The sequence below is a fragment of the Undibacterium sp. Ji49W genome, from assembly GCF_049340205.1.
In the GTDB taxonomy this organism is placed as follows: domain Bacteria; phylum Pseudomonadota; class Gammaproteobacteria; order Burkholderiales; family Burkholderiaceae_D; genus Undibacterium.
This window is the reverse complement of sequence record NZ_JBMPOW010000003.1, coordinates 57,672-173,014: the sequence shown is the minus strand read 5'-3', so window position 1 is coordinate 173,014 and position 115,343 is coordinate 57,672. Positions and strand designations below refer to the sequence as shown.

The window sequence follows — 115,343 nt, the reverse complement described above, 5'->3', positions numbered from 1 at the left end:
TTCTGCTGTAAAACGGGCAATATTGTAGGCAGCATCAACCGAGTCACGCAAAGCCTGCTCAGAAAAATCCGAAGTACTGGCATTGCCGCGCCTTTGACCGATATACACCGTGATACCGATACCCTTGTCACGGTTTTGCTCTATGGTTTCTACCTTGCCCTTGCGCACACTGATGGACAGGCCACCACCTTCACTGATCTCAACTGCCGCATCAGATGCCCCTTTTTCGCGGGCGAAACGCAACATATCCTGCGCGATTTGCTTTAACTGGTCTTGGGTATGGGTAAAAACTGGTTTGCTCATGGATGGGATTCTATGTATGTCAGTGCAAAATGACCAAATGGCCAATGGAAATATCCTAATTATTTACCTTGATTCACACCTGACTGCGTGCGTTTCAAGCTTGATTTTAGGTAATTCCAAGCTAAAAAGGGTATCATAGCAGCCGTTTCATTAAGTTAATAGTAAAGGCGCAGAATTATGCCAAATCCAAATCGCGGCTCATGTGGCTATCAGTCCAGTGAGTTCGAACCAGAATACGACCGTCCATCAAAATCCCAGTTGAAGCGCGAAATGACCGCCCTGCAAAAGTTGGGGCAGGAATTGGTCGAGCAGGCGCGTGAACGCGTCAAACGCGTCCCGATGCCGGAAGATGTGCGCGAAGCCATCCTGATTTGCCAGCAAATCAAGGACCATGAAGGCCGCCGTCGTCAGATGCAATATGTAGGCAAAAAAATGCGTACCCTGGATGAGACAGAAATTGCCCTGATCCAGAAAACCATCGATAGCTGGAAAGGCGCTTCCAAGTCTGAAACCGCCGCTATGCATGCGCTGGAGCGTCGTCGCGACAAATTGCTGGCAGACGACAACGCCCTGACCGAGTTGATGGCAGAACACCCTCACCTGGATGTACAGCAATTGCGCACCATGATACGCAATGCCCGTAAAGAACAGGCTGAAAACAAGCCACCCAAGGCCTATCGTGAAATCTTCCAGATTTTGAAAGATTTGCAAAAATCCAAAGCTGCTGCCAACGCTGATGAAGCGGATGATGCAGATCTGGATGAAGAAGACGATGAGTTTGATGGCAAATAAGCCTGAACAAATGACCGCAGCAAATAGTGAAAAACAATACTGAAAACCTCAGGATAGGTCTGGTATCCATATCAGATCGCGCCTCTGCCGGCATTTACCAGGATCAGGGCCTGCCTGCCTTGCAGGATTGGTTTGGCCAGGCTCTCACCAGCCCCTGGGAAATGGTCACCCGCCTGATCCCGGATGAACGTGCTGCCATAGAACAGGCTTTAATTGCCCTGGTGGATGAGGAACAATGTCATCTCGTCATTACCACTGGCGGTACCGGCCCATCCAGGCGTGATGTCACGCCGGAAGCCACACTGGCTGTCGCCACGAAGGAAATGCCGGGCTTTGGCGAGCAGATGCGTCAGATCAGCCTGCAATTTGTGCCGACTGCCATTCTGTCGCGCCAGGTAGCGGTCATACGTGAAACAGCTGAACATGCTGCATTGATACTGAATTTGCCGGGCCAGCCAAAATCTATCAAGGAAACACTGGAAGGCTTGAAAGATGCCGATGGCAAACAGCAGGTCGCCGGTATTTTTGCAGCCGTTCCGTATTGCATCGATTTGATCGGCGGCCCATACATCGAAACCGATGATGCAGTCTGCAAGGTATTTCGCCCCAAGAACGCCCTACGCGCAAAAAATCCGGCCTGATGCCTGCCGGTAGCTGATCACCCGTCGCCATGGCAACAATACTGACCCACCCCATCATTCCGCTGACTTGCGGCCTGTTGCTTGGCCGCCAGCGCATTTCATGGCAATTATTAGTCCTGGGCATGTTATGCGCCATCTTGCCGGATCTGGATGTCATCAGCTTCAAGCTGGGCATTGCCTATGAATCAGCTTTTGGACACCGTGGTTTCAGCCATTCACTGCTGATAGCCGCCGTGGTGGCGACTATTGCCTGCGTTTTTCATACACAATTGGCAAGCAGCCGCCTGCGGGTCTGGCTGTTTATCGCTTTTTCTACCGCGTCGCATGGCATGCTGGATGCCTTGACCACAGGTGGACTGGGTGTGGAATTTTTCTGGCCGCTTACTGAAGAACGTTATTTCTTTCCCTGGCAATTCATCAAGGTATCACCGATAGGGGTGAACCGCTTCCTGACTGCGCGTGGCTGGCAAGTCATGCAATCGGAGCTGCTGACCGTGTGGCTACCCTGCATACTCTTGCTGCTCGCAGTAAAATTGATCACTTATTTTAATTCCTTCAGAAAACCATCATGACACAAGACATCCTGGACACGGTAGAAATAGAAAGCAGCCCCAACCCGACGGTCGCCGTCATCTGGATGCATGGCCTGGGTGCCGATGCCAATGATTTTGTGCCCATCGTCAGGGAACTGGATTTGAGCGGCAACCCCGGCATACGCTTTGTATTTCCGAACGCACCAACCATGCCGGTGACTATCAATGGTGGTTACGTGATGCGTTCCTGGTATGACATACTGGGTACCGACATCGCCAGACGTGAAGATGAAAAAGGGCTGCGCGTATCACAAAAGCGCATAGAACAATTGATCGCCCGCGAAAATGCACGTGGCATTCCATCTGAACGCATTTTGCTGGCCGGCTTCTCGCAAGGTTGTGCAATGACCCTGCAAACCGGCCTGCGCTACCATGAAAAACTGGGCGGCCTGCTGTGCCTGTCCGGTTATGTTCCCTTGCGTGACCTGATTGCCACCGAACGCCATGCAGCTAACCAGGATACACCCATCTTCCAGGCCCATGGCCGCTCCGACCCTGTCATCCAGATACAACGTGCCGAAGAATCACGCGACCTGTTGAAACAACTGGGATACCAGGTTGAATGGCATGAATACATGATGCCGCATTCAGTATGCCCGGAAGAAGTGGACGATATCAGCCTGTGGCTGAAGAAGGTCTTGCAGGGCTGATGCCAGCAATATCAAACAATTATCCGGGCATGGCTGAAGGTCTAAGCGAACAGGGCTTTGCCCTGTTGCCCGGCTTTCTCAATAAGGCCGAACTGACACAACTGGAACTGGCCTGCCAGCCTATAACCAATGACTATGGCGTGCGGCAAGTCTTGCAAACCCACCCGGCTATTGCACTAGCCCTACCCTGGCAAAAAATACAGCTGGTGTTGCAGGCGGCAGGCATGCGCCATGCAAAGCCGGTACGCAGCATCTTCTTCAACAAAAATGCTGAACACAACTGGCTGGTAGCCTGGCACCAGGATATGACGATCTGCGTGGACCAGAGAATGGATGCGCCCGGCTACACAAAGTGGACGCTTAAAAACGGCGTACACCATGTCGAGCCACCGGCAAATGTATTGGAAAGCATGCTGACCCTGCGCATCGCCCTTGACGCAGCCAATCATGACAACGCTGCCTTGAAAGTCATGGCAGGAAGCCATCGTTACGGCAAACTAAAGGGTGAGCAGGTAGATGACTATGTCGAGAAGGCCGCGCAATCAGACGTGTATGTCTGCAACATGCAGGCGGGTGATGTCTTGCTGATGAAGCCGCTGCTATTCCATGCATCGGACAAGGCCAACCATACCACCCGTGCCAGCCAGCGTCGTGTTTTACATCTGGAATTCAGTGCCACCACGCTGCCTGCACCCATGCAATGGGCGGAAGCAGCACTTGCAGCGACAAGCTGAATTTAAGAAAAGTCCTTCAGCGTTTCCAGATCAATCTGCACGGAAGCATCACCGGCTGACATCCAGATTTGCCCATCCTGTATCGTGCATTGCAACTGCATATTGCGCTGCGCGAGTTTTTCCAGCGCCTGGCTTTGCTCTGAAGGTACGTTCATGACACGCAAATTCTTGGCGCGGTCAAGACGGCTGTTCATTGCCTTCCACCAGATATCACTGGCGCTGGCAAAACTGTAGACGATGACCTGTTCTGAACGGCCACAGGCTTTCAGTAAACGCCTGTCGTCCGGCTGGCCAACCTCTACCCATAACTGTATGGCGTCGGTGTAATCCTTCAGCCAGATATCGGGTTCTTCGGTGTCGGATATACCCTTGCCGAATTCCAGGCGTTCTGCCGCGTGAATGGCAAAGGCCAGCACACGTATCATCATGCGTTCATCGGTTTCGGATGGATGACGGGCGATCGTCAGATTATGGTCGGCATAATAGCCACGGTCCATGTCCGAGATATTCAGGTCTGCCTTGTAAATGATGGATTTGAGCGCCATTACTTGAACACCACCGTTTTATGGCCATTCAATAAAATGCGATGTTCCACAAAGCATTTGACGGCACGCGCCAGCACCACGCATTCAACGTCACGGCCGATGGCGGTCAGGGTTTCCGGTTCCATGGAATGATCGACACGCTCTACATCCTGTTCAATGATGGGGCCTTCATCCAGGTCGCCAGTCACAAAATGTGCCGTAGCGCCTATCAGTTTGACGCCACGTTCATGCGCCTGATAGTAAGGCTTGGCACCCTTGAAGCTGGGCAGGAAGGAGTGATGGATATTGATCGCCTTGCCCTTCAACGCATCGCATAACTGCGGCGATAGTATCTGCATGTAACGCGCCAGCACCACCAGTTCAATATCGTTGGCAGCAACAATATCCAGTATTTTTTGTTCCTGCGCTCGCTTGGCTTCTGCCGGTGCACCAGCTGCCAGCGGCAGGTGATGGAAAGGAATGTTATAGCTGGCTGCCAACTGATAAAAATCAGTATGGTTGGATACGATGGCCTTGATCTCTACCGGCAACAAGCCGCTTTTGTAGCGAAACAGCAAATCATTCAGGCAATGCCCAATCTTGGACACCATCAGCATCACGCGCGGCTTGTGATGCGCATCATGCAATTGCCAGCTCATCTGCATGCTGCCACCCAGCACGGCAAAGTCTTCGCGCAAGGCGCTATCGCTGACGGCGGCATCTTCGACGGCAAAATGCACACGCATGAAGAAGGTGGCCGACTGCGCATCACCAAACTGGGCCGAGTCAATAATATTGCAGCCATGATGGGCCAGGAAACCCGATACGCTGTGCACAATGCCGCGTTGATCGGGACAGGATAAGGTCAGGATATATTCTGGTCGTATGCTCATGATTTCAGTGGTGCGGCCCAGAGCTAATAGCGTCCAGGCCAAGGTGACAAATTAAATTCGTTGATATAGTAGTAAAGCTTAAAAATTAACCGTGTATTGTCGCATGTTCAGCCACATAATTCATAGAACCCAATTCCAATTAAATAATCACAATAAAAAGCACGTTCGTTCTAATTAATGTATAGTCACTCTTCTGACGGCCTCATTTTGATTCAAACGCATATAGACGCATATGAACGCATTCAGGGCTCGCTCAAACGCAAACCGCACTAACCTCAAGGAGACACCATGAGCACACTCAGCAACCAGCAATACCGCCTCGCCGCCCGCCCCGTCGGCAACCCCAAGCATAGTGACTGGAACTTCACCACAGAAACCGTACGCGATATCACCGATGGTGAAATTGTCGTACAAACCATTTATATCTCGCTGGACCCGGCCATGCGCGGCTGGATGAATGAAGGCAAATCCTATATCCGCCCGGTCGCCATCAATGAAGTCATGCGCGCTGGCGGCATAGGCAAGGTGGTGGCATCCAAGTCCCCTAAATTTGCGGTGGGTGATTATGTGTCTGGCGGTACTGGTGTGCAGCAATACTGGGTAGGTGCTGCCGATGACAAAACAGCCGGCTTTTATAAGGTCAGCCCTGAACTGGCCCCTTTGCCAAAATTCATGAATGCGCTGGGCATGCCTGGCATGACGGCCTATTTCGGCCTGCTGGATGTCGGTCAGCCCAAGGCTGGTGAAACAGTCGTGGTATCAGGTGCAGCCGGTGCGGTGGGCCAGACGGTAGGTCAGGTCGCCAAACAAAAGGGTTGCCGCGTCGTCGGCATCGCCGGTGGCAAGGACAAATGCGATTTCGTCGTCAATGAACTGGGCTTTGATGCCTGCATCGATTACAAATCCGGCTCAGTCAAAGATGGTTTGAAAGAACATTGCCCGAATGGTGTTGATGTCTACTTTGACAATGTCGGCGGCGATATCCTTGATACCGTACTGACCCGTATCAATTTAAAAGCACGCATCATTATCTGTGGCGCCATTTCCCAGTACAACAACACGACGCCAGTCAAGGGCCCTGCCAATTACCTGTCGCTGCTGGTCAACCGCGCTCGCATGGAAGGTATCGTCGTCTTTGATTACGCCGCCCGTTACGGCGATGCCGTTACCGAAATGAGCAAATGGATGGCAGAAGGCAAGTTCCACACGCGCGAAGACATCGTCAAGGGACTGGAAACCTTCCCCGATACATTGATGATGCTGTTTGAAGGCAAGAACTTTGGCAAACTGATCTTGCAGGTCAGCGAAGAGTAAGCACCCTGCTCTATCCGGCGGACATTAGCAGCACATTCGCCACAAATAAAAAAGCAGTCATCATGACTGCTTTTTTTATTTCTTGCCGCTTTTGTGCCTCTATTTCTGCTTCTATACCACCATCACTTCAGCCAGGGTTTTAACCAGGACAAGCCTTCCGACGTACCTGCACGTGGCCGGTATTCACAACCTATCCAGCCTTCATAGCCCAGTTCATCAAGCAAGCCGAACAAATAAGGGTAATTGACTTCACTCTGCTGATCCGGCTCGTGCCGGTCTGGCACGCCGGCGATCTGTACATGGCCAATACCGGCATGCTGGCGCGACAGGTCGCGACGCAGCTTGGTGGCGACATCGCCTTCGACTATCTGGCAATGGTAAATATCAAACTGCACACGCAGGTTCTCTACGCCGATTTCCTGGCAGATTTCTTGTGCTTCATCTTGCCGGCTTAAAAAATAGCCGGGTATGTCGCGGGTATTGATGGGTTCAATTACGATGGTGATGTCGTCCCTGGCTGCCAGCAAGGCTGCATACGCCAGGTTGCGCAGATACACGGCGCGATGTTTTTCCCTGTCCTGTTCTGGCTGTATCAACCCGGCCATCACATGCAGCGTACGATTGCCCAGGGCACGGGCATACTCCAGCGCCTGATCCAGACCAAGCTTGAATTCTTCCTCCCGCCCTGGTATCGACGCCATGCCACGCTCACCAGTTGCCCAGTTACCAGGCGGGGTATTGAACAGTACCTGCGTCAGGCCGTTATCCTGCAATAGCTTTTGCAGGTCATGCGCTGGATAATCATAGGGAAACAGGTATTCAACTGCGGTAAAGCCATCTTTCGCTGCGGCGGCAAAGCGCTCAGTAAAAGGCAACTCGGTATACATCATGCTGAGATTGGCAGCAAAACGTGGCATTTTTTGACTCCTTATCTTTTTGCGTAACGTTGTGCCATGACGGCGCATACCATCAACTGCAATTGGTGAAACAGCATCAATGGCAATAAGACCATACCTACGGCATGGCTGGCAAATAAAACTTTGGCCATGGGCACACCACTGGCAAGACTTTTCTTGGATCCGCAAAATACGATAGTGATCTCGTCCTCTTTGCTGAAGCCAAAACGGCGACTGACAAACATGGTCAAGCCCATGATGATGGCCAGTATGACCCCGCTGATCGCCAGCAGGCTCAACAACATCAGGGGTGGCAATTGTTGCCACAAACCCTGCACCACCGCTTCACTGAAGGCGACATACACCACCAGCAATATCGAACTCTGATCCACCATTTTCAGCACACCTGCGTATTTTGTCAGCCAGGCCTGCAACAGTGGCCGCACCAATTGCCCCGCAACAAATGGCAGCAATAACTGATACACAATTTTCAGCATGGCATCGATGGACGAATGGCTTTCGCCATGCGCCACCACAACCAGACTGACCAGCATGGGCGTAATGAAAATGCCCAGCATATTGCTGGCCGACGCACTGCACACGGCTGCCGGTACATTGCCACGCGCCACAGACGTAAATGCAATCGACGACTGCACGGTAGATGGCAGGACACACAAAAACAGTATGCCCACATACAGCTCAGGCGTCAGCAAGGGTAGCAACAATGGCTTCAAGCTCAGCCCTACCAGCGGGAAAACCGCAAAGGTAAAGACCATGACCAACAGATGCAGGCGCCAGTGGGTAATACCGGCCAGCACCGCCTCGCGTGATAATTTGGCACCGTGCATAAAAAACAGCAAGGCAATCATACCGGTCGCCAGATGATCAAAACCGGTAGCGACAACACCTTTGGCAGGAAAAAGACTGGCCAGGGCCACAACGCAGAACAACAACAAGGTCATGTTGTCGGGTAAAAAACGAGGTCGCTTCATGATGGATGCGAAAATTCGAGTTAGAGGTTTAAGTTGGATGCCTCGATTGTACTTGAATAATGCATACCGCCATTGCAGCATGGTGCCAGATAGTGAACAGCGCCAACAAGACACTGCCGATTGCATTTACCCGGCTTGACGATACAATAAGCACCCACGCTGATGTCTGCCTTGCAATATAGAAAACAAGACAGAAAACACAGTCCCAGAACCTGATAAAAAATTATGACCAATTCCCTGCATTTCCGACCAGCTACTGCTGATGATGTCAGCACCATCATGCGCATACGTCTGGAAGTAAAAGAAAATACCCTGTCCAATCCCAATATCATCACCCGCCAGATGTGCCTGGATTATCTGGATACGCTGGGTCGTGGCTGGGTGGCAGAACTGGATGGTGAAATCCAGGGCTTTTCTTATGCCGCCCACGGAGACAGCAGCATCTGGGCCTTATTCATCTCACCCGAACATGAGGGCAAGGGCATGGGTAAAGTCTTGCTGAAACTGGCCGTCGATTACCTGTTTGAATTGGGTAATGACGAAGTCAAACTGGGTACCAGCCCCAACACCCGCGCAGATCGCTTTTATGCGGCCCAGGGGTGGAAGCGGGGTGAAATGAAGAGTGCGACCGAAGTCGCGTATACATTAAGCAAGCGTCCTTAAGCCCCGGCAAACAGCATCAACCAGAAGTAGCTGGAACCACAGCCGGGACCACAGCCGGCACCACCGCTGGCAGATAGATATCGCAAAACTCCGCTGGCATGCGACGTGCACGGCCACTGCTTAATTCTATGCAGACCAGGTCCCAGCGCCCTCTTAATACAGTAGCGCCGTCGCTATCGCGTATCAATTGAAAGCGCCGGTCCATGGTCAGTTTGCCATCGCTGGCAAACAGCCAGGTGGCCAGCGTCAGGGATTCGCCCAGCAGGGTTGGCAATACATAATCATATTCCCCACGCCGTATCGCCATGGCCCGGTCCAGTCTGTGGTAATCGGCCAGGTCCAGGCCCAGGGCTTCTGAATGCCCCCATGCGACTTCTTCGCACCAGCGTACATACACTGCATTGTTGGTGTGATTCAAACCGTCGATATCACTGGCTTGCGGTGTAACAGGCCGCGTGAATGGCTGCGGATAATCCCAAATCATTACATCACTCATATATATAGATAGAGATAGAGATACAGAGAAAATAAAAACCCCGATATCTAAACCAGGGAGATCACAAGCCCAGTTCTTGCCAGATCTGGTCCACCTTCGCCTTCACTTCCGGCGTCATCTGTATGGTCGTACCCCATTCGCGACTGGTTTCACCCGGCCATTTATTGGTTGCGTCTATGCCCATCTTGCTGCCCAGGCCACTGACTGGCGAGGCAAAATCGAGATAATCGATAGGCGTATTATCTACCAGCGTGGTATCACGCAAGGGGTCAACACGGGTGGTAATCGCCCAGATGACTTCTTTCCAGTCGCGGATATTGACATCTTCATCGACTACCACGATGAACTTGGTATACATGAACTGACGTAAAAAGCTCCAGACACCAAACATCACACGCTTGGCATGGCCGGCATAAGCTTTTTTCATCTGTACCACGGCCATGCGGTAGCTGCAGCCTTCCGGTGGCAAATAGAAATCCGTGATTTCGCTGAACTGCTTTTGCAGCAAAGGAATGAAGACTTCATTCAGGGCCACACCCAGCACAGCTGGTTCATCTGGCGGCTTGCCTGTATACGTAGAGTGATAAATCGGATCACGCCGCATGGTAATGCGGTCTATAGTAAACACGGGAAACCAGTCCTGCTCATTGTAATAACCGGTATGGTCGCCATACGGGCCCTCCAGTGCATGTTCATAGCCAGTGGGATGATTGGCATCCGGATAGATATGTCCTTCCAGCACAATTTCTGCGGATGCTGGCACACGCAACTCGCTACCTATGGCTTTGACCAGCTCGGTACGGCTGCCACGCAAGAGACCGGCGAACTGGTATTCAGACAAACTGTCTGGCACCGGCGTCACTGCACCTAATATAGTAGCCGGATCGGCACCCAGGGCAACTGCGATGGGATAAGGCTGCCCCTTATTAACGATGCCATGCTCACGAAAATCCAGTGCACCGCCCCGATGGGCAAGCCAGCGCATGATGACTTTATTACGCCCCAATACCTGCTGTCTGTATATACCCAGATTTTGACGTTTCTTATTAGGACCTTTAGTAATGACCAGCCCCCATGTAATCAGGGGCGCGATATCGCCAGGCCAGCAATGCTGTATAGGCAAGCGCGCAAGATCAACATCATTGCCTTCCCAGACTATCTCCTGGCATTTGGCACCGCGCAATTCTTTCGGCGACATGTCCCAGACTGCTTTGACCAGTGAACCCAGACCCAGTATTTCCTTGAAACCTTTGGGTGGTTCCGGCTCTTTCAGGGCAGACAGCACATGCCCTATCTGGCGCAATTCACTCAGGTTTTCTGCCCCCATGCCAAGGGCAACGCGGCGCGTGGTACCAAACAGATTACCCAGCACTGGTATGGTATGGCCAGTTGGTTTGCTGAATAAAAGAGCAGGACCTTCTGCCCGCAAAGTGCGGTCGCAAATTTCCGTCATCTCCAGATAAGGTGAAACTGGCAAGTCGACCCGCTTAAGTTCGTTTTTTTCTTGCAATTGAGAAATAAAATCTCTCAAATCAGAATATTTCATCATTTTTCGCTTTTTTGTATCTCTACACTAGGAACACTAGCATTTTCGGCCAAGTGCTTGATTTTATTGAACTTTGCTGCGATGCAGCACATTTCATCAGACATAAAAGTAATTAAAATTCATTTTGATAGTGTTGACTTGATATAAAACCGCCCCTACAATTCGCCCAACTTGATGAAGAGGTTAATGACTTCCGCCACTTTCGATACAAAGAAGGTTTCGCCAAACGGTAACATCATTCAAGGGGATCGGGCCCCACATAACATTGTAAGGATTGTTTTCAAAAGGCGTCTGCCTTATCCCGAAAATAGTTGTTTGTCACTGGACACACCATGAACAGGTCCGACTGACCTGATTTGACAAACGGCTCCGGCGTCTTGTGATCACACTCTGTGACAAGGACGATGTTTCTGATTCGCGGAAGTAGCTTTTTACGTTTGGCTTTTAAGTAAGTTGAATGACTCATCGCGGAGATTCAGGAGGTAACATGTTTCAACGTTTTATTTTAGCAGTACAAAGAAGCAGTATCGCTTCCACAGACAAGCGTCAGGCGCTTTCTCTGGTAGCACGTGACACAACAAATGGTTTTATCACTATCGTTCGTCAATTGTTTATGATGTCTGGCGTTATTGCCATGACAGTATTGGCGATGATGTTTATCAAACCGGAACTGACTGACAAATTCAAAGATCTGTCCCCTTACGCAGAAGCGGAAGAGGCAACAGTAGCGCCAGTACCGGCACCTAATATTGCCGCCCTGATGCATGAACCAGGCAAGGCAGCAGGCAACCCCTACCAACAAGCTGGAATGTCTGAAGAAGACTCCAAAATGCTGGGTAACCAACGTCAACAACAATGGGTCACCAATTGGCTGGCAAAACGCTATCGCATCGCCAACGATGCCACCAATATGCTGGTATCTGCTGCGTATCTGACAGCCAAGGAAATCAAGCTTGATCCTTTGCTGATTCTGTCTGTTATGGCGATAGAATCCGGCCTGAATCCGTTTGCGGAAAGCCCGGTCGGTGCTCAGGGTCTGATGCAGGTCATGTCCAAGGTTCACCATGACAAGTTCCAGGAAATGGGGGGCGTCAAAGCGGCCCTGAATCCGGTTGCCAATATCAAGGTCGGCGCTCTGATCCTGAAAGACTATGTCACCCGTGCCGGTTCTGTCGAAGCGGGTCTGAAGATGTATGTCGGCGCTGCCGATGCAGAAAATGACTCTGGCTATGGTTCTCGCGTCCTGACTGAGTACAAACGTCTGAAAGATGTTTCTGCCGGCAAGAACGTGCCTACCGTGTTCAACGCACCCGCTCCTGTAGCCCGTCCGATTGAAGCTATCGCCAAACCGGAAGCAACAGAAGTCAAGGCACCTGTGGAAGCGAAAAAAGACCAGGTCGCCACGCTGTAATCCAGACAGGATTTATTGCAGCACACCTCTTCAAGTATAAAGATGCCGTCAGCGTGAAAATGCTGGCGGCATTTTTATTTGCCCCACCCTCCTGTCCTATTTTTTGGCCAGGAACTTCTTCAGACGCGCTACAGCTTCGTGCAGGTTTTCCAGAGAATTAGCATACGAAATCCTTACATGGGTATGCGCAGTCGCCGGACCAAAATCCAGGCCGGGCACAATCACCACCCCTGCCTCATTCAGCGCCTGACGTGCAAATGCATCTGCATCATCTGAAAACGCCGAGCAATCGGCATATACATAGAACGCGCCGTCAGGGGTAACCGGCACATCAAAGCCCAGTTCACGCAGGGCAGGCACGATATAGTCGCGCCTGCGCTTGAATTCTGCCTTGCGCTCTTCATAGATGGCGATGGTTGCTGGCTCAAAACAGGCCAGCGCTGCATATTGCGCCACCGATGAAGGGCAGATGAACAGGTTTTGGGCGAGTTTTTCTAGCTGCGGCACGATTCTTTCAGGTACCACCAGCCAGCCCAGACGCCAGCCTGTCATATTGAAGTATTTGCTGAAGCTGTTGATGACCACGACATCATCATCGAGTGACAGGGCAGAAAACGGCGCGTCGTCATAGGACAGGCGCTGGTAGATTTCATCGACAATGGTAAAGCCGCCCAATTCCTTGACGCTTGCCACGATTTTCTTCAGTTCTGCATGTTCTATCGAGGTGCCGGTAGGATTCGATGGTGATGCCAGCAAGACGCCACTGCTTTGCGCATCCCAATGCTGGCGTACGATGGCTTCCGTCAACTGAAAGCGATGGGCGGCACCACTGGCGATTAATTTGGCCTTGCCTTCAAAGGCCGCCACGAAATGGCGATTGCAGGGATAGCAGGGATCAGGCATCAGCACTTCCCTGCCCGGCTCGACCAGGGCAGCACATGCCAGCAACAAGGCGGCAGAGGCTCCGGCAGTCACAATAATACGGCTGGCCGGCACCTGTATGCCATAGGTACGCAAGTAGTCGTCGGCAATCGCCTGGCGCAGTGCCGGCAAACCCAGTGCAGATGTATATTGCAAACGGCCATCAGCCATGGCCCTGGTGGCAGCATCGATGACAGGCTGCGGCGCAGTAAAGTCTGGCTCCCCTATCCCCATATGAATGAGGTGACGCCCCTGGGCTTCCAGCGTCGCAGCCATCTTCATGAGCTCCATCACATGGAAAGGGGCAATATTGTCGAGTCTGGAGGCAATATGATTGTGCATGCAGTGTCCTGAAAAAACTTGTTGGTGCTGTATTTATAAAAAAACCGTCTTATTCTTGAAGAAATAAGACGGCATTCACTCTATACGATAGTGCTTTCGCGCTTATTTGCCAGCAGCAACCTCGGCAGCACGCAATTTGGAGGCCAGCTTGTCCAGCACGCCATTCACGTATTTATGACCATCCAGGCCGCCAAATGATTTGGTCAGCTCTACCGCTTCATTGATGACGACGCGATAAGGGATTTCAATGTGGTTCTTGAGCTCGTAAGCACCAATCAGCAAGGCAGCATGTTCTATCGGTGACAGTTCGGCAATGCTGCGGTCAATCAAGGGAGCGATTTCTTCACGCAGGGCGATGGATTGCTTGATCGCGCCGTGCAGCAGGGAATCAAAATGCTCTCTGTCAGCCTTATCAAAACCGTGGGCTTCACGGATGTGGGCTTCGATCGAACCCGAATCTTCATTGTTCAACAACCATTGATACAGGCCTTGCAAGGCAAATTCGCGCGCACGGTGACGTGGCGAGCGGGTTTTGCTTGGATTGGCATGTTGGGATTTATTATTCATATCTTCTCTTACATTTTTTAAAGCTGGGGTGATCGTCGCAAAAACGATCAGGCATCATAGTGCACGTCTTCTGTGGCTTCTGCCAGTTCTTCCAGTGCCAGGGTGAGATTGGCCATTTCTACGGCAACGCGGGCGGCATCGCGGCCTTTTTCCTGCATGCGTACTTCTGCCTGCTCATCATTTTCGGTGGTCAGGATGGCATTTGCAATCGGGATACCGGCATCCAGACCAACGCGAGTAATACCTGCGCCAGATTCATTCGATACCAGTTCAAAGTGGTAAGTTTCACCACGGATGACAGCACCCAGGGCGATCAGGGCATCAAACTGGTTGGTTTCTGCCAGTTTTTGCAGTGCCAGCGGCACTTCCAGTGCGCCTGGTACGGTCACATGCAGGATGTCTTCGTTCAATACACCCAGCAATGACAGTTCAGCCAGGCAGGCATCCAGCAAACCCTTGCCGACGTTTTCATTAAAGCGCGCCTGTACGATACCGACACGTACACCTGCACCATCCAGATTTGCTTCGTAATGTCCTACTGTCATGATGTTCTTTCCTGCGCTGTAGCGCTTGATAATTAATTTGGGGATGAGGACAGCATATCAGGCCGGCAGTTTCATCACCGGCCTTTCGCTCTCATCACGGTTTGTCAGAGCAAGGCTTGTCCAAATAACCAACAACTTCCAGATTAAATCCTGTCATGGATGGCATTTTGCGTGGATTGGCCAGCAATTTCATCTTGCCTACACCCACATCCTTCAAAATCTGTGCACCGATACCGTAATTGCGCAAATCCATGCGGGCGGCACGGCTTACCGGCTTGGCCTCAGGCGTATCGAGCGCCTTGAACTGGTCAAACATCTGGTCGGCAGTTTCTTCACAGTTAAGCAGGACGATCACGCCGGAATCCGATTTCTGGATAGCCGCCATGGCTGCTGCCACATTCCAGGAATGCGTGGTGGCCTGGCTTTCCAGCAAATCAAGTATCGATACAGGCTGATGCACACGCACCAGGGCCGCTTTTTCTGGCGTGATATCGCCATGCACCAGCGCCAGATGGGCAGAGCCGCTAGGCTTGTCACGGTAAACAATCGCCTTGAAGCTGCCATGCACGGTATGCATTTCACGCTCGGCAACACGGTCAACGATGCTTTCTGTCTGGCTGCGATAATGGATAAGATCAGCAATGGTGCCGATTTTCATGCCATGTTCACGGGCAAATTCGATCAAATCAGGCAGGCGTGCCATGGTGCCGTCATCCTTCATGATTTCGCAAATCACGGATGCGGGCGTCAGGCCAGCCAGTTCTGCCAGGTCACAACCAGCCTCGGTATGGCCGGCGCGCATGAGGACACCACCCCTTTGCGCCTTCAGCGGGAAAATATGGCCAGGCTGGACGATATCTGCTGCAGTAGACTTCTTATCAACAGCGACCTGCACGGTACGGGCACGGTCTGCTGCCGAAATACCGGTGGTAACGCCCTCTGCCGCTTCGATGGATACGGTGAAATTGGTACCAAAAGAAGTACCATTGCGACTGGTCATCATGGCCAGGTTTAATTGTTCGCAACGCTCTTCAGTCAGTGTCAGGCAGATCAGGCCGCGGCCAAACTTGGCCATGAAGTTGATGGCTTCGGCGGTGACGAATTCAGCGGCCATAATCAGGTCGCCTTCGTTTTCACGATCTTCTTCATCAACCAGTATCACCATGCGGCCAGCGCGCAATTCGGCAACGATTTCCTGGGTAGTAGACATGCTCATAGGGGGAATATCCTGAACCGGGCCACCAACGCAATGACAGAAACAATTGGCGTTGTACCACGGAATTTTCAGTGCAAATGAATGAAGTCGCTATTTTAAAGGATTTACGTCTGCTCTTCCCGTGCTTATATTGATTTATACCGGATTTCTTGCCGATATATGCTGTTCGGCACAGGTTTATTCGATTTGCACCTGGCCCTGAGCGATTTCTATTACCCGGCCACCGACCCGTATGGCTTGATCTTTTGTCACTTCAAGGTATAAGCGGCAAGGCCGCCCCATCTGCACGCCCTGGCTAATTACCATGCTGACCGGTACATTACGTCCCTGCGCTAGCCACCAGCCACCCAGGTTGGCACAGGCGGAACCGGTGCCAGGGTCTTCGCCAAAACCACCATCTGAGCGCGCAAAGACATAACGCGCCGTGACCTGCCTGGGCTCCGGATTGGACTCTACAGGCTCGTCAAAAGCAAACACATAGGCCATTCTGCGACCGACCCGGTTGGCTGGCCAACTTGCCAATTGCGCACTATCCGGCTGGACTTTAGCCACAGCAGCGGCAGATTTCAAAGGCACCAGCAATTGTTCACTGCCGGTATCCAACCATACCGGGGCAGACAGCAAATCTTCTTCCTGCAAGCCCAGCATGCCTGCCACCTGTGCAGGTGACAGTTCACAAGAGCGGGTCTGCACCTCAACAGGCTGTACTTCGCTACGATATGGTGCCACCAGGGTCCAGATACCCTGCTGATCCAGCGCCATGGGAATGAGACCAGCCTTGCATTCCAGGGCAAACTGCGTGTCGCCAGCCTGCAATTGCTTCACCACATGGGCCGTGCCCAGGCTGGGATGACCGGCAAAGGCCATTTCCATGTCCGGCGTAAAAATACGCATCCTGGCAATGGCACCAGCCTGTTCTGGTGGCAATATGAAGCTGGTTTCCGACAAGTTGAATTGCCTTGCCAGCGCCTGCATTTCAGCATCTTTCAAGCCATCTGCCTGCTCAAAGACACACAGAGGATTGCCGCCAAACTGGCTTTCAGCAAACACATTCACCAGACGAAACGCGTAATTTCTCATGTCAGGGCCGCCTTGGCATGGGCCACATTGACCTCTGCCGGCAACAGCACATTGTTTTTCACAGCGGTCAGTTCGGCCAGGATGGAAATGGCAATTTCAGCCGGTGTCTTGCTGCCTATATATAAACCTATGGGTCCATGCAGTTTCGCCAGGTCGGCATCGGTCAGATCAAATTCCTTCAACCTTTCCCTGCGTTTGGCATTGTTGACGCGGGAACCTATGGCACCGACATAGAAAGCCTCTGACTTCAGGGCTTCCATCAGGGCCAGATCGTCCAGTTTGGGATCATGCGTCAGTGCCACGACTGCGCTGCGGCTATCGAGCTGCATGTCGAGTATAAGATCATCCGGCATGGCGTGAACCACTTTGACACCATCAACATGCCAGCCATTAGTATATTCTTCACGCGGATCACAGACTATTACCTGGTAATCCATCCCCAGCGCAATACTGGACAGGAAACGCGACAACTGCCCTGCCCCAATGATCAGCAACCGCCAGCGCGGGCCATGCACGGTCAACAACATGTCTTCGGTCGCCACTAACTGTTGTGAAGGTGATGCTGTCGCCAGCCTGACTTCGCCGGTACGCAGATCAAGTTGCCGGGACAGCAATTCATGCTGTTCCAGTCTTTGCAACAATTCGCTGATACGGCTGCGGGCAGAAAGCGGCTCTATACACAACTGTATGGTGCCGCCACAGGGCAGACCAAAACGGTGGGCTTCGTCAGCGGTGATGCCGTAGGTGACCAGTTCCGGTAGTTCGCGCACGATGCCTTCGCGCTGCACCCGTTCTATCAGATCATCTTCTATGCAGCCACCGGATACCGAACCGACAACTTGCCCATTACTGCCTATCGCCAGTGTCGCCCCTTCCGGCCTTGGGCTGGAACCCCAGGTTTTGACGACCGTAACCAGTTCGCAGGCCATGCCAGCACGTATCCAGGCGTCACAGGTTTTCAATACTTCCAGGTCAATACTATCCATTGCTTTACATTCAAAATTAAGGAGCTGCTTGCCGTGCCCATGCACATACGCAGCAACATACCAGAATATTGTCTTACATGCAGCGCTGGAATATGCATAGCATTTGCATGACATCCGCATGACATTTAGAAGATTCTTTGCATTACAATGCCTGCAAACCCGACGCCCCGGAGGCCACTTGTCAACAATTAAACAAAGAATAGCCGCCATACCGGAAGGTGCTGGCGCCCTGTTTTTCATACAGATTTTCGCCACCCTCGGTTTCGCCGTACTGTATTCCACCCTGGTCTTGTATGCCACCAAGAAACTGAACTTCAGTACCAGGGATGCAACGGCCATCATGGGTGTGTTTGGCGCATTCAATTATGGCCTGCATCTGTTTGGCGGGTATCTGGCTGGTCGCTTCATCAGTAACCGCAATCTGTTTGTCGGCGGCATGATCCTGCAAGTCGTCGGTTGTGCCACCATTTCCGTAGGCACGTCCAGTACGATGTACTGGGGACTGGCTTTCTTCCTGACGGGCAGCGGCCTCAACGTCACCTGCCTGAACCTGATGCTGACCCAGCGTTTCAAGCCGGAAGACAATCGTCGCGAAAGTGCCTTCCTGTGGAATTATGCCGGGATGAATCTGGGCTTTTTCATCGGCTTTACCGCAGCCGGCTATTACCAGTTGCTGGAAGATTATTCCAGCCTGTTCATTTTTGCCACTATAGGCAATTTCATGGCGATCGTGCTGGCAGCCATCAACTGGCGTGTCCTGTCTGATCTGAATACAACGCTGCTGGACGCGACACCACGCCAGTTCCGCTGGCGTTTTCTGGTGGGTCTGCTGGTCATGGCCGGCCTCGTCCCGCTGGTCGAATTCATGTTGCACAGGGCGGAAGGCACGGGTGATCTGGTGATGATAATCAGCGTCATCATTGGCCTGATACTGACTGCCCTGACTGCCATCCACAAGAATGAGCGCGAAAGCAGGAATATGTGTGCCTATCTGCTGCTGACCCTGGGTTCACTGGTATTCTGGACCTTGTACCAGATGGCGCCTATGGGCTTGCAACTGTTCGCCGTCAACAATGTGGACCGCATGGTCTGGGGCTATGAAATCGCGCCGCAATGGATACAGAACATCAACAGCTTCGTCATCATGGTTGGCGGCCCGCTGATGGCCACGCTGTTTGACAAGCTGCGTGCACGCGGCTGGAATATTGATATTCCACGTCAATTCTCTGCCGCCCTGATCTTGATAGGTATCGCCTTTCTGGTGCTGCCGCTGGGTATAAAAACGGCATCAATGAATGGCCTGGTCGCCTTCAAATGGATCTTCATCAGCTATCTGCTGCAAAGCGTGGCTGAGTTACTGATCTCACCTATCGGCTATGCCATGATAGGCAAGCTGGCACCGCGCCAGTACCAGGGCGTGATGATGGGCACATGGATGCTGGTGACCGGAACGGCTTCCATCCTGTCCAGCAAATTTTCGGGCCTGATACCTGAAGCGACGGAAGGCCTGCCTTCTCTGACCAACCCTACCTATAATTACATTTTCTCAGTCCTGGGCTGGGGTAGCGTTGGTGTTGGCATAGTTTTGGTCGTGCTGATCCCGGTATTGCGCAAGCTGATTACCGATGGCCCAGGCCAGGCTGCAAAAGCCTGAGGAATTATTCAGCTATGGGCGTGAAGCGCTGTACTTTCACGCCATTGATTTCCAGCGTTTCAAAGAATACTGCCTTGGGCCGGGTCCAGACACTGCCATCATGTGAACGATAGACAATCACTGTGCTCAAGTCAGATTCCTGGGTTGCCTCGCAGACCAGTTCGTAGATACCGCCCTTGTAATGGCGATAGCGCTGTAGTGCGGCAGTCTTGTTGGTAGCGATACTTTTGCCGGCCTTTGCTGACACGGAGGGAATCACTTCAGCCAGTGGCCCGGCACTCTGCTTTTTCAGGAAGGCAGGTACTTTGGCTGCCGTCAGCTTGTTCACATCTTGCAGCAGGCGCGGGTCTATGCCATTGAAGCCATAGCGCTCGCCCAATTCAGCGGCGATCCGCAGCATGAGTTTGGAAGCCACTTCCGCATCGGCTTCCGCCCTGTGGGCCGAACCTTTAAAGCGTATGCCCAGCGATGATGCCAGCGGCCCTAGCGAATAACTGTTCAGCCCCGGAAACACACGCCGTGACAGTTTCACAGAACAGATGACACCGTCGTAAGCAGGCCACAGCCCCAGGCGATCACTTTCTGCCAGCAAGAATTTCTCGTCAAAACTGGCGTTATGGGCTGCCAGTGCGTCGCTGCCGATAAATTCCACCAATTCCGGCATGACTTCCGAAACGGGCGGGGCATGGTCCACCATGGATTGGGTAATGCCTGTCAATTCGGTAATAAAGTAGGGTATGCGCACACGGCAATTGATCAGGGATACATAGCGATCCACAATTTCACCACCGACGATACGCAAGGCAGCCACTTCGGTCACACGACCACCCTGCTCTGGCGTCATGCCCGAGGTTTCAAAGTCAATCATCACTACTGGTTTTTCAAACATCATTTTTTTCACTGGCGGGAACTAATCAATATCAATACAATCTATTTACAGGTCGCGTCAATAAAAACATGCGAAAGCGACCTCAGAGCCTGGAACTTATGCAGCAGGCTCTGGCTCTGGAAATTTCCAGTCCCCTGACATTATTCCTGATGACCATATTGTAAACGCTGGCCGATCCGGCACAGTCTTTCCATATTCTTTGTCATCCAACAGCATTTGGCATTTCTTCATGTGTGATGCATTCATCATGCACTCAGCAATGAACAGACAGCACATTGTGTTTGTTAATTATGATAAATAAAATTTTTGATTTGTTTTCCCTCTCCCAGCGGGATCTATTACGTGATCTGATCTATCGCCGTTTATGGACATCGATACTGATCAGTTCTTTCGGTGCCCAGGTCACCATGCTGGCATTGCCGCTAACGGCGGCCATATTGCTGCACGCCAGTCCTTCGCAGATGGGCATACTGACCTTTATGGAAATAATGCCCTTCGTCTTGCTGTCACTGCCATCCGGTGTGCTGCTGGACCGTGTGCGCAAACTGCCGGTATATATCGTTGGTGAAATCACGATATCGCTGGCGGTTGCCAGCGTGCCACTGGCATGGTGGCTGGGTTATCTGGGCATGACCTGGCTGTATGTGGTCGGTTTTTTGATAGGCATGGTCAACACCACCGCCGGTTCAGCCTCGCAAATCGTACTGACGCAAATCGTGCCGCGTGATCGCCTGGTTGAAGCGCATGCCAAAAATGCCCTGGCCACTTCCGGGGCAGAAGTCGCCGGCCCGGCAACCGCTGGCGCCCTGATCAAATTAATGGGCGCACCACTGGCATTGCTGGCAGATGCCCTGTTACTGCTGACATCTGCGGTGATTTTACGTGGCATCCATATCAATGAAGTACGTACGCCAAGGGAAGACGCGCATTTCTGGCGTGACCTGAAGGCTGGCCTGTCCTTTGTCACCAACAAACCCTTGCTGATCGCTCTGGCAATGACGGTCGGCGGCTGGCAACTTTGTTATAACGCCGCCCTGGTAGTGCAGATCTTGTTTGCCACACGTGAACTGGGCCTGTCGGAACAGGCGGTTGGCCTGAGTTATATGGGCATGGGCATAGGTACCATTATTGCCAGCGTGTGTGGCTATCGCATCAGTCGCCGCATTGGCCCTGGTCCCTGCATGGTGCTGGGAGTTGCCGTCTGCGGTGTGGGCTGGGGCTTGCTGGCACTGGCACCGGCCAATCATTGGGGCATCGCTGCCTTTGGCTTCATGCTGATGTGTTTTTCCATTGGTGGCGTATTGATTTTTATCAACTTCCTGGCATTGCGCCAGGCGGTAACGCCAGAGGCCATGCTGGGACGCATGACCAGCACCATGCGCTGGATGATCCTGATACCGGCCGGACCCGGCGCGCTGATCGGTGGCTGGATGGGCGAACATCTGGGCCTGCGTTATTCGCTGGGTTTTGCGGGTGCCTGTGCCCTGCTGCTGGCATATATTGCAGGCAAAAACCCGGTCATCCGTGGCATTACCGCTCTGCCGACGCTAAGTAAACAGGAAGAGATGCAGCAAGTGTGATCACGGCATTGCAAATTGACGAGAAAAAGCGAGATAATGCGCGATTATTTATGTTTTTTCATCGGCCTTTTCCAGGAGACGGGGAAGCCCGATAATTCGCCAGGCTGAAAAAATATCCGCCTTTTTCTACCTCAATTTGACAACAATACAGGTACACCAATGCCAAAAGAAATGTCAGCCTCCAGTACCAAGCCGGGGTTTAAACCATATATCCCCGATTCGGCCCAACTACCCGAAATGACCGCACGCGCCCTGATCATGGGCGTGGTGCTGGGGATGATCTTCGGTGCGTCTTCACTTTACCTGGTTCTGAAAGTCGGCCTGACGGTCAGCGCCTCGATCCCGGTTGCAGTGATCGCCATTACCCTGTTCCGCCTCAGTAATAAGCTGGGTGCAAAAGACGCCACCATTCTGGAAAACAGCATTACCCAGACTGCCGGTTCGGCGGGTGAATCGCTGGCTTTTGGCCTGGGTGTGACCATGCCAGCCATCCTGATTCTGGGTTTTGACCTGGAAATCTCGCGCGTGATGCTGGTCGGCTGCCTTGGTGGTCTGCTTGGCATTTTGCTCATGATCCCCATGCGCAGAACCATGATCGTGGAAAAACACGATGAGCTGAAATACCCGGAAGGCACAGCCTGTGCCGAGGTATTGAAAGCCGCTGCGACGGATTCATCCCGCGAAGCAGCCGGCGAAAAAAATAACCCGAACGCGCTGGATGATGCCAGCAAGCGTGCTGCCATCATCTTTGGCGGCTTTGGTATCGGCCTGCTGTACAAAATAGCCAACGTCGCACTGAAAGGCTGGAAAGATACGCCCGAAGTCGTGTTTGGTGCGCCGCTCAAAGGTGGTTCGCTGGGTGCTGAAGTATCACCAGAATTGCTGGGTGTCGGTTACATCATCGGCCCGCGCATTGCTGCCGTCATGGCCGCAGGTGGCGTCATGTCTTACCTGTTGCTGATCCCCATGATCAAGTTCTTTGGTGACGCATTGAGCGTGCCACTGGCACCGGGCGTCAAGCTGATCAGCCAAATGAGCGCGCATGATGTGCGTGGTGCCTATATTCTGTACATCGGTGCCGGTGCGGTTGCTGCCGGTGGCCTGATCAGCCTGGTGCGTGCCATGCCTACCATCTGGCGCAGCCTGTCGGCCGGTTTGTCTGGCCTGGGCAAGGGTGCGGCTGCCGTCACCGCACCAGTGCGTACTGATCAGGACATTCCCATGAAATGGGTGGTCATTGGTGCCTTGGCCATCATCGCCGTCATCACTTTCGCCACACCGCTGCACATGAATTTCCTGGGTGCCTTGCTGATTCTGGTATTCGGTTTCCTGTTTGCGACTGTATCTTCCCGCCTGACGGGTGAAATCGGTTCATCTTCCAATCCCATCTCTGGCATGACAGTGGCGACCCTGCTGTTCACCTGCCTGATCTTCCTGATCATGGGCTGGACTGGTGGTCAATACTATGTCACTGCGCTGTCTGTCGGCGCTATCGTCTGTATCGCTTCCAGCAATGCCGGTACCACTTCGCAGGATTTGAAAACAGGTTACATCGTCGGTTCCACACCACGCCTGCAACAATATGCGATTCTGGCAGGTGCATTTTCTTCTGCCCTGATCCTTGGTCCTATTCTGTTGAAACTGAATGATTCCGGCACCGTGTATGTACCGGCAGCCCAGGTGGCACCGGCACTGGTGACGGATGTTTCAAAACTGACCGACACTGCCCAGTTGCAAGGCCCGCAGGCCGAACAAGATAAAGGCACGTACAAGGTCTGGCACAAGAATGACAACGTTGGTGGCCCTGCCGGCAAATACTTTGTCGACAATGCCGGCAAAGCCGTGTATTTGGTTGACCCAGGCATCAATGGTGCTTACAACAAGCGCCCTGACGGTACTGAAGTCAAGAAATATGATGCACCAAAAGCCGTGCTGATGTCTTACATCATCAAGGGCATACTGGATCGTCAGCTGCCGTGGACCCTGGTTCTGTTTGGCGTGATGATTGCCGTCGTACTGGAAATGGCAGGCATACCATCGCTGGCCTTTGCAGTTGGCGTGTATTTGCCACTGTCCTCCTCTGCCCCACTGTTTATCGGCGGCATGATACGTTGGGCGGTGGACCGTCGCAATAACAAGCTGGAACACAATCAGCATCTGAGCGAAGAAGAGAAACAGGCTGCCGGTGACCGCAGTTCTGGCGTGCTGCTGTCTTCCGGCTACATCGCTGGCGGCGCACTGGCAGGTATCGTGATTGCCTTTACCGCTGGTATCCTGACAGACTTCGACAAGAAAATAGGTGATTGGGCCACGGCCAATAATCCTTTCTTTGAAGGTGCAAATGCCGATGCGCTATCACTGATCCCTTATGTACTGATCGCTTTCGCGCTGTACTGGGTCGCCCGTGAAAAGAAAGCAGCCTGAAACTGATCAGCAGCAAGCAGGCTGTCAGCAGTAACTGATTTACTTTGAAGAAAAAACGAGAGTCTGGTTGCCACGTGCAGCCAGACTCTTTTTTCTTGACTATCCTGTAGCGAACGGGCCATAGGAAGTACAATATCCGTCAATAATTTATACTGGAACCACCATGTCAGCACCTCACACCGCCGTCGATTGCAAGAACCAGCCCGTAGTCGTCGGTGACATCGTTCGTATCGTCAACCTGGACAAGCGCTTCATCAAGAGCTTCCCGGAAGATGAACGCATTCTGATTGAATCCATGATAGGTCAGTTCTTCAAGGTCATCGATCTGGATGAAGAAGGCCAGCCTTGCGTCATCCGCGAATGGCATGATGAACGCGGCATCATGCAGACCCATGTGATCGCACTGGATTCGGAAGATATGGAAAAAATTTGAGCATTTGTGCAATGTGATTAATTTTTTATTTTTATAAAATATGTAATGAATAATCACTTAATGACTTCTTGATTCCAATTCACAGCTACAGCACAAATCCGACACAAAAGAGTTTAATAAAGCTCTTCCGTTGTAGATCCCCCCTTAAATTCCAGCTGACATATATCCAATTGGATATTCCTGCTTAGTCAGTTCGTCATAGGACATATTTTTGCTAAAAATATAATATTTCTTATATTTAATATTTCAGCTTTTTTAATCGCTCAAAATAAATGCAAATTAGTCTTTTCAAAAAAACACTTTCCATATATATTTAATAAAATTAATTTAATTGAATGTGTTCAAAGCATTGCAATCGATTGATAGTATTTTTAGCCCTCTGCTTACACCTTCCAATTAACTGCAACTGGTTTCTATTAAAGCCGCGCGCAAACAATGCATAGTTAATAATTAATGGGAGGGAAATATGTCGGAAGCGAATTCGAGGGTAAGAAATCAATGGGGTATACATGCTGCTGCTGCAACAGGCGCATTTTTACTTGGCTTTGGTGATTTACTCAGGGGTGGAAGCGATTCTACATATGTTACGGTTTTGCGTATCGCAGACGTTTTACGCATCTACTTTTCATCATATCTAGGCCAGGGATGGGTAGCATTAGTATTTTTATGCATTATTGGCGGACTACTAAGTTACTTTTATCAACCATCCAGCAAGAAAGAGTCTTTTTCTTTAGGAATGTCTGTATTTGCACTACTAACTGCTGCCAGCCCCTATCATCCTCCCAAATCAGTAGAGCAATCTGCTGCACAACTAATTAACTTCATTAGCACAGCCTACGCGCAAGAAACAGTTGAACTGAAAAAACTTGATTTTTACCTTGAATTTGTTGGCGGGAACAGAAAACAAGACGTAATAGTCTCTTTATATAATAAGGACGAAAGTCAATTATTAGAACGTCAGCATGTAACCAACGGCGACATCATGAAGCTGTCATACCCACGCGGATATTACATTCTTTATGCGGAATGCAAAGGTTGTAAAAGAGTTGGGGTAGGCTTAGATTTTACAGAAAGCATACAAGCTACACAGATTGAACTGGCGGAATCCGGAGTTCCTTTAAGCTTACAAAGACTTTTTAAACCGTCAATAGCGGGTTCAACGGATCTTTTTAAACGGGATGCGCAGGAATTGGCAAAAAAGTATCGCTCAAAAGAAAAATAAATACTTTTCGCAATGAATGCTCTTAAAAACAAAGGTGCCAATCAGGCACCTCTCTGTTTCCAAAGACTTAACCAGCCCAAGAATCAACTACCGGATATAGTCAAACAGCGACAGGCCGGATGTTTTGACGAATGACTGCTGTGCCGCCTGCAAGGTGGTTTGTTGCTGGTTCAGTTCGGTAATGGCCTTGGCATAATCCAGATCAAGCAAGGCTGACAGATCCTGCTTGAAGGCAACACCCTTCGCATCGCCCTCACTGTCGAGGTCATCAATTTCTTTCAGACTGGTACCGAGTTGGGCACGCACGGTCAATACATTATTGAGTGACTTGTCGATATTATTATTGCCCTGCGTCAGTGCCGCATTCAGGTCTTTTTTGGCAGCGACTGTATTGGCTGGCGTATTCAATGCATTGATGATGTCAGTGACTGTCTCAAACAGATTCTGGTTACCAGGCTGTATCGAAAACTTGTCGTTCGGTCCAGGCGCTGCTACAGGTGGGCCGCCTGCATTGCTGATCGTCACGTCTATACCATCGACCGTCACCGTAGAACCACTGACATAGGGAGTCAGGGGAAGCACGACAGCACCGGTAGTTTTGTTGGTGACAGTAAACGATGTACCCAGATTATCGAAGGCGACTTCGTAGTTATTACCAGTCAAATTTCCTGACGTCGGTACATTGATCGTGGCGGCGGCAACAGCAGCACCGACATTGGACGGATTGGACTGCACATTGAATTGCCCTGGAGATGTGCGGATATTTTCAAAGATTGCCGTACCAGGGCCACTAAGCGGTAATTGCCTTGAGGTGTCCACCTGCAAATAGCGCTGCCCCTGATCACCGTTATAAGTCGCACCGCCAAGCTTCTTGGTGTATGGCGCAACTGTTGTGGCAAAGCCGGAAAACAGGTAATTGCCAGTACCGTCCGTGGAATTAGCCAGGCCCATCAGTTGATCCAGATTGCCCTGCAATTCCTGCGCGACATAACCACGTTCTGCATCAGAGAATGTGCCATTACCAGCTTCGACGATGAGCGATTTGATATTGTGCAGGGTGTCAGTCACATTCGACAACACACTCTCGGACACGCTGAGATTGTTTTTGGCACTTTGGCGGTTGGTCGCAAATTGGGTATTCAGCGAATCAGACTGAGAGATCACCAGTGCACGGGCCGATGCAATCGGGTCGTCTTCTGGTGTCAGCACGCGCCTGCCAGCAGCGATTTGTTGCTGGGTTCTGTTCAAGCCAACCTGAAGATCGCTGATCCTAGCGCCGCCAGATTCATAAATGGTACTTGTGCTGATACGCATGATAGCCTCTATCTACCCAGTTGCAACAGGGAGTCAAACAATGTACTTGCGATTTGCATCAATTTGCCTGCCGCCTGGTAAGCCTGTTGATAGCGCAATAAATTCGTCGCTTCTTCGTCCAGATTGACGCCCGATTCAGACTGCTGCGCGGTTACCGCCTGGGTCAACAGCTTGCCTTCCGAATCGCTGGTGATTTTTAATTGGGCTGCCTTGTTGCCCACTGCACTGACAAACTGGGCGTAAGCACCCTGGAAAGTCGTCGTATTGCCGCCCAGAGTATTTTGTGTCTGCAAGCCGCTCAGTAAAACCGCATTGCGGTTATCGCCTGAACCATTGGTATTTGGAGCAACATCAAACACATCGCCATTTGCCGGATCACCCGACAATGAAAAACTGATGCCGTTATAACTGATCGTCGCACCGGTCGTGTAAGGAACTGCCGTACCCGCTGGATACGTCGTCGACGTACCATTATTGGTGACAGTCACATTCGCGGTGGCAGGGAAACCTGTCAGCGTTTTAGCCGCAGAATTGAAGGTCAGCCGTGTCGCAGCCACCGGCAAGGCTGGCCCCAAGGTGAAGGTATCACCATTCGCAGGCGGTGCTGCACCATTACTGACAGCAAAACTGACACCGCTGAAACTGATAGTCGCACCGCTGGTATATGGCACAGTGGCTGGCGGTGGGTAATTGGTCGTAACCGCGCCTACCTTGACAGAAACTGTTGCGCCGGCAGGAAAGCCGGAAATCGTATTAGCCGGCGAAGCAAAGGTCAGAGTAACAGGCGTGGCCAGGCTACTGCCGACATAGGAATCATCGGTGGTCGCCGCGCTGATGGTCGCCGTTGCAGAATTGCTGCCAGATGCCACCAAAGAATTGGCGACACCAACACTGACCTTGCCAGTACCCGTATTGGTCGTCGGAAAAGATGTTGTCACTGGTGCCGCAGCGGCCAGTTTTGCCGGGTCCTTGATGGCAACAGCAATGCTGGAACCACCGGCTGCAGTCGGCCTGATCAGGAATTCATCGCCGGCATTCGGTGCTGCCGCAGCTGGCGGCGGTGCCAGTTGAAAGTTCACCCCATCCATCTTCAATGGTAAGGTAGCTGAAGTCTGGGTTGCGCCATCAGACAGGCGCGTAATTTTGTAATTACCGCCGATAAACTGCAAGCGATAATCACTGGTCGTCAATGCACTGGCATCGGTAATCGATGCATTGATGGAGGCGGTAGAGGTATTGAGGGAACTCGGTGTCGATATCGGTGCGGCTATCGAAAAGAAATCGCCACCGGTTTGCCCGTTCAAATCCACGCCCAGCTTCTGCTGGTTATTGAATTCTGTCGCCAGACCTATCGCGATGCGACCTATGGAATTGCGGGCGACATCCAGCGTGCTGGCGCGAAAATCAAACAAACCACCGAGCTTGCCACCGGCAAAACTGTCTTCCGGCAACAAGATTGAAGCACCGTTGGCCACATATGACACTTCAGAACGGCTAGGGTCCGTCAAGGATTGGCTGACAGACAACTGGTTGACGATGCTGCCCAATACCAGTGGCTGCCCATTACCGATAAATACATTGTACTTGGCACCCTGCGGCACCACGCTGACCTTGGTCAGCTTGCTTAAATCAGTAATCAGTTGATCACGCTGATCCAGCAAATCATTCGGGCCACTGCCGTTGCCGGTTACGCCCTGGGCTTTTTCGATGACATCATTCAGATTCGCCAGTTCCGTCGCATAACTGTTGATGGAACCGACCACGGACGAAATCTGGCCATTCACATCTGACGAAATCTGATCCAGCCGGCCCTGCAAGCTGTTAAGGCGACCAGCCAGCGATTCACCGGATGACAAAGCGGCCTGACGTGCTGCCGCACCAGCAGTACCATTCGGGCTGGACGCCAGATTCTGGAATGCCTTGAAGAAATCCTGCAAGGCAGGTGTCACACCGGCTGTAGGGTCAGCAACCAGATTATTGATCGAGCTGATTTGTGAATAATAGACATCGGCCTGATTCTTGGCCGACTGCGATGCATTGACCTGGCCAGCCAGGAAGGAATTGTATTGGCGCTGTATCTGGGTGACAGAAACACCCTGCCCGATAAATGAACCACCCAGATTCTGGGGCGCATTGGCGGCTTGCAAAACAACCTGGCGGTTATAACCTGGAGTTGATGCATTGGCAATGTTATGCCCGGTCGTCGCTATACCCAGCTGCGCCGCAGCCAGGGCCGATTGCCCAATGCCAAAAATATTTGAACCCATAATTGAACCTGCTTTTTTGCTAAGTTAGCCACCTGTGGCGTCTGATATTTATCTGCGATCAGCCTGTGAAAGCGCCAAACCTTATGTCAACAAATACCAGTACACCTCGTGCCATCAATCATGTTTTCGGTCCGTTTCGCCAAAACTTTAATCTGATGCACTTTCACAGGGGAAACTTAAGTTGAAAGAGACTGCCTGATGATTTTTGTCAGCTTGTTGGCATACTCAGGATCAGTGGCGTACCCTGCTTTTTGCAAGCCGTAAGCAAAACTTGTTGCGTCTTTCGCGTTAGCCATAACATTTTCATAACGCGGATTTTTGGTGATCAATTTAGCATAATCCTTGAATGCATCAGCGTAAGTATCATAAGCCTTAAATTTTTCCACCCTGCGCTGGGCAACGCCATTCACATACTCTGTTGTTACAGCGTCAACAGTCTTGCCTTTCCAGCCCTTGGTGGCTTTCATGCCAAATATATTATGACTGGCCGATCCGTCAGCAGTCTTGATCTCGCGACGGCCCCAGCCACTCTCCAGGGCAGCCTGACCCAGCATGAATTTGGCGGGAATGCCGGTTTCCTGGCTGGCCTGCTCTGCATGGGCGGCCAGTTTTTCCTGGAATTCGCGTACATGGCTAGGGCCGGTAAACGCGGTCTTGGGTGCGTTGGCTGGCTGCTGCTCAAATTTCAGATTATCCAGATAAGAGTTCAGCCCCTTGATACTGCTGGCACTGCTGGCACCGCTGACACTACCCGAAGTGCTGGACGTATCCGGCTCCAGCGCCTGGTTCATGGCATTGTTTGATAACTGCCTGACCAGCACTTCTGCCAGACCCACTCCTTTTTTGGCCATGGTCTGTGACAATTGCTGATCCAGCATAGATGTGTACATGCGGCTTTGCTCATTGTCCATGGGGCCATCCTGACCACCGGCCTGGCGCATGGATTTCAGCATCATGTTCATGAACAGGGCTTCAAATTGCTTGGCCGCACCTTTGATGGCTTCAGGTGAATTATTTCTCGCCGATTGCTTGAGTTCGTCCAGCGACTTGCTGTCGAACGCAGTTTTATCAGAGAAATCGGTACGGCCTATCATAGCGATTCCTTAGATGATTTCCAGATCGGCGCGCAATGCGCCCGAGGCTTTGATGGCTTGCAGGATAGACAGCAAATCTTGCGGCGTCGCGCCAATGGCATTCAGGGCTTTCACGACTTCTGACAGCGAAACACCCGCCTTCAACATCAGCAACTGCCCGGGGTCCTTGGTGATGGTAACGGTAGAATTAGCGGTCGCAGCCGTCTGGCCAGCGGCCAGAGCATTCGGCTGACTCACTGCATTATCGGTATTGATGACAACCGACAGATTGCCATGCGCGACTGCACAGGTTTCCAGCGTCACCGCCTGGTTCATGACGATGGAACCAGTCCTGGCATTCAGGATAACCTTGGCTGCCATTTGTGCTGGCGTGACATCAATATTTTCCAGATTGCCCAAAAAGGACACCCGCTGATCCGTACTGGTTGGTGCCTTGACCTGGATGACACGCCCATCCATGGCGGCAGCAGTATCCGGACCAAAGCGACGATTGATGGCATCGACCACCCGGCTGGCAGTAGAAAAATCGGATGTATTCAGTTCCAGCTGTATGGTCGCACCCTGCGCCACCGAATTCGGCACGGCACGTTCTACCGTAGCCCCACCAGAAATTTTACCCACGCCCAAATGATTGACCTGGGCCTTGCTGCCATTGGCAGCAGCACCCACGCCACCGACCAGCACATTGCCCTGTGCCATGGCATAAATCTGGTTATCTGCACCTTTCAGCGGTGTCATCAACAAGGTACCGCCACGCAGGCTTTTTGCATTACCCATGGAAGACACCGTGATATCCAGCGTCTGTCCTGGTTGTGCAAATGCTGGCAAGGATGTGGTCACCATCACTGCTGCCACATTCTTCAATTGCAGACTGGTGCCGACCGGAATAGTGACACCCAGTTGCTGCAACATGCTGATGATGCTTTGTACCGTAAAAGGTGTTTGCGTAGTCTGGTCACCGCTGCCATCCAGGCCCACGACCAGGCCATATCCCAGCAACTGATTCTGACGCACGCCCTGTATGCCGGCCAAGTCCTTGATGCGTTCGGCATGGGCTTGCGGTACCCACGCGCACCCCATGACTCCCAGCACGATGCAGAGCGCCCTGACCCATCTGGAAGTTGAGAGATAATTCATAAACCTGTCCCTGTCTTTCACTATAAAGGAAGGAAGCTGAGGAAGAACCGGGTGAGCATGGAATTCAACTCTGCCCTGTCCACATTCGATGTTGACCGGTATTCAAAACGTGCATCTGCCACCTGGGTGGAAGTAACCACATTACCAGCCGCTATCGTGGTCGGACTGACGACGCCAGAAAAGCGAACAAATTCCGCCCCCTTGTCGAACGCCAGTTGTTTCTCGCCGCTGACCAGCAAATTACCATTGGGCAGCACATCAATCACGGTCACAGCAATGGTGCCGGTAAAGTTATTGCTGGCGGCTTCAGCGCCTTTTTCGTCAAATTTGGTGGACGATGACGTCGCCAGACCAGCTTGTGCTGTCGTCGTCGCTTTTACCCCGAATATGGTCGGCGCAGCAAAAGATGCAGCACCAGATTTGCTGCCAGATGCAGCCGCCGATTTGCCGGCCGAGGTTTTTTCGCTGATGGCAATCGTCAACACATCACCCACCATGCGTGCCTTGGCATCTTCATACAAGGGACGATACGTGGCTTGCTGGAAAATCGCCCCATTGGCTTCCCGCATGGGCCTGGCTGTCTGTGCTGGCAATGTGGTTGGCTGATGTACGATCGGTGGCGGCGTGACTGCACAGGCGGTCAGCAACAGCGGCAGCAAAGTTAAAAATGTGAGATTTTTCATGATGCACTCATTCATCTGTCGTAATCAATGACTTACCAATGGCTTACAGTTGTGACAGGCGTTGCAACATCTGGTCTGATGTAGTGATCGCCTTGCTATTGATTTCATAGGCACGCTGGGTCTGTATCATATTGACCAGTTCTTCTGCAACATTCACGTTGGACGTTTCGACAAAAGACTGCATCAGCAAACCCGCACCATTGGTACCCGGTGTATTGGTGCCGGGGTTACCGGATGCGGCGGTTTCCACATACAGGTTTTCACCCAGGGCCATCAGCCCGGCTGGATTAATAAAGGTAGCCAGTTGCAAAGAACCTACCTGCACCGGCGCTATCGAGCCCGGCTGGGTTACTGACACCGTACCATCCCGCCCTACGGTAATGGATTGCGCATTGGCTGGAATGGTAATGGCGGGCTGTATTACATAGCCACTGGACGTCACCAGTTGCCCCTGGTTATCGGTCTGGAAGGAACCATCTCTGGTATAGGCCGTGGTGCCGTCAGGCATCAGCACCTGAAAAAATCCCTGCCCCTGAATCGCGACATCCTTGCTGTTGCCGGTCTGTTGCAAGTTACCTTGGGTAAAAATCTTTTCTGTCGCCACTGGACGTACACCGGTACCCAGTTGCAGGCCTGAAGGCAATTGTGTCTGCTGGGAACTCTGGGCGCCAGGCTGGCGTATGTTCTGGTATAACAAATCTTCAAACACTGCACGTGAGCGCTTGAAGCCGTTGGTGCTGACGTTGGCCAGATTGTTACTCACCACGTCCATCTGCGTTTGTTGCGCATCCAGGCCAGTTTTGGCTATCCATAATGAACGTATCATTGCTCTCCCCTTTTTTCGCCTTAACGGCAAATTCTCACACTTGCCATTTTGCGGCAAAAGGCATCAACTCAAAGTCAAGATCTGACTGGCTTTACTGGCGTTATTCTCGGCATTCTGCAATAACTTCATTTGCAGTTCGAAACTGCGGGCCAGGTTGATCATGCTGACCATGGATTCCACCACGTTGACATTGCTGTTTTCCAGCATGCCGCCGGCAACAGTCACTACCGGATCGGCATCAACCGCCGTGCCATCCTTGGTTTTGAACAAACCATCTTCGCCACGCACCAGATTCTCTTCCGGCGGGTTGACCAGTTTCAGCCTGCCTATAACCTGTACCGCACCAGGCTTGGTCCCCATGGGTATGGTCGAAACCGTGCCGTCCTTGGCAATTTCGATAGAGACTTCTGGCGGTATGGTGATGGGGCCACCATCACCCACCAGATTCAGGCCATCCTGCGTTTGCAGGATGCCGTTTTCGCTGACTTTCAAACTGCCATGACGGGTATAGACTTCAGAACCATCCGGTTTTTCCACCGCCAGCCAGCCCTTGCCCTGCACCGCTACATCCAGCTCACGCCCGGTAACCTGCATACTGCCGGTAGAGAAATCCGTACCGGCAGTCGAATCGACCACAAAGGCCCGCGTTGGCAAGCCATCACCCAGCACGGGTACAGCACGGAAAGAATCAAGCTGCGCCCGAAAGCCGGTGGTGGACACATTCGCCAGATTATGTGACGTGGTCGCCTGCTGTTCGAGGATGTGCTTGGCGCCTGTCATCGCGGTATAAACTAACCTGTCCACAACATCCTCCCTGTGTGCTCAATACGGACCATAAAAAATCGCTTAAGTCTATTCACGCTCTTCAGGTTATTAACGCAGGTTGACCAGCGTCTGCAATACCTGATCCTGGGTCTTGATGGTTTGCGCATTGGCCTGATACACGCGCTGCGCGGTAATCATGTTGACCAGCTCACCGGTCAGATCGGTATTCGAATCTTCCGTCGCGGATGAAGTCAGGGTACCCAGGCTGCCGGAATTTGGCGGGCCTATCAGCGCATTACCAGATGTCGCTGTTTCTATCCACTGGTTATCACCAGTCGATTGCAAGCCATTCGGATTGGTGAAATTGGCCAGCACGACCTGGGCCAGCACAGCCGTTTTACCATTGGTATAGCTACCAACAATGGTGCCATCTTTGGCCGTATTGAATTTCGACAGTTTGCCGGACGCATAACCATCCTGGGTATTTTTACTGACACTGAAATCAGAACCAAACTGTGTCGTACCGGTGAAATCGTATTTGATATCCACAGTGGTATTAATCGGTGTTACGGCGCCGGTACCAACAGGCACGGTCAATTTAAATGCCTTGGGATCAGTTGCTGCAAACGGTGGCGTTGCCACGGTCAGCTTACCCAGATTATCGAAACCGATACGGCCTATGGAGTTGGTGGTAGCACCAGTACCGGCAATCAACACACCGTCGACGGTCGCAAACACATCCCATTCTATGGTGGCCGGTGCCGTAGGTGGCGTGGCCGCATTCAGGTTATCCACCTTCACGAAGAACGACTGTACTACGTGCGAGTTACCCAGACTATCGAAAACCGCAATCGAAGTGGAGCTATTGTAGGTCGTAGGATCAGTAGGGCTGAAGGCAGTTGGCGTGATCACCGGTGGAATTGCCACTGGCGTCTGTGTACCCGGAACCAGCTTGCGCGAATCAAGGTTCATGACCGAATTGATGATCGCCGTTTGTGCCGGTGGAATATCTGCCGTATTGATATTGATCGGTGCTGCCGCGCCAGTGGACAAAACGCCGGCCGAATTGGCCACATAGCCTGTCAGCTGGGCACCCTGCGCATTGACGATATTGCCCTGCTTATCCAGCTGGAACTGACCATTGCGGGAATACGTAATCGCGCCGTTGGTCGACATACGGAAAAAACCGCCACCGTTAATCGCGATATCCAGCGGATTATTCGTCGTCGAGATATTCCCCTGGGTGAACTGCTGCACCACACCCGATACCTTGGTACCAATACCCACAGTGCCGCCGGAAGAACCATTGAGCGAGTTGGCATAGACGTCAGCAAACTGTGTCTGCCCCTGTTTAAAACCAACAGTACTGGCATTGGAAATATTGTTACCTATGACGTCCAGTGATTTGGAAGCCGCATTCAGTCCGCTTAAGCCTTGTTGAAAACCCATGATTTTTCTCCGTTACTTTGAATAGTTCATTGACACTGTTTGATTCGGGATCACTCCAGACATCAATAGATTTGCTTCACATCACTCATGCTGACATCACCCACATTCGCCACACTCAGTTTCACCCCCGAGGAACCAGAAGTAATACTGGACACCACACCAAAAGCCAGATTGGTGCCCGCAAGTTTCGTGTCACCCGATTTCGCAGCAACGTCAAAGGTATAGACACCATTGGCAGCAGTAGTACCGGCATCGGTTTTACCATCCCAGGTCAGTGTACTCACCCCCTGCGGCAAGGCGTCCACGCTCATTTTTCTGACGACGGCACCGGCACTGTCACGTATTTCCACGTCAACCTTGGTCGCCGCCTGTGGCAGGTCAACCGCATAGATGCCCTTGCCGTCCGTGACTGCCATCGTATTGCCCGGGGCGATCACGCCATGGCCTATCATATTGGCGGCCTGCAGGTTCTGGCTGGCCAGAAAACTGGCATTCATCGCTGTGACTGTTGTGTTCAACTTCTCGATACCACTCACTGTTGACAATTGCGCCATCTGGCTGGTCACCTGGGCATTGTCCATGGGGTTCAGCGGATCCTGGTTTTTCAGTTGAGTAACCAGCAACGTCATGAAACGGTTTTGCGCATCCTCGGTTGAGTTGGCCGATGTCTTGCTGCCATTCATGGTCGCAAGCAAAGTTGGATCAACGGCATCAGTCTGTATGGTGGTCATCTTTTATTCCTTTACTCTAAACTTATTGACCCAGGGTCAATGTTTTCAACAACATGGTTTTGGCCGCATTCATGACTTCCACATTGTTCTGGTAAGAACGCGATGCGGATATCATATTGACCATTTCTTCCACCACATTCACATTCGGTGTGGCGACATAGCCCTTTTCATCAGCCAGTGGATGCTTGGGGTCATACATCAGTTTAGGCGGATTACTGTCTTCTACAACCTCATTCACCTTGACGGCGGTGGAGGCCGTACCTGCCATGGGTACGGCGCTGAAAACCACCTGCTTGGCTTTATACGGCTGGCCATCAGAACTGGTGACACTATCGGCATTCGCCAGGTTGCTTGACACCACGTTCAGACGCTGCGATTGCGCACTCATGGCTGAACCGGCAACATTAAATACATTAAAGAGTGACATGATGATAATCCTTGTATTCGTGCTTTAGCTTCTGTTTAGCCCTGTATTGCCGCCAGCATATTTTTAATCTGCATATTGATGATGGTCAGGCTGGCCTCATAGCGCAATGCATTGTCGGTGAACTGATTGCGTTCCACATCCATATCCACCGTATTACCATCCACACTGCCCTGTATCGTAGGGCGGTACTGGGCGGCCACACCTGCTACCGTACTTGCCGTATCCAGATGCTGGCTGGCCGTTTTATTCAGGGCCGTAGGCGACTGCGTCAGGTTCTGGTGCAGGGCATTACTCAGCGCTGCTGAAAAATCAACATCTTTGGCCTTATAATTTGGCGTATCCGCATTGGCAATATTTGATGCCAGCAATTGCTGACGCTGCCCCCTGACGGATAGAGCCACTTCATGAAAGCGCAAGAAATCATCCAATCCACCAGCCATCATCTTCTCCTTTTCACCGATCAGGCATGCCCACGGTTTGCTATACCTTGCATATTATTCGTCGTCACACAAGTTTGATCAGGCAAGCAGAACGAGAAAACCCTGCTTATTCCCGCTTTCAAAAATCGGCAGGAATCCTAAAATGGAATCCGGAACAGATAAACGCAGGAATCAGGATGAAACCTCCACTAAACACAGGCAAACGGCTGCCAGCATGGCTTTTGATGGCAATGGCTAGCATGGTGGGCATGGCTGGCATAGCTGGGATAACAGGAGCGGCGCAGGCAGCCAACCCTGCCACGCAACAAGACCCGGTCCAGCTTAAGCAGGTGGCACTTGATTTTTTGACATTACAAACCAGCGGCTTGAACGGTGAAGTACAAATTACGGTCGCCGACGTCGACAAGCGCCTTAATCTGCAAGCCTGCGACGCTCTCAATCCTTATTTGCCGCCAGGCAGCAAACCCTGGGGCAAGGTCACACTGGCCATCAAATGCGGCGCGCCAGCCACCTGGCTCATTTATTTACAGGCCAATGTGCAGGTGACGGCTGATTATTATGTGACTGCCAACGCTATTTCTCACGGACAAGTCATTACCATGGCCGACCTGAGCAAAATGCGTGGAGATATTTCGAAATTGCCAGCCGGTGTTGTCACCAGCCCTGAACAGGCCGTTGGCAAAAGCATGCAGATGTCTCTGACATCTGGCAGCATATTGCGGGCCGATGTATTGAAAAGCCCGGCAGTAGTACAACAGGGGCAATCGGTAAGGGTAATCAGCACCGGCCCGGGCTTCCAGGTCGCTACCGACGCGGTAGCACTGAACAATGCGTCTGACGGACAAGTTGCCAAAGCCAAAACAAGTTCAGGGCAAACTATTAGCGGCATTGCCAAAAATGGTGGCATCATAGAAATCGTTTACTAGCATAAATACTAGCCAAAAAAGAAACACTTAAAATAAATGCAATTAAGTTAGTGCAATATTTTTTTGAGGTAAGGTTAAAGTTTAAAATTACACAGCCGATAAACTGGATGTAGATGTTTGTAATTCCCATACTGAGGGTATCGCTGTGAAAATTGATGACGCACTTAACAAGACCTCTGGGCTGCCCGTAAGCCCCCAGCAGGCACGCACGGAAAAACCGGCAGATAACACACCGGCTCCCGTTGCGAATTCGTCGAAGGTGCAAATTTCGACCCTGTCCACGCAATTGCAGGCACTGCAAAGCACACAGGCGAGCAATGCCGTATTCGAGACGAAGAAGGTGGAAGAGATCAAGCTGGCCATTTCTGAGGGACGCTTTCAAGTGAACTCGGAAAAAGTCGCTGATGGTCTTCTGGAAACAGTCAAAGACTTACTTAACGCAAGAAAACGCTAGCCATGAACCCAACAAGTTCCGGACATACTGCAATTGAACAATGCCTGAAGGAAGAAGTCGTCACCATGTCTTCCCTGGCTGAATTGCTGAAAAAAGAGCAGTCCGCACTTGTTGATAGCGATGTCACATTACTCAACGATTACACCCAAAGCAAAGGGCAACTGGTCGGCAAGATGTCCGAACTGGAAAAAAAGCGCAATGCTTTTTTGACACAACTTGGCTACAGAGCAGATCTGGATGGCATGAAGGCCTATTTGCAGCAGGCTGGCAGTGCCGACAATGCACCGAATGCGACCCTGTACTGGGATCAGCTTCTGCAATTGTCGATGCAGGCAAAAGAAGACAACAAGACCAATGGCCTGCTGATTAACCGCCGCCTGGCACAAAGCCAGGCCATGTTGAGCGTATTGCAGCAAGGCAACCAGGCCGCATCCCCCATGTATGGCCCAAATGGCCAGTCCACAATCAAAGGCACCTCAGGCAAGGGTTATATCGCGACTTAGATCCGTTTAGATCCATTTAAATCAGTTTAGATCAGTTGATATAGCCAGTGCCCATAAAAAAACAGACCCGCAAACGGGTCTGTTTTTGTTTCAACCAACAAAAAATGCGGCCAATTTTATGGTTGAGGTGCGGGCGCGACAGCCGGCAAAGATGACGTTGCCGGTAGCGACACAGGTGCCGGGGCCGTTGGCGAGATAGGTACATCTACCGCAGCCTCTGGCAATACTGCCAGTATGGTCACAGACACCCGGCGATTCCTGGCCCGGCCTTCTGGCGTATCGTTGTCGCTGACCGGCAATTTAGCGCCCTGCCCTACGGCTGTCACCCTGATTTCATCGACACCGTTTTCAGTCAGCAGCCTGGCAACCGTGCTGGCGCGCACTGCTGACAATTCCCAGTTGGAAGGGAAAATCGGGTTCTTGATGGGTACATTATCTGTATGCCCCTCTACCTGTATGGCATGGGTATCAAGCTTTAAGACACCAGCAATGGCTCTCAGCGCCTGTATCGAATCCACATTCAGGCGTGCCTCACCCGGCGCAAACAGCAGGCTGGCATTGATTTCTATGGTGATACCGCGACTGGTCTGACTGACCCTGACCTTGCCCTCACGTACCAGCGGCTCCAGCACAGTCATGATATCCTTGGCCATGGTGGTCATTTGCGCTTTTTCCTTGCGCAGGGCCTCGTTCACACGTGTACCTTTCACCAGCGGCAGCGGGTCGAGCTTGACGACCGGTTCATTCGGCATATCCACCGTCTTGGGATTGACCATGACCTTGCCAAAAGCCCCCGTCAGTGAATTCGACAAGACCCTGTACTTCCCCTCGTTCAGAGAAGAAATCGCATACATCACCACAAAGAAGGCAAACAACAGCGTAATAAAATCGGCGTAAGAAACCAACCAGCGCTCGTGGTTTTCAGGTTCTTCGTGGTATTTTCTTCTGGCCATAGGGTTCTTTAAGGCGTTACAGCAGGCAAGCCATCAATTTCTATGATTGGTCAATCGCTCTTCCACCACACGCGGGCTATCGCCCAGGGCAATACTGTAAAAAATGTCGGACAACATTTCCCGTCGCGTGACTTCCCGATTGATGATTTCCTTCAACTTGTGGCTGACCGGCAAAAACAACAGATTGGCCATGCCCACACCATAAATCGTTGCCACAAAGGCAACGGCAATACCACCGCCCAGCTTGGACGGGTCAGTCAGGTTTTCCATCACATGGATCAGACCCAGCACCGCCCCCAGAATACCGATGGTGGGCGAATAACCGCCTGCGGCTTCCCAGATTTTGGCAGACTGGCGTTGTTCCATCTCATACAGCGAAATATCAACGTCCAGAATGTCCTTAAGCCGGATCGGGTCGATACCATCAATGACCAGACGCAGGCCCTTGCTGATGAAGGGATCAGTCGACGCGTTCATATAGCGTTCCAGGCTGAGAAAGCCTTCCCTTCGGGCGACCACACTCCAGATCAGTGCATCTTCCACATTTTTTTTGCTATTGTCAGGCGGTTCCGACACCACCCAACGCAGCATGCGCACGCCCTGGGTAAAGGCCTTGATACGGCTTTGCATCAGTACTGCACCTATGGTGCCCACCACGACGATAACAAACGCAGCCGGCTGCACCAGGGAAGAAAGACGGCCACCTTCCAGCAACTGCCCGGAAACGATGCCGACAACGATCAGTAAAAGTCCGACTATGCTAGCCCAGTCCACGCCTTCTCCCTTAAGTACGCCCTGAGCCTGGCTACCGCCTGACTATGCAATTGCGACACCCGTGATTCAGATACCCCCATCACGGCCCCGATTTCCTTCAAATTCAACTCTTGCTCATAATACAAGCCCATCAGCAATTTTTCTCGCTCGGGCAAGCTGTCAATCGCCCCGATCACGGCATCCCGAAAATCATCATTCAACAAATCCTGCAAGGGGTCGCCCGACAGGTCAGAACAATAATGATCGAGGAAATGCTCTTTGGTATCGGCATCATGAAAATCTTCGTAATACACCAGTTGATGGCCACCGCTGTCAGTCAGCATGTCCTGGTATTCCTCCAGCGACAGCTTGAGCGACTTGGCGACCTCGGTTTCCAGAGGTGGCCTGCCCAGCTTTTGCTGCAAGGTGTTCATGGCATTTTCTATCTTGCGCATGTTCTGGCGTACGCCGCGCGGCAACCAGTCGCTGCTGCGCAATTCATCCAGCATGGCACCGCGTATGCGCTGCACGGCATAGGTTTCAAACTGGGCGCCATGTGTGTCTTCATAGCGGTTGACGGCATCCAGCAGGCCTATCATGCCCGCCTGCACAAGATCATCCACCTCCACACTGGGAGGCAGACGCGCCTTCAACTGGTAAGCAAGGCGCTTGACCAGTGGGGCGTGCTCCCGAAGGAGGAAGTTTTTATCGGACTTTCCGCTAGCGGTGTACATGTATTTATATTCCGAGACCGACACCCAGCTCAGGGACTCCCTCTAAACATAATGTCGAACGCGCAGTCATTGCCAATTGTTCCGCCAGCTTTGAAAAAGCCAGCGAAGCACGCGCTTTTGGAAAAGCGTCAATCACGGAACGTCCCAAATGCGCTGCCTTTCTAACATGCTCATCTTCCGGCACATGGCCGACATAGTGCAAAGGCACAGCCAGGTAACGGCTGGCGGCCTGTGCCATATTTGTGTAAATCAATCTCGCCTCTTTTTCTGATGCGCCGGATACCAGAATACCGTAACCGCGCCTTCCTACCCTGTTGCTGACCCGCTTGATCAGTCCGTATGCGGCCTTGATCATATGCGGATCGGCAGAAACCTGTATCACCAATTCGCTGTCATCCAGTGACGCCAGCGCAAATGCGTCATTCGCATTGATATCGCCATCCACCATCACCAGGTCAGCCTGATTGGCCACGACATCAAACACTTCAGTCAGTTGCCGCGCACTTTCTGGCGGCAAAGCAGACGTTAGCGATGCCTGCCTGGTCAGCATCGTCACCGACAAACCGGCAGCCACCATTTTGATTGCTTCCTTCATTGTACGCTGTTGTCTCGCTACATCCAACAAGGTACGATCATTGCTTGCATTCAGCCAGGCCCCAATGCTGTTGTCCGAAGCCCGCGCATCGATCATCAATACCTCACTACCCTGCCTGGCAAGCGTTACGCCGAGATTCACCAACATGCCACTTTTTTCATCTTCTTTCAAGGCCGACAGAAAAGTGAAGACTCTGGGCTTGGGGTTGGCCAGCATGCGGCGCAGGCCTTCTGCCTGATCAAAACTAGCCAAGGGACACCTCCCTGGACACAGTTGCAGCACGCGCCGCATTCCCGGCACCCATGGTACCAGCCATCAACAAAGGCAATTCTTCATCCAGCAAACGGAAGGCGGCTGTCTCGCGTTTCAGTTTGAAGGCACGGTCTATCAGGTACAGTTTATTGGCAATATGCAGATCTTCCGGCACCCGCTGGCCGCTGGCGACGTAATACACCATCAGCTTCTGGCGTATCGCAATGTCCAGTGCCCCACCTATGGTGGCAGCTTCATCGAGCTTGGTGAAAATGCAACCTGCCAGGCCATTACCCTGATAGGCCCGCACCACTTCGCTCAGGGTTTCACCGGTCGAGGTGGCATTCAGGCACAGCAGACGTTTTACCGGAGTGTCTGTTCCTGACAACATGGCAACCTGTTCGGTCACCATTTTATCGCGCTGACTGACACCCACAGTATCAATCAATACCGTATGCTTGTTCTTGAGTTCGGACAAGGCAATGCGCAAATCCGCTTCATCCTTGACGGCATGCACCATGACGCCGAGTATTTTGCCGTAAATACGCAATTGCTCAAAACCGCCGATACGGTAGCCGTCTGTAGTGATCAGCGCCAGCTTGGAAGGGCCATGACGCATCACACAACGCGCGGCCAGTTTGGCCGTAGTCGTGGTCTTGCCAACACCGGTAGGACCTACCAGGGCATAGACGCCGCCTTTTTCCAGCATTTCGTTTTCATTGTCGATGGTAGACAGATTACGCACCAAGGTATTCTTGATCCAGTCCAGGCCATTTTCGAGCTTGCCGGCTTCCGGCAATTTTTCTACCAGATAGCGTGACAAGCCGGCGCTAAAGCCAGTCGCCAGCATTTCACGCAGAATTTCGGCCTTCTGCGGATGCCGCTTCTGGGTCTGGGTCCAGGATATTTCGGCCAGTTGCGACTCCAGCATGCTGCGCATGGAGCGGATTTCTGACATCACATTATTCAATTCACCGGCGCTGACGGCGGCTTCAATATCAGCATCCATGGCGATCGCCGGTTTCAGCGGTCGACGGATAACCGCTGGTGCTTCGATCCGTGCTTCAGTCCTTGCTTCGGCCTGTGCTTCAGACTGATAACGCGGCGCAAAGCGTGGAGTATCGGGTATAGACTGCACAGATGCCGGCGCTGGTGCTTCATCAGTAGATGAAGGGGCAATCGCACTGATGGCTTCATCCGCCATCGCCAAAATCTCGACCTTACCACCGACATTACGGTTGGACAAAATCACCGCATCAGCGCCCAGGGCATCCCGCAACATGCGCAAAGCCTCGCGAGAAGTATTCGCGGTAAATTTTCTGACGTTCATGATTGACCTCCAACCAGGCTGGTGACTTTAATTGTTTTTGTTTCAGGTAATTCTGCGTGTGACAGAACTTTCAGTTGCGGCACCGTGCGACGCAGGAAACGTGACAGCAAGGCGCGCAGCGGTGCAGGCACCAGCAAGACCGGTGTCAGGCCCAATTGCTCCTGATGCTGGGCAGCGGCTTCGGTCTGGGTTGCCAGTGTGTCGGCCAGGCCAGGCTCAATACCGGCACCATCAGCACCACTGGTCTGCAAGGCTTGCATCAGCAAACGTTCCAGACGGTTATCCAACGTCATGACAGTCAGTTCATTCCCGGTCGGGAAAATCTGCTGCACGATGGCACGGCCAAGGGCAATCCGCACCTGGGCAGTCAGCTCACCGGCATCCTGGGTATGCATGGCCTGTTCTGACAGGCATTCAATGATGGTGCGCATGTCGCGGATATGCACACCTTCAATCAACAGGTTTTGCAAGACTTTTTGCAGCACAGATAAAGGCAGGATTTTTGGTACCAGCTCTTCCACCATCTTCGGCATATCCTTGGCCAGGTGGTCCATCAGCAACTGCACTTCCTGACGGCCCAGCAACTCGGCAGCGTGGGAAGTGATCAGATGATTCAGATGCGTGGCGATCACCGTACCCGAATCCACGACGGTATAGCCCATCGCCTGCGCCTGATCGCGCATGCCGCCATCTATCCATACGGCAGGCAGGCCGAAGGCCGGGTCATTCGTGACGGCGCCGGGCAAATTGCCGGTGACCATGCCTGGATTGATCGCCAGGTACTGACCGCTGAGTGCTTCGCCAACACCAACCTCCACCCCTTTAAGCGTGATGCGATAGGCTGATGGTTTAAGTTCAAGATTGTCACGGATGTGTACAGGTGGCGACAGAAAGCCGACTTCCTGCGCAAATTTTTTGCGTATGCCCTTGATACGACGCAGCAATTCGCCGCCCTGGTTTTTGTCCACCAGCGGAATCAGGCGATAACCCACTTCCAGACCCAGGGTGTCGACCGGCAAAATATCCTGCCAGGTCGCTTCTTCCATCTCTTGCGGCGCGGCTGCGGGCGCATCCTGTTTTTCATCCATGGCAGGAGGCATTTCATTGCGCTTGTTCAGCAGATAACCGCCACCACACAGAATTGCAGCCAGCAAAATAAAGGCGATATGCGGCATGCCGGGTATCAAACCCATGCCGCCAATAATGCCGCCGGTAATGATCATGACCTGTGGCTTGGCAAACAACTGCCCGATCAACTGACCACTGATATCCTGGTCACTGGCAACACGCGACACCACAACACCGGCAGCAGTAGAAATGATCAGGGAAGGAATTTGTGCCACCAGGCCATCACCAATGGCCAGCAGCGTATAGTTTTTCAGCGCAGAAGCAAAATCCAGATCATGCTGCACCATACCGACAATCAGGCCACCGACGATATTGATCACAGTAACCATGATGCCGGCGACCGCATCACCACGTACATATTTACTGGCACCATCCATGGCACCATAAAATTCAGCTTCTTGCGCCACTTCGGTACGACGGCGGCGCGCCTCTTGTTCGGCGATCAGACCGGCATTCAGATCAGCATCAATCGCCATTTGTTTACCCGGCATCGCATCCAGGGCAAAACGGGCACCCACCTCAGCAATACGGCCAGCACCCTTGGTCACCACGGTAAAGTTGATGATGGTCAGGATGATAAACACCACGATACCCACGGTGTAGTTGCCACCGATCAGAAAGTGGCCGAAAGCTTCAATCACCTTACCGGCTGCATCCGGACCGGTATGACCTTCCGTCAGCACCACGCGGGTAGAAGCGACGTTGAGCGACAGGCGCAACATGGTACTGACCAGCAGCACCGTAGGAAACACCATGAAATCCAGCGGCTTGACGGTGTACAGACTGGTCAGCAAGACAATGATCGCAATCGCAATATTGAAGCTGAAAAACACGTCCAGTACAAAGGCCGGCAAGGGCAGGATCATCATTGCCAGCATCAGGATAATCAGGAAAGGCGCCGCCAGCGCCCGGGTATTCATACCGTTCATCCAGGCAGGTAATTTGAGGCTATTCATGCTGGGGCTCCTGCTTGATTATTCGGGTCCAGCTCAGGTGGTACATATAAGTCATTCGGTTCCATCGGTTTGTTTCCTGCACCTGTGCGGTAACTGCGTAACTGATAAACATAAGCCAGCACTTCGGCCACGGCGGCATACAAGGCTTCAGGGATTTCATCGCCCAGTTCGGTGTGTTTGAACAGCGCCCGTGCCAGCGGTGGCGCTTCCAGCAAAGGTACTTTGTGTTCTTGTGCCAACTCACGAATCTTGGCAGCTACTGCATCCGCACCTTTGGCGACCACCTTGGGCGCGCCACGACCACCCTCGGTATATTTCAATGCCACGGCAAAGTGGGTCGGGTTGGTGACCACCACGTCAGCGGTCGGGATTTCAGACATCATGCGACGGCGTGCCATTTCACGCTGCTGGGCGCGGATTTTTGCCTTGATTTGTGGATTACCGTTGGCTTCTTTCGATTCCTGTATCACTTCCTGATGGGTCATCTTCAGTTTTTCAGCGTATTGCCACATCTGGTAAGGCGCATCAATCGCCGCAATCACCACCAGCGAACCAACGATGGCCAAAAAACACACGCCCATCATGTGGCCAACGTGGGCAGGCCCTGTTTTCAGCGATTCCAGCGGCAGGGCAAAAATGGCATTCTTCTGGTTCATGATGACGATCCATGCCACCACCCCGACCAATACGGTTTTAATGATCGCCTTCACCAATTCCACACCCGCACGGGTTGAGATCATATTGCCAAGACCAGAAATCGGATTCATGCGTCCAAAGTTCGGTTGCAGGGCTTTGGCGCTAAACAGCCAGCCACCGATCAACAGCGGCGAACCCAGCGCCACGATCAGCAACAGCACCGCTATCGGCGCAAAAGCCACCAGCACATCCCACAGACTGGCACCGATCTTCGCAAACAGCACCGCAGGGTCATAGATAATTTCACGTTCCAGCGACAGGCCGGTAATCAATGCATGATTCAACTGCCTGACCAGACCATCACCCATGGCCCATAGCGATCCGCCCGCAGCCAGCAAAATGGTGCAGGTAGACAGTTCACGCGAACGCGGAACATCGCCCTCTTCCCGCGCCTGTTCAAGGCGCTTGGGCGAGGCCGGTTCGGTTCTTTCGAGATCGCTATCTTCGGCCATTGCCGACTCCTGTTATTTCCACAAAGCAACCAGCACGCTGATTACACAAAGATACAGGTGTGATTATTGGCTATGTCAGAAGCACAAGATGCGTGGAATAAGGGAAGAAATACCCCTTAGCTCTGGGGAAAGAATGGCCCTTTTTGCTTAAAGGGCCAAGAAAGGCTGAAATCTGAACGGCCAGCCTGATGGCAAGGCGTTCAGATTTAGTTGATTGAGATGCTTTGAGTTGGTTGAAATGCTTTGAAGTGCCTTGATCAGGCAGGCACAGCTGCAGGTGTCGCCACCATGCGGTGGATGAAATACATCATGACAGCAGTCAGCAGCACGGTGCACACCAGAATATCGCCCAGCAAATCAAAATGCAGTATCGCACCACCAGCAGCAGGCTGGCTGACGATCATACCGGCAACCACAGAACCTACACCGCCGGCGATTTGCTGCAGCGATGAATTGATTGCCATGAATGCGCCTCGGCTGTCAGCGGCCGGCACAGCCGACATCATTGCCTGGGCCGGGATCATGCGTGAAAAAATACCGACAAACAGCAAGACATTGACCAAAATGACCATAGGCAAAGGCGTGACACCAAGACGGGTGTAGATCACAGCCATGATGATCGTCATCGCAGCACCGAACAGAAATACGCGATATTTGCCAAACTTGTCACTGAGCTTGCCAACCAGAGGGCCAGTAATGATCGCACCAAATCCTGTGACCAGATAAATCATCGGCAATTCCTTCATCGAAATACCCAGATTATTGACGGAAAAGGCGCTGCTGAACGGCATCAGCATATAACCGCCTATGCTCAAAAATCCTGTTGCAGCAAATGCCAGCAAATACCTGGGTGTTGCTACCGTGTCTCTCAAATGATGGAAAGGGTTACGGTCAGACTGCAATTTCAAATGCCCATCGATCGGCTTGAGGTTAACAATAATGATGACGCCGACAATCGCAGCAATGCCCACGATCATCATGAAAGGTGCATGCCAGCCCCAGTGCGCAGACAGATACAGGCCAATAGGCAAGCCCAGGATCTGGCTACCGGCAAAAGCCGTTTGCAATACACCCATGACCCGGCCACGCATACTGAAAGGGAACAAGTCTGTCGTAATCGCCATCACGATGGCACCAATAACGCCGCCAAACAGACCCGTCACGATACGTGCAAATAACAGGAAGTAAAAATTAGGCGCAATCCCGCACAGGAAGGTACCCAGGATAAAGCCGCAATAAAAAAACATAAGCAGCTTTTTACGGTCAAAACGATCAGCAAAACCCGCTGCCGCAAAACCGGCGATACCGGCGCTAAATGCGTAGGCAGATACCACCACCCCAAACTGTGACGGCGTGATATTCAATGCTGGCATCAAGATCGCACCCAGCGGTGACATGATCATGAAATCCAGAATGATCGTGAACTGTAAAAACGCCAATATGGCGAGAACAAATTTTTGATAGCCAGTAAACTGCGTTGGCGGCGCGGTAGAAATAGTTTGAGTCATGTGTTCTTTCTTTTGCATTGAAATTCAGACTCATGGTCTGAGTTCATATTTTTTATTTAGCTTACTTATTTAGCTTACTTATGTCGCTTATTTATGTCGCTTATTTATGGATATTTAAGCAGCTTCCCTGAAGCCCTCTTTTTGCAATAGCACATCCTGATTTCCAGAAAAAAATTCCCTGAAAAACGGCACTGCCTCATAAGAATGAAAGACCCTGGTAAATTTCAGCGTTTCTGCTGCGGTTTCTGCATTGCGTTCGCGCATCTCGGTTTCATAAGCGGCGATAGCGGCATGCATATCCAGCTCCGGGTTCAGCAACTGACTGGCCAGCACCAGCGCATCCTGCATTGCCATATTCACGCCTTCACCTGCATACGGCGGCATGACATGGGCAGCATCACCCAGCATGGTCAGGTTGGACAAAGATGGCCAGCTTTGATGAACAGGTGCACAGAATTGCGGACGTGGTATGAAAGGCAGAGTCGCATGTCTGAACAATTCTGACCAGATATTACTCCAGCCCTTGAATTCCCGCCCGAACCAGGCGAGCACCTGATCGCGGTCAGAAAAATCAATCCTGCATTCCGTAGACCAATGCTGATCCGCCTTGTGACCAGTATAAAAAGCCACGCTGCCATCCCCCTTCAACACGATGAACAGAGTCTTTTCATCGTCAAGCACACATACTTTCCCACCGTCCAGCAACTCATACAATTCCGGAATAGCAGTTGCTACGTCAGCGACAGTACCTTCCAGCACCGTCACACCAGAATACTCTGGTGCAAGCGAAGTAATATAAGGACGTATTTTTGAATTGGCACCGTCGGCAGCAACGACTAAATCAGCAGTAAATTTGTCGCCGTTTTCAAATGTTATTTCAACCGACTCGTCTGTCCTTTGCAAAGAGGAGAAACGGGCATCCCACACCACCGTATCATCAGCCAGCGAAGCCAGCAGCAAATTCCTTAAGGGGCCACGATCAATTTCTGGCCTGTCGTTACTCTCTGGACCAAGCTCATCGATGATGACTGCTGCCTGTGCGTCCACAAACAGCATTTTCTCGGCACCCGGACGATATGCCAGCTCAAACGCATCCATCAAACCGGCTGCACGCAAGGCGGACAAACCTGAGCCTTCGTTCAGGTTCAGGGTTGCGCCCTGCACTCTGGCAAACTGATTGACGTCCCTTTCAAACACCTTCACTTTCGCGCCTTGCATTTGCAACAGACGCGCCAATGTCAGCCCGCCTGGCCCTGCACCTATGATGGCAATCTGCTTGTCGTGTATTGGACTTTGCTTATGGATTTTTGTCATTGCGGTCATTCCGGTTTTTATCCATTTCATTGCATGCTCTTGCACGGGCGTGCCGATATTGCTGCTGAAAGGATAGACGTTTTGAAATTGCGAATATTGCAGCAGAGCCGAAGATATTCCCGAAGAAATTCTATAAATGTCAGAAATCGGCAAGCTGAACACTGCCTTGAGTCGCACTATAATTTAACCAAATTAAAAAGTAAAGTCACTTAATTTATTAATTGAAGCAATAATTGAAGTGACAAATATGTTAAAATGCGCCAAATGATAAAAACAGAATTAGGGGTCTTTGATGGGACTGAGGGAATTAAAGAAGGCAAAAACCAGGAAGATGATTTCTGATCTGGCAACCAGGCTTTTCATGGAAAAAGGCTACGACGAAGTCACAACAGCAGAAATTGCCAGACTGGCAGAAGTATCAGTACCGACCCTGTTCAAATACTTCCCTACCAAAGAAACCCTGGTATTTGATGAAGAAGCAGAGCGGGAAGCAAGATTGATCTCTGCCGTCACCGACAGGAAAGAAGGCGTATCCATACTGGACGCCTTGCTTGAGCATTTCTCAAGCTATATGGCTTTTGATGCGAAAAAGAAAAAAGAAATCGATGCCTTCAGAAAGCTGATTTATTCCGCGCCAGATTTACATGCCTATGCAAAACAAATCTGGATGCGCTATGAAAAATCACTGGCTGTCGCGCTACAGCAGGAAACAAAAAATAAATTGGAAAAAGCAGAAGCCGAAGCCCTGGCCCACTTTATTCTGGATGCTTTCCACCGGTCGAAAGATGCCGAAAACCCCAAAGCCTCCTTGCATGCCTTGTTCAATATGATGAAGAATGGCTGGAAGGAGTAAGCCTCTGGCGCATCCTTCCATCATTTGCAAGATGATTCAGACTAATGCCTGAGCCACCAGGCTGTTTTCTATAAATGCCCTGGCGGTCGCTGCTGCATAGCCCTGCGGCATGACATCCCCCGCTGCGCTGGCGAGCTGAAACGCTCCCTCCATAAAAGCCAGCAAGCCTGCTGCCAGCCCCTCTACCCCATCAGTAACCCTCTTCTGATCTTGCAGACATGCCGTCAATAAAGTCTGTATCAAGGCCAATTCGGCAGCAATAGCTTCCTGAAACACGGCGCGCACTTCAGACTGCCTGACAGCTTCAGCACCAATCACTACCCAGGCAGACACCGCCTCTGGCATGGCACCCTCCCCTTTTGCCAGCCTGGCCTGAATATAGGCAGACAGCTTTTCTTGCGGCGTAGTAGCGCTGGCGGACAACACCTCATAGCGTTCACGCGACAGACTGGCCAGAAACTTCACCAGCGCAATCAAAATTTCACCCTTGCTTTTGAAATGATAGTGAATCAGGCCAGATGCCAGTTCCGCTTTTTTGGCGATAGCCAATATCGTCGCCTTCTCATAGCCCTGCTCTGCCATGACCGACAACAGGGCAAACACGATTTCCTGGCGACGCTGTTCCGTATTTGATTTTCTCGACATCCTCGTCTCTTTCCTGATGCAAACCCTGGCCATTAGACTTCGGGCGGACTCTCTGCCTTATGACAAATTAGCAAATCAATGCAAAGGCCACAAATTAATTTTGGTTGAATAACCAAATTTTACTTGGTTTTTCATCAAAGCTGACGTATTCTTTATTTTAAGTTGGTTGTACAACCTATTTAAAATGAAATTATCATGACTACCATGCACAATAGACAACAGCCGAACAACAGCAATGCTGCGAGCAATGCCAATGGCAAGGTTATAGACAAGGCTATAAACAAGTCTATAAACAAGGCCCAAAGCAGCATCGCAACCTACACGATGCTGCCAATGTTTGAATTTCCCCTGCCCCGTGAAGCTGGCTTTTGCATGCTTATTCATGATTTTTTATCCGCTGAGGAATGTCAGCACTACATATCCCTTGCAGAAAACACCGGCTTTCAAGGTGCAGAAACCGATTACCCGCCGTCTTACCGCAACAACGACAGGCTGGTGATGGACAATCCCTTGCTGGCTGCACGCCTTTTTCAGCGACTGAACCAGCAACTGAACACGCGCCTGCAAGACAACGAGCAGGCCGCTGACATCCGCACCATCGAAGACTGGCAACTGCACGGCATCAATGAACGCCTGCGCTTTTGCCGTTATCGCCCCGATCAGCAATTCAACATCCACCAGGATGGCGTGCACTTTCGCGATGCAGGCTATCAGTCGAAACTGACATTCATGATTTATCTCAGCGACGAAGCCGATTTTTGTGGTGGCGATACAGTGTTCTTTGATGCCGGCCCAGAATCCACCGCTGCCAAAACGGGCATATTGGGACGCGTCACACCCAGAGCCGGCAGCCTGATCCTGTTTGACCACAGCTTGTGGCACGCAGGTGAAGTCGTCACCAGGGGCGTGAAACACATCATGCGCAGTGACCTTATGTATCGCCAGCAACAAGCAGCCAGGCACGCAGAGGACAAAACCGCATTCACACCTGCCCATCAAGGCTATGTCTGGGCCATGGCAAAGCTGCCACAAGGCCGCATTGCCAGTGCAGGCCGGGATACCAGCATACGCATCTGGCAAGACGACGGCAGTCCGGCGAATGTATTGCGGGGACACAGCCAATCCGTACTCGGGCTGGCGGTCAGCAATCAGCACCAGTTAGCATCGGTATCACGCGACCGCAGCCTGCGTTTGTGGAATCTGGAAACCGGCCTATGCGAAAAAACCGTGCATGCCCATGATGCCGCAGTGCTTGGCATTTGCACCCTGCCAGGGTCTGGCCTTGCCACTTGCTCGGCAGATCACAGCATCAAACTCTGGTCCGATGAAGCCACCCATGTGGCCAGCCTGCATGGACACACAGGCTGGGTGTGGGCAATCTGCCCTGCGTCTGACAGCTTATTGGCGAGTGCATCAGAAGACGGTACGGTACGCCTGTGGAACATCCAGCCAGAGAAATGTATCGCCGTACTGTCTGGTGACATAGCATTGCGCTGCCTTGCAGTTTCTCTGGACGGCAACAGTTTGGTGACTGGTGATATGAATGGCATGCTGACTGTATGGTCTGGATTATTGACGAAACCGACCATCACCCTTAAGTTGCGTGCGCATGACGCCGCCGCGCGCAGCATATGTTTTCTGTCTGCCGATGTACTGATCAGCAGCGGCGAAGACAAATGCATCAAGTTATGGAATACCCATAACGGCGAGCCGATCTGCACCAGCCGCCACGATAATTTTGTCACCGATATTCTGGTGCACGACAAAGGTAACTACCTGAGCTGTTCTTATGACGGCAGCATACGCATGCATGCTGCGCCAAGCGACGAGCCTATGTAATGTATGCACGGAAAGAGCTAGAAATTATCCCGATACAAACATCAATTCACCACATGAACAGCAAGCCATTAAAGCAAAACGCCCATCAATGACGGGCGTTTTGCTTGATGCATGCGACCAAGCAGATCGCTTTTGGCACATCAGATTCAGCGACTGAACTCTTTGGAACGTTCAGAAAACGATTTGCCGACTGAGCCATTGCTGGAATCAAAACGGCCATTCATGGCTTTACTCAGACTATCGAGGCGATCTGTAGGCGTGGGATGGGTTTCAAACAGCAGCGTAAAACCGCCATCACGCGGGTTTTGTGATTGCAGCGTCTGCAAAACACCAGGCAGACCGTAAGGATCAAAACCGGCACGGGCAGCGATTACGACGCCGATACGGTCGGCTTCGTATTCGTCACCTTTGTCGAGCCCTTTGGAATAAACGTCTTTAAAAAGACCTGCAAAATATGACCTGAATTCCGCAGGCCCTTTTTTAACATTTTCTGCGATTAAATCTGCGGTCCCACCTGCAAGAGCATTGGTTTGAATTGCATTCAAATAATGCTTGCGTATCACATGCGCTATCTCGTGTGATAAAACACCTGCCAATTCAGATTCACTGCGCATGCGTGCAAGCAAACCCTTGGTGACAAAAATATTCCCTCCGGGCGTTGCAAACGCATTGAATCCATCATCATCCAGCACGCCAAACGCCCATGGCAAATCAGGACGCTCAGTTTGCATGGCTAGCCAGCGACCCAGCGTATTAATATAACGATGCAATGCCGGATCATTTAACAGGGGCTTGGCACCCAACAACGAAGCAGCAAAGGTATTACCAATTTCAATTTCTTTAGACTCATCGATCCCCATGCTGTCGATAACAGGTTTAGCCTTGTCGAGCAGGTTACCGGCGGGACCCATTTTGCTTTTAGCGGCATCGATTGCCTTATTCAAGAAATCAAACTGCGCCGCCGCTGAACCAGACAGCGTCAAAGCAAGGCATGCAACGGCAAATTTATGTAATCTACGCATCTTAATTGCCCTCCCGCTTTCCAGCCGCACCCTGGCCAGAATAATCGACATTGCTTGCCACCAGTTTTGAACGCTGGGCAAATGCCTGGGCAGTGTTTTTATCGACTGCAAATTTTTGCATTTTCTGTAGCTCGGCATAATTCGGCGATGCGCGTTTCAGATCTTCTTTATCCAGACCCTTGACACCTGTACCCACAGTGCTGGTATTCGAAGTACGCCCCGACGTTGCCAGTGAACCCAGCAAGCTGCCACCATTCGAAGGTGCAGCAGTGCTGGCACCCGCGGTGGCTTCCATGCGCAGGTCCAGCAGTTTTACCCAGCCAGATTGGCCGTTGGCGGTTTTCACCTGCGCCCAGCCACCAGAACGTTGCAGTACATCAAGCCTGGTCTGGTTAGGCAGCGTGGTCACGGTGGCAGAATCAAACTGCGCCTTGTCGCGCAAATCTGTGCTGCGCTGGGTGTAGGCACTTTCAGCTCCGGCACTACCTGCCAGCAGCATGCTGGTGATTAAAATCGGGATTCTCATGCACTTTTCCTTATAGGCTCATACAATTCTACTTCCGCGACCCGGCCTTTGACCGCAAAAGCCCCGCGCAACTCAAAATCAAAATCAAAAGCAGACTTTGACTGTGCACAAGCCTGTACCGTTTCCCTGGTCACCAGCACCCGCGCAACCCCCTTGGTCAAACCTTCTACCCGGCTGGCAAGATTGACGGTATCGCCAATCGCCGTGTAATCGAGCTTGCGTTTAGCACCAATAAAGCCTACCACAGCAGACCCCGTGTGTACACCGATGCCCACATCGAAGTCGACCAGGTCAGACCCGTCTGCCTGTAATTCCTGCCGGAAAGCCAGCAGATTGGCCTGCATTTCCATGGCAGCGGCAACTGCATGTCTGGCGTGTTCAGCATCATCCAGCGGTGCTCCCCAGAAAGCCATGATGCAATCCCCGATGAACTTATCCAGTGTGCCACCATGCCGCCACACGACTTCAACCTGATGTTCAAAATAACGGTTAAGCAGTTTCACCACTTCATCCGGGGACTTGCTTTCAGACAAGCTGGTAAAGCCGCGTATATCTGAAAAAAGTACCGATATCTGCCGCGTCTGACCGGATAAACTTTCGACGGTTTCGCCGTGGTCCACAATTTTTCGCACGACTTCCGGGTTCAGGAAACGACCAAACAGCGATACCGTCCTGTCACGCGTGCGGCGTTCACGCAAAAATCCGGCAATGGCCGCCGACAGAAACCAGGCCCAGGCAAACACCAGTGGTGTAGCCATGGGTAACATCAGGTGATGGTTGATCATGCTGTCCGCCAGCAGCAAAGCCAGCGCCGTTACCACCAGCAACAGGCTACCTGTCAGGACTGGGTTGATGCGACGCCTGAAGGCAAATACCAGGCCAGCAATCATGCATAGTCCAATGGTAAATGGCCAGACAGCAGTCACATCACGGATAGTGCGCCCGTTTTTTAAATTGTCGATCGCCACGGCCAGAATATCCACACCCGGATACCCGGCATCCAGCGGCGTCAGGTGATGATCAAAGGCTCCCGCTGCCGACGAACCGATAACGATGATTTTATTCTGGAAGCGCTGCTTCAATTCAACCAGCGCGGCAGGCGACAGGTCCGGCATTTCTTCAGTCAGCTTCTTGAACAGATCGGCATAGGCATAACGCTGATGGCCTTTTTCTGGCCACAACAACTGAAAGTCTTTTCCTGCTGGCAGGTGGCCATTCAGATCGGCCACTACCCTGGCAGGCATCGACGGTATTTTCCAGCCATTGACATCGATGTGCAGGTGATAGCGGCGCACCACACCGTCGGCATCAACCAGACTGTTCACCAGCCCCAGACGCCAGGCCTTGCGCTCAATAGCATAAGGTAATTGCAGGGTGGCCCGGGTTCCCTTGCTGCCAGGCTGCGTAATGGCAAAGACATCTGCGACATCCTGCAAGGCGACATCGGCCACATTTGGAGAAGGATTGAGCTGCAAGACTTCAATATAGGTATGTGGCAATTGCTGGATTTGCTGCGATAGAAAAGCATCACTCATGGGCTTTTCCTGGTCACGCTCATGAAAATTTAGGTCAAACACAACCGCACGCGGTTCCAGCGTCGCCAGGGATTCCAGCAAAAAACCGTGTATCTCGCGCTTCCAGGCCCACAGACCGGCAATTTTTTGCATGCCCAGCATGCTGGCGTCATCAATATCCACCACCACGATATCCGGATCGGCCTTATAGCCTGGTGCGTGGTGCCGCAGATACACATCCCCCAGCCGCGATTCAGTCGTCGCCAGCCCATGCAGACCAAATAATTCCACCGCCATCGCCAGCACCAATAGCAAGGTCAGCGCCGCATACCAGCGCGTCGTTGCATTATTGATGAAGGGGAAGAGTTTTTTTAGCATGCAGTATGAAAATCAACAGAATGAATTCTTGATCAGGTATCGTTTTTTGTTGCATTATATATTTACCAACTAAGCATAGTCTAATCTGTACTGCATTCTGGTACAAAACTGTGGCAACCGTGACATAAACAAGATAATCCCTGCCATGCTACAACAACTAATCGCGCATGCAAGTACAGCCAGAGACCCTGGAGTAAGGGCAGCCAGCGCAAGCACCGGCCTTGCGCCTGCCCGGAACCTTGCCTGGCTGCCTGCTGATTTACCTGGCTTGCCAGGCGAGCTGGCTGGACAGAGAAACCGTGGCCGCACTGTTCTGCCCCAATCACGCACGTGACGAAGCACGACACCAAAACACAAGTACCTGTGGATGATGACGTGCGCCGGCATCAATACTTAAATCTGCGCAACGCCGCCATCCACGAACAATTCGATGCCGTTGATAAAACCGCTGTCATCCGATGCCAGAAAAGTGACTGCCTTGGCGATTTCACTTGCTTCACCCAGGCGGCCGATGGGTACCAACGTCGATAAATGGGCAAACAGGCCCTCGGTATGTTCGGGTGGCACCAATCCACCCAGACCAGGGGTGCGTATTGGGCCCGGGCTGATCGCGTTGATGCGAATATGACGTGGTTTCAGGTCCAACAACCACGAACGGGCAAAGTTACGCACCGCCGCCTTGCTGGCGCTATAGACACTGAAGTTTTCAGTACCCTTGGTGGACGTGGTAGAAGCAGTCAGGATGACGGAACTGCCATCCTTCAGCAGCGGCAAAGCCTTTTGCACGGTAAACAGCGTGCCCTTGACGTTGCTGTTGAAGATACGGTCAAAATGCTCTTCCGTGATAGCGCCCAGCGGCATCATGTCACCACCACCGGCATTGGCGAACAGAATATCCAGGTGACCGGCCTTGTTGCTGATCTCTGCATAGACGCGATCAAGGTCATCCATGCTTGATACATCGCCGCGTATGCCCACTGCATTCTGCCCTATGCTGGCAACCGCCGCATCAAGCTCGGCCTGACGACGGCCAGTAATAAAGACCCTTGCGCCCTGTGCTGCAAATTCCTGTGCTGTTGCCAGACCTATGCCACTGGTACCGCCGGTAACCAATGCTATTTTGCCTTCCAGTTTCTTGCTCATGATGATGTCCTTGTTGATGTCAATAATGTGAGTTTTTGCAGCACCCGCCGCAAAGTCGCTGATATCTGATGCGATGAACTCACTTTACATCCACGACATTATTGAATAAAGTACGTAAATTCGAATACATTATTCACACATGTAAATAATCGACGCATGAATAATTGAAGTTTCTATCCACTGAACGATGTCCCGGACATTTTTTCAGCAGCACAGCAAGGGAGCACAATTGGATCAGTTACTGGCAATCAAGGCATTTGCACGCGTGGTTGAGGCGGGCACGTTTTCAAGGGCGGCTGATTCACTGGACATGCCCAAGGCAACAATGACCAAACTGGTGCAATCGCTGGAAACCCATCTGGGTGTGAAGCTGCTGCAAAGGACTACGCGCAAAGTGTCTGTCACGCCAGATGGTGCCGCCTATTACGAAAAAACGATGCGGCTGATGAAAGACCTGAATGATATCGACGCCAGCTTTGGGGCCGCACAAACCAGGCCCAGCGGACACCTGAGAATAGATGTGGGTTCGTCACTGGCAAGTCTGGTGATCATCCCTGCCCTGCCTGATTTCATGGCACTGTACCCTGATATACAAATTGACCTGGGCGTCAGTGACCGCCATGTAGACCTGATCAGTGACAACGTCGATTGCGTCATACGCGGTGGCGAACTGACCGACCTGTCCCTGGTCGCCAGAAAAATTGGCAGTACCACCTGGATCACTTGCGCAAGCCCGGCCTACCTCAAAAAATATGGCAAACCCAGGCACCCCGAAGACTTGCGCACAGCCCACAAACTGGTCAACTACCTGTCTGCCCGCACCGGCCGCGTGCTACCCATGCAGTTTGCCAAAGGCGCACAAAGGATAGAAATCAACGAAGCCCATGCCTTCGGCGTCAATGAAAGCAGCGCCCACCTTGCTGCCGGCCTGGCCGGGCTGGGTATCATTCACACCTTTAGCTATATGGCGCAAACACATATCGACAATGGCCGCCTGCTACCCATACTGGAAGACTGGAAACCACTAGCCTATCCCTTCTACGTGGTGTATCCACCCAATCGGCATTTAAGTAACCGCCTCAGAGTGTTCATAGACTGGATTGCGGACAGGTTTGAACACTTGTCGAAATGACGCAGCAATGCAATGATGCAGTGAACATTGTGAAGCGAAGCTCTCACCAGACATACAATTACATCTGTCAGGGTATGGCGCTTTTTTTGCGAACGCACTTTGCTGCGTTGGCAATTTTAAATATCAGCAAGTGGTGCAAAAAGTCTATTTAATGTGATCTGCATTGCTGACTTCAAGCACATCGTCTTATACAATGACCAGACAATCAGTTTACCTGAATACGTCTTTATATCCAGGCGAATGCATACCCTGCTTCTGATATCAATTCTGGGTGTGAAGTACAAACAAAAAGCCCAAAAAATTTCAGCCCTGCTATCACAGCGCTTATCTTTTATTTCTTAAACAGATCACCCACTTCATGACCCAGAAACGTATCAACGGGCTAGACACCTTGCGTGCCATTGCCATACTGCTGGTATTGATGTCGCACTACTGCGGCTTTGTCAGCAAGCACCAGACCTTTGGCTTTGCTGGCGACATAGGCTGGGCAGGTGTGGATTTATTTTTTGTGCTAAGCGGCTACCTGATAGGCAACCAGCTCATGTCTGGCATCGCTAATGGGGAGCCGCTGTCGCTGAAGAATTTTTTTGCCCGGCGCCTGCTACGCACCCTCCCCAATTACTATGTGGTACTGGCAGCTTACTTTATTTTTCCGGCAGCGCTGAGCGGACGCAGTACTTCACCCCTGTGGCAATTTCTCACGTTCACACAAAACATAGGGCTGGAATACGGGCAGACATTTACCCATTCGTGGTCGCTGTGCATAGAAGAACAGTTTTACCTGATCCTACCGATAGTCAGCCTGCTCCTGCTACGGCTCAAAAGCCCGCTGTGGCTGGCCTGGGGTCTGCTCATTGCGGCAATTGGTGGTGGCATGCTGTTTCGCGGCATGGCATTTCTGGACGGTCATCCCGCGTTTGACGCGCAGGTTTATTATTCCAGCTTTGGTCGCTTTGATGAATTGCTGCCTGGCGTTGCCATCGCCATGCTCAAGAATTTTCATACGGGTTTATATGACAGACTGATGCGCCACGGCCAGGCACTACTGGTCACCGGCCTGCTAGCCACCTGCGGTGTTTTGTATTGCATCAACAGCGACGACTACAACAAACTGCTGATCGTCAACTCTTTGGGGTTTTCACTCATCGCCATCAGCTTCGCCATCCTCACCCTGGCTGCACTCAGCCCCAACAGCTACCTGCACCGCCTGCGTCTGCCTGGTGCCGCCCAACTGGCGCTGTGGTCGTATGCCGTCTACCTAGTCCACAAACCCGTATTCATGCTGATAGGTGCAGAACTGGCCAAACGGCATATCAACGCCAATGCGCCACTGACTATTGTTCTGGTGACTGCTGCCGGGATATTTGGAGGTTGGTTGCTGTACAGATTGGTAGAGACGCCGTTTATGCAACTACGGGCGCGTTGGTTTCCAGTCAAAGCCAGGCAAACACAGACTGGCCAACTGGTTCAACGCCCCGTTTAGTTTAGTTTGGTCTGAGTATAAATATCTGCTTATGGCTCACCCAGTTTTTGATGGCGCGCCATTTCTTCAGGACTCAATCTCAAAAACCGCGCCGCATTGTTGTACAAGATATCCCTCTTTTGGTCAGCACTCAGGAAAGGGGCATTTTCAATCACCTTGACCGAACGCTCGATCACGCCAGGCCATACCATCTGGTCAGACCCGAACATGACGCGTTTGCCAAAACCTGCATTGACGATCGCCTGCAAGTATGAATAAAAAGCTGCGGGCGGCTGGGTAAATACGATGACACCAACATCCACATACACTTGTGGATGTGCGTAAAGAACCGCCAGCATGTCATCAAGTTTGGGGTAGCCAGCATGCATGATGTAGACGCGCAGTTTTGGATGTCGCACCAGAACTTCTTCTATCGTCAGGGCACTATGCAGTCGCGCGCGATAGTTGACACTGCCGAGGTAGATAACTCCTGGTGGACCAGTGCCGATATGAATACCAACCGGAATATCCAGCTCTTCCGCCAGCGACCAATACGGTTCCATGCGTGGATCGTCAGGCGCTATGCCGGCATATTGATTGGTGATTTCGCCCAGTACCGCGAGCCGCCCCTCCTTGTTCAGCGCACGCATGTCGTCCGGTGTAGCTTTAGATATGCCAAGTTGAAACTCAAGCCCGGGAATGAACCTGCCGGGCGCAGCATTACGCCATGTCGCCACGCGCTTTGCAGAGCCACTCAACACACCAACGATGTTCAGTTTTTCCATCGCTGCAATGGTCTCGTCCATCAGGGCCTTATCCGTCAAAGGCGACCAGACCGGATCTTTGCACGGCGGTTTTTTGAACATTTCCATAAACACGTCAACGTAAGACGACTTGGCAGGGTCCCATGCAGGAAAATTGGCGATAGGCGTACACATACCCAAGGGCGGCGGCCCCTGATCACCCGCGCCCATCGCATGCATATGCACGTCAATGATAGGCGGGCGTACCTGGGCAAACAGCGAAAGAGGCAAAAGCAACATCACAAGCAAAATGAGGCGAAATTTCATATCATCCCCTGCAATAGTAGAATAAATAACAACTATTAAACTGCGATTAACATCGGCCGGAACTGGCTGCTGCTGGCTAATTGTACTAAAAAGCTGATGTTAATTATTAAATAATATGCACCCCACTCTTTATTCCTCCAAAAATAGAAGAATCATCAAAGAATTGATGGGTTTTTGCTCATTGAAGTTACTTAAAATGCAATATACATAATCGAATGGAAATGCGACAAATGATGCTACAATAACAATATTCACGTAAAAGAACAAAGATAAAACAAACCTGATTTCTAGGCCGATCATTTGCACTGCAAATTACAGCCCGCATCAGCATTAAAGCAAGCCCGACACCGCCTCATCCGAAAGGAGCACGACTTTGGAAAGACGCAGCTTCTGCATCAGCGCCGCAGCGTTTGTCGCTGCCATACAATCCCCAGCATCCTACGGAGCATCCAACATGAACAGACGCGCCATCAATCCTTCAAAGACTGGCTGGGCACACGGCCACGAGGTATCCAACCCTTCACGCATCCTCTTCATTAGCGGCCAGGTACCAGAAGCGAGCGACGGCACCGTCCCAAAAGATTTCAAAGCCCAATGCCGCCTGGCCTGGGCCAATGTAGAAAAACAGCTAGTAGCAGCCGACATGACTCTCAACAACATCGCCAAGATGACGATCTTCCTGTCTGACCGACGCTACATCCAGGAAGCCTACGAAGTGCGGGCAGAGGTACTTGGCAAGAACACTGTGCCACCGGCGATGACCATTCTTATTGCGGGTATTTATGATGAAGCTTGGTTGCTCGAGATTGAGGTGATTGCGGTTGCGTAGGTCAAACTACAAACACTGTCTTTTCAATAAACTACATTCAATAAGAATAACAAGTAAATTGTTGCTTTGATATTTTAATTAAATAAATTGCATGTAATTATGAATTGCATTTTTAATATTTATTAAAAACTTCTTTTGCTGTACCTGAAGACAGGACCTGACCATGACGACAGATATCACCACAGGCAGCCCATCGGGCAATGTTCCAGAAATTAAATCTATCGAGTCTGAGATAAAAAAAATCATCGCCACTAAAGATATAAGTGAATTACTTGATAACAGCTTTGTTGAATACATGTTGAAAAAAAAGGTTCAACAGATTCTTTTGGAGTTTCTGAAAATGTTGAAGTATCCGCTAACTGTTTTAGTAGGATTACTTATCTACTTTGGTATTGACGCAAAAAAGGAATTCTCCAAAGCACTTGAAAGTGTCAAAACTCTTCAAGACAACATTGTTACCTCAGAGAAACAATTAAAAGAACAGGACGAGCTTCAGAAAAAATTAATCGACAACCTGCGACAAGAAATTAAGATGGCAAAAACGGAATCAAAAGATATAGCAAAAGATCTAGAAAAAGAACTGAAAACTGAAGTTAATGACCATAAAAAATTTATAGAAGAAAATCATTTTAAAGCCATAGCTAGCGCGACACAACTTCAAATGGAATCTGAAGAGCTCAAAAGACTATCAAAGTCAAGCGATGATAAATTGAATAAGGTTCAAACCTCAGCAATCGAAACACAGAAAATATTTGAGTCTATTAATGCTGAGACGGTTTCCTTGAAAGGGTCACTGGAAAATCAAAAGCGCTTACTTGGCGCCTCAGTTGTCGAGTTTTTAACACTTAACTCTAACACTCAATCGGTCACATTGAAGCTACCTAAGAAAGACTTTGGTGACTATCTAGTTTATTTTAAGACACCTGGAATTAAAGATGCATTCGAGTTAGTGTATAACGTCGACGGCGAAGATTACTCCCAAAGAATTGCCAAAGAGGATAAGTTAACCTGGCACAATATTAAAGGAACTAATCGTCAGTACCAAATGAGACTTGATAATTTGTTCAGCGCACCCAGAGCCCCAGATTTTGTGACGATTCGCATTCGATCTAACGATGGATTGTCTGCAAACGACTCACCACCTAAGATACAAGAGGTTGCAAATAAATAATAATCCATCACAACATCACCGCATTGGTTTATTTGTAGACAATCAAGCGATGTAATTGCTGCCTGAGCAAACCACACAGATGCAGTCCTACTGACTCCAGACTCGAGTTATTTCCAAATAGCAGATCAACATAGATCTCCATCCCTATTCCTTACCAATTTCGCGTGTGCCCTTGACGTCAAATGGCGGTTGGTAGTTAGTCAACCCAATTTCGCGAAGTGCGTCTGATTCTGGCACGTTGGTAATAGCCCATTTATGACTCGCAGATATGAAGACGCTTTTATATCCGGGCGCCATACCAAAACTCTGAAGTCCTATTGTCAGGCGGTAGTAGCGCGTTTCACCTGGCTCTAATTCAATTGAGAATTGAATTGTATCCTTGGCGTTATCCATTCCGGCCCAATGCTGCTTGAACAGATGGGTGCCGGGCGGAAGATAGAATGCCGTATAGCCTTCTTTGTTGAGCGACGCGACTTTGGTACCATCAACATAAAAGTAGCTCTGGATTCCACCAAAAAAGATCGCATCAGGACGATAAAGGTAAATGAGTACCTCATTTTTGGTTGGCTGGGTGGCCACGCTAAACTTGGGGCCGGTGGCAGAACAAGCGGAAAGCAAAAGCGTTATGAGGAGCGAAAATATCGGACGGGCGAAGTTCTTCATAGCAGATTGATTATTGGGTGATCGAAAAAATTGGCGCGACTATTTTTTCGTTACGAGTACCCCGCAAAACCCTAATTTCATTGGCTTTACGGTGTTATGCAGAATTGCGTATGTAGTGGATGGTGCCGAGGCCAGAATAGGAACCTGTAAAAATAACGGAAGCTATTACTTTACTTCCTCAACCTATTTAATCTTGAATATGTCTTCATTTTTAAGCAAGGTGTCTACGCCAAGTTCGGTTATCGAATAAACGTAGTAATCACTCCCATATTGATCGTCCGTCTCAATAGCCTTATCCAGCAGCCCTAAGCGCTCTAATTTAACTGCGGCGATTTGGAGTAATGCCTCACTTTCGACTTTAAAATTCGTTGCAATCCTATGAAATGGCAGTCCTGAAGGATCACTAGTTTGACTTTGTAGACAATTCGCCAAAAAATGAAAATCCAGTGCAGTTAGTTCATAACTAGTGGGATTTGCAACAAACTTTCTTGTTTCCGATGGGCTTACATAATCAATTAAGCCAATTCGCTTAGCCTCAGATTTGATAAGTGAACATGCTTTATTTGTCGCAGAAACTAAATCGCCATCCGAACGTTCAGAATCATAATCAGCTGGATTTACTCCTAAAAGATCGGTCGGTAAATGCATTGCGGCATCACGCGGCTTTAATATGAATGAGCGCGACTTACCGATAGCGCCTATGAACAATCCCATCTCAAAAATCACATTATCTCGCACCACATGTTCATCTTTTTTTCTTATGATTGCAATGTCGTCAGGAGCAAAAATAAAAAGAGCAAAATCTACAGTTGATGATTTTTCCACCAAATCGTCAACTGTCGAAGAGGAAAGTTTGAATGTGCCATTCTTCCAAATAGTTACTTCAAAATCGTGATCTAAATTAACGTTTACAGCTTCGGCAATTTTTACACTTTCACTCGAAGAGGCAATAAATAAGCGCGGCTTTCTCATCTTTATTCTTCTATTAAATTATTTTCATCTATGAAAATCAATCTCTTTGGCGAGAATTCTTGATTGACGTTACGGCCCTCTCAAAAGATCACGACTTTTTGCCAAATAAGTAGCCAAGTATTAAGGTAATTATTGGAGTCGAAATCTTCAAATACTCTGGAAGAGGTATTGCACTTGGATAAAGTAATATGACACCTCCGAATACGAATATCAATAACATTACTAAACCTGCTATGTTAGTTGGGGCGTTACTAGCATCACCAAAGAGCAAGCCCAAGATACCAGAAGTCTGGCGAATCCTTTCAGATTCAAGCCCATAAAGTTCTGGGGATGCTGGACCATAGGTCGCATCATCACTTTGGGATTTGATCTCTTTCTGCTCAGTCATATCCAATTTGATGTAGTAGGTTTAGTCAGAATTCCTAAAGCATGGATTGAAATATTTCCGCAATGTGAACATGCTACCAACACTGTATGCACATCTTGCTTTTGACTCAATTGCAATAATCCTGAACCTGTTGTAATTACTTCCACTGTTTGCTCACCAACGACTTCAAAACTCGTATTATTGCATCTTGAACATCGATTACTCGCACCTTTAATCTTCAAAGCATTTGTTATTTCAGGGATACTTGGCACTATGATTTACTCCTTAAATTATCTGGTTGACGATACCGGTTCTAAAATCATATGACCAAGATATCATCATGCATATATACTAGCTTCAACTCGATTTGAATTTCAACAACGATTACCAATGCGCGAGTAACACTCACCGGTGCATGAAGCCTTCCGACACAGAGGTTCCTGAATACCGCCGCACAGAATTTTGACTTCAAGTCGCAAATTAAGATTTGTTGTTTTTAAAAGCGTTTGACTATGCTCGTGAAATGATGCCACAGATCGGGAGTGCGCCTCATACGTACTTCTTTCAACAATGGCTCAGCAACATTGTGGCACTTCGTCATACTGTATCGTAAGTCACTAATCAGATTGAACGGCACTACACCGTAAGAAACAGTAAGCGCAACCAGATCATAAGCGGCGCAAACCCTTTCGGCGGCTCTCCTCTCTTCGGTAGTCCAATCTTTAAAAAGCTTGCCACTTTCACCTAAGGTCAATAACGTGCTGCGATCTTGCCGAAAAGACTCTTCAAAGACGAACGTATGTATTGCAAATAGGTTTTGCCCAAGGGTCGCCTTACGCATAGCTAGAAGTTGAAAGTAGTAGACCATAAACGTCGCAATAACAGCCACGCCAATAACTACTTGCAAAAGAATATACCACGCGTTAAACACCTCAGTAGTCATCGACATATGCTGTCCTGTGATTTTGTGATAAGCGAATTGAATTCATAAATTATGCATTATATTGCATAAAAAATGCATAAAACACAATTCAATTATACAATTAGCTTGGCTTTTTAATTTCTCGCAATATCTATTGCAATTTGACAAAGAACGAATATATGCCGCATTGACTTTTGCATTTCGGCGTTAGCTCGAACGATACCTGCCGAGTCAGCTCGCTGATTAATCTGGCAGAATGTATTACCATAGTTGGACGACTACACTTGATCAGGGTCAAGTCATAATTCGTTGATTGAAATTGTAAAAAGCACACTCCCATGGTGGAGTTTGCGGAGAAGCTCCGGGGGAAACGGAAATCGCGTCTTATAGCGGCAAGTTGTGAATATACGAACCCAACAAAAAACCCCGCAAAGCCCTGATTTCATTGGCTTTGCGGGGTTTTATGAGGATATGCGATGTAAGTACGTGGTGCCCGAGGCCGGAATCGAACCGGCACGCCCGCTATTAACGAAGCGGCGGATTTTAAGTCCGATGTGTCTACCAGTTTCACCACTCGGGCCCACTACTACAACTATACATTAGCGAATGGCTAATGTCAGTTCTGAAAAAAAAGCGCTCTAAAGCGCTTTTTTGTATTTGGAGGCGGGGGTCGGGATCGAACCGGCGTCTACGGCTTTGCAGGCCGCTGCATAACCACTTTGCTACCCCGCCAGGGGTGCTACTCAGCATCTGGGTGATTTTCATCACGCGTCATTATCGCTGAAATGCGGTGCAACTTGAATAAAAAAGGGAAGCCATGCTTCCCTTCAGAATCTGGAGCGGGAGAAGAGTCTCGAACTCTCGACCTCAACCTTGGCAAGGTTGCGCTCTACCAACTGAGCTACTCCCGCAGATGTACTGCTGATACTTCAGGTACTACGCCATTTTGGAGCGGGAGAAGAGTCTCGAACTCTCGACCTCAACCTTGGCAAGGTTGCGCTCTACCAACTGAGCTACTCCCGCATTTTTACTACAAACTACTTTTACTTCTACTGCTTTTTCGCTGCCGTCCAAAAAGTTTTTGGAGCGGGAGAAGAGTCTCGAACTCTCGACCTCAACCTTGGCAAGGTTGCGCTCTACCAACTGAGCTACTCCCGCATTGCGAAGACCAGAATTATATATCATCCAGCTATTCTGTCAACTACCCATTCCGGGATCATTCCACGATTATTTCAGAATCACTGCATTTTATCGGTCGTTTCCTTGATTAAAGGCCATGCTTTGCGCAGGTAATAGAACATGGACCACACTGTGAGGATGGCGGCAACAATCAATAACCACGAGCCAAGGAAGCTGGTATCGATCACGCCAAACAGGACGTCATTGAACAACAGCATGGGTATTGCCGTCATTTGTGCAGCTGTCTTGATTTTACCCAGAGAGCTGACAGCCACCGACTTGGAAGCGCCAATCAGGGCCATCCATTCACGCAAGGCAGAGATGGTGATTTCACGGCCAATGATGATGAAGGCAAATACGGTATTGACACGATCCAGCTGCACCAGTGCCAGCAATGCGCCTGCAACCATCAATTTGTCAGCGACGGGATCAAGAAAGGCACCGAATGAGGATGTTTGATTCCAGCGGCGAGCCAGGAAGCCGTCAAACCAGTCAGTCACGGCTGCAACAATAAAAACGATGGTAGCGACTACCCCTTGCTCAAATCGGGTTAACCAAATTTCCGGCAGATAAAAAACACCGACCACCAGCGGTATCAGCGCCATGCGCAGCCAGGTCAGCAGAATAGGAAAATTGAAAGGCATGTTTTTTGGTTCTTATTCAGAATGTGCTACAGGAACAGTGGCTACAATGTTAGTGGACTGTAACAGTGAAAAGCGAAGTGCATGCCATGCGCGCGCCGACCATGGCAACATTGCAAATACTCGCGATAGCCCCGCTATCGCTGCGTGCTGTTGCAAACCCAGCCTTGCCCTGGTTCGCCGGGCACATGTCCTTCACTTCGCTTTTCACTGTTACAGTCCACTAGCGTCTGCCGCAATTATATTTCTCTATCGCAGCCGCTTGTAAATTTCTTCTGCCAATTGGCGAGAAATGCCTTCGACACTGGCCAGATCGGCGACGCTGGCATCGCTGACACCTTTCAAGCCACCAAAACGCACCAGAAGCCGCTGGCGGCGCTTTGGGCCTATGCCCTCTATCTCTTCCAGTTGCGAGGTCTGCCTGGCCTTGTCGCGCTTGGCACGCATGCCTGTGATGGCAAAACGATGGGCTTCGTCACGGATTTGGGCAATCAGCATCAGGGCGGCAGATTCTTTGCCCAGTTCTTTTTCTTCACGGCCATCGACAAAGACCAGGGTTTCCAGGCCAACCTTGCGGCCCTCGCCTTTTGCCACACCGACGATGAGGCTGATATCCAGCCCCAGTTCAACAAACACTTGTCTTGCCATTTCAACCTGGCCCTTGCCACCATCTATCAGCACAATGTCGGGCATGCGGCGTTCATTGGCTTCGTCACCGCTGGCGACTTTTTCGTAGCGACGGAACAGTACCTGACGCATGGCGGCATAATCATCGCCGGGGGTGATGTCCTTGATGTTGAAGCGGCGGTATTCACCATTTTGCATGGCATGGTGGTGAAACACGACGCAGGATGCCTGGGTGGCTTCGCCCTGGGTGTGGCTGATGTCAAAACATTCGACACGCAGTTCTTCGAGGTTTTCAACTTCCAGTTCCAGCACGGTGCTCAGGGCGCGGGTACGCGCCTGTTGCGAACCCTGCTCTGACAACATGCGGGCCAAGGCCAGTCGGGCACCTTTGATGGCCATGTCCAGCCAGGCGCGGCGCTGCTCTTGCGGCTGGAAGGATAAATGGATGCGGTGGCCACATTGCTCGGCCAGGGCCAGCATTAAATCGGGCGCGTCCAGTTCCACATTCATGACCAGTGTGGATGGGATAAATTGATCGGCATAGTGCTGCGCCAAAAAGGCGGAGATGACTTCGATCTCGATTTCATTTTCTGCGACGCTGACGGCATCATCCACATGGGTGGGGAAATAAGCACGGTCACCCAGATGCCGCCCGCCCCTGACCATGGCCAGGTTGACACAGGCACGACCGCCCTCCACCACCACGGCCAGAATGTCGATATCGACATCGCCTGTGGTTTCCATACTTTGCTGATGCAGGACTTTGGACAGTGCCTGCATCTGGTTGCGCACCATGGCTGCCTGCTCGAATTTCAGTTCCATGGAAAAATCGAGCATTTTCTTTTCCAGGGTTTGCATGACTTCGAGCTGGCGGCCACGCAAAAAATCGGCGGCATGATTGACGTCTTGCTGATAGTCTTCTGGCGCAATGATGTTGACGCAGGGTGCACTGCAACGGTTGATCTGGTGCAGCAGACATGGGCGGGTACGATTGGAAAACACGCTGTCTTCACAACTGCGCAGCAAGAACACTTTCTGCAAGATCTGCATCGATTCCTTGACTGCCCAGCCGGAAGGAAACGGCCCGAAGTACTGATGCTTTTTATCGATCGCACCACGGTAATACATCATGCGTGGTGTTTTTTCTGTAGTGATTTTCAGGTAAGGGTAAGACTTGTCATCACGGAACAGGATGTTATAGCGCGGCTTTAAGGCCTTGATGAGGTTGTTTTCAAGGATTAATGCTTCGGCTTCGCTGCGGGTGACGGTGGTTTCCAGTTTGGCGATTTTCTCTACCATCATCGCGATACGCGGGCTGGAGAGGTTTTTCAGAAAATAACTGGAGACGCGCTTTTTCAGATCGCGTGCCTTACCCACGTACAGCACCTGGTCATTGCTATCAAAATAGCGGTACACGCCCGGCAGGTTGGGCAATTTGGCAACCAGATCAAGCACTTGCTGGCGTGCTTCTGAAATAGTGGGTTCGGTCATGATGCAATCAATCTGCAGCGCTTGTGGAAGTCGCTACTTTAGCAGGGATTGCTCAAGGATCACAAAGGCGATGGCGTAATCGGTTTCGTCACTGACCGAGATACGCGTATTCAGGCCACGTTCCTGCATCCAGTGCAGCATGTCGCCATAGGCGTGCATGACAGGTTGGCCCTGCTCATTATTCAGCGTCTGCACGGCATGCCAGTTCATGGGGGCACGCATACCCATGCCCACGGCTTTGGAAAACGCTTCTTTTGCCGCAAATCGGGTGGCGAGGTAACGCAGGCCACGGGCTTCGACCAGGGCCTTGCGTTCACGATAAATAATGAATTCTTCCGGCCCCAGGATTTTTTCGGCAAAGCGTTCGCCGTTACGCGCCAGCGCATCTTTCATGCGCGAGATTTGTACGATGTCGGTACCTATGCCATAAATCATGTCACACCAGGTTGCGCAGGGCAGCCAGTCGCGCTTTTACCATCAGGGCCTTCATGTCGCTGACGGCTTTTTGCCAGCCGACAAACAGGGCTTGCGCAACAATGGCGTGGCCGATATTCAACTCTGAAATTTCTGGTATGGCAGCAATGGCTGCGGTGTTGGTCATATGGAGACCGTGGCCAGCATTTACTTTCAGACCATGGCGTATGCCGGTAATGGCCGCCTGCTGTATGCGCGCGAGCTCTTGCGACTGCACCGTGGCATCAGTCGCTTCGGCATAACGGCCGGTATGGATTTCAATCACGCTGGCACCTGTCTCTGCGCTGGCTTGTATCTGTTGTTCGTCCGCGTCGATGAATAGCGATACACGTATGCCCGCAGCCTGTAGCTGCCGGACGGCGGCCTGCACTTTGGCAAAATCACGGACAACATCAAGGCCGCCTTCCGTCGTCACTTCTTCACGGCGCTCTGGCACCAGGCAGACATCTTGCGGTTGTATGCGGCAGGCGAAATCCAGCATCTCATTATTGACTGCGGTTTCCAGGTTCATGCGTGTCAGCAGGCGTGGGCGCAATTGTTCTACATCTGCATCACGGATATGCCGGCGGTCTTCACGCAGATGCAGGGTGATGCAGTCTGCACCCGCCTCTTCTGCCAGCAAGGCTGCCTGCAAGGGGTCGGGATAGGTCGTGCCGCGCGCATTGCGCAGGGTGGCGACATGGTCGATGTTCACGCCCAGTTCTATCAACTGGCTTTGTTGATGGATATTCATAGATTCTGCAAATCGATCAGTATTTGCCGGGTATTCAGCGCTGCACCATGCAGGTGATGTGCAAGCAAAAAACGCATCAGCAGTTTGCTTTGTAATTGCGTGCTTTGCTCGGCATAGTCGCCACGCTGCATGGCCAGCAAGGTCTTGCCGCTGACCCTGGGCACCGTGTCGGCTGGCATGGCAGGTCTGGGGCCACGTTCCGGGTCGAGCACATAGAATTGCTCAGTCTGTACGCGTTCACGCTGTTGTGTGCAGCGCGTCAGGTCGCCCAGCAAGCCAGATTCACGCAACAAGGCCAGCTCAAAGCGACGCAGGACGATGGTGGCTGGTTCATCATGGGCCAGTTGATTGAGCGTGGAGACATAGAGGTCAAACAAATCCGGATGTGCTTCATCGCGCATCAGAAATTTGACCAATAACTCATTCAGATAAAAGCCGCACAGCAAGGCCGATTTTTCCAGCGGCAGCATGCCGCCTACCCAGTCTGCGGTGGTCAGGGTGCGGATTTCGCCTTTGCCTGTCCAACCCAATTGCAGTGGCTGGAAGGTCTGCAAGACGCTGCGCAATTGCGAATGCGGGCGCTTGGCACCCTTGGCAACCAAGGCAATACGTCCATGGTCACGCGTCAATACATCGATGATGAGACTGGTTTCTTTGTACGGCCAGGAATGCAGGACGAAGCCCGGCTGTTCCAGTATGCGCAAGTCTTTGGCGGGGGATTTGCTGGCGGCACGCGGTGTCGCTGAGGTTGCTTTAGGTGCACGCGCGCGTGAGGCTGTTTTTTTGGCAGCAGGTGGCGCCGGCATTACAGCCGCCGCATTGTCTTCAGCGGCGCTGTCTTCCTGCACGGCGACTGCCTGCTCATCCATGGATGGTTTTACTCGTAACCGTAGGCACGCAAACCGGCTTCATTGTCTGCCCAGCCGGATTTGACCTTGACCCAGATTTCCAGGTACACGGGGCCACCAAACAGTTTTTCCATATCCTGGCGCGACTGGGTGGAGATATCTTTCAGGCGTGCGCCCTTATTGCCGATGACCATGGATTTGTGGCCGTCACGGTCAACCAGAATGGCGACAAACACGCGACGCAGATTGCCTTCCTGTTCAAATTTTTCTATCAGCACGGTGCTGGTATACGGCAGTTCATCGCCGACAAAGCGGAACAGTTTTTCGCGAACGATTTCTGCTGCCAGAAATTTTTCGCTACGGTCTGTGATGTCGTCTTCGCCAAACATGGGCGGGTTCAGCGGCAGGTATTTGCGGATTTCGCTTTCCAGGTTTTCCAGCTGGAAGCGCAAGGTGGCAGATACCGGCACAATCGCAGAAAAATTGTGCAATGCTGCCACTTTCTGGGCAAACGGCATCATCACGGCCTTGTCTTTAACGCGGTCTGATTTGTTGATGACCAGGATGCAAGGTACGTCTTTAGGCAGCAAATTAATCACTTGCTGATCTGCCGGGCCAAAAGTACCTGCTTCAATGATGTACAAAATAACGTCTGCGGCTGTCAGCGTCGTGGTGACGGTGCGGTTCAGCGTGCGGTTAAGTGCATTCGAATGCCGGGTCTGGAAACCGGGGGTATCGATATACACAAACTGGGTATTGTCTTTGGTCTGTATGCCGGTGATGCGATGGCGCGTGGTTTGTGCCTTGCGCGAGGTAATACTGACCTTGGCGCCGATCAGGGCGTTCATCAGGGTCGATTTACCGACGTTAGGTCGCCCGACGATGGCGATGTAACCACAGCGGAAATCAGGATTATCTATTAGTTCAGTCATTCGGTCGTCAGGCAGTCTTCATGCAGTTTTGGGATGTGGGTCAAGAGTCGTCAGGGCTTCATTCACAGCTACGCCAGTGGCCTTGTCTGTTACTTTGTCTGTAGCCTTGTCAGCGGCCTTTTCGACAAACTTATCGACAAGCTTATCAGCAGCCTTCTCAGCTTTTTCTATCTTGACGAGTTCTGCTTTCGATGTGTCGGCCCTGGGGGCTTCTGCGTCGAGCAGGCTTTTTTGTTTTGCGGTTTGCGGCTTGGCTTCTGCAACTGCTTCAGTCTGCACAGTGGCAATGCCGGCCAATTTCAATTGTGATGCACGCGGCTTGGTTTTCTTGGCTGCGGGTGAACGTACCAGCATGGCCAGCGCTGTTTCCAGCGCCAGTTTGGCGGCGGCCTGCTCACCGGCACGGCGGCTGCCACCAGTGCCAAATACCTGTATTTCCAGCTTGGGCACCAGGCATTCGATTTCAAATTCCTGATTATGTGCCGCACCGTGCGTGGCCACCACATTGTATTGTGGCAAGGCGATTTTTTTGCTTTGCAAGAATTCCTGCAACAGGGTTTTGGCATCCTTGCCCAGAGTAGTCGGGTCTACTGTTGCCAGCACGGGTGCATACAGGGCACGTATGACTTCACGCGCTGCATCAAAACCGGCATCCAGAAAGATGGCGCCGAACAGGGCTTCCAGGGTATCGGCCAATATGGATGGGCGGCGGAAACCGCCTGACTTCAATTCACCCTCACCCAGGCGCAAAAACTGCGACAGTTCTATTCTTTGTGCAATTTCATACAGCGATTGCTGCTTGACCAGGTTGGCACGCACCCTGGACAAGTCGCCTTCGTCTATATTTGCAAAGCTGTCAAACAACAAGGAAGCAACGACACAATTCAGGACAGAATCACCCAGAAATTCCAGGCGTTCGTTATGCAAAACACTGTGACTACGATGTGTCAGAGCCTGCTGCAATAAAGCGGGGTTGCTAAACTGGTGCCCCAGCCTTTTCTGCAATAGTTGTTGATTCATACGAGCTTACTTATTTTCTGCCTTTACTGGCTTTGTGGCAACAATCCCACTTTTAGCGGTCGTGCCCGAATATTCCATCAATAAATTGGCTGGGCCAAACAAATGGATTTTTACGTCGTACGAAAAGCTGACTTCTATTTCTTCACCATTTTTGACGATGACCAGGTCTTTGCCTGCAATCGCATCAAAATAGCCCACTTCTGCCTGTTTATCGAAAGAGTTTTGAACGTCCCTGACGGTGTTGCCTGCATTTTTTGCGACGACGATGGCTTTCCTGATTGAATTGTATTCAATCGCGGTTGGTGCCACTTTCATTGCCAACATGGCAAGCAGAATAATCACGCCCAGGGAAAGGATCAAACCGATCAGCGAAATACCTTTTTGCCTGTACAGAGTGGAATAGGGTGTGTATGACATAGATTTCAGTTCCTGATTAAGAGTGAAGCTTGCGAACATGCTGAAGAAGTATCGCGAGCGACCTTATTGTGTACCAGAAAGTCGAACCTGCGTAACAGGCCAGCTTTTGGGATCCACATTGGGTCGCCACAACGAACTACCCCAGCGATTCCTTAGAACCTGCTTACGATCTTACTGCGCGAACGTGATCGAGGCTCATGTGCTGCTCAAAATGCTCATGTACCAGAGTACATTGCGCTTTTTGCGCTGCGTTTTTGTTACTCTGACCCCGCTGACGCTCGCTACAGATCGTAAACAGATCCTTAGTGAAAACTACCAATACGCTTAATATTGCCTAAATTCATCCAGATGAAAAACGCTTTGCCAACGATATTCTTGTCAGGCACAAAACCCCAGTAACGGCTGTCCTGACTGTTATCCCTGTTGTCGCCCATCATGAAGTACTGCCCTTCTGGTACGGTACAGGCAAATCCATCATTGCCATAGGTACACAATTCATGCCCCGGAAAATCATGCGGCCCGTTCACAAATGTCGGTGCCTGCTCATCATTGAGGATGTTGTGTGAAACGCCAGTCAGATTTTCATTGTACTGCTTGTAATAACTCAAGCGCTCTTCATCCAGAAAATCTGGGCGATTTTCATACGAAAGTTCATTACCATTGATCGTTAAGCGTTTGTTTTTATACACAATTTTATCACCGGGCACGCCTACCACACGTTTAATATAGTCCACAGTAGGGTCTACCGGGTATTTAAATACCATGACATCCCCTCTTTTTGGATCATTGATCTCAATGACTTTTTTATTGATGATGGGCAAACGTACACCAAAGGTGAATTTATTTACCAGTATCAAATCACCAACAAACAAGGTAGGCAACATGGAACTGGATGGGATCTTGAACGGCTCAAACAGGAAAGAGCGCAAGAAAAACACCAGTGCAATAACCGGGAAGAAACTACCTGAATACTCGATCCAGACTGGCTGACGCAGCAATTTGGCTCGCAACTCATGACGATCATTTTCATCAACGCGGATGCCGTCAGCAGTCAGGCGGGCATTGCGTGCATCCAGCTCAGCCAGGGCTTTATCTGCCACCTGCTGGCGCTGCTTGGAAAAAACAAACATGTCTAGAAACCAGATGACGCCGGTAACTATTGTCAAAACAAACAGAATCAAGGCGAAATTGCCTAAAATTGATTGCAAACTCATTTTTCATCCACTTGTAAAATCGCCAAAAATGCTTCTTGCGGAATTTCTACCGAGCCAACTTGCTTCATGCGTTTTTTACCTGCTTTTTGTTTTTCCAGCAGTTTACGCTTACGGCTGATATCACCACCATAACATTTCGCCAATACGTTCTTGCGCAAGGCTTTGACGTTTTCGCGGGAAATGATGTTGGAACCGATAGCCGCCTGAATAGCCACATCAAACATCTGGCGCGGGATCAGTTCACGCATTTTTGCAGCTACCGCACGGCCACGGAAATGGCTGTTTGCCCTGTGGACAATAATCGCCAGCGCATCGACCTTTTCGCTATTGATGAGCATGTCGACCTTGACGACGTCTGCGGCACGGTTTTCCTTGAATTCATAATCCATGGAGGCATAACCGCGTGACGTGGATTTAAGGCGATCAAAGAAGTCCAGCACGATTTCAGCCATTGGCATTTCGTAGGTCAGCTTGACCTGGCGACCGTGGTAATTCATGTCCAGTTGCACACCACGCTTTTGCGTACAAAGTGTAATGACCGAACCCACATATTCTTGTGGCATGTAGAGATTGACGGTAACGATAGGCTCGCGAATTTCTTCTATCTTCGACGGCTCAGGCATCTTGGATGGATTATCCACCATCAGGATGCTGCCATCCGCCATCAGCACTTCGTACACCACCGTAGGTGCAGTCGTGATGAGGTCCATGTCGAATTCACGTTCCAGGCGTTCCTGCACGATTTCCATATGCAGCAAACCCAGGAAACCGCAGCGGAAGCCAAAGCCCAGCGCCTGCGACACTTCTGGCTCATACATCAGGGCAGCATCATTGAGCTTGAGTTTTTCCAGGGAATCACGCAAGGCATCATACTGATTCGCTTCAACCGGAAACAGACCGGCAAACACCTGTGGCTGCACCTCTTTAAAACCAGGCAAAGGCTCGGCAGCAGGTTTATTGGCAACCGTAATGGTGTCGCCTACTTTTGCTGATTTCAGCTCTTTAATGCCGGCGATGACAAAGCCAACCTGACCGGCAGACAACTCTGTGCGGCTCAGTGATTTAGGCGTGAACACACCTACGCTTTCAACCAGATGCTGCGCTTCGGTTGCCATGAACAATATCTTGTCTTTGGGGCGCAAGGTACCATTCTTGATACGCACCAGCATGACGACACCCACATAATTATCAAACCATGAGTCGACGATCAGCGCTTGCAGAGGTGCAGTCGGATCACCTTGTGGGGGCGGTACCTTAACGATCAGGGATTCCAGTACATCTTCAACACCCAGACCAGTTTTTGCAGAGCAATGCACGGCGTCTGAAGCGTCTATGCCTATGACTTCTTCGATTTCTTGACAGGCATTGTCGGGGTCGGCGGATGGCAAATCAATCTTGTTCAAGACTGGCACCACTTCCACACCCAGCTCAATGGCGGTATAGCAGTTTGCTACGGTCTGCGCTTCGACACCTTGCGATGCATCAACGACCAGCAATGCGCCTTCGCAGGCAGACAGGGAACGGCTGACTTCATAGCTAAAATCAACGTGACCAGGCGTATCAATCAGGTTCAGGTTATAAATCTGACCATCACGTGCTTTGTAATGCAATGCCGCTGTCTGGGCTTTGATCGTGATACCACGTTCACGTTCAATATCCATGGAATCAAGCACCTGCGCTTCCATTTCCCGGTCGGAAAGGCCGCCACAAAGCTGGATAATACGATCTGCCAGAGTGGATTTGCCGTGATCAATATGGGCAATAATCGAAAAATTGCGGATGTTATTCATTGAAATTACAAAAGAAACAAAGGTGAAGCGAATACCGGCTACAAAAAAAGCGCTCTATGCTGGGCAAGCTTCCCCAGGCGAGCGCCTTCAGTTTGGGTTTTGCAAAATGCCATTTTACCGGATTTCATCCCGGAAAGCCGAGAAATCATCAGAATGATGCAACTAAGACACTAAACTAAGACACTATAAAAAGGACAGGAAAGCCAGGGTTTCAGCCAACTCTCTTTGTGGCAACTGCCACTTGTCCTCGTAATCGATTTTTGCCAGGTACAAACCATCTGGCATAAACGTGGGGGCAGCAATTTCGCGGTTCAGGCTGGTCAGCACTTCGCCCATCCATTCCGGTTCACGTTTGCCGGTTCCGACAAAGATGAGCGAACCGACGACATTCCTGACCATATGGTGCAGAAAAGCACTGGCACGCAGCGTAAAGATGATCATTTCACCCTGGCGCTGTATCTGTATGCTGTACATGTTCTTGACCGGCGTTTTGGCCTGGCAGCCAGATGCACGGAAAGAAGTGAAGTCATGCTCACCGATCAGGTGTGCCGCCGCTGCCCGCATGCGCTCAACGTCCAGTGGCCTGAATACCCAACCGGCACGATTCATCCACATGGGTGAGCGCACAGCGCAATTATGCAAAATGTAATGATAGGTACGGGCACGGGCACTGAAACGGGCATGAAAGTTGTCGTCGGACTCCGGATCCAGAGGCAACTCTTTCGCCCACTGCACCGCTACCGAAGCCGGCAAAAAGGCGTTCACCCCATTCACCCATGAATATGTTGCACGATCGAGATCTGTGTCGAAGTGCACCACTTGCTCTATGCCATGCACGCCAGCATCCGTGCGGCCAGCGCAGGTAACACGGATATCCGCCGTACCGGTAAATAGCTGCAAGGCCTTCTCCAGCGCATCCTGCACGGTATTCCCGGACGGCTGTGTTTGCCAGCCCTGCCAGGAACTACCGTCGTACTGCACGCCTAAAACTAATCGTTTCACACCAATTCCATATCAAAAAACAAAACGGGCGCCAGCATTTGCCGCGCCCGCTGCGTTCAAGTCAAACCAGTTACGCCATTTCGGCGATCATTCCCTTGGCTTTTTCAACTTGCTCTGCTGTACCACCCTTGACGACTTCATCCAGCAATTCACGGGCACCTTCCTTGTCACCAATTTCATGGTAAGCCACGGCCAGATCCAGTTTAGTTGCCATCTCAGCATTATGCGCAGGGCTTTCTGCCTCAACAGCGGCCGCCGGTGCATCTGCCGGCGCCAAGTCAAGATCGATACCAGACAAATCGAATTCGAATGACGTGCCTGCATCAGCCGGGGCCGGCGTCAGATTCAATGCCGACGAAGCTTCCGCTTCAGGCTCAACCGACAAGGCCGCCATCAGTTCCCTTTCCAGTTCAGCCGTCGCTTCAGCAGCACTGGTGCTGGATGACAGGGTCAACGGTGCTGCGTCCGATTTGTCACTGGAGAAATCCATTCCCAGATCGAGATCAAACTTGTCTGCTTCTGCTTCAGTAGCTGCCGGAACCGCCGGTGCTGCATGTATTTCCAGTGGCGCAACCGCTGCTGGCTCTGGCTCTTTCACACCGAAATCAAAATCGATGGTGCCAAAATCCACCTCAGGTGCTGCGTGTTCTTCGACCGGCTTGGCCTTTTCAACCGCCTCAGGAATTTTTGGCACTTCTGGTTCAGCCGCATCAGAAATATCCAGATCGAAATCAAGCGCACCTTCATCCATTGCTGCTGGTTCGGCCGCCTTGGCTGCAGAACCAGAATCACGTTGTGCCGTGTCTATGATACTGATGGCTTCCAGCATGTCCTGGGACAGAGAATTACCCAACAAGGCTTCTGGATCAAGATCTTCCAGTGGCTGGGTACCTGAACCCAAACCTGTACCAGCCGCTGCGTCTGGTTTGGCTTTGCCGCCAGCATACAGAGGATTGCCTGGCTCCAGCACGATACCCATGGATGCCGCCTGTGACCAGTCATCACCCTCACCGCTGGTCATGCCATACAACTCACTGGCCAGACGTTCGAAGGTTTTGGCATCCTTGCGGGCAAAATAGATTTCCAGCAGCTTGACCCTGACCGCATGACGGTCTGGCTGGGTACGCAATGCTTCTTTCAGAATTTCTTCTGCCTGTGAATCACGGCCATAAGCGATGTAGACATCGGCTTCGGCAACCGGATCGACTTCATTCGCATCCAGCTGACTGGCAGATGGTGCGAAGTTGGAGTTGAACACACTGTTATTCGTATCAACACTTTGACCACCAGTCGAACCAAACATGGAGTTGGCCTTCATGCTGGAACCAGTCAGGATGCTGTCTTCAAATTGCTGCAATTTTTTCTTGCGACGGCTGGTATAGATACCATAACCACCCAGCAAGGCGAGGATGGCAGCGCCACCTGGCAACAGGAAATCCGACAGATTGTCGAAGAAGCCTGGCTCTGGAGGCGGTGGTGGTGGCGGTGCGACTACCTTGCGTTTGACTGGTGGCTTCGGCGTAGCTACCGATGCTGCTGTCGATGCAGCAGCAGACACCGGTGCTGACGCACTGGCAGCAACAGATGCCGCACTAGCGACGACTGGTGCCGGAGCAGGTGCAGGCGCTGGTGTCGATACCGGCGCAGCTACAGGAGCAGGTGCCGGTGCTGGCACGCTGGCAGCAGCAGATGCACTGGCCTTGGATTTTTGTTCCTTAGCGTTCAACTCAGCCTGTTTCGCTGCCAAATCCTTGTTTTTAACTTCCAGCAACTTCTGCAAGTCGCCAACGTTCTTTTCCAGCTCCTTCATACGGGCACTGGCTTCGGCTGCGGCTTTATCTTTTGCCAGGCGGTCTTCTTCAGATCCGCCTTTGCCCTTCGCATTTTTTGCTTCCGCAGGATTGGCTTTCGACAGCTTTAACTTGTCCGGGGAATCACTGGTGGCGGTAGGCACTTCCTTGACCTTGGCCGTAATAGCACCGCCAGCACTTTGCTTGCCGGTAGCCGGTGTTTTTTCTGCCGGGGCACTGGCAACCTGATCAGCCAAACGATTGCGATATGCATTAAAGTCCGCAGCGTGTGCCGTCACAACCGAGTGCGCTTCGCCACCCGTCGTGGAACGTACCGTTTCAGCATCAGGAATAGTCAGAATCTGGCCAGACTTCAGGCGATTCATGTTGCTACCGTTAAAAGCCTGAGGATTGGCGCGGTACAGGCTGACCAGCATCTGATCCAAAGAGACGCCTTCGGGCTTGTAACTCCCTGCGATCTTTCCCAGCGTGTCACCGTTTCTGACCTGATAATCACCAGCGGCTTTGACTTCTTTCTTGCCTTCTGTTGAAGCGGCGGGTGCTTTTGTAGCGGCCCTGCCAGCTGCGGCATTGGCCACTGCATTCAATTCACGGCCATTTTGCGCAGTATTTCGCCCCGCAGCATTTTGTGGCTGGTTAGCAACGGTTGTTGGGTTGGTGACTTGTGCAGACTGGCTATTGCGCAGTTCTGCGGGGTCCAGCAGGAAGGTATATTCCCGCATTAATTTGCCATTGGCGGAATTCAATTCCAGCAACATATCGACAAACGGCTCGTTCATCGCCTGCGCTGAACTGATACGAATAACATATGCCTGACCACGTTGTTCAACCGCAAAGCGCAGCGACAACAGGGCCGAATTAAAGTCTATATTTGCCTGTTTAAAAGCGTCCGGGGAAGCCAGTCGGGGAACGAGGGAATCAATCTCTTCCTTGCTGGGAGAGGTCAATTCTATCTCTGCACGCAGGGGCTGACCGAGCGCTGACAACACGGTCAACTTACCCAGGCCGGTAGCATGCGCGCTGGACAACATAAACAGGGATGACGCTACAGCAACACTTAACGCCTTGCGTCCCAGGGTGATCACAGACGATTTTTTTTGATTATGCATTTTGTCAGACATATTGGGAATTTTTGGCGAACAAAGTCCGCTGGGTGACGCTTTTCAATGCTTAGCGGCGCGTCCTAATGTTTCACATTAACATTACAAACATAGCCACGCAAGCTTAACGCGATTTATCACAGTGGTAAATACATCAAGAAGCCCTAATTGTAAGGATATCGCATAAATGTTGTTGCCAAATGACAAGTGAAAACATATTCAACAAATTCGAACGGTTTATTTATAAAAATTTAAAGCAAAATTTACAACAATCCACAACTAAAGCTATCGCATTAAATAAATGCAGATTTAATGATGTTTTAAAAACGACAAGGGGGCGCAGTACGCCCCCTCATATTTTACAGCAACTATTTTACAACATCTTTCTCAGACTACATCAAAACATCAGCCTTCGATCAAAATCCGCAGCATACGGCGAAGTGGTTCAGCTGCACCCCACAACAATTGATCACCAACAGTAAAGGCACCCACATATTCAGGGCCCATTGCCAGTTTGCGGATACGGCCAACCGGAATGGTCATGGTACCAGTCACCGCTACCGGTGTCAGATCACGGATACTTGCTTCACGGGTATTTGGCACCACTTTCACCCATTCATTGTCAGCAGCGATCATGGCTTCAATGTCTGCTACCGACACATCTTTTTTCAGCTTGAATGTCAATGCCTGGCTGTGGCAACGCATGGCACCAATGCGCACACAGAAGCCATCGACCGGTATGGCAGCCGTGCCATAGCCTGCGCCCTGACCCAGTATCTTGTTGGTTTCGGCCATGCCCTTCCATTCTTCTTTGGACATACCATCGCCCAGATCCTTGTCGATCCAGGGGATCAGCGAGCCACCCAGGGGCACACCAAAATTGGCAGTTTCATCAGCAGTCAAGGAACGCTGCTTGGCGATCACCTTGCGGTCGATTTCCAGAATGGCGCTTTTTGGATCATCCAGCAAGGCACGCACTTCTGCATTCAGGGTACCGTATTGCGTCAGCAGTTCACGCATATGCTGGGCTCCACCGCCGGAAGCCGCCTGGTAAGTCTGGGTACTCATCCATTCCACCAGACCGGCCTTGTACAGCGCGCCAACACCCATCAGCATGCAGCTGACTGTGCAATTGCCACCGATCCAGTCTTTTTGTCCATTGACCAGCGCCTGCTTGATCACAGGCAAATTGACCGGGTCCAGTACGATGACGGCATTTTCGTTCATGCGCAGACTGGATGCAGCATCAATCCAGTGACCGTTCCAACCGCTGGCGCGCAGTTTTGGATAAATGTCATTGGTGTAGTCACCACCCTGGCAGGTAATAATAATTTCGCACTTCTTCAGCGCATCAATATTATTTGCGTCTTGCAAGGCCTTTTCATTCTTCGCCATTGCAGGGGCCGCGCCACCTGTATTCGACGTTGAAAAGAACACGGGTTCAATATGATCGAAATCACCCTCTTCCTGCATGCGTTGCATCAGGACCGAACCCACCATACCGCGCCAACCTACCAGACCTACCAATTTCATCATTTTTCCCTAAAATTTTGCAGGACGTCCCTGCCCTTCTAAAAACCAAAATTAGCTGAGTGCAGTTACTACCGCTTGCCCCATCTCGGTCGTACCAACCTTGGTGGTGCCGGCCTCATAAATATCTGGCGTACGCAAACCCTGCGCCAATACCTTTTTAACGGCATTTTCTATACGGTCCGCCTGTTCCGCTTTATTCAGGGAATAACGCAGCATCATGGCAGCCGACAGAATCGTCGCCAGAGGATTAGCCACACCCTTGCCAGCGATATCAGGTGCAGAACCATGGGATGGCTCGTACAACCCCTTGTTATTCGCATCCAGCGATGCCGATGGCAACATGCCTATGGATCCAGTCAGCATGGATGCCTGATCAGACAGGATATCGCCGAACATATTGCCGGTGACGATGACATCAAATTTCTTGGGTGCGCGCACCAGTTGCATGGCGGCGTTGTCGACATACATATGGTCAAGCGCAACATCCGGATATTCTTTATGAACATCAGTGACGATTTCTTTCCAGAACTGGAAAGTTTCCAGCACATTGGCCTTGTCAACACTGGTCAGGCGTTTGCCGCGCTTTTGTGCTGCCTGGAAGGCCACATGGGCAATGCGGCGAATCTCCGATTCGGCATAGCGCATGGTATCAAAGCCTTCGCGCTCACCCTTGAATGGACCATCCGGACATACACGCACACCGCGTGGCTGACCAAAGTAAATATCGCCTGTCAGTTCACGAATGATCAGAATGTCCAGGCCAGAAACCACTTCCGGCTTCAGCGTGGATGCACCTGCCAGTTCGGGATACATGATAGCCGGACGCAAATTGGCGAACAGTTTCAGGTTTTTACGCAAACCGAGGATAGCCTGTTCCGGACGCAAGGGACGGTCCAGGGTGTCGTACTTCCAGTCGCCGACGGCGCCGAACAATACCGCATCCGCTTCCAGTGCCAGCTTCAGTGTAGCTTCAGGCAAGGGATGGCCAGAGGCTTCGTAACCGGCACCACCAACGGGGGCTGTTTCCATTTCAAAGGATTCGCCCAGCACATTCAATACCTTGACTGCCTGCTCAACAATTTCCGGACCTATGCCATCACCTGGCAAAATAGCAATTTTCATATCAAATCAAAAAAGGATCAAAACAAGGGATTAAAAAGAAGCGCTCAGATGGTATTGGCCAGCCAGGGCTGGGCAGCAATATGGCGTTCTTCGAATGCGCGTATCTTGTCTGACTGACGCAGCGTCAGGCCAATATCATCCAGACCATTGATCAGGCAATATTTGCGGAAGGCATCAATATCGAACGGATAGGTGGCGCTGCCTGTCGTGGTGCGCACGACTTGTTGTTCCAGATCCACCAGCAATCTGTAGCCAGGGAAAGCCTTGACTTCATTAAACAATTGCTCGACCTGCGCCTCACCCAAAACGATAGGCAGCACACCATTCTTGTAGCAGTTATTGAAGAAGATGTCGGCAAAGCTGGGGGCAATAATGGCACGGAAGCCATATTGTTCCAGCGCCCAGGGCGCATGTTCACGCGAAGAACCACAACCGAAGTTCTTGCGCGTCAACAATATCGATGCGCCCTGATAACGCGGGTTATTCAACACAAATTCCGGATTCAATGGACGCTTGCTATTGTCCATGCCAGGTTCGCCATGATCGAGGTAGCGCCATTCATCAAACAGATTGGGGCCAAAGCCGCTACGTTTGATGGATTTCAGAAACTGTTTGGGGATGATGGCATCCGTATCGACATTGGCCCTGTCCATGGGCGCAACCAGACCATCAAGTAAAGTAAATTTTTCCATGTCGCTACTTATTTTTTGCCTGCATTCTCGACTGCTTCGCCAGCCTTTTTAACGTCTTTACCCAAACCCTGAACGGTATTGCAGCCAGCCAGGATGAAAGCGCAAATCGCCAGTGCAAATAATTTTTTCATGTCTTTCCTCCGCAATGAATTAATTCAAGCTACGTATGTCAACAAAATGTCCGGCAACACCTGCCGCAGCTGCCATGGCTGGCGATACCAGATGGGTACGGCCACCCTGCCCCTGACGTCCTTCAAAATTACGATTCGAGGTAGAAGCGCAACGCTCTCCCGGCTCCAGCCGGTCGGCATTCATGGCCAGACACATGGAACAACCAGGCTCACGCCATTCAAATCCGGCTGCCTTGAAAATCTTGTCCAGCCCTTCACGTTCAGCCTGTTCCTTGACCAGACCAGAACCTGGCACCACCATCGCCAGCCTGACATTCGATGCGCGATATTTGCCACGCACCACGGCAGCAGCAGCACGCAAATCTTCGATACGCGAATTGGTGCAGGAACCGATAAATACTTTGTCGATACGGATGTCAGAAATCGCAGTATTTGGCTGCAATGCCATGTACACCAGGGCTTTTTCTATCGCGTCACGTTTGACAGCATCTTTTTCCTGTTCCGGATCAGGTACGCGGCCATCAATAGCCACCACCATTTCAGGCGAGGTACCCCAGGTGACCTGCGGTCTGACATCGGCGGCATTCAGGGTCACGACCATATCGAATTTGGCACCAACATCGGTGTGCAGGGTGCGCCAGTATTCAACCGCGCGATCCCACTGTGGGCCAACCGGTGAAAACGGGCGGCCTTTGACGTAATCAATCGTAGTCTGATCCACTGCCACCATGCCGGCACGAGCACCCGCTTCAATCGCCATGTTACAGACCGTCATGCGGCCTTCCATGGACAGACTGCGGATGGTGGAACCAGCAAATTCAATGGCATAACCAGTGCCGCCTGCGGTACCGATCTTGCCGATAATCGCCAGCACGATATCTTTGGCAGTGACGCCAGTTGGCAATGCGCCATCCACCTGTACCAGCATGGACTTGGATTTCTTGGCGATCAGTGTCTGGGTTGCCAGCACGTGTTCCACTTCTGAAGTACCTATGCCATGCGCCAGGCAGGCAAATGCACCATGTGTGGACGTGTGGGAATCACCGCACACTACGGTCATGCCGGGCAAGGTCGCACCCTGCTCAGGCCCGATAACATGGACGATACCCTGACGTTTGTCAGCCATACCGAAATAAGTCAGCCCATATTCTTTGGCGTTGTTATCCAGCGTTTCAACCTGCAGGCGCGAAGTTGGATCGTCAATACCATTTATACGATTGGTGGTTGGCACATTGTGATCGGCCACAACCAGGTTGGCGGACAGTCGCCATGGTTTTCTGCCAGCCAGTTTCAGGCCTTCAAAAGCCTGGGGGCTGGTCACTTCATGCAGTAGATGCCGGTCTATATACAGAATGGCAGTGCCATCCTCTTCGGAATGCACTACATGAGATTCCCATAATTTGTCGTAAAGCGTTTTAAGCATGATCTGAAGCCTGAAAATAGGTCATTAATCCGTACTGCGTCGATTTTTTGCATTTGATTATGCCACAATTGTGCAACGCAAAACCACGTCTCACGCCAAATTGGTGCATGAAAATTTCAAGATAAAAATCAGGTTTGGATTAATTCGCCAAATTTTCATCTGACAAGTGATGGAATTCTGGAAATTTCCCGGTGAATATTTTGGTGCGGTTTTGAAACAAAAACGGTCAGAACGGAGGCACTGCGTACCTCAGTCTCTCATACAAACTACAGCATACCATTTACCCGGACCTTGGGTAGTCCGGGTGGTTTCTTGCGGCAGCTACCCTGTCTGTAGTATAGGCTTAAAACAAAAATCAGGCAGGCAAGCGCACATCGGCGCATTGGGCGCGGTGACGCAAGGCATGATCCATCAACACCAGTGCCAGCATGGATTCAGCAATCGGTGTTGCCCGTATGCCTACGCAAGGGTCATGACGGCCAAAGGTTTCCACCATGACAGGATTGCCATCCTTGTCGATAGAGCGACGTGGTGTACGTATTGATGAAGTCGGCTTGATGGCGATGGACACCGTGATGTCCTGACCTGTGGAAATACCACCCAGAATACCGCCTGCGTTGTTGCCTATAAATCCGTCTGGCGTCAGTTCATCACCGTGCACCGAACCACGCTGCGCAACAGACTTGAAGCCAGCGCCGATTTCCACGCCTTTGACGGCATTAATACCCATCATGGCATAGGCGATTTCTGCATCCAGCTTGTCATAAATGGGTTCGCCCAAGCCTACCGGCACCCTGCTGGCAACCACATCAATTTTGGCACCGATGGAATCACCATCTTTTCTGAGCGCATCCATATAGTCTTCCAGGCGCTGTATCAACACGGCATCGGCCGTCGGTGCAAAAAATGGATTGTCAACGGTATGCGCCCAAGCTTCAAACGGGATATCGATCTCGCCCAGCTGGCTCATGCCGCCATAAAACACCGTGCCATATTGTTGATGCAGCCATTTTTTGGCGACTGCACCCGCCCCCACCACCGGCGCCGTCAGGCGCGCGGATGAGCGACCACCACCACGTGGGTCGCGGATGCCATATTTATTCCAGTAGGTGAAGTCGGCATGACCTGGCCGGAAGGTTTCGGTGATATTGCCATAATCCTTGCTGCGCTGATCCTGGTTGCGTATCAAAAGCGCAATCGGCGTACCTGTGGTTTTACCCTGATACACACCGGACAATATCTCCACCGTATCCGGCTCCTGGCGTTGCGTCACATGACGCGAGGTACCCGGGCGCCGGCGATCAAGCTCGGGCTGTATATCTGCTTCTGACAGCTCCATGCCTGGCGGGCATCCATCAATAACACAACCAATGGCAGGCCCATGCGATTCGCCAAAGGTGGTAACGGTAAACAAAGTGCCGAAAGTATTGCCAGACATAAGTATGTAAAAAAGTAGGTGAATAGACAAATTTACCCTCATTTTACCAGCGAAGCGGCAAGCACTGAATTCAAGTTCCGGGAAACTTGGCCAGAGATTTCACAAATTGTGAAGAAATTCAAAGTATTTTTCTTCCCAATCGGACAAATCTTGTTTTATTCTTACCAAAGTGAAGAGTTGAGGCTTGGCTGACGCTACTTTTAGTGTCATAGTTCCACAAGGAACAAATTTGCAGCGCCCTTACCAGACAGATATGCCAAGCATGGAGCCGCATTACAGATGAATTCAACGATCCACTCGTCCGAAGATGATCTGGTTTTCCTGGAAGAACCAGACAGCGAAGAAGCTTCGGTGGCATCCAAGCCTATGCAGACTTGGCGGATCATGATTATTGATGATGATCCGGATGTACATTCCGCCACGACTTTTGCGCTGGGTAGCCTTGAAATACAGCATCGTGCGCTGAGCTTTCTGCATGCCTATTCTGCGGCAGAAGCCCGCGACATACTGCAAACCGAGACGGACATTGCCATCATCCTGCTGGACGTGGTCATGGAACAGGAAGACGCCGGCCTGCAACTGGTCAGCTACATCCGCAAAACTCTGGGCCTGACCGATGTCAGGATCATATTGCGCACCGGCCAGCCAGGCTATGCGCCAGAAATTGATGCGATCCGTGATTACGACATCAATGACTACAAAACCAAATCCGAACTGACGCGCACCAAGCTATATACCGCCGTCACTTCTGCCATCCGTTCTTACGAACAGATTTGCGCCATCAGTGCCAGCCGTCGTGGTCTGGAAATGATCATTCACGCCAGCACTGAACTGATGGCGCTGCAAGGCCTGCAAAATTTTGCAGCAGGCGTGCTGGTGCAGCTCAGCGGCTTGCTGGGTCTGAATACCGAGGGCTTTGTCTGCGCCCGACAAACACCGGCCGAACAACAGGAAGAAGGCGAGTTGTTCGTCATTGCCGCTACGACCATGTACGAAGGCAAGCTGAATCAATCGCTGAGCCAGCTTGACACGGTTGCATCCAGCATTGTGACCCGCTCGCTGGCAATGCATCAAAGCGTCTTTGAAGCTGATATTACAGCACTGTATTTTAATAACGTTGCACAAAAAGATTTCACGCTCTACCTCAATACCGGCCTGCATCTCAACGAGATGGACAAGCGCCTGCTGGGCGTATTTTGTGGCAACGTATCAGTGGGCCTCGACAATGTGATGCTGACATCACGCCTGCACAATTACGCGTTTTATGACCCGCTGACCGGCCTGGCCAATCGCCTCAAGCTCTTGCAGACCCTGAATGAAACCCTGCTGACCTCCCTGAAAAGCCATAGCACGCTATCGCTGATCGACATCGACCATTTTGCTGAAACCAATGATGCATTGGGCCATCAGTTTGGTGATTTGCTGTTGTATTCGGTCGCGCAAAGGCTGTCCAACACCTTCGGCGAGCATTGCCAACTGGCCAGAGTAGGCAGCGATACCTTTGCCTTGCTGGGTGAAGACAGTATGGTCTACCCGGACAAGATACTAACCCTATTCAACACGCCATTTGACGTTGATCAGCAAGAAGTGCAATTGTCGGCCACCATAGGCCTGATCAAGCTGGATGAATATGATGGTGATGGCTCAGAAGCACTGAAAGATACCAACATTGCCTTGAAACGCGCCAAAATGAACCGGCGTGGCGGCTATGAATACTTCACCCGCAATATGGGTGTGGAAATTCGTGAACGCGTTTTGCTCATGCATGCCCTGCGCGCCGCCTTTGAGCATGAAAAATTATTCCTGGTATTCCAGCCACAGATTGATATGCGTGATGGCCGCGTGACAGGCGCAGAAGCGTTGCTACGCTGGAAGACCGACGATGGCCGCTTCATCCCGCCAGACCAGTTTATCCCCATTGCTGAATATTCGGGCCTGATCGTCGATATTGGCGAATGGGTCTTGCGCACCGCCTGTTTTGAACTGGTGCATTTGCGCAGCCTGGGGTACACCAACTTCCAGATGGCGATCAACGTGTCACAGGTACAGTTCTCGCATCCCCTATTCATGCAATCACTGAACAAGGCGCTGGAAGACACCCAGGTGCCACCGAATTTTGTGGAACTGGAAATTACCGAATCCATGGCCATGAAAGACCCGGAACTGCTAATCAAGACTCTGCAACAAATCAAGCAACTGGGCATGAGCGTATCGATCGATGACTTTGGCACCGGCTTCTCTTCCCTCAGCCACCTGCAAAAACTGGATGTGGACAAATTGAAAATTGATCGTGCCTTTGTCAATGAAATCCAGAAAAATTCTAGTGAAGGCAGCATCGCCAAAATGATCGTGCAACTTGGCCAGAATCTGGGCCTGTCGATTATTGCCGAAGGGGTGGAAAGTGAAATGCAGGCCAATACCCTGCTTTCTTACGACTGCCACATCGCCCAGGGCTATCTGTATTCCAAACCCCTGACCCGCGATGATTTACATGCCTGGCTGGCAACAAGATAAGCAGCTTCGCACAGCTTGCCTACAGCAGACATCACCCGAAAAAGCGCATTGGAAGCCTTCCATTCCCTGCATGACAGTTCATAAATAGTTCAAATTGAATGGCGCTTTCTTCGTTCTGTCCTGCCGATTTTGCAGACTGTCGCATGTCGCTACCCATTTCCGGATGATTTCCTTACAGTACAAGCATGGACTGAAAAGTCCCAAGAAAGCAGCGCCCATCACTACCGGCGCTGCATCGATCTGGGATACTCGGATACTCATCAAAAGAGATGCATCATGAACAATACGAACGCACAAAATTTCAAGGAATTTATCGCCGACATGCTGGCTTTGCTGAGCAGAGTCTTCGACAAGACGGCCGCCTGGGTCACCAAATTATCATGGTGGAAATTTCTGCTGTTTGCCGTGCTGACGATTGCTGCCGGTGGCATTTTGCAAGACGCCCTGTTCACGTCTGAAGAAAGCGTCATCGTCAAGAAAAACAATCCGTCGGCAAAAACCAAGAAAACCAGCAAGATCACCGATGGTGATACCAATATTGAAATTGACAATACCGGCATCCACATCCGCAAGAACAATGCTGATGGCAAGGGCAAGCAAATCGAGATAGATGAAAACGGCATCCGCATCAACAAGGATGGTGATACCCAGGCAAGCACAGCTTCCAGCGCCCCCAGCCCGGGCGCCGAACCAGCCGCCCCCGCTGCCCCCGCTGCACCAGCCGAGCCTGCGGCTCCACCAGCTCCTCCGGCAATGCCATCAGTAGCTGGGCGTGATGATATTCACATCAGACTGCCGGCCGAGGTTGCCAAGGAAATCAGCGAAGACATCAACAATGCCGTTGCCGATGCTGCCGACGAAGAGGTACGCAGCTATAAACGTACCTCATCCAAGTGGTTCAAGAACTTTGTCGTACTGCTGGTATTTGGCCTGTTTGGCATGAAGGCCCTGATGGGCGGAAAACTTCGTGCAGAAGAAAAAGCCAAAGAAGCTGGCATGGCTGCCGAACGCGAATCCCTGCTGCGTCAGGTCAGCGAAGCGCAGATGCAGATGATGCAAGCCCAGGTCGAGCCGCATTTTCTGTTCAACACCCTGGCCTCGGTCGAGCATCTGATAGAAACTGATCCACCGCGCGCCGCCGCCATGCAGCGCAGCCTGATTGCCTACCTGCGCGCCGTCTTGCCGCAGATGCGTGAAAACGCCAGCATCACCAATCTGGGGCGCGAAGCAGACATGATCAAGTCTTACCTTGAATTGCTGAAAATGCGTATGGAAGAACGCCTGAACGTTGATTTCATCATGCCAGAAGGCTTGCGCAGTGCCGCCTTTCCGCCGATGATGCTGCAATCCCTGGTCGAAAATGCCATCAAGCATGGGCTGGAATGCAAGGCAGAGGGTGGCACCATACGCTTCCATGCCGAAGTTGCCCATAACAAGCTGCGCGTGTCAGTCAGTGACGATGGCCTGGGATTTGGTGCCATGCCCAGCAATGGTACCGGCCTTGGCCTGCAAAATATTCGCGAACGCCTGAAATTGATTTATAAAGAAAAAGGACAAATGATCATTACAGCCAATCAACCAAGCGGCGTTTGCGTTACCATAGAAATCCCTTACGAATTAGCCAATTAGTGACGACTATGCCAACAGCAATACTCGCCGATGATGAAAGACTGATGCGCGACCAGTTAAAGTCGCGTCTGGAACAGGTCTGGCCTGAACTGGAAATCCTGGACGAAGCCAAGAATGGAGAGGAAGCCGTTGAACTGGTAGAAAAACACCAGCCTGACCTGGTATTCCTCGACATTCGTATGCCGGTCAAGACGGGCCTGGAAGCTGCCAGGGATATCGGCAATAAGGCCCATATCGTTTTCATCACCGCCTATGACCAGTACGCCATCCAGGCCTTTGACCATGGCGCGGTTGATTATGTATTGAAGCCGGCGGATGTAGATCGCCTGACACGCACTGTTGAAAGGCTCAAGCAACGCCTGTCCAGCCAAAGCCAGCCCAACGACATGAGCAGCATGCTGTCACAACTGGCCAAGCAGATGGGCATCACCTCCAAGCCGGATTACCTGCAATGGATACAGGCATCAATAGGTCAGGAACTGCGCCTGATACCGGTAGAAGAAATCCTGTTTTTTCAGTCTGACGAAAAATACACACGGGTACAGACTGCCACCTATGAAGCATTGATACGCAAACCGGTACGCGACCTGGCAGAAGAGCTGGACCCGGCCCTGTTCTGGCAGATCCACCGTTCTACCCTGGTGAATGCAAAGGCGATTTCAGGCGTGATCCGCGATCTGCGTGGACGTCACCTGGTGCAGATCAAGGGCCTGACCGAAAAACTGGAAGTCAGCCGCAGCTTTGTGCATTTGTTCAAGCAGATGTAAGCGCCGAAAAAAGCACGCAATAAAAAAGCGCCCGAACAAAAAATCGGGCGCTTTTTTTCATATCCACAACCACACTGCAATTACAGGATGTGCTTACCTATCCACCAGGCTATCGCTGCCACAAAAGCAGACGCCGGAATGGTCAGAATCCAGGCCCAGACGATATTGCCAGCCACGCCCCAACGCACAGCAGACATTTTTTGTGCCGAGCCGACACCGACAATTGCGCCGGTAATGGTATGTGTTGTCGACACAGGAACACCCAATACCGTTGCCAGAATCAGGGTGATTGCACCGCCGGTTTCAGCACAAAAACCACCTACAGGTTTGAGTTTGGTAATTTTTTGGCCCATTGTTTTAACAATGCGCCAGCCACCAAACAAGGTACCCAGACCAATCGCTGCATAGCAGGAATACACCACCCAACCTGGCGGGCCCTTGTCGGCCTCACTGGAATAGTTGGCGGCGATCAGCAGCATCCAGATGATACCCATGGTCTTTTGCGCATCATTACCACCGTGACCAAGACTGAAAACAGAAGCCGACACCAGTTGCAGGCGGCGGAACCATTTGTCGACTTTCCTTGGCGTCGATTTAACGAACAGCCAGGATACGATCAGCATCATCACAGAACCCAGGAAAAATCCCAACAACGGCGACAAGACGATAAACAAGATGATCTTGTAGAGGCCAGCGGCAATCAGTGCACTCGTACCCTCTTTCGCCACAGCAGCACCGATCAAACCGCCGATCAGGGCATGGGAAGATGAAGACGGAATACCAAAATACCAGGTGACCAAGTTCCAGAATATCGCCCCGACCAGGGCCCCAAAGATAACATAGTGGTCGACAATAGCAGGATCGATAGTGCCTTTACCTATGGTTTTCGCAACCGACAGATTAAAAACAAAAAAAGCAAATACATTGAATAAGGCAGCCATGGCCACCGCCTGGCTGGGCTTCAATACCCCCGTCGATACAACGGTAGCGATCGCATTGGCGGCATCATGGAAGCCGTTCATGAAATCGAATAACAACGCCAACACCACCAATAAGATGATGACGTGCGTGCTCATATGAATGGATTGCATAAAAGTGAATTCCCTTGTTCGCCCTCTGCATTGACAGAGAACTGTTAAGCGTCAATTAAGCGTCAAAATAAAATGGTCAGACGCTTAAGCGTTCTCAACAATAATGCCTTCAATGATATTGGCGACATCTTCGCAACGATCCGTCACTGTTTCCAGTATTTCGTAAATCGCTTTCAATTTGATCAGATTGCGAACATCGGGTTCATCACGGAACAATTTGGACATGGCAGCGCGCATGACATGATCAGCATCCGATTCCAGGCGGTCAATTTCTTCACACAGCGCCAGGATTTCTCTGGAATTATCCATGTTATGCAACAAGGCTACCGCAGCCCTTACTTTTTCAGAGCAGGCAAGGCACAGTTCTGCCAGACGTTTTGCTTCCGGCGTGATTTCGCGGATATCGTACAGCGAGATAGTCTGGCCTGCATCTTCCAGCAAATCCAGAATGTCATCCATGCGAGTGATCAGTTTATGGATGTCGTCACGGTCAAGTGGAGTGATGAAGGTTTTGTGCAACAGTTCTATCGTGTTGTAGGTAACCGTATCTGCCTGTTTTTCTATGCTCTCTATCGCATGTACGCGATTTTCCAGATCATCAAAATTCGTCATCAGAGCAACCATCTCCTTGGAGCCTTTGACGCATAAATCAGCGTGCTGGTTGAAGAGTTCAAAAAATTTGCCCTCGGTGGGCATCAAGCGTCCAAACATTTTATTCTCACTGAAAATAGAAGATTTCTAGAATTGCTCAGGCAAATACAAACACATAAAAACGACGCCTAAAACTGCAAAACACAGTTACGCTGCCCGTGCAGTTTCAAGCTTTGCTGCATTTGCCACTAACTACTAAAACAAAAATTCCTGATGCTGAAACTTATTCGTTATCGCCGTAGATCGACAGATTACCTACGTAGTTATCAAACTTGGTATATTCACCCAGGAAGGTCAGGCGCACACTGCCGATCGGGCCATTACGCTGCTTACCAATAATGATTTCTGCCGTACCCTTGTCCGGCGAATCAGGGTTATAAACCTGATCACGGTAAATAAACATGATGACGTCGGCATCCTGCTCAATCGCACCGGATTCGCGCAGATCGGACATGACGGGACGTTTGTTCGGGCGCTGTTCCAGCGAGCGATTCAACTGTGACAAAGCGATCACCGGGCAATGCAATTCTTTCGCCAACCCTTTCAGATTTCGGGAAATTTCCGAAATCTCGGTCGCACGGTTTTCACCGGCAGAATTGGCGGACATCAGTTGCAGGTAATCGACAATCACCAGACCCAGCTTGCCGCATTGCCTGGCCAGACGACGCGAACGAGCGCGCAATTCTATTGAACTCAGCGCCGGGGTTTCATCGATGTACAACTGCGCATCATTCATCTTCTGGATGGCATGCGTCAGGCGCGGCCAGTCTTCATCCGTCAGCTTACCGACACGCAAACGACTTTGATCCAGACGCCCTACCGAGCCCAGCATACGCATGGCCAGCTGGGCACCACCCATCTCCATGGAAAACACGGCAACCGGCAAACCACTGTCGATTGCCACGTTTTCACCGATATTCAGCGAAAACGCAGTCTTACCCATGGATGGGCGACCGGCAACAATGATCAAGTCCCCAGGCTGCAGACCGGACGTCATTTTGTCCAGATCAGCAAAACCGGTAGGCACACCGGTAATATCATTTTGATTGTCGCGGTTATACAGTTCATCAATACGCTCAACCACCTGGGTCAGCAAGGGCTGGATGGCCTGGAAACCCTGGGCACCACGGGCACCCTCTTCAGCGATGGCGAAAATCTTGGATTCAGCCTCGTCCAGCATCTGCTTGACTTCTTTACCCTGCGGATTAAAGGCATTACCTGCAATTTCATCAGATACCGTAATCAGCTTGCGCAGCACACCACGGTCACGCACGATCTCGGCATAACGACGGATATTCGCGGCGGAAGGCGTATTCTGGGCCAGGGCATTCAGGTAGCTAAGGCCACCGGCATCCTCGGCCTTGTTCATGCCATTCAGGGCTTCAAACACGGTAATCACGTCGGCCGGACGGGACGCATTGATGAGCTTGACCATGCATTGAAAAATGATGCGGTGGTCATAGCGATAAAAATCTTCTTCGCTGATAAAGTCAGCAATACGATCCCAGGCGGCATTGTCAAGCAACAAGCCTCCAAGGACAGATTGCTCTGCTTCTATGGAATGGGGGGGGACGCGTATCGCGTCAACTTGAGGATCAGAACCAGCTTTCATGGCGCGCATTATAACCGTTAAATCAAATTGCCAGACAATACAACGTGAGGGAAGCAGGCATGTTTATGACAAGATTGTGACAAGTTTCTGATTCAGCCACGACAAATATCACATAAACAACACAACAAAGAAAAACATCCCGCACACAACAAAAAAGCCGGGAATTCCCGGCTTTTTCTTCAGCAATTTGCAAAAAGCAAATTAAGCGTGCTCGCCCAGTACAGAAACGATCACATCAACCACGACGTCCGTATGCAATGCAACGGAAACGCTGTGATCGCCAGCGATCTTCAAAGGACCTTGTGGCAAACGTACTTGTGCTTTTTCAACCGCGAAACCTTGTTTTGTCAGGGCTTCAGCGATATCAGAGTTAGTAACAGAACCGAACAGACGGCCATCAACACCAGATTTCTGGGTGATTTGCACTGTCAAACCGGACAGTTTTTCGCCTTGAGCTTGTGCTGCTGCCAATTTGGCGGCTGCTGCTTTTTCCAGTTCAGCACGTTTTGCTTCGAATTCGGCAACGGCAGCTGTCGTAGCACGACGGGCCATACGTTGAGGAATCAAAAAGTTACGGGCATAGCCGTCTTTTACACGAACTACATCACCCAGATTGCCGAGATTAACGACTTTATCCAACAGAATAACTTGCATATTTTTCTCCTTTACCTTGTCGTCAATTACGCTGTGTGCAAATCAGTGTATGGCAGCAACGCGAGGTAACGTGCACGTTTGATTGCTGTATCAACTTGACGTTGGTACAACGCTTTAGTACCTGTCAGACGTGCAGGCATGATTTTGCCGTTTTCTTGCACGAAGTCTTTCAGTGTGTCGATGTCTTTGTAGTCAACTTTTTCTACATGTGCCGCTGTGAAACGGCAGAATTTTTTGCGCTTGAACAAAGGATTTTGTTGCTGACGCTTTTGCTTCAATTTGCTTTTGTCGAATTTTTTACCGAATGCCATTTTTGGCTCCTAATCTAGTAAAGGTGTCCCGAATTCAGTGACATGAAAAACGAGACTTTTGCTATTGCGATTTTTGCGTGCTAAAAAACCAGTAAATTCCACCGGCACATCCAGATCAATTTCATTGAACCGGCGGGAAATCTCCCCTGCCGCTACCGCTGAAATTTCAAACTCGACCTGTCGAACTGTGTTCGCCTCACGAGTTTCCGAACTGTGCATCAATGTCGCAGAAGCTATTGGTATACCGGCCGGTGTGTACCGCAGTGCGGTTTTCTCTACGATCCGGGCTACAAGCTTCAGCTGATTCACTATTTTTTACACGACCTCTGTCAATGAATAATTAAGCAGCAGGCGCTTCTACACGTTGCGCTTTTGCAGCATCTTCCTTCTGAACAGCTTTCATCATTGGAGAAGGTGTTGTTTCTGCTTTTTTCAGTTTGACTGTCAGGTGACGCAAGACAGCGTCATTGAATTTGAATGCTGTTTCCAACTCGAGCAGAGTTTCAGCATCGCATTCAATGTTCAAGCAAACATAGTGCGCTTTCGCCAGTTTTTGAATCATGTAAGCCAGTTGACGACGGCCCCAGTCTTCAACGCGATGGATTTGACCACCACGAGCTACAACACTTGCCTTGTAGCGTTCGATCATTGCAGGAACTTGCTCGCTCTGATCGGGATGTACGATAAATACGATTTCATAATGACGCATATATTCTCCTTGTGGACAATAAAAATAGCCCGCCTCGGCGTCAAGACGAGTGCGGGAAGAGGAAAGCCGACAATAATAACCCAGTTTTCAACATTGATCAATTAGATCAGTGACTTAGCCAGGCAAAACCCCGATTTGCCGGTTTCAATGAGGTAATTTTTCACATTTCTGGTGATCTCAGCAGATTTTGACTTGCATATTCAGCTTTACTGTATAAAAATACAGACTGCTTGCCTATACAGCACATTCACATTAAAAAAAACGCCATGCTAAAACTCACTGCCCGCCAGGAACAAATCCTTAACCTGATCAAGGATGCTATCCAAAATACCGGATTTCCCCCTACCCGCGCAGAGATCGCCGCAGAACTGGGGTTCCGCTCCACCAATGCCGCAGAAGAGCATTTGCAGGCACTGGCACGCAAAGGCGTCATCGAGATCGCTGCCGGCACATCACGCGGCATACGCCTGCTGGAATCTGAACTGTCCAGCCACATCCCTGGCATACAGATGGCCCTGCCGCATCCGGCACTGATGCAATTGAGCCTGCCACTGGTTGGCCGCGTGGCCGCCGGTTCGCCCATACTGGCCAGCGAACATATCGAATCCACCTACCATGTGGACCCCGCCCTGTTCTCTGCCAAGCCTGATTTTTTGCTGAAGGTACGCGGCATGTCCATGCGCGATGCCGGCATACTGGACGGTGACTTGCTGGCCGTCAAAAAAACCGACAGCGCCCGCAATGGCCAGATCGTCGTCGCCCGCCTGGGTGATGATGTCACCGTCAAACGCTACAAAAAAACCGGCAACCTGATTGAACTGATGCCGGAAAACCCGGATTACCCCATCATCAGAGTGGGCGATACCGAAGAAGATTTTGCTCTGGAAGGCCTGGCAGTCGGCCTGATGAGAAACTGGGTTTGAGGACAGCCTGGGTGTGATCCTCCCCTCTCATCCGGATCACACCCGGCTCGTCCTCAAACTTTTTTGGCAATACCGGCAGGAAGCATCGGCAAGCAATAGCTTGCTTGCCGATTGTTAAGCATAAATACCTCCGAGAGATGTTTAGCTTTCCACGCCTCAGTCAGAGACGTATTGGTTTTCTACTCCGGTCAAGCGATAAAAACGCTCTATTTCGTCGTTTGCATATCGCGAGAATCGAGCTGTTTGCAAATTTCTACAGCCATCTAATTCAGCAAGAGATCTGTCTACTGGGCAAACGCCGAATAGCTCTAAATACTTGAGCGATGGCATTAAAGCTATCGGTTTAAGTGATTCAACAATTGTACATTTTCCACTTGAGTCCCAAGATGGTGATGTGGACAATGAGAGTACCTCAATAAATTGAGTACTAGACAACGCATCAAGTTTTGATATCTTTGGCATATGTAAAATCCGCAAATATCTCAATTTTGGCAATGACACGACTATATCAAGCGAATCATCTGGAAATGAGGCAATTACCAATTTTTCCAGGCTCTGAAATTCAGCCAAAGGTTGCAAAGTTTCATATTTACAGTGCCATATCTTTAAACCAAGAATTTCAAGTTTATTTTCAATTTTGGGGAATGTTTTAGCAGTATCTCTCAGTAAATCTAAATGCATTTCTTATCTCATTCAATTAATCAAAATTTTCAGCTCAGAATTTCTTCTATTCCGATCAATTGCGGGAGGTGAGAAATTCAATATTCGTCGTTACAAAAAACCGAAACCACCTTATCGCCCTCAAACCAAATCTGCAAACCAAGCGAAAAATACTCATAAGGTCTTTGTTGTCGATCATTTGTTACCCATAGCGGTTCACCGATCTCATCAGGTTCACCCATCGCCTGGACTAACTCGTGTAACTCTTTGCCCATCAAAGAAAAACCATCGATAAGACAGTCAAAGAAACAAGCAATGCATATTACTTCGCCATTTTTTACATAGCACTTAAACTCATCATTCTTCTTGTACGTGCGCCATTCAGTTATCTCGTCAAAGCCATCCGGGTCTTCAAAATATCCCATAGATGAGAGCGATTCCGCCTTCTGACCGAATACAACATTTGCTACACCGATTCCAGGTTTTATTTCATACATATTCACATCATTTCAGTGCTCTGTTCATTGGCGACCAACACAATCAACTTCAGCTTCATTTGGATTTAATGATCTTTTGGTGGTTGTTATATTTTTCTTGAATTCGCTCGTCTGTTATTTGGTACCATTCCCCAGACATTGCATTTACAACCCCAGCAAGCCGTTTCGCCTCGTCAAAATTACCTCTCTTTGCTTCAATAATTAAAATATTGAGCATGTCTAGTTCACTCTTCTCGGGCCGTTCATCGGCCAATGCCTTAAATTCATTTTTCGCCGCATCAAATCGATTCAAGGTTAGCAGTAGACCTGCATAAATAGAGCGGGCGGCACGGGCTTCATCTTCCTCATTTACCCTCATTAGCTGTTTGAGCAAATCAATCAAACCATTTACTTTAGCTTCAGACACATAACTTCCCCATTGGTCCATAACATATCCCGGCCTGGGAACATCAATGCGGCTTTTGCTAATTTGACGCTCGAACTTCGACATTTCTTTTACAAGTTTAAAAAATTCCGGGCTTTTAAAAATAACTACGTTATCGGGCATTTATTGTTCTCCGAAATCATCTACGCTGAAATGGTTCTCTTTTGTGAAACGGGCGGCCCGGGTAAAATTTTCTTTTCAAAGGTACTCAATCGGACATCAAGCAGGTCGGCAGCATGTTTGCCACTTCGATATTGGAAATGGCCCAAAAACTGTGTTTTTAAAGTGGCGTATGCACATCACATACAAGTTTGAAACCCCAAATCAATTTACTTGCGCTACTGACGAATGAAAGACCGGAAGGCACTCTTACAGAGAAGGCTCATTCGATTTCCTAAGTCGCCATCCATGAGCCGGTGAATAGCCCAAAAATAGATGATCTGGACCAAAAATGTGAAACACATTTTCATCATCGTTCGACGCACACATAAATTCGACAAAGGTTCTGTCATCCAAGGCGATGCGAATATCGAATTTGGAAAGCATTTCAATAGACATCACAATACCAAGTTGGAGTGCATCAACCTGTTGCTCCAGTTCTTCGTTCGAATCAACGGGATTCATGCTTCCGCAAAGAATTGCGCCGTTCTTTACAATCCTCCAGGCAGCAGAATACGTGCCGATCTCCCATTCGCCGCTGAAGGAATCAACCGATTTCTTCCTCACGTGTGGGACTTTCTCCCCAAAACCAAGACTGAGACTTTTGTATTCCCCTGCACGTTGCCGGCAGCAGCGTTTCCCGATAATTCCAGAAAAGGCCGAACGTGTGCTAGCACCAATATTGATATCGAAATCCGTCATATTTACTATAAACAATTTGGAATGGTAAGCAGGTATTCTTGCTTGAATAGGACCTGAGTTGATTTATCCGGATACCGTCAGCTATCCCTCATCCAAATCCAATATCAATTCAGCCTCTGCTTTCTTGCCATAGGCAATTGCATCTTGTGCCTTGATGAAGGGCAATCCATCCTCGTCATTCAGGATTAAACCATCTGACATTGAACACAAGACTGCTGATGCAATAGTCGACACTATCAGTTCAGTTAAATCACTGTGCGTCGAAAAGGTCACCATATAATCTCTACCCTCAAGTTGCGATGTCGCGTCTTCCTCCAAAAAGTCGTCTTCCAGCTCTTCGAAAAAATATTCGAACCCGGTTTCTTCACCCTTGTATATGCAGGGCAAAAAACCGGAAAATTCTTCAACATCAAAATCCGTGTCAATTTGCAGATCAAACTCTGCCTCCGCAATTGCTTGCGCCCATCGTTTGGGGTCAGGCATTTTCTCTTTTTTTAGAATCACAAAAATATCGACTGACATATTTCACCTGGTAAAAAATTAAATATATGGCTCTTGTTGAAAGCCTCGTGCAATTCCTGCTTTTACCATTTCTATCCGTTCGGCAGTCGGATGATAGCCACGCTTCCCAACGTAGGCGACGTATGTTTCATATGAATAAACTGTCGGAAACCAGGGTAAAGCGCATTTATCAATTAATTCCAATACGGATCTTAAAACTTGCTCAATATCTTCCTCATTTTCAACAGAAAACATTGGGTCGCTAAACATATTTTTGGGGAAATCCTCAGAGAGGCGGCCACCAATCAATAGATAATCGGGAGGGAATTCTCCGAGCTCACCATTTGGATGATCTGCCCAAGGCGACCAGATCGTTACATTGACATCAAGAAACCCGCCTGAACTTATTCTTGCAACAAACATGTCAAATAAAGGCCCGCGCTTACGCCAAAAAGTAAATTTCTTTTCTATGGCGAAACCACGTCGCCGCATCGCGTCATGGAACCATTTGCTCGCGTGTTTATCAAGTTGCGTCAAAGTAGTCATAGAAGCAGACCATTTCCAATCTAAAAATTAAGACAATGAATCATAGATTAAATTGAATCCGTGTTTAAGGAAAATTTAACATCGCAGCTACCACATAGCGGAATCAAACTACCGACAAAAAAATCGCCCGATTCAAAAATCGGGCGATTTCATTTTTCTATTGCCAGTGCTTGGCTGGCAAGCACCAACAAATGCTGATTAACTTAGTGCTTTACCACCGTCGTATCCGCTGGTGTTTCTGGCGTTGCTGGTGTTGCTGCGGCAGCTACGGGGACCGGCTCGTCAACCAAAGGAACCGGCTGGGTTTCCAGTGCGATTTCCAGGACTTTGTCTATCCAGCGTACCGGGATAATTTCCAGTTTGTTTTTGACGTTGTCCGGGATCTCTGCCAGATCCTTGGCGTTTTCTTCTGGTATCAGCACGGTCTTGATACCACCGCGATGCGCAGCCAGCAATTTCTCTTTCAGGCCACCGATAGGCAATACTTCGCCGCGCAGTGTGATCTCGCCTGTCATGGCGACATCGGCACGAACCGGGATGCCGGTGAACACAGACACCAGCGCCGTGGTCATGGCGATACCGGCAGACGGACCGTCTTTCGGTGTGGCACCTTCTGGCACGTGGATATGAATATCACTCTTCTCGAATACATCGGCCTTGATACCCAGACGCTTGGCGCGGCTGCGCACCACGGTGCGGGCTGCCTCGATCGATTCTTTCATGACATCGCCCAGGGTACCTGTACGAATGACACCGCCTTTACCTGGCATGGCAACGGCTTCTATGGTCAGCAGATCGCCGCCCACTTCAGTCCAGGCCAGACCAACTACCTGGCCGATCTGGTTGTCTTTAACGGCGACGCCAAAGTCATAGCGACGCACACCCAGGTATTTATCCAGATTTTTGGAATTGACCGTGGCTTTTTTCTCGGTCTTCTTCAGCAAGAGCATTTTCACGACCTTGCGACAAATCTTGGAGATTTCCCTTTCCAGCGAACGCACACCGGCTTCACGGGTGTAATAGCGAATGATGTCGCGTATCGCACTTTCGGCCACGGTAATTTCGCCTTCTTTCAAACCATTGTTCTTGATTTGCTTGGGCAGCAAATAACGCTGGGCAATGCTGGTTTTTTCATCTTCGGTATAACCCGACAGACGTATCACTTCCATCCGATCCAGCAAAGCTGGCGGAATATTATAGGAGTTGGACGTCGCCACAAACATCACATCAGACAGATCGAAATCAACTTCGATATAGTGATCCGAGAAGGTATGATTTTGCTCAGGGTCCAGTACCTCCAGCAAGGCAGACGAAGGGTCGCCACGGAAGTCTGCACCCATCTTGTCCACTTCATCCAGCAGGAAAAGCGGATTACGCACACCGACCTTGGACAGGCTTTGCAGAATCTTGCCTGGCATGGAGCCGATGTAGGTACGACGGTGACCGCGAATTTCAGCCTCGTCACGCACGCCACCCAGGGCCATGCGCACGAACTTGCGGTTCGTGGCACGGGCGATGGATTGCCCCAGCGAGGTCTTACCCACGCCCGGAGGGCCTACCAGACACAGGATAGGCGCTTTAAGCTTGTCGACGCGCTGTTGTACTGCAAGATATTCCAGGATGCGTTCTTTGACCTTATCGAGGCCAAAGTGTTCGTCTTCCAGTACTTTTTCAGCATTCGTCAAATCATTATTGACCTTGGATTTTTTCTTCCATGGCAGATTGACGATGGTGTCGATGTAATTGCGCACGACGGTGGCTTCTGCCGACATCGGTGACATCATTTTGAGTTTTTTCAACTCATTCTGTGCCTTGTCGCGGGCTTCTTTAGGCATCTTGGCGGCCAGGATTTTTTTCTCCAGTTCGTCAATATCGGCGCCCTCTTCACCTTCGCCCAGTTCTTTCTGGATGGCCTTGACCTGTTCGTTCAGGTAGTACTCGCGCTGGGATTTCTCCATCTGGCGCTTGACGCGACCACGGATACGCTTTTCAACTTGCAGAATATCGAGTTCACCTTCCAGCTGCCCCAGCAAATGCTCAAGGCGTTTGGAGACACTGAAGATTTCCAGGATCACCTGTTTCTGTTCCAGCTTCAATGGAAGATGGGCAGCAATGGTGTCAGCCAGGCGACCGGCATCATCAATACCGGACAGGGATGCCAAGATTTCTGGCGGGATTTTTTTGTTCAGTTTGACGTATTGATCAAACTGCTGAACGATGGCGCGACGCATCGCTTCCACTTCAGATTCATCACCCTCATCCAGAGCGACAGGTGTCAGATCTGCGAAAAAGTGGGATTCGGAATCATGGATCTTGTGTATGCGCGCACGTTGAGCACCTTCGACCAGTACCTTGACGGTACCGTCTGGCAACTTCAGCATTTGCAGGATATTGGCAATACAGCCAATTTCATAAATATCATCTGCCGAAGGTTCGTCCTTGGCAGCGGCTTTCTGAGCGGCAAGCATAATGCTCTTGCCTTGATCCATGGCAGCTTCCAGGGCCTTGATGGATTTTGGACGCCCCACAAACAGGGGAATCACCATGTGCGGGAATACAACAACATCACGCAGTGGCAACAACGGCAGTTGGGTTTGTTCGGTTATCAGAGTAGTCGTCATGGCGCACCTTTCATAAATACTGGTTAACAATGTTGGCGCACTGGGCGGAAACACAAGCCCATTCTGGAAAAAAACAATAAAAAAAGCCACACAGAGAGCTTCCCCGGGTAGCTTTACGATTGAAGCTGTTTTTGTTTTGTTAAATCATTGTACTTCGAATCAAATTAAAACAAAGAAATAAAGCATGAGAAACCAATAAAAAATGGGGAGTTGCCTCCCCATTAAGTTTTTTATGCGACATCAGTCAGGTGACTCAGGCACCAGCAACCTTGGGTTGCTCGTGGTAAATCAACAGTGGTTTCGCGCCATTGGTGATGGTGTTTTCATCAATGACCACTTTCTCCACGTTCTGATGGCTAGGCAGGTCATACATGACATCCAGCAAGGCGTGTTCCAGAATGGAACGCAAGCCACGGGCACCAGTCTTGCGCGCAATCGCCTTCTTGGCAATCGCTTGCAGGGCAGCAGGACGAATTTCCAGCTCTGTGCCTTCCATCTCCAGCAATTTTGCATATTGCTTGATCAAGGCGTTTTTAGGCTCGACCAGAATCTGTATCAGTGCAGCTTCGTCCAGTTCATTCAGTGTGGCAATGACGGGCAAACGGCCAACCAGTTCAGGGATCAGGCCAAACTTGATCAGATCTTGCGGTTCAGCGTCCTGCATGACGTCGCTGGCGCTCTTTTCTGCCTGGCTCTTGACGCTGGCAGAGAAACCTATGCCGCTGCGCTCAGAACGGTCGGAAATAATCTTGGCGAGGCCGTCAAACGCACCACCGCAAATGAACATGATGTTGGTGGTGTCGATCTGGATGAAATCCTGGTTAGGATGCTTACGGCCACCCTGTGGCGGCACTGATGCCATGGTACCTTCGACCAGTTTCAACAAGGCTTGCTGCACGCCTTCGCCGGATACGTCACGGGTAATCGACGGGTTGTCAGATTTACGAGAAATCTTGTCAATTTCATCGATATAAACAATACCCTTTTGCGCACGTTCGACTTCATAGTTGCAGTTTTGCAGCAACTTTTGAATGATGTTTTCTACGTCTTCACCAACATAGCCGGCTTCGGTCAGGGTAGTTGCATCGGCGATCACGAAAGGCACATTCAGCATGCGAGCCAGTGTTTGCGCCAGCAAGGTCTTACCAGAACCTGTCGGGCCGACCAGCAGAATATTACTCTTAGCCAGTTCGACATCATCTTTCTTGCCGAGGTGCTTCAGGCGCTTGTAATGGTTGTAAACCGCTACCGCGAGAATACGTTTGGCACCCATTTGGCCAATGACGTACTGGTCGAGCAGATCGGTGATCTCTTGCGGTGTTGGCAGTTCGGTTTTTGCACTGGCAATATTATCAATTTCGGACACTTCGTCACGAATGATGTCGTTGCACAAATCGATGCACTCATCGCAAATAAATACGGATGGCCCTGCAATCAGTTTTTTAACCTCATGCTGACTCTTGCCGCAAAACGAGCAATAGAGCAGCTTTTCTCCACTGGAGGATTTTTTATCGGGCATGATACGTATATAAAATAAACAAAATTAATCCATGAAGCCGGAGGATGACGGCCCTGTCAAATTGACCAGGCAGGGCTGCGATAAATCACAAACTTCTTCCGTACGCATATTACCTGCAAAAGCGGCTTTCGTCATGGCATCCAACTATTGCAGCCGAATTGTAGTCAAGCCCACGCAGTCATTATAGAACAGAATAAAAAAACGCCCGAACCATAGCGGAGCGGGCGTTTTATTTTTTCTATGCTGCTTACGCGCGATGAGCCAGTACCTTGTCGATCAGACCATATTCTGCTGCCGCATCGGCAGACATGAAATTGTCACGATCGGTATCTTTGGCGATCTGCTCCAGACTGCGCCCTGTGTTTTCTGCCAGGATGCCATTGAGGCGCTCACGCAAATAAAGAATTTCACGCGCCTGAATTTCAATATCAGAAGCCTGACCTTGGGCGCCACCCAGAGGTTGGTGGATCATGATACGTGAATTTGGCAGGGAGAAACGCTTACCCTTGGCACCCGCTGCCAGCAGGAAGGCACCCATGGATGCCGCCAGGCCAGTACACAGCGTAGATACATCAGGCTTGATGAACTGCATGGTGTCATAAATCGCCATACCGGCAGATACCGAACCACCGGGGGAGTTGATGTAAAGCGAAATATCCTTGTCTGGATTTTCGCTTTCCAAAAACAGCAATTGAGCAACGATGAGGTTAGCAGCCTGGTCATTGACCGGGCCGACCAGAAAAATCACACGTTCCTTGAGCAGACGGGAATAGATGTCGTAAGCACGCTCACCTCTGCCGCTCTGCTCTATCACCATAGGCACCATGCCCAGCATATTTGTGTCCAGTGCCGAATTACGGATGATGCCTGTCATGTGATTTCCTTTTTGCTTACGCTTGTGCGTTGTTGCCCATCAATTCATCGAAAGGCAGAACTTTGTCTGATACTTTCGCTTTACCCAGGACATAGTTAACGACGTTTTCTTCTAATACAAGGGCTTCGACTTCAGCCAGACGGTTGCGATCGCTAAAATAATATTTAACGACTTGCTGTGGGTCCTCGTAGCTTTGTGCGAAATCTTCAACTTGCGCCTTGATTTGCTCGGTTGTTGCTTGCAGGTTGTTAGCCTTGACCAGTTCAGCCAGGATCAAACCCAGACGTACGCGACGTTCTGCCTGTGCAGCAAACAGTTCTGTCGGGAATGGTACATCTTTTACGTTCATGCCGCGTTGCGCCATGTCCTGACGTGTCATTTCTGCCAGACGTTCGCCATCCTCGGCAACCAGGCTCTTAGGTACGTCAAATTCAACTGCCTTAACCAGCGCATCCATGACGCTTTCTTTGGTCTTGGACTTAACACGGCCACGCACTTCGCGTTCCAGATTGTCTTTGATGTCAGCGCGCATTTTGACCAGATCGCCATCTTCCACGCCCAGCATTTTTGCGAATTCGGAATCCACTTCAGGCATATGCGGCCATTCCAGCTTTTTCAGCGTTATGGTGAATTCTGCTGTTTTACCGGCAACATCCTTGCCATGGTAATCTTCAGGGAAAGCCAATGGGAAAGTCTTGGATTCGCCAACTTTCAAACCGATAGTTGCTGTTTCAAACTCAGGCAACATGCGGCCTTCGCCCAGAACGAAATTAAAGTCATCTGCCTTGCCGCCAGCGAATTCAACGCCGTCGATCTTGCCTACGAAATCAACTGTAGCACGGTCGCCATTTTGTGCGGACTGGTCTGCACCGCCGTCACCATGCGCGCCCTGCTCGCCTTTAACGTGGAAGTGCACGCGCTGTTTGCGCAGGATGTCGATGGTCTTGTCGATTTCAACATCAGTCACTTCGGACTTGACTTGTTCCACTTCAGCAACAGACAGATCACCGATGGTGATTTCTGGGTAAATTTCAAATGTTGCATCGAATGCCAGACTGCCTTCAGCAACATCAGCACCAGTTTTTGGTTCTATGCTTGGGTAGCCAGCAACGCGCAATTTGTTTTCATTGGCAGCAACAGAGAAAGCCTGACCGACTTTGTCGTTCAGCACTTCTGTTTCGACCTGGTAGCCATACTGGGCAGCGACCATTTTCATCGGCACTTTACCAGGACGGAAGCCAGGCGCTTTTGCTGTACGTGCACGCACTTTCAAACGCTTTTCAACTTCCGATTGCACGTCAGCGATCGGAAAAGAAATCGTTAAACGGCGTTCCAATTTATCTAAAGTTTCGACTGCAGTTGCCATGAAAATCGTCCAAATAGTAAAAATTCTGTGGTGCGAGGAGGGGGACTCGAACCCCCACACCATTGCTGGCGTCAGGACCTAAACCTGGTGCGTCTACCAATTTCGCCATCCTCGCGGGATGTTTATGTTGCAAACCGGCAAAGTATCAGAACAAGAGACCCTGTTCTGCACCGCCGGTACAAAAGCAAAGGGCGACCCGAAATTCAAGCGTCGCCCAAAACTGATGTATGTGGCATTACAACTCCAGCCCGATATTCTACTGGATTTTATTCGGCCGTGCCTTATTTTTTTAAATACAGCCAAAAACCCTTCTAGCCGCCTGCCCGCCCCGGCCACAGACGAAAAAGCCCTTGCCTGCATACAAACACAGGCAAGGGCTTTTGCGTTGAAACTATTTATACATAAATCACGCGGGCTTCTTGACGCGGAACCATGCTGCATACAATGCTGGCAAGAACAACAGGGTCAGCGCCGTAGCGATGATGAGGCCACCCATGATGGCAACCGCCATCGGGCCCCAGAATACGGAGCGCGACAAAGGTATCATCGCCAGCACCGCAGCGGCGGCTGTCAGGATGATGGGGCGGAAACGACGCACAGCCGATTCCACGATCGCATCCCACGGTGCAGCACCCTCACGGATGTCATGCTCGATCTGGTCGATCAGGATCACCGAGTTACGGATGATCATGCCGAACAGGGCAATCACGCCAAGCTGGGCCACAAAACCGAATGGACGTTGCAAGATCAGCAAAGCCATTGCCGCACCGGCCACTCCCAAAGGCCCGGTCAGGAACACCAGCAATGAACGCGAGAAGCTATGCAGTTGCAACATCAGCAAGGTAAAGATGATAAACACCACCAATGGTACGTTAGCTGCAATCGATTCCTGCGCCTTGCCACTGTCGGCTGCGGCACCGGCCAGTTCTATCTTGTAACCCGGCAAGAGGCTGGCGCGGATTTGATCGAGCTTGGGTGAAATCTGGCTGGATACCGTCGGCCCCTGTATACCATCCACCACGTCAGACTGTACGGTAACCGCCCATTCGCGACCTTCACGCCAGACCACACCAGGTTCCCACACCAGGGAAATGCGTGCAACTTGCGATAAAGGCACGTATTTACCGCTGCCAGTCGGGATATTGGCGTTGCTGAGCGCTTCCACGGTAGAACGTTCATCTACAGGCTGGCGTACGGCAATATCGATCAGCTTGTTGCCATCACGGAATTGCCCAACCGTAGTGCCAGTCAGAATGGTATTGGCAGCACGCATCACCGTTTGCGAGGTAATACCCAGCATACGCAACTTATCCTGATCAAGGTCTATCCTGACGACTTTCACGGATTCATTCCAGTTGTCATTCACACCAACAGTATTCGCATTAGCGCGCATGACTTCTTTGACGCGATCAGCAATTTCCCTGACCTTGGTCACTTCCAGGCCAGATACGCGGAATTGCACAGGGTAAGGAACCGGTGGTCCATTTGGCAACAATTTCACACGACCACGCACTTCAGGGAAGTCAGTTTTAAAGACATCAATGATTTTTAAACGCAATGCAGCACGCGCCTTCAAATCCTTGGGCAAGACCACGATCTGCGATACGTTAGTCTGCGGGAAAATCTGATCCAGCGGCAAATAGAAACGCGGGCTACCGGTACCCACATAGCTGGTAACGCTGTCCACACCTTCCTGCTTCTGGATAAAGGCTTCAAATTTCTTGGCTTGCGCTTCTGTTGCAGCGAAGGATGAACCTTCAGGCAGCCACAGTTCCACCATCAATTCCAGACGGCTGGAATCAGGGAAGAATTGCTGCTCAATAAACTTGAACCCGAATACACCCAGACCAAACACACCCAGGGTAATGATGATGGTGGTTTTGCGCCATTCCACACACCAGTTCACCATGGCGCGGAAGCGGCTGTAAAACGGCGAATCAAATATCTCATGTTCGCTACCACCAGAACCACCATGCGGCTTCACCTTCAACAGCAGATAACCAAGATAAGGCGTAAAAATAACCGCCGCCAGCCAGGAAATGATCAAGGCAAGCGCATTCACGGAAAACATGGAGAAGGTATATTCACCCGCTGCCGACTTGGCCAGACCAATCGGCAAGAAGCCTGCCGCCGTGATCAGGGTACCGGTCAGCATAGGCATCGCGGTAGAGGTATAGGCAAAGGTTGCGGCATCAAAACGCGAGAAGCCTTCTTCCATTTTCCTGACCATCATCTCGACCGCAATAATGGCATCGTCCACCAGCAAACCCAGGGCAATGATCAGCGCGCCCAGCGATATCTTGTGCAGATCGATATCAAAAATACGCATGAACAGGAAGGTAATCGCCAATACCAGTGGTATCGTCAAGCCCACCACCAGACCCGGCCAGATATCCAGACGGAATGGCTTGGTATGCAAGCCCAGGGCCAGGAAGCTGACTGCCAGCACGATAACAACAGCCTCGATCAGGGTATGAATAAATTCACCTACCGATGACGTCACCGCATCCGGTTGATTGGACACTTGCTCAAGCTTGATACCCACCGGCAGTTTGGCCTTGATGATGGCGACATCATGCTGGAGATTTTTACCCAGCTCGATAATGTTGCCGCCCTTTTCCATGGAAATGCCAAGTCCCACAACTTCCTTGCCATTAAAGCGCATCTTGTCTTGTGGCGGGTTCTTGTATTCACGCTTGACGGTCGCAAAATCACCAAGACGGAAGGTGGTTCCGTTAGCACGCAATTGCAGGCTTTCCAGGTCTTTCACCGTCATCAGGGCGCCAGTTACACGCACTTGCAGGTTATCGCTGGATGTCGTCAGCACACCGGTACCTTCAATACCGTTTTGGGAACTGATCTGCCCGACTATCGCATCAAAGGGAACGCCAAGTTGCGAGAATTTTTTCTGGGAAAATTCAATATTGATTTTCTCATCCTGCACACCAAACAGCTCTACCTTGGATACGGAAGGGATACGCAAGAATTGCTGGCGTACATAGTCAGCATATTCCTTGACTTCTTCATACTTGAAGCCGTCACCGGACAGGGCAAAGATAGACCCATAGGTATCACCGAATTCATCATTGAAGAACGGCCCCTGCACGCCTGGCGGCAAGGTCGCCTTGATGTCGCCTATCTTCTTGCGCACCTGATACCAGGATTGTGCGGTTTCCTTGGGCGGTGTCGATTCGCGCAATTGCAGGATGATCAGCGTTTCACCAGGTTTTGAATAGCTGCGTATCTTGTCGATATACGGTGTTTCCTGGAGCTTTTTTTCCAGCTTGTCGGTGACCTGATCGGCCATCTGCAAGGCAGTGGCACCCGGCCAGATCGCCCTGACCACCATGGCACGGAAAGTAAACGGCGGATCTTCATCCTGCCCCAGTTTGCTGTAACTGAGTATGCCACCCAGCAAGAGCACGACGATCAGATAACGCGTTAGCGGTATATGCTCTAGCGCCCACCTGGATAAATTGAATCCACGGGAAGAATCACTCATTTCGCAGCTCCCGCAGCGGCATCAGCCACTTTGGCTGGCGCAGCAGGATTAGCAGAAGCAGCCGGTGCTTCAACACCAAGGATAGTCACTTTCTGACCATTTTTCAGTTGATTGACGCCCGCAGTCACCACTACCTGGCCTGGCTTGACACCACCAGCCAGCAATACTTCTTCGCCAGATGAACCGGCGACCTGCACCGGCACCAGCCTGACCACGCCAGACTCCACCAACCAGACCGATGACGTATTCTTTTCCTGGAACATGGCGGTCAATGGCACCCTGATGGTGCTAGCGGGATTTTTGGCATTGAAGCTGACAAAGGCTGTCATGCCCAGTTGCACATTCTTGACATCACCACTCAGGCTAACCTTGGCAGTAAAGGTGCGGGTAACGGGATCAGCAATAGGTGACAATTCGCGCAATTTGCCGGGAATAGTCTGCCCAGGGCTAGCCCACAAGCGCACATTGACATCGGTCATCTGACGGATGGAGTTGATCTTGTCTTCCGGAATACCAACCACGACATCCAGATCACCCGTTTGCGCTACGCGCACGACCGGCGTGCCGGCAGTGACAACCTGACCGATTTCAGCATCCAGACCGGTAACGACACCATCCACATCGGCTACCAGACTGGTATAGCCAGACTGGTTGGCCTGATTTTTATAGGCAGCCAGCGCCTGTTCATAGCTGGACTGGGCAGATTTGGCGGCCACTTCTTTGCCATCCAGCACGGAAGCAGCAACAAAATTCTTGGAACGCAGGTCCTGGTAACGCTTCAGCTCAGCCACTGCCAGGTCGCGGTTGCTTTCTGCCGCTGCCAACCCTGCTTTGGCCTGCATCTGCGCCAATGCCAGATCTTGCGGATCAAGCTGCATCAGCAACTGGCCACGCTTGACCACTGCACCGACATCAACCTTGCGCGACACGATTTTGCCGGCAACGCGAAAGCCCAGACGAGATTCGATACGTGGCCTGACTTCACCCGGCAATTCGGAATTGATATCGACATTGCTGGATGCCAGGGTAATCGTCCGTACCGGGCGAATATCTTCGGTTTTTTCAGCAGGTTTGGAACAAGCCAGCAACAAGGCCGCAGAAGCGAAGGCGACGGCGTAAGTAACAACGCGCCTGCCAGCCAACTGCCGCGCCTGAGGATGATTGGTAGTTTCTGGTGTTAACACAGGAGTTTTCCTTTACTATGCAGGCTTTCCAAGCCGGGATGAAACGAGTAAAAAACCTAAACAGTACACTTACGCAAGACCGCCCCAACTGCGCTACGGCACCAGGCCGTAAACTTCGGGACAATGTTGCGTAAGTCCTATTTAAAGATGATGAATCTTGCCGGACTTCAGGCATGACCAGATTTCTTGATTTTTTATAATATTTATCTGCTACCATCAAATAAATGACTTTGCGGTTAGTAATTATAGTTAAGCATCTTGTTTTTGCCAATGACTTTTCAGTCATTAAGCTTTTCAGCCATTTTTTGCCCGGCATCAGCCACTTGAAGTGCGGCGAATAGGGCACAAAATACGTTTGAACACAGACCAACCAAGACCAACCAAGCCAACCATGCCTGCTGCGCCCGACGCTACCCAAGCCTCCAAACATTACGAAAACTTTCCCGTTGCATCCCTGCTGATGCCAGCCAGGCTACGGCCAGCGGTAAATGTCATTTATGCATTTGCCCGCAGCGCCGACGATATTGCAGATGAAGGTGATGCCAGCCCCGAAGAGAGGCTGCGCCAGTTGGCAGCCTATGAAGCAGAACTCGACAGCATAGAGAAAAATAGTAGCAGCGAATCGCAACTATTCAAGGCACTGGCCGGGGTGATACACAAATATGCGCTACCCCTGCAAAGTTTTCGGGACTTGCTGTCAGCGTTTAAACAGGATGTGGTAACGACCCGGTATGCGGATTTTCCTGGCCTGCTGGATTATTGCGCGCGCTCGGCCAGCCCGGTGGGCACGCTGATGCTGCATTTGTACGGTGAAGCCAGCGCAGACAATCTGCGTGATTCGGATGCCATTTGCAGCGCCCTGCAAATCATCAATTTTTGGCAGGATGTCGCCGTCGACTGGCAAAAACAGCGCATTTACTTGCCACAGGATGATCTCAGCCGCTTTGGCATTGGCGAGCAACAGATCGCCAACGGGGTATTGAATGAAGACTGGCGCAATCTCATGCGCTTCCAGATTGCCCGCGCCAGAACGATGATGCTGTCCGGCAGTGGGCTGGCGAAACGTTTGCCAGGCCGGCTGGGCTGGGAACTGCGACTGGTTGTGCAGGGTGGCTTGCGCATCCTGGAAAAAATCGAGGCCGTGCAATACGATGTATTTCATCAGCGGCCCAAACTGGGCAAAACTGACTGGATTCGCCTGGCCTGGCGCGCCTATCAGATGTAGCACACATTTAGCACACAGTTAGCACACGTGGGCACACGTGGGCACACATGCAGAGCACATGTAGGACATCAGTTGACCCAAGCGTGCATCTACACTTTTTTGTTGTGGATGAAAACAAACGCAACGATTAGTAACAAATCAATCCGAATTTATACGGATAGACATAGTAGTTATTGCAGAATGAACTTAAAATCATCTGCATGCACTAAGCTTGATGCGAAATGATGTGAAGGTGGCTGCAACGATCATTTTCATGCATTTCCTGCACTTCGATAGGTTACCGTCCTTGACACTGAATCACCCTCTTCTCTCCAACCGAAAACCGGAGCCAGTTTTGCTAACTTATCCATATCGCAGTGCGCTGCTGCTTTGCCTGCTTTCCTTGAATGGCTGTACTGTCATCGCGATTGCCGATGCGGCAGTATCCACCACGGTCAAAGTTGGCAGCGCAGTGGTCGGCACAGCGGTAGATGTAACGCGCGCCGGGGTCAGAGCCATTACACCCGGCACCCATGACAAAGCTGACGACGATAGCAATAACGCCGACGCAGACAGCAATGATGACCATGACAATGACAGCGG

Annotated in this window: 112 protein-coding genes and 6 tRNA genes (2 of these 118 cut by a window edge); 29 read left to right on the top strand and 89 right to left on the bottom strand. The window is 50.8% G+C overall.

The genetic code is table 11. The features are described 5' to 3' along the window. Positions 1 to 303, bottom strand: the beginning of a protein-coding gene (gene pmbA / locus ACO0LK_RS04995) for a metalloprotease PmbA (RefSeq protein ID WP_422972764.1). It extends 1,050 nt beyond the left edge of the window; 303 of the gene's 1,353 nt are visible here — the first part of the coding sequence; its start codon is at positions 301 to 303; the stop codon falls past the left edge of the window. A gap of 177 nt (positions 304 to 480) precedes the next feature. On the opposite strand from pmbA, the gene yjgA reads away from it, so the two are divergent. From yjgA to ACO0LK_RS04970, 5 genes are read left to right on the top strand one after another with little or no spacing between them, the layout of a single operon-like run. Next, entirely contained in the window at positions 481 to 1,095 is a 615-nt protein-coding gene (yjgA, locus tag ACO0LK_RS04990; RefSeq protein WP_186946754.1) for a ribosome biogenesis factor YjgA, read from the top strand. Positions 1,096 to 1,121: 26 nt separating this feature from the next. Next, the gene (gene mog, locus ACO0LK_RS04985; protein ID WP_422972762.1) at positions 1,122 to 1,736 is read left to right on the top strand and encodes a molybdopterin adenylyltransferase; all 615 of its coding nucleotides are present in this window, start codon (positions 1,122 to 1,124) and stop codon (positions 1,734 to 1,736) included. Between the two features lie 29 nt (positions 1,737 to 1,765). Further along, positions 1,766 to 2,308, top strand: a complete 543-nt coding sequence (locus ACO0LK_RS04980; protein ID WP_422972760.1) for a metal-dependent hydrolase — start codon at positions 1,766 to 1,768, stop codon at positions 2,306 to 2,308. Continuing rightward, a complete protein-coding gene (locus ACO0LK_RS04975) occupies positions 2,305 to 2,979 on the top strand; it encodes an alpha/beta hydrolase (protein WP_186946756.1) in 675 nt (224 codons plus the stop codon). The genes ACO0LK_RS04980 and ACO0LK_RS04975 overlap by 4 nt, the downstream gene beginning before the upstream one ends. Next, the gene (locus tag ACO0LK_RS04970) at positions 2,979 to 3,713 is read left to right on the top strand and encodes a phytanoyl-CoA dioxygenase family protein (RefSeq protein ID WP_422972758.1); all 735 of its coding nucleotides are present in this window, start codon (positions 2,979 to 2,981) and stop codon (positions 3,711 to 3,713) included. The genes ACO0LK_RS04975 and ACO0LK_RS04970 overlap by 1 nt, the downstream gene beginning before the upstream one ends. A gap of 2 nt (positions 3,714 to 3,715) precedes the next feature. On the opposite strand, the gene ACO0LK_RS04965 is transcribed toward ACO0LK_RS04970, so the two are convergent. Further along, positions 3,716 to 4,258 (bottom strand): YaeQ family protein, encoded by a 543-nt coding sequence (locus ACO0LK_RS04965; protein WP_422972756.1) that lies wholly within the window; start codon positions 4,256 to 4,258, stop codon positions 3,716 to 3,718. Further along, positions 4,258 to 5,130 (bottom strand): formyltetrahydrofolate deformylase, encoded by an 873-nt coding sequence (purU, locus tag ACO0LK_RS04960; protein ID WP_422972754.1) that lies wholly within the window; start codon positions 5,128 to 5,130, stop codon positions 4,258 to 4,260. Before purU ends, ACO0LK_RS04965 begins: the two co-directional genes overlap by 1 nt. 288 nt (positions 5,131 to 5,418) lie before the next feature. On the opposite strand from purU, the gene ACO0LK_RS04955 reads away from it, so the two are divergent. Beyond that, entirely contained in the window at positions 5,419 to 6,444 is a 1,026-nt protein-coding gene (locus tag ACO0LK_RS04955; protein WP_422972752.1) for an NADP-dependent oxidoreductase, read from the top strand. Between the two features lie 122 nt (positions 6,445 to 6,566). On the opposite strand, the gene otnI is transcribed toward ACO0LK_RS04955, so the two are convergent. Both otnI and ACO0LK_RS04945 read right to left on the bottom strand, forming a co-directional pair. Further along, the gene (gene otnI, locus ACO0LK_RS04950; protein ID WP_422972750.1) at positions 6,567 to 7,361 is read right to left on the bottom strand and encodes a 2-oxo-tetronate isomerase; all 795 of its coding nucleotides are present in this window, start codon (positions 7,359 to 7,361) and stop codon (positions 6,567 to 6,569) included. Positions 7,362 to 7,372: 11 nt separating this feature from the next. Beyond that, a complete protein-coding gene (locus ACO0LK_RS04945) occupies positions 7,373 to 8,332 on the bottom strand; it encodes a bile acid:sodium symporter family protein (protein WP_422972748.1) in 960 nt (319 codons plus the stop codon). 225 nt (positions 8,333 to 8,557) lie between these two features. Here ACO0LK_RS04945 and ACO0LK_RS04940 point away from each other — a divergent pair, with 225 nt between their 5' ends. Further along, positions 8,558 to 8,995, top strand: a complete 438-nt coding sequence (locus ACO0LK_RS04940; RefSeq protein ID WP_422972746.1) for a GNAT family N-acetyltransferase — start codon at positions 8,558 to 8,560, stop codon at positions 8,993 to 8,995. Between the two features lie 16 nt (positions 8,996 to 9,011). Here the strand turns inward: ACO0LK_RS04940 and ACO0LK_RS04935 are convergent, their stop codons facing one another. Both ACO0LK_RS04935 and ubiD read right to left on the bottom strand, forming a co-directional pair. Next, positions 9,012 to 9,479 carry an acyl-CoA thioesterase gene (locus tag ACO0LK_RS04935; protein WP_422972744.1) on the bottom strand — a complete coding sequence of 156 codons (468 nt, stop codon included), beginning with the start codon at positions 9,477 to 9,479 and terminating at the stop codon, positions 9,012 to 9,014. 73 nt (positions 9,480 to 9,552) lie between these two features. Then, a complete protein-coding gene (gene ubiD, locus ACO0LK_RS04930) occupies positions 9,553 to 11,037 on the bottom strand; it encodes a 4-hydroxy-3-polyprenylbenzoate decarboxylase (RefSeq protein ID WP_422972742.1) in 1,485 nt (494 codons plus the stop codon). A 487-nt stretch (positions 11,038 to 11,524) separates the two neighbouring features. Between ubiD and ACO0LK_RS04925 the strand changes: the two genes are divergently transcribed. Beyond that, entirely contained in the window at positions 11,525 to 12,448 is a 924-nt protein-coding gene (locus tag ACO0LK_RS04925) for a transglycosylase SLT domain-containing protein (RefSeq protein WP_422972740.1), read from the top strand. Between the two features lie 96 nt (positions 12,449 to 12,544). Here the strand turns inward: ACO0LK_RS04925 and ACO0LK_RS04920 are convergent, their stop codons facing one another. The 6 genes from ACO0LK_RS04920 to ACO0LK_RS04895 all read right to left on the bottom strand — a co-directional run bounded on the left by ACO0LK_RS04920 (position 12,545) and on the right by ACO0LK_RS04895 (position 18,105). Further along, a complete protein-coding gene (locus ACO0LK_RS04920; protein ID WP_422972738.1) occupies positions 12,545 to 13,711 on the bottom strand; it encodes a pyridoxal phosphate-dependent aminotransferase in 1,167 nt (388 codons plus the stop codon). Positions 13,712 to 13,813: 102 nt separating this feature from the next. After that, positions 13,814 to 14,278: a transcription antitermination factor NusB gene (gene nusB, locus ACO0LK_RS04915; RefSeq protein WP_186945611.1), complete on the bottom strand. Its 465-nt coding sequence runs from the start codon at positions 14,276 to 14,278 to the stop codon at positions 13,814 to 13,816. Between the two features lie 47 nt (positions 14,279 to 14,325). Further along, positions 14,326 to 14,823 (bottom strand): 6,7-dimethyl-8-ribityllumazine synthase, encoded by a 498-nt coding sequence (gene ribH / locus ACO0LK_RS04910; protein WP_186945612.1) that lies wholly within the window; start codon positions 14,821 to 14,823, stop codon positions 14,326 to 14,328. 94 nt (positions 14,824 to 14,917) lie between these two features. Then, positions 14,918 to 16,039 (bottom strand): bifunctional 3,4-dihydroxy-2-butanone-4-phosphate synthase/GTP cyclohydrolase II, encoded by a 1,122-nt coding sequence (gene ribBA, locus ACO0LK_RS04905; RefSeq protein ID WP_422972735.1) that lies wholly within the window; start codon positions 16,037 to 16,039, stop codon positions 14,918 to 14,920. 177 nt (positions 16,040 to 16,216) lie between these two features. Further along, a complete protein-coding gene (locus tag ACO0LK_RS04900) occupies positions 16,217 to 17,119 on the bottom strand; it encodes a PhzF family phenazine biosynthesis protein (protein WP_422972733.1) in 903 nt (300 codons plus the stop codon). Next, entirely contained in the window at positions 17,116 to 18,105 is a 990-nt protein-coding gene (locus ACO0LK_RS04895) for an XdhC family protein (protein ID WP_422972731.1), read from the bottom strand. The genes ACO0LK_RS04900 and ACO0LK_RS04895 overlap by 4 nt, the downstream gene beginning before the upstream one ends. A gap of 178 nt (positions 18,106 to 18,283) precedes the next feature. Here ACO0LK_RS04895 and ACO0LK_RS04890 point away from each other — a divergent pair, with 178 nt between their 5' ends. Beyond that, a complete protein-coding gene (locus ACO0LK_RS04890) occupies positions 18,284 to 19,759 on the top strand; it encodes a peptide MFS transporter (RefSeq protein WP_422972729.1) in 1,476 nt (491 codons plus the stop codon). Between the two features lie 4 nt (positions 19,760 to 19,763). Here the strand turns inward: ACO0LK_RS04890 and ACO0LK_RS04885 are convergent, their stop codons facing one another. Next, positions 19,764 to 20,648 (bottom strand): DUF1653 domain-containing protein, encoded by an 885-nt coding sequence (locus ACO0LK_RS04885; RefSeq protein ID WP_422972727.1) that lies wholly within the window; start codon positions 20,646 to 20,648, stop codon positions 19,764 to 19,766. Positions 20,649 to 20,959: 311 nt separating this feature from the next. On the opposite strand from ACO0LK_RS04885, the gene ACO0LK_RS04880 reads away from it, so the two are divergent. The 4 genes from ACO0LK_RS04880 (at position 20,960) to ACO0LK_RS04865 (ending at position 26,307) form a co-directional block, all read left to right on the top strand. Continuing rightward, entirely contained in the window at positions 20,960 to 22,228 is a 1,269-nt protein-coding gene (locus tag ACO0LK_RS04880; RefSeq protein WP_422972725.1) for an MFS transporter, read from the top strand. 171 nt (positions 22,229 to 22,399) lie between these two features. Next, positions 22,400 to 24,652: an OPT family oligopeptide transporter gene (locus ACO0LK_RS04875; protein ID WP_422972723.1), complete on the top strand. Its 2,253-nt coding sequence runs from the start codon at positions 22,400 to 22,402 to the stop codon at positions 24,650 to 24,652. A 163-nt stretch (positions 24,653 to 24,815) separates the two neighbouring features. Next, complete coding sequence (locus ACO0LK_RS04870; RefSeq protein WP_422972721.1) at positions 24,816 to 25,085, top strand: hypothetical protein; 270 nt, start codon at positions 24,816 to 24,818, stop codon at positions 25,083 to 25,085. 466 nt (positions 25,086 to 25,551) lie between these two features. Further along, on the top strand, positions 25,552 to 26,307 hold the full coding sequence (locus tag ACO0LK_RS04865; RefSeq protein WP_422972719.1) for a hypothetical protein: 756 nt from the start codon (positions 25,552 to 25,554) through the stop codon (positions 26,305 to 26,307). Between the two features lie 87 nt (positions 26,308 to 26,394). Here ACO0LK_RS04865 and flgL read toward each other — a convergent pair whose 3' ends face one another. The 11 genes from flgL to flgB form a co-directional block, all read right to left on the bottom strand. After that, positions 26,395 to 27,621 (bottom strand): flagellar hook-associated protein FlgL, encoded by a 1,227-nt coding sequence (flgL, locus tag ACO0LK_RS04860; RefSeq protein ID WP_422972717.1) that lies wholly within the window; start codon positions 27,619 to 27,621, stop codon positions 26,395 to 26,397. Positions 27,622 to 27,629: 8 nt separating this feature from the next. Further along, the gene (gene flgK / locus ACO0LK_RS04855; protein ID WP_422972715.1) at positions 27,630 to 29,888 is read right to left on the bottom strand and encodes a flagellar hook-associated protein FlgK; all 2,259 of its coding nucleotides are present in this window, start codon (positions 29,886 to 29,888) and stop codon (positions 27,630 to 27,632) included. 176 nt (positions 29,889 to 30,064) lie between these two features. Next, positions 30,065 to 30,982: a flagellar assembly peptidoglycan hydrolase FlgJ gene (gene flgJ / locus ACO0LK_RS04850; protein WP_422972713.1), complete on the bottom strand. Its 918-nt coding sequence runs from the start codon at positions 30,980 to 30,982 to the stop codon at positions 30,065 to 30,067. 9 nt (positions 30,983 to 30,991) lie between these two features. Beyond that, on the bottom strand, positions 30,992 to 32,062 hold the full coding sequence (locus tag ACO0LK_RS04845) for a flagellar basal body P-ring protein FlgI (protein ID WP_422973030.1): 1,071 nt from the start codon (positions 32,060 to 32,062) through the stop codon (positions 30,992 to 30,994). Between the two features lie 77 nt (positions 32,063 to 32,139). After that, on the bottom strand, positions 32,140 to 32,802 hold the full coding sequence (locus ACO0LK_RS04840) for a flagellar basal body L-ring protein FlgH (RefSeq protein WP_422972711.1): 663 nt from the start codon (positions 32,800 to 32,802) through the stop codon (positions 32,140 to 32,142). A 43-nt stretch (positions 32,803 to 32,845) separates the two neighbouring features. Then, complete coding sequence (gene flgG, locus ACO0LK_RS04835; protein ID WP_422972709.1) at positions 32,846 to 33,628, bottom strand: flagellar basal-body rod protein FlgG; 783 nt, start codon at positions 33,626 to 33,628, stop codon at positions 32,846 to 32,848. Positions 33,629 to 33,691: 63 nt separating this feature from the next. Then, positions 33,692 to 34,432, bottom strand: coding sequence for a flagellar basal-body rod protein FlgF (gene flgF, locus ACO0LK_RS04830; RefSeq protein ID WP_186945627.1), 741 nt, complete (start codon positions 34,430 to 34,432; stop codon positions 33,692 to 33,694). A gap of 69 nt (positions 34,433 to 34,501) precedes the next feature. Beyond that, entirely contained in the window at positions 34,502 to 35,842 is a 1,341-nt protein-coding gene (gene flgE, locus ACO0LK_RS04825; protein ID WP_186945628.1) for a flagellar hook protein FlgE, read from the bottom strand. A gap of 62 nt (positions 35,843 to 35,904) precedes the next feature. Then, entirely contained in the window at positions 35,905 to 36,573 is a 669-nt protein-coding gene (locus ACO0LK_RS04820) for a flagellar hook assembly protein FlgD (protein WP_422972706.1), read from the bottom strand. 22 nt (positions 36,574 to 36,595) lie between these two features. Next, a complete protein-coding gene (flgC, locus tag ACO0LK_RS04815) occupies positions 36,596 to 37,000 on the bottom strand; it encodes a flagellar basal body rod protein FlgC (protein WP_422972704.1) in 405 nt (134 codons plus the stop codon). Between the two features lie 35 nt (positions 37,001 to 37,035). Continuing rightward, complete coding sequence (gene flgB / locus ACO0LK_RS04810) at positions 37,036 to 37,440, bottom strand: flagellar basal body rod protein FlgB (RefSeq protein WP_422972702.1); 405 nt, start codon at positions 37,438 to 37,440, stop codon at positions 37,036 to 37,038. Positions 37,441 to 37,616: 176 nt separating this feature from the next. On the opposite strand from flgB, the gene flgA reads away from it, so the two are divergent. From flgA to ACO0LK_RS04795, 3 genes are all read left to right on the top strand, one after another. Further along, on the top strand, positions 37,617 to 38,366 hold the full coding sequence (gene flgA / locus ACO0LK_RS04805; protein ID WP_422972700.1) for a flagellar basal body P-ring formation chaperone FlgA: 750 nt from the start codon (positions 37,617 to 37,619) through the stop codon (positions 38,364 to 38,366). 145 nt (positions 38,367 to 38,511) lie between these two features. After that, positions 38,512 to 38,820 (top strand): flagellar biosynthesis anti-sigma factor FlgM, encoded by a 309-nt coding sequence (flgM, locus tag ACO0LK_RS04800; protein WP_186945632.1) that lies wholly within the window; start codon positions 38,512 to 38,514, stop codon positions 38,818 to 38,820. A 2-nt stretch (positions 38,821 to 38,822) separates the two neighbouring features. Beyond that, positions 38,823 to 39,323, top strand: coding sequence for a flagella synthesis protein FlgN (locus tag ACO0LK_RS04795; RefSeq protein ID WP_422972698.1), 501 nt, complete (start codon positions 38,823 to 38,825; stop codon positions 39,321 to 39,323). Between the two features lie 116 nt (positions 39,324 to 39,439). Here the strand turns inward: ACO0LK_RS04795 and motD are convergent, their stop codons facing one another. The 9 genes from motD to ACO0LK_RS04750 form a co-directional block, all read right to left on the bottom strand. Continuing rightward, positions 39,440 to 40,276: a flagellar motor protein MotD gene (gene motD, locus ACO0LK_RS04790; protein WP_422972696.1), complete on the bottom strand. Its 837-nt coding sequence runs from the start codon at positions 40,274 to 40,276 to the stop codon at positions 39,440 to 39,442. A 33-nt stretch (positions 40,277 to 40,309) separates the two neighbouring features. After that, the gene (locus ACO0LK_RS04785; RefSeq protein ID WP_422972694.1) at positions 40,310 to 41,050 is read right to left on the bottom strand and encodes a flagellar motor protein; all 741 of its coding nucleotides are present in this window, start codon (positions 41,048 to 41,050) and stop codon (positions 40,310 to 40,312) included. Further along, entirely contained in the window at positions 41,032 to 41,763 is a 732-nt protein-coding gene (locus ACO0LK_RS04780) for an RNA polymerase sigma factor FliA (RefSeq protein WP_186945636.1), read from the bottom strand. Before ACO0LK_RS04780 ends, ACO0LK_RS04785 begins: the two co-directional genes overlap by 19 nt. Before the next feature lie 4 nt (positions 41,764 to 41,767). Then, positions 41,768 to 42,610: a MinD/ParA family ATP-binding protein gene (locus tag ACO0LK_RS04775; RefSeq protein WP_422972691.1), complete on the bottom strand. Its 843-nt coding sequence runs from the start codon at positions 42,608 to 42,610 to the stop codon at positions 41,768 to 41,770. After that, on the bottom strand, positions 42,603 to 43,940 hold the full coding sequence (flhF, locus tag ACO0LK_RS04770; RefSeq protein WP_422972689.1) for a flagellar biosynthesis protein FlhF: 1,338 nt from the start codon (positions 43,938 to 43,940) through the stop codon (positions 42,603 to 42,605). The genes ACO0LK_RS04775 and flhF overlap by 8 nt, the downstream gene beginning before the upstream one ends. After that, the gene (gene flhA / locus ACO0LK_RS04765) at positions 43,937 to 46,024 is read right to left on the bottom strand and encodes a flagellar biosynthesis protein FlhA (RefSeq protein ID WP_422972687.1); all 2,088 of its coding nucleotides are present in this window, start codon (positions 46,022 to 46,024) and stop codon (positions 43,937 to 43,939) included. The genes flhF and flhA overlap by 4 nt, the downstream gene beginning before the upstream one ends. Continuing rightward, positions 46,021 to 47,172, bottom strand: coding sequence for a flagellar biosynthesis protein FlhB (gene flhB, locus ACO0LK_RS04760; RefSeq protein ID WP_186945640.1), 1,152 nt, complete (start codon positions 47,170 to 47,172; stop codon positions 46,021 to 46,023). Before flhB ends, flhA begins: the two co-directional genes overlap by 4 nt. Positions 47,173 to 47,429: 257 nt before the next feature. Beyond that, entirely contained in the window at positions 47,430 to 48,680 is a 1,251-nt protein-coding gene (locus tag ACO0LK_RS04755) for an MFS transporter (protein ID WP_422972685.1), read from the bottom strand. A gap of 114 nt (positions 48,681 to 48,794) precedes the next feature. Then, positions 48,795 to 49,994, bottom strand: coding sequence for an FAD-dependent monooxygenase (locus ACO0LK_RS04750; protein ID WP_422972683.1), 1,200 nt, complete (start codon positions 49,992 to 49,994; stop codon positions 48,795 to 48,797). Positions 49,995 to 50,286: 292 nt separating this feature from the next. Here ACO0LK_RS04750 and ACO0LK_RS04745 point away from each other — a divergent pair, with 292 nt between their 5' ends. After that, a complete protein-coding gene (locus ACO0LK_RS04745) occupies positions 50,287 to 50,847 on the top strand; it encodes a TetR/AcrR family transcriptional regulator (protein ID WP_422972681.1) in 561 nt (186 codons plus the stop codon). Positions 50,848 to 50,883: 36 nt separating this feature from the next. Here ACO0LK_RS04745 and ACO0LK_RS04740 read toward each other — a convergent pair whose 3' ends face one another. Next, positions 50,884 to 51,492, bottom strand: coding sequence for a TetR/AcrR family transcriptional regulator (locus ACO0LK_RS04740; RefSeq protein WP_422972679.1), 609 nt, complete (start codon positions 51,490 to 51,492; stop codon positions 50,884 to 50,886). Between the two features lie 75 nt (positions 51,493 to 51,567). After that, the gene (locus ACO0LK_RS04735; RefSeq protein ID WP_422972677.1) at positions 51,568 to 51,876 is read right to left on the bottom strand and encodes a hypothetical protein; all 309 of its coding nucleotides are present in this window, start codon (positions 51,874 to 51,876) and stop codon (positions 51,568 to 51,570) included. Here ACO0LK_RS04735 and ACO0LK_RS04730 point away from each other — a divergent pair. Next, positions 51,865 to 53,331, top strand: coding sequence for a 2OG-Fe(II) oxygenase (locus ACO0LK_RS04730; protein ID WP_422972675.1), 1,467 nt, complete (start codon positions 51,865 to 51,867; stop codon positions 53,329 to 53,331). The genes ACO0LK_RS04735 and ACO0LK_RS04730 overlap by 12 nt on opposite strands. 146 nt (positions 53,332 to 53,477) lie before the next feature. Here the strand turns inward: ACO0LK_RS04730 and ACO0LK_RS04725 are convergent, their stop codons facing one another. From ACO0LK_RS04725 to ACO0LK_RS04715, 3 genes are read right to left on the bottom strand one after another with little or no spacing between them, the layout of a single operon-like run. Then, positions 53,478 to 54,383 carry a M48 family metalloprotease gene (locus ACO0LK_RS04725; RefSeq protein WP_422972673.1) on the bottom strand — a complete coding sequence of 302 codons (906 nt, stop codon included), beginning with the start codon at positions 54,381 to 54,383 and terminating at the stop codon, positions 53,478 to 53,480. Continuing rightward, complete coding sequence (locus ACO0LK_RS04720) at positions 54,355 to 54,879, bottom strand: SH3 domain-containing protein (RefSeq protein WP_422972671.1); 525 nt, start codon at positions 54,877 to 54,879, stop codon at positions 54,355 to 54,357. The genes ACO0LK_RS04725 and ACO0LK_RS04720 overlap by 29 nt, the downstream gene beginning before the upstream one ends. Then, positions 54,876 to 56,771, bottom strand: coding sequence for a CHASE2 domain-containing protein (locus tag ACO0LK_RS04715; RefSeq protein WP_422972669.1), 1,896 nt, complete (start codon positions 56,769 to 56,771; stop codon positions 54,876 to 54,878). Before ACO0LK_RS04715 ends, ACO0LK_RS04720 begins: the two co-directional genes overlap by 4 nt. Before the next feature lie 145 nt (positions 56,772 to 56,916). Here ACO0LK_RS04715 and ACO0LK_RS04710 point away from each other — a divergent pair, with 145 nt between their 5' ends. Continuing rightward, positions 56,917 to 57,105, top strand: a complete 189-nt coding sequence (locus ACO0LK_RS04710) for a hypothetical protein (RefSeq protein ID WP_422972667.1) — start codon at positions 56,917 to 56,919, stop codon at positions 57,103 to 57,105. A gap of 59 nt (positions 57,106 to 57,164) precedes the next feature. On the opposite strand, the gene ACO0LK_RS04705 is transcribed toward ACO0LK_RS04710, so the two are convergent. Continuing rightward, positions 57,165 to 57,914: an SDR family oxidoreductase gene (locus ACO0LK_RS04705; protein WP_422972665.1), complete on the bottom strand. Its 750-nt coding sequence runs from the start codon at positions 57,912 to 57,914 to the stop codon at positions 57,165 to 57,167. Between the two features lie 229 nt (positions 57,915 to 58,143). Between ACO0LK_RS04705 and ACO0LK_RS04700 the strand changes: the two genes are divergently transcribed. Further along, a complete protein-coding gene (locus ACO0LK_RS04700) occupies positions 58,144 to 59,046 on the top strand; it encodes a LysR family transcriptional regulator (RefSeq protein ID WP_422972663.1) in 903 nt (300 codons plus the stop codon). 358 nt (positions 59,047 to 59,404) lie between these two features. After that, positions 59,405 to 60,529, top strand: coding sequence for an acyltransferase family protein (locus ACO0LK_RS04695; RefSeq protein ID WP_422972661.1), 1,125 nt, complete (start codon positions 59,405 to 59,407; stop codon positions 60,527 to 60,529). 29 nt (positions 60,530 to 60,558) lie between these two features. Here the strand turns inward: ACO0LK_RS04695 and ACO0LK_RS04690 are convergent, their stop codons facing one another. Then, complete coding sequence (locus ACO0LK_RS04690) at positions 60,559 to 61,578, bottom strand: amidohydrolase family protein (protein ID WP_422972659.1); 1,020 nt, start codon at positions 61,576 to 61,578, stop codon at positions 60,559 to 60,561. A 373-nt stretch (positions 61,579 to 61,951) separates the two neighbouring features. On the opposite strand from ACO0LK_RS04690, the gene ACO0LK_RS04685 reads away from it, so the two are divergent. Both ACO0LK_RS04685 and ACO0LK_RS04680 read left to right on the top strand, forming a co-directional pair. Beyond that, entirely contained in the window at positions 61,952 to 62,407 is a 456-nt protein-coding gene (locus ACO0LK_RS04685) for a RidA family protein (protein ID WP_422972657.1), read from the top strand. A gap of 163 nt (positions 62,408 to 62,570) precedes the next feature. Beyond that, complete coding sequence (locus ACO0LK_RS04680) at positions 62,571 to 63,578, top strand: hypothetical protein (protein ID WP_422972655.1); 1,008 nt, start codon at positions 62,571 to 62,573, stop codon at positions 63,576 to 63,578. 144 nt (positions 63,579 to 63,722) lie between these two features. Here ACO0LK_RS04680 and ACO0LK_RS04675 read toward each other — a convergent pair whose 3' ends face one another. The 28 genes from ACO0LK_RS04675 to aroC form a co-directional block, all read right to left on the bottom strand. Further along, on the bottom strand, positions 63,723 to 64,241 hold the full coding sequence (locus ACO0LK_RS04675; RefSeq protein ID WP_422972653.1) for a hypothetical protein: 519 nt from the start codon (positions 64,239 to 64,241) through the stop codon (positions 63,723 to 63,725). A gap of 183 nt (positions 64,242 to 64,424) precedes the next feature. Further along, the gene (locus tag ACO0LK_RS04670; RefSeq protein ID WP_422972651.1) at positions 64,425 to 65,213 is read right to left on the bottom strand and encodes a TIR domain-containing protein; all 789 of its coding nucleotides are present in this window, start codon (positions 65,211 to 65,213) and stop codon (positions 64,425 to 64,427) included. An 88-nt stretch (positions 65,214 to 65,301) separates the two neighbouring features. Continuing rightward, complete coding sequence (locus ACO0LK_RS04665) at positions 65,302 to 65,601, bottom strand: hypothetical protein (protein WP_422972649.1); 300 nt, start codon at positions 65,599 to 65,601, stop codon at positions 65,302 to 65,304. Next, positions 65,598 to 65,852 (bottom strand): hypothetical protein, encoded by a 255-nt coding sequence (locus ACO0LK_RS04660; RefSeq protein WP_422972647.1) that lies wholly within the window; start codon positions 65,850 to 65,852, stop codon positions 65,598 to 65,600. Before ACO0LK_RS04660 ends, ACO0LK_RS04665 begins: the two co-directional genes overlap by 4 nt. Positions 65,853 to 66,076: 224 nt before the next feature. Continuing rightward, positions 66,077 to 66,529 (bottom strand): DUF4760 domain-containing protein, encoded by a 453-nt coding sequence (locus ACO0LK_RS04655; protein ID WP_422972645.1) that lies wholly within the window; start codon positions 66,527 to 66,529, stop codon positions 66,077 to 66,079. Positions 66,530 to 66,989: 460 nt separating this feature from the next. Continuing rightward, positions 66,990 to 67,082 (bottom strand) — tRNA-Leu (locus tag ACO0LK_RS04650). A 78-nt stretch (positions 67,083 to 67,160) separates the two neighbouring features. Further along, a tRNA-Cys gene (locus ACO0LK_RS04645) sits at positions 67,161 to 67,234 on the bottom strand. 103 nt (positions 67,235 to 67,337) lie between these two features. After that, a tRNA-Gly gene (locus tag ACO0LK_RS04640) sits at positions 67,338 to 67,413 on the bottom strand. 36 nt (positions 67,414 to 67,449) lie between these two features. Continuing rightward, positions 67,450 to 67,525 (bottom strand) — tRNA-Gly (locus ACO0LK_RS04635). Between the two features lie 59 nt (positions 67,526 to 67,584). Further along, positions 67,585 to 67,660: transfer RNA gene (locus tag ACO0LK_RS04630), tRNA-Gly, on the bottom strand. 80 nt (positions 67,661 to 67,740) lie between these two features. Then, the gene (gene pgsA / locus ACO0LK_RS04625; RefSeq protein WP_422972643.1) at positions 67,741 to 68,325 is read right to left on the bottom strand and encodes a CDP-diacylglycerol--glycerol-3-phosphate 3-phosphatidyltransferase; all 585 of its coding nucleotides are present in this window, start codon (positions 68,323 to 68,325) and stop codon (positions 67,741 to 67,743) included. A gap of 246 nt (positions 68,326 to 68,571) precedes the next feature. Then, entirely contained in the window at positions 68,572 to 70,440 is a 1,869-nt protein-coding gene (uvrC, locus tag ACO0LK_RS04620; RefSeq protein WP_422972641.1) for an excinuclease ABC subunit UvrC, read from the bottom strand. A 33-nt stretch (positions 70,441 to 70,473) separates the two neighbouring features. Continuing rightward, positions 70,474 to 70,875 (bottom strand): holo-ACP synthase, encoded by a 402-nt coding sequence (acpS, locus tag ACO0LK_RS04615; protein WP_422972639.1) that lies wholly within the window; start codon positions 70,873 to 70,875, stop codon positions 70,474 to 70,476. Position 70,876: 1 nt separating this feature from the next. Continuing rightward, positions 70,877 to 71,647 (bottom strand): pyridoxine 5'-phosphate synthase, encoded by a 771-nt coding sequence (gene pdxJ, locus ACO0LK_RS04610; RefSeq protein WP_422972637.1) that lies wholly within the window; start codon positions 71,645 to 71,647, stop codon positions 70,877 to 70,879. Beyond that, positions 71,644 to 72,516 (bottom strand): DNA repair protein RecO, encoded by an 873-nt coding sequence (gene recO / locus ACO0LK_RS04605; protein WP_422972635.1) that lies wholly within the window; start codon positions 72,514 to 72,516, stop codon positions 71,644 to 71,646. The genes pdxJ and recO overlap by 4 nt, the downstream gene beginning before the upstream one ends. Positions 72,517 to 72,524: 8 nt before the next feature. Further along, complete coding sequence (era, locus tag ACO0LK_RS04600; RefSeq protein ID WP_186945669.1) at positions 72,525 to 73,427, bottom strand: GTPase Era; 903 nt, start codon at positions 73,425 to 73,427, stop codon at positions 72,525 to 72,527. Between the two features lie 18 nt (positions 73,428 to 73,445). Beyond that, positions 73,446 to 74,447 carry a ribonuclease III gene (rnc, locus tag ACO0LK_RS04595; protein WP_422972632.1) on the bottom strand — a complete coding sequence of 334 codons (1,002 nt, stop codon included), beginning with the start codon at positions 74,445 to 74,447 and terminating at the stop codon, positions 73,446 to 73,448. Between the two features lie 6 nt (positions 74,448 to 74,453). Continuing rightward, positions 74,454 to 74,864 (bottom strand): DUF4845 domain-containing protein, encoded by a 411-nt coding sequence (locus ACO0LK_RS04590; protein ID WP_422972630.1) that lies wholly within the window; start codon positions 74,862 to 74,864, stop codon positions 74,454 to 74,456. 302 nt (positions 74,865 to 75,166) lie between these two features. Further along, positions 75,167 to 76,078 carry a signal peptidase I gene (gene lepB, locus ACO0LK_RS04585; RefSeq protein ID WP_422972628.1) on the bottom strand — a complete coding sequence of 304 codons (912 nt, stop codon included), beginning with the start codon at positions 76,076 to 76,078 and terminating at the stop codon, positions 75,167 to 75,169. After that, positions 76,075 to 77,868: a translation elongation factor 4 gene (gene lepA, locus ACO0LK_RS04580; RefSeq protein ID WP_186955486.1), complete on the bottom strand. Its 1,794-nt coding sequence runs from the start codon at positions 77,866 to 77,868 to the stop codon at positions 76,075 to 76,077. Before lepA ends, lepB begins: the two co-directional genes overlap by 4 nt. 183 nt (positions 77,869 to 78,051) lie before the next feature. After that, positions 78,052 to 78,870 carry a tRNA pseudouridine(38-40) synthase TruA gene (gene truA / locus ACO0LK_RS04575; protein ID WP_422972626.1) on the bottom strand — a complete coding sequence of 273 codons (819 nt, stop codon included), beginning with the start codon at positions 78,868 to 78,870 and terminating at the stop codon, positions 78,052 to 78,054. A gap of 70 nt (positions 78,871 to 78,940) precedes the next feature. Continuing rightward, the gene (locus ACO0LK_RS04570) at positions 78,941 to 81,790 is read right to left on the bottom strand and encodes a FimV/HubP family polar landmark protein (protein WP_422972624.1); all 2,850 of its coding nucleotides are present in this window, start codon (positions 81,788 to 81,790) and stop codon (positions 78,941 to 78,943) included. Between the two features lie 396 nt (positions 81,791 to 82,186). Further along, positions 82,187 to 83,317: an aspartate-semialdehyde dehydrogenase gene (gene asd / locus ACO0LK_RS04565; RefSeq protein WP_422972622.1), complete on the bottom strand. Its 1,131-nt coding sequence runs from the start codon at positions 83,315 to 83,317 to the stop codon at positions 82,187 to 82,189. Between the two features lie 48 nt (positions 83,318 to 83,365). After that, the gene (gene leuB / locus ACO0LK_RS04560; protein ID WP_422972620.1) at positions 83,366 to 84,436 is read right to left on the bottom strand and encodes a 3-isopropylmalate dehydrogenase; all 1,071 of its coding nucleotides are present in this window, start codon (positions 84,434 to 84,436) and stop codon (positions 83,366 to 83,368) included. 44 nt (positions 84,437 to 84,480) lie between these two features. After that, positions 84,481 to 85,128 (bottom strand): 3-isopropylmalate dehydratase small subunit, encoded by a 648-nt coding sequence (gene leuD / locus ACO0LK_RS04555; RefSeq protein ID WP_422972618.1) that lies wholly within the window; start codon positions 85,126 to 85,128, stop codon positions 84,481 to 84,483. An 8-nt stretch (positions 85,129 to 85,136) separates the two neighbouring features. Beyond that, positions 85,137 to 85,259: an entericidin A/B family lipoprotein gene (locus ACO0LK_RS04550; protein WP_186945679.1), complete on the bottom strand. Its 123-nt coding sequence runs from the start codon at positions 85,257 to 85,259 to the stop codon at positions 85,137 to 85,139. 19 nt (positions 85,260 to 85,278) lie between these two features. Then, complete coding sequence (gene leuC / locus ACO0LK_RS04545; protein WP_422972615.1) at positions 85,279 to 86,682, bottom strand: 3-isopropylmalate dehydratase large subunit; 1,404 nt, start codon at positions 86,680 to 86,682, stop codon at positions 85,279 to 85,281. A 355-nt stretch (positions 86,683 to 87,037) separates the two neighbouring features. Then, complete coding sequence (gene aroC, locus ACO0LK_RS04540; protein ID WP_422972613.1) at positions 87,038 to 88,120, bottom strand: chorismate synthase; 1,083 nt, start codon at positions 88,118 to 88,120, stop codon at positions 87,038 to 87,040. 279 nt (positions 88,121 to 88,399) lie between these two features. On the opposite strand from aroC, the gene ACO0LK_RS04535 reads away from it, so the two are divergent. The 3 genes from ACO0LK_RS04535 (at position 88,400) to ACO0LK_RS04525 (ending at position 93,030) form a co-directional block, all read left to right on the top strand. Next, on the top strand, positions 88,400 to 90,634 hold the full coding sequence (locus ACO0LK_RS04535; RefSeq protein WP_422972611.1) for an EAL domain-containing response regulator: 2,235 nt from the start codon (positions 88,400 to 88,402) through the stop codon (positions 90,632 to 90,634). Between the two features lie 276 nt (positions 90,635 to 90,910). Continuing rightward, the gene (locus tag ACO0LK_RS04530) at positions 90,911 to 92,263 is read left to right on the top strand and encodes a sensor histidine kinase (protein WP_422972609.1); all 1,353 of its coding nucleotides are present in this window, start codon (positions 90,911 to 90,913) and stop codon (positions 92,261 to 92,263) included. A gap of 8 nt (positions 92,264 to 92,271) precedes the next feature. After that, entirely contained in the window at positions 92,272 to 93,030 is a 759-nt protein-coding gene (locus ACO0LK_RS04525; RefSeq protein ID WP_186945684.1) for a LytR/AlgR family response regulator transcription factor, read from the top strand. Between the two features lie 80 nt (positions 93,031 to 93,110). On the opposite strand, the gene ACO0LK_RS04520 is transcribed toward ACO0LK_RS04525, so the two are convergent. From ACO0LK_RS04520 to rpsF, 7 genes are all read right to left on the bottom strand, one after another. Beyond that, the gene (locus ACO0LK_RS04520; protein WP_422972606.1) at positions 93,111 to 94,121 is read right to left on the bottom strand and encodes an inorganic phosphate transporter; all 1,011 of its coding nucleotides are present in this window, start codon (positions 94,119 to 94,121) and stop codon (positions 93,111 to 93,113) included. A gap of 84 nt (positions 94,122 to 94,205) precedes the next feature. Further along, positions 94,206 to 94,832, bottom strand: coding sequence for a DUF47 domain-containing protein (locus ACO0LK_RS04515; protein ID WP_422972604.1), 627 nt, complete (start codon positions 94,830 to 94,832; stop codon positions 94,206 to 94,208). A gap of 163 nt (positions 94,833 to 94,995) precedes the next feature. Next, entirely contained in the window at positions 94,996 to 96,384 is a 1,389-nt protein-coding gene (locus tag ACO0LK_RS04510; RefSeq protein WP_422972602.1) for a replicative DNA helicase, read from the bottom strand. A 201-nt stretch (positions 96,385 to 96,585) separates the two neighbouring features. Then, positions 96,586 to 97,038 carry a 50S ribosomal protein L9 gene (gene rplI / locus ACO0LK_RS04505; protein ID WP_422972600.1) on the bottom strand — a complete coding sequence of 151 codons (453 nt, stop codon included), beginning with the start codon at positions 97,036 to 97,038 and terminating at the stop codon, positions 96,586 to 96,588. 26 nt (positions 97,039 to 97,064) lie between these two features. Then, a complete protein-coding gene (gene rpsR, locus ACO0LK_RS04500; RefSeq protein ID WP_110252960.1) occupies positions 97,065 to 97,349 on the bottom strand; it encodes a 30S ribosomal protein S18 in 285 nt (94 codons plus the stop codon). A gap of 9 nt (positions 97,350 to 97,358) precedes the next feature. Next, positions 97,359 to 97,658, bottom strand: coding sequence for a primosomal replication protein N (priB, locus tag ACO0LK_RS04495; RefSeq protein WP_422972598.1), 300 nt, complete (start codon positions 97,656 to 97,658; stop codon positions 97,359 to 97,361). Positions 97,659 to 97,689: 31 nt separating this feature from the next. Continuing rightward, positions 97,690 to 98,058 carry a 30S ribosomal protein S6 gene (rpsF, locus tag ACO0LK_RS04490; RefSeq protein ID WP_110252958.1) on the bottom strand — a complete coding sequence of 123 codons (369 nt, stop codon included), beginning with the start codon at positions 98,056 to 98,058 and terminating at the stop codon, positions 97,690 to 97,692. 266 nt (positions 98,059 to 98,324) lie between these two features. Here rpsF and lexA point away from each other — a divergent pair, with 266 nt between their 5' ends. Beyond that, positions 98,325 to 98,981, top strand: a complete 657-nt coding sequence (gene lexA, locus ACO0LK_RS04485) for a transcriptional repressor LexA (protein WP_422972596.1) — start codon at positions 98,325 to 98,327, stop codon at positions 98,979 to 98,981. Between the two features lie 156 nt (positions 98,982 to 99,137). On the opposite strand, the gene ACO0LK_RS04480 is transcribed toward lexA, so the two are convergent. From ACO0LK_RS04480 to ACO0LK_RS04420, 13 genes are all read right to left on the bottom strand, one after another. Next, positions 99,138 to 99,662: a hypothetical protein gene (locus ACO0LK_RS04480; RefSeq protein ID WP_422972594.1), complete on the bottom strand. Its 525-nt coding sequence runs from the start codon at positions 99,660 to 99,662 to the stop codon at positions 99,138 to 99,140. 77 nt (positions 99,663 to 99,739) lie between these two features. Next, the gene (locus tag ACO0LK_RS04475) at positions 99,740 to 100,138 is read right to left on the bottom strand and encodes a hypothetical protein (RefSeq protein ID WP_422972592.1); all 399 of its coding nucleotides are present in this window, start codon (positions 100,136 to 100,138) and stop codon (positions 99,740 to 99,742) included. A 55-nt stretch (positions 100,139 to 100,193) separates the two neighbouring features. Then, complete coding sequence (locus tag ACO0LK_RS04470; RefSeq protein ID WP_422972590.1) at positions 100,194 to 100,685, bottom strand: hypothetical protein; 492 nt, start codon at positions 100,683 to 100,685, stop codon at positions 100,194 to 100,196. A gap of 246 nt (positions 100,686 to 100,931) precedes the next feature. After that, complete coding sequence (locus tag ACO0LK_RS04465) at positions 100,932 to 101,423, bottom strand: hypothetical protein (RefSeq protein ID WP_422972588.1); 492 nt, start codon at positions 101,421 to 101,423, stop codon at positions 100,932 to 100,934. 81 nt (positions 101,424 to 101,504) lie between these two features. Continuing rightward, complete coding sequence (locus ACO0LK_RS04460; RefSeq protein WP_422972586.1) at positions 101,505 to 101,945, bottom strand: hypothetical protein; 441 nt, start codon at positions 101,943 to 101,945, stop codon at positions 101,505 to 101,507. Positions 101,946 to 101,963: 18 nt separating this feature from the next. Further along, complete coding sequence (locus ACO0LK_RS04455; RefSeq protein WP_422972584.1) at positions 101,964 to 102,470, bottom strand: hypothetical protein; 507 nt, start codon at positions 102,468 to 102,470, stop codon at positions 101,964 to 101,966. Positions 102,471 to 102,673: 203 nt separating this feature from the next. Beyond that, positions 102,674 to 105,091, bottom strand: a complete 2,418-nt coding sequence (gene lon, locus ACO0LK_RS04450; protein WP_186948738.1) for an endopeptidase La — start codon at positions 105,089 to 105,091, stop codon at positions 102,674 to 102,676. Between the two features lie 253 nt (positions 105,092 to 105,344). Next, the gene (gene clpX / locus ACO0LK_RS04445; RefSeq protein WP_186948739.1) at positions 105,345 to 106,610 is read right to left on the bottom strand and encodes an ATP-dependent Clp protease ATP-binding subunit ClpX; all 1,266 of its coding nucleotides are present in this window, start codon (positions 106,608 to 106,610) and stop codon (positions 105,345 to 105,347) included. Positions 106,611 to 106,857: 247 nt separating this feature from the next. Then, on the bottom strand, positions 106,858 to 107,484 hold the full coding sequence (gene clpP, locus ACO0LK_RS04440; RefSeq protein ID WP_422972581.1) for an ATP-dependent Clp endopeptidase proteolytic subunit ClpP: 627 nt from the start codon (positions 107,482 to 107,484) through the stop codon (positions 106,858 to 106,860). A gap of 16 nt (positions 107,485 to 107,500) precedes the next feature. Further along, on the bottom strand, positions 107,501 to 108,850 hold the full coding sequence (gene tig / locus ACO0LK_RS04435) for a trigger factor (protein WP_422972580.1): 1,350 nt from the start codon (positions 108,848 to 108,850) through the stop codon (positions 107,501 to 107,503). Between the two features lie 28 nt (positions 108,851 to 108,878). Continuing rightward, positions 108,879 to 108,965: transfer RNA gene (locus ACO0LK_RS04430), tRNA-Leu, on the bottom strand. 291 nt (positions 108,966 to 109,256) lie between these two features. Then, positions 109,257 to 112,352, bottom strand: a complete 3,096-nt coding sequence (locus ACO0LK_RS04425) for an efflux RND transporter permease subunit (RefSeq protein WP_422972578.1) — start codon at positions 112,350 to 112,352, stop codon at positions 109,257 to 109,259. Next, positions 112,349 to 113,536 carry an efflux RND transporter periplasmic adaptor subunit gene (locus tag ACO0LK_RS04420; protein ID WP_422972576.1) on the bottom strand — a complete coding sequence of 396 codons (1,188 nt, stop codon included), beginning with the start codon at positions 113,534 to 113,536 and terminating at the stop codon, positions 112,349 to 112,351. The genes ACO0LK_RS04425 and ACO0LK_RS04420 overlap by 4 nt, the downstream gene beginning before the upstream one ends. A 391-nt stretch (positions 113,537 to 113,927) precedes the next feature. On the opposite strand from ACO0LK_RS04420, the gene hpnC reads away from it, so the two are divergent. Both hpnC and ACO0LK_RS04410 read left to right on the top strand, forming a co-directional pair. After that, the gene (gene hpnC / locus ACO0LK_RS04415) at positions 113,928 to 114,761 is read left to right on the top strand and encodes a squalene synthase HpnC (protein ID WP_422972574.1); all 834 of its coding nucleotides are present in this window, start codon (positions 113,928 to 113,930) and stop codon (positions 114,759 to 114,761) included. 334 nt (positions 114,762 to 115,095) lie between these two features. Further along, positions 115,096 to 115,343, top strand: the 5' portion of a protein-coding gene (locus tag ACO0LK_RS04410) for a hypothetical protein (protein ID WP_422972572.1). The gene runs 46 nt beyond the window's last position; only the first 248 of its 294 coding nucleotides appear in the window; its start codon is at positions 115,096 to 115,098; its stop codon lies beyond the right edge, outside the window.

Coding starts and splice junctions, on each gene's coding strand:
- flgL (WP_422972717.1), bottom strand. CDS start 27,621: ATGCGTATCAGCACAAGTACCATTTATGAATCTGGCGGCGCTAGGATC.
- clpP (WP_422972581.1), bottom strand. CDS start 107,484: ATGACAGGCATCATCCGTAATTCGGCACTGGACACAAATATGCTGGGC.
- ACO0LK_RS04695 (WP_422972661.1), top strand. CDS start 59,405: ATGACCCAGAAACGTATCAACGGGCTAGACACCTTGCGTGCCATTGCC.
- lexA (WP_422972596.1), top strand. CDS start 98,325: ATGCTAAAACTCACTGCCCGCCAGGAACAAATCCTTAACCTGATCAAG.
- flgK (WP_422972715.1), bottom strand. CDS start 29,888: ATGGGTTCAAATATTTTTGGCATTGGGCAATCGGCCCTGGCTGCGGCG.
- rpsR (WP_110252960.1), bottom strand. CDS start 97,349: ATGGCATTCGGTAAAAAATTCGACAAAAGCAAATTGAAGCAAAAGCGT.
- ACO0LK_RS04955 (WP_422972752.1), top strand. CDS start 5,419: ATGAGCACACTCAGCAACCAGCAATACCGCCTCGCCGCCCGCCCCGTC.
- ACO0LK_RS04680 (WP_422972655.1), top strand. CDS start 62,571: ATGACGACAGATATCACCACAGGCAGCCCATCGGGCAATGTTCCAGAA.
- ACO0LK_RS04690 (WP_422972659.1), bottom strand. CDS start 61,578: ATGAAATTTCGCCTCATTTTGCTTGTGATGTTGCTTTTGCCTCTTTCG.
- ACO0LK_RS04925 (WP_422972740.1), top strand. CDS start 11,525: ATGTTTCAACGTTTTATTTTAGCAGTACAAAGAAGCAGTATCGCTTCC.
- ACO0LK_RS04945 (WP_422972748.1), bottom strand. CDS start 8,332: ATGAAGCGACCTCGTTTTTTACCCGACAACATGACCTTGTTGTTGTTC.
- ACO0LK_RS04515 (WP_422972604.1), bottom strand. CDS start 94,832: ATGTTTGGACGCTTGATGCCCACCGAGGGCAAATTTTTTGAACTCTTC.
- ACO0LK_RS04895 (WP_422972731.1), bottom strand. CDS start 18,105: ATGGATAGTATTGACCTGGAAGTATTGAAAACCTGTGACGCCTGGATA.
- ACO0LK_RS04510 (WP_422972602.1), bottom strand. CDS start 96,384: ATGAAAGCTGGTTCTGATCCTCAAGTTGACGCGATACGCGTCCCCCCC.
- ribH (WP_186945612.1), bottom strand. CDS start 14,823: ATGACAGTAGGACATTACGAAGCAAATCTGGATGGTGCAGGTGTACGT.
- ACO0LK_RS04745 (WP_422972681.1), top strand. CDS start 50,287: ATGGGACTGAGGGAATTAAAGAAGGCAAAAACCAGGAAGATGATTTCT.
- ACO0LK_RS04740 (WP_422972679.1), bottom strand. CDS start 51,492: ATGTCGAGAAAATCAAATACGGAACAGCGTCGCCAGGAAATCGTGTTT.
- leuD (WP_422972618.1), bottom strand. CDS start 85,128: ATGGAAAAATTTACTTTACTTGATGGTCTGGTTGCGCCCATGGACAGG.
- tig (WP_422972580.1), bottom strand. CDS start 108,850: ATGGCAACTGCAGTCGAAACTTTAGATAAATTGGAACGCCGTTTAACG.
- ubiD (WP_422972742.1), bottom strand. CDS start 11,037: ATGAAATATTCTGATTTGAGAGATTTTATTTCTCAATTGCAAGAAAAA.
- asd (WP_422972622.1), bottom strand. CDS start 83,317: ATGATGAAATTGGTAGGTCTGGTAGGTTGGCGCGGTATGGTGGGTTCG.
- ACO0LK_RS04980 (WP_422972760.1), top strand. CDS start 1,766: ATGGCAACAATACTGACCCACCCCATCATTCCGCTGACTTGCGGCCTG.
- ACO0LK_RS04875 (WP_422972723.1), top strand. CDS start 22,400: ATGTCAGCCTCCAGTACCAAGCCGGGGTTTAAACCATATATCCCCGAT.
- ACO0LK_RS04480 (WP_422972594.1), bottom strand. CDS start 99,662: ATGCATTTAGATTTACTGAGAGATACTGCTAAAACATTCCCCAAAATT.
- ribBA (WP_422972735.1), bottom strand. CDS start 16,039: ATGAGCATGTCTACTACCCAGGAAATCGTTGCCGAATTGCGCGCTGGC.
- ACO0LK_RS04655 (WP_422972645.1), bottom strand. CDS start 66,529: ATGTCGATGACTACTGAGGTGTTTAACGCGTGGTATATTCTTTTGCAA.
- ACO0LK_RS04780 (WP_186945636.1), bottom strand. CDS start 41,763: ATGTACACCGCTAGCGGAAAGTCCGATAAAAACTTCCTCCTTCGGGAG.
- nusB (WP_186945611.1), bottom strand. CDS start 14,278: ATGAATAATAAATCCCAACATGCCAATCCAAGCAAAACCCGCTCGCCA.
- ACO0LK_RS04885 (WP_422972727.1), bottom strand. CDS start 20,648: ATGTTTGAAAAACCAGTAGTGATGATTGACTTTGAAACCTCGGGCATG.
- ACO0LK_RS04710 (WP_422972667.1), top strand. CDS start 56,917: ATGCTACAACAACTAATCGCGCATGCAAGTACAGCCAGAGACCCTGGA.
- otnI (WP_422972750.1), bottom strand. CDS start 7,361: ATGCCACGTTTTGCTGCCAATCTCAGCATGATGTATACCGAGTTGCCT.
- ACO0LK_RS04750 (WP_422972683.1), bottom strand. CDS start 49,994: ATGACAAAAATCCATAAGCAAAGTCCAATACACGACAAGCAGATTGCC.
- ACO0LK_RS04525 (WP_186945684.1), top strand. CDS start 92,272: ATGCCAACAGCAATACTCGCCGATGATGAAAGACTGATGCGCGACCAG.
- flhA (WP_422972687.1), bottom strand. CDS start 46,024: ATGAATAGCCTCAAATTACCTGCCTGGATGAACGGTATGAATACCCGG.
- ACO0LK_RS04520 (WP_422972606.1), bottom strand. CDS start 94,121: ATGCAATCCATTCATATGAGCACGCACGTCATCATCTTATTGGTGGTG.
- ACO0LK_RS04705 (WP_422972665.1), bottom strand. CDS start 57,914: ATGAGCAAGAAACTGGAAGGCAAAATAGCATTGGTTACCGGCGGTACC.
- flhB (WP_186945640.1), bottom strand. CDS start 47,172: ATGGCCGAAGATAGCGATCTCGAAAGAACCGAACCGGCCTCGCCCAAG.
- ACO0LK_RS04820 (WP_422972706.1), bottom strand. CDS start 36,573: ATGACCACCATACAGACTGATGCCGTTGATCCAACTTTGCTTGCGACC.
- ACO0LK_RS04720 (WP_422972671.1), bottom strand. CDS start 54,879: ATGAGAATCCCGATTTTAATCACCAGCATGCTGCTGGCAGGTAGTGCC.
- ACO0LK_RS04965 (WP_422972756.1), bottom strand. CDS start 4,258: ATGGCGCTCAAATCCATCATTTACAAGGCAGACCTGAATATCTCGGAC.
- ACO0LK_RS04460 (WP_422972586.1), bottom strand. CDS start 101,945: ATGTCAGTCGATATTTTTGTGATTCTAAAAAAAGAGAAAATGCCTGAC.
- ACO0LK_RS04870 (WP_422972721.1), top strand. CDS start 24,816: ATGTCAGCACCTCACACCGCCGTCGATTGCAAGAACCAGCCCGTAGTC.
- rpsF (WP_110252958.1), bottom strand. CDS start 98,058: ATGCGTCATTATGAAATCGTATTTATCGTACATCCCGATCAGAGCGAG.
- uvrC (WP_422972641.1), bottom strand. CDS start 70,440: ATGACCGAACCCACTATTTCAGAAGCACGCCAGCAAGTGCTTGATCTG.
- era (WP_186945669.1), bottom strand. CDS start 73,427: ATGACTGAACTAATAGATAATCCTGATTTCCGCTGTGGTTACATCGCC.
- flgE (WP_186945628.1), bottom strand. CDS start 35,842: ATGGGTTTTCAACAAGGCTTAAGCGGACTGAATGCGGCTTCCAAATCA.
- pgsA (WP_422972643.1), bottom strand. CDS start 68,325: ATGCCTTTCAATTTTCCTATTCTGCTGACCTGGCTGCGCATGGCGCTG.
- ACO0LK_RS04530 (WP_422972609.1), top strand. CDS start 90,911: ATGAACAATACGAACGCACAAAATTTCAAGGAATTTATCGCCGACATG.
- ACO0LK_RS04935 (WP_422972744.1), bottom strand. CDS start 9,479: ATGATTTGGGATTATCCGCAGCCATTCACGCGGCCTGTTACACCGCAA.
- ACO0LK_RS04550 (WP_186945679.1), bottom strand. CDS start 85,259: ATGAAAAAATTATTTGCACTGGCGATTTGCGCTTTCATCCTGGCTGGC.
- ACO0LK_RS04735 (WP_422972677.1), bottom strand. CDS start 51,876: ATGAATAAGCATGCAAAAGCCAGCTTCACGGGGCAGGGGAAATTCAAA.
- ACO0LK_RS04425 (WP_422972578.1), bottom strand. CDS start 112,352: ATGAGTGATTCTTCCCGTGGATTCAATTTATCCAGGTGGGCGCTAGAG.
- ACO0LK_RS04900 (WP_422972733.1), bottom strand. CDS start 17,119: ATGAGAAATTACGCGTTTCGTCTGGTGAATGTGTTTGCTGAAAGCCAG.
- flgC (WP_422972704.1), bottom strand. CDS start 37,000: ATGTCACTCTTTAATGTATTTAATGTTGCCGGTTCAGCCATGAGTGCG.
- ACO0LK_RS04865 (WP_422972719.1), top strand. CDS start 25,552: ATGTCGGAAGCGAATTCGAGGGTAAGAAATCAATGGGGTATACATGCT.
- ACO0LK_RS04455 (WP_422972584.1), bottom strand. CDS start 102,470: ATGACTACTTTGACGCAACTTGATAAACACGCGAGCAAATGGTTCCAT.
- motD (WP_422972696.1), bottom strand. CDS start 40,276: ATGGCCAGAAGAAAATACCACGAAGAACCTGAAAACCACGAGCGCTGG.
- rplI (WP_422972600.1), bottom strand. CDS start 97,038: ATGCAAGTTATTCTGTTGGATAAAGTCGTTAATCTCGGCAATCTGGGT.
- flgB (WP_422972702.1), bottom strand. CDS start 37,440: ATGGCTGGTGGATTGGATGATTTCTTGCGCTTTCATGAAGTGGCTCTA.
- lon (WP_186948738.1), bottom strand. CDS start 105,091: ATGACGACTACTCTGATAACCGAACAAACCCAACTGCCGTTGTTGCCA.
- ACO0LK_RS04590 (WP_422972630.1), bottom strand. CDS start 74,864: ATGTCATACACACCCTATTCCACTCTGTACAGGCAAAAAGGTATTTCG.
- ACO0LK_RS04570 (WP_422972624.1), bottom strand. CDS start 81,790: ATGCATAATCAAAAAAAATCGTCTGTGATCACCCTGGGACGCAAGGCG.
- ACO0LK_RS04920 (WP_422972738.1), bottom strand. CDS start 13,711: ATGCACAATCATATTGCCTCCAGACTCGACAATATTGCCCCTTTCCAT.
- acpS (WP_422972639.1), bottom strand. CDS start 70,875: ATGATTTATGGCATAGGTACCGACATCGTACAAATCTCGCGCATGAAA.
- aroC (WP_422972613.1), bottom strand. CDS start 88,120: ATGTCTGGCAATACTTTCGGCACTTTGTTTACCGTTACCACCTTTGGC.
- clpX (WP_186948739.1), bottom strand. CDS start 106,610: ATGCCCGATAAAAAATCCTCCAGTGGAGAAAAGCTGCTCTATTGCTCG.
- ACO0LK_RS04465 (WP_422972588.1), bottom strand. CDS start 101,423: ATGACGGATTTCGATATCAATATTGGTGCTAGCACACGTTCGGCCTTT.
- lepA (WP_186955486.1), bottom strand. CDS start 77,868: ATGAATAACATCCGCAATTTTTCGATTATTGCCCATATTGATCACGGC.
- ACO0LK_RS04535 (WP_422972611.1), top strand. CDS start 88,400: ATGAATTCAACGATCCACTCGTCCGAAGATGATCTGGTTTTCCTGGAA.
- purU (WP_422972754.1), bottom strand. CDS start 5,130: ATGAGCATACGACCAGAATATATCCTGACCTTATCCTGTCCCGATCAA.
- ACO0LK_RS04795 (WP_422972698.1), top strand. CDS start 38,823: ATGAACCCAACAAGTTCCGGACATACTGCAATTGAACAATGCCTGAAG.
- hpnC (WP_422972574.1), top strand. CDS start 113,928: ATGCCTGCTGCGCCCGACGCTACCCAAGCCTCCAAACATTACGAAAAC.
- ACO0LK_RS04840 (WP_422972711.1), bottom strand. CDS start 32,802: ATGAAAAATCTCACATTTTTAACTTTGCTGCCGCTGTTGCTGACCGCC.
- ACO0LK_RS04970 (WP_422972758.1), top strand. CDS start 2,979: ATGCCAGCAATATCAAACAATTATCCGGGCATGGCTGAAGGTCTAAGC.
- pdxJ (WP_422972637.1), bottom strand. CDS start 71,647: ATGAATATCCATCAACAAAGCCAGTTGATAGAACTGGGCGTGAACATC.
- ACO0LK_RS04755 (WP_422972685.1), bottom strand. CDS start 48,680: ATGACTCAAACTATTTCTACCGCGCCGCCAACGCAGTTTACTGGCTAT.
- recO (WP_422972635.1), bottom strand. CDS start 72,516: ATGGATGAGCAGGCAGTCGCCGTGCAGGAAGACAGCGCCGCTGAAGAC.
- leuB (WP_422972620.1), bottom strand. CDS start 84,436: ATGAAAATTGCTATTTTGCCAGGTGATGGCATAGGTCCGGAAATTGTT.
- rnc (WP_422972632.1), bottom strand. CDS start 74,447: ATGAATCAACAACTATTGCAGAAAAGGCTGGGGCACCAGTTTAGCAAC.
- ACO0LK_RS04475 (WP_422972592.1), bottom strand. CDS start 100,138: ATGTATGAAATAAAACCTGGAATCGGTGTAGCAAATGTTGTATTCGGT.
- ACO0LK_RS04715 (WP_422972669.1), bottom strand. CDS start 56,771: ATGCTAAAAAAACTCTTCCCCTTCATCAATAATGCAACGACGCGCTGG.
- leuC (WP_422972615.1), bottom strand. CDS start 86,682: ATGCTTAAAACGCTTTACGACAAATTATGGGAATCTCATGTAGTGCAT.
- yjgA (WP_186946754.1), top strand. CDS start 481: ATGCCAAATCCAAATCGCGGCTCATGTGGCTATCAGTCCAGTGAGTTC.
- ACO0LK_RS04675 (WP_422972653.1), bottom strand. CDS start 64,241: ATGAAGAACTTCGCCCGTCCGATATTTTCGCTCCTCATAACGCTTTTG.
- ACO0LK_RS04470 (WP_422972590.1), bottom strand. CDS start 100,685: ATGCCCGATAACGTAGTTATTTTTAAAAGCCCGGAATTTTTTAAACTT.
- flgG (WP_422972709.1), bottom strand. CDS start 33,628: ATGATACGTTCATTATGGATAGCCAAAACTGGCCTGGATGCGCAACAA.
- flgJ (WP_422972713.1), bottom strand. CDS start 30,982: ATGATAGGCCGTACCGATTTCTCTGATAAAACTGCGTTCGACAGCAAG.
- ACO0LK_RS04940 (WP_422972746.1), top strand. CDS start 8,558: ATGACCAATTCCCTGCATTTCCGACCAGCTACTGCTGATGATGTCAGC.
- ACO0LK_RS04670 (WP_422972651.1), bottom strand. CDS start 65,213: ATGAGAAAGCCGCGCTTATTTATTGCCTCTTCGAGTGAAAGTGTAAAA.
- lepB (WP_422972628.1), bottom strand. CDS start 76,078: ATGAGTTTGCAATCAATTTTAGGCAATTTCGCCTTGATTCTGTTTGTT.
- ACO0LK_RS04845 (WP_422973030.1), bottom strand. CDS start 32,062: ATGGGGTGCGCGTGGGTACCGCAAGCCCATGCCGAACGCATCAAGGAC.
- ACO0LK_RS04665 (WP_422972649.1), bottom strand. CDS start 65,601: ATGACTGAGCAGAAAGAGATCAAATCCCAAAGTGATGATGCGACCTAT.
- flhF (WP_422972689.1), bottom strand. CDS start 43,940: ATGAACGTCAGAAAATTTACCGCGAATACTTCTCGCGAGGCTTTGCGC.
- ACO0LK_RS04975 (WP_186946756.1), top strand. CDS start 2,305: ATGACACAAGACATCCTGGACACGGTAGAAATAGAAAGCAGCCCCAAC.
- ACO0LK_RS04730 (WP_422972675.1), top strand. CDS start 51,865: ATGCTTATTCATGATTTTTTATCCGCTGAGGAATGTCAGCACTACATA.
- flgA (WP_422972700.1), top strand. CDS start 37,617: ATGAAACCTCCACTAAACACAGGCAAACGGCTGCCAGCATGGCTTTTG.